Raw genomic sequence first — 115343 nt, forward strand, 5'->3', positions numbered from 1 at the left:
TGGCTGAACAGCGCGCTGTGGAGCAAGAGCAGCTCGGCGAGGCTCGCCTGAGCCTGCAGGAAGCCTTGGACGCCATGGCTCAGGACACCGAGCGTCGCGAAGGCTTGCTCGCCGAGCGCGACGCGCAGCGCGAGCGGCTCGACCGCATCCGCCAGGAAGCGCGTCAGCATAAGGACCAGGCTCATCAGCTGGCGGTTCGTGTCGGCTCGCTCAAGGCGCAACACGAATCTACCCGACAGGCCCTGGAGCGGCTGGACGTACAGTCCGTCCGCCTCGTCGAACGCTGCGAGCAACTCAGCCTCAACCTGGAGGAGGGCGCCGCGCCGCTGGAAGAGCTGCGCATGCGCCTGGAAGAGCTGCTGGAACGGCGCATGGGTGTCGAGGACGAGCTGAAGACCGCGCGCCTCACCCTCGAAGACGCCGACCGACAGCTCCGCGATTCCGAGAAACGCCGCAGCCAGGCCGAGCAGCAGTCGCAATTGCTGCGTGGCCAGTTGGAGCAGCAGCGCATGGAGTGGCAGGCCCTGAACGTGCGGCGCAAGGCGCTGCAGGAACAGCTCGGCGAGGACGGCTACGACCTGCATACGGTGCTCGGCACCTTGCCCCACGACGCCAGTGAGGCAATTTGGGACGCTCGCCTGAACGATATCGGCGGGCGCATCCAGCGCCTGGGTGCGATCAACCTCGCGGCGATCGACGAATACCGTCAGCAATCCGAGCGCAAGCGCTACCTGGACGAGCAGAACGACGACCTGGTCGAGGCCCTGGATACGCTGGAAAACGTCATCCGCAAGATCGACCGCGAGACGCGCAATCGCTTCAAGGAAACCTTCGACCAGATCAATGCTGGCCTTCAGGCACTGTTCCCGAAGGTGTTCGGCGGTGGTCACGCCTATCTGGAACTTACCGGCGAAGATCTACTCGATACAGGGGTGGCGATCATGGCTCGCCCGCCGGGCAAGAAGAACAGCACCATCCACCTGCTGTCCGGCGGCGAGAAGGCGCTCACCGCGCTGGCCCTGGTGTTCGCCATCTTCCAACTCAATCCGGCGCCGTTCTGCATGCTCGACGAAGTCGACGCGCCGCTGGACGACGCGAACGTCGGGCGTTATGCCCGGCTGGTCAAGGAGATGTCGGAGAAAGTGCAGTTCATCTATATCACCCACAACAAGATCGCCATGGAGATGGCCGACCAGTTGATGGGGGTTACCATGCACGAACCGGGTTGTTCGCGCCTGGTGGCGGTGGATGTGGAAGAGGCAGTGGCACTGGCGGAGGCGTGAGTGAAGTGCGCGTTGGACAAATTCCGTACAGTTCATCGCAGGCGTTTCGCAAAAACTTGGGTTATCTCCGTGATTGTTATGTAAGTGGTTGATTCGGCTAGAGGAAGGCCGGGCAGGGAAGGGCGCGGAGTTGCGCGCAAATATCCCGCCGCGAGCGCCACCGAGACGGTGTAAAAGTTGTGTCGGGCATGCTAGCTTAATGCCCACTTTTGTTAAGCGTGGGCATACAACTAAGGCACCACGTTCTCAGGGATAGGACATCCTTTTTTCATCAGACTTTTTATCAGGGGCACTGGGAATAGATGGATATCGGTCTGCGCGAATGGCTGATCGTCATTGGGCTTATCGTCATCGCCGGCATTCTGTTCGACGGCTGGCGACGCATGCGGGGCGGCAAGGGCAAGCTGAAGTTCAAGCTTGATCGCCATTTCGCCAATCAGCTGGATGACGAAGACGACAGCAGTCCCGAGTTGCTCGGGCCTTCGCGCGTAGTCGACCACCAGGAGCCGTCGCTCGACGAGCACGACCTGCCCAAGGTTGCTGCCAAGGAAGGACGCGGCAAGCGCCGCAACGAACCGCGCCAGGGCGACCTGGCCCTCGACGATCCGGCGCCAAACCTGCTCGGCCCGCTGGACGAGGAAGTCCTGGACGATCCCCTGGCCGACGACGTCCCGGTAGCCAAGGAAAAGCCCAAGGCCAAGGATCGCAAGAAAGACAAGGAGAAGGACGCCGAGCGTTCGGCTCCTGCGGCGGATGCCGCGCCTGCTCCGGTCGAGGAAGTGCTGATCATCAACGTGATCTGTCGCGACGAAGGCGGCTTCAAGGGGCCGGCGCTGCTGCAGAACATCCTCGAGAGCGGCCTGCGCTTCGGCGAGATGGACATCTTCCACCGCCACGAGAGCATGGCGGGTAACGGCGAAGTGCTGTTCTCCATGGCCAACGCGGTCAAGCCGGGCACCTTCGATCTCGACAACATCGACCAGTTCAGCACCCGCGCCGTGAGCTTCTTCCTCGGCCTGCCGGGTCCGCGCCATCCGAAGCAAGCCTTCGATGTGATGGTCGCTGCAGCCCGCAAGCTGGCCCAGGAGCTCAATGGCGAGCTGAAGGATGAGCAGCGCAGTGTGATGACCGCGCAGACCATCGAGCACTACCGTCAACGCATCAGCGAGTTCGAGCGCCGCGCGCTGACCCAGAAACGCTGATCCGGCGATAAACGACGAGCCCTGAGCTGCAAGCCCTAGCGCTTGGCTTGGGGCTTTGCTTTTCTTGCCCTGCCGCTTGAAGTTTGCCGCCTGAGGCCTCCCATGACCGACACCCAGACTGCCGCCCAGCGCATCGCCCAGCTTCGCAGTGAACTGGATGCGCACAACCACCGCTACTACGTCCTCGACGAGCCGAGCGTGCCGGACGCCGAGTACGACCGCCTGTTCCGCGAACTCCAGGCCCTGGAGGCCGAGCATCCGGAGCTGGTGAGCATCGACTCGCCGACCCAGCGCGTCGGCGGCGCTGCCGCTTCGGCTTTCGGCGAAGTCCGCCATGAAGTGCCCATGCTCAGCCTGGGCAACGCCTTCCTGGAGCAGGACCTGCTGGACTTCGACCGTCGCGTGCGCGAAGGCCTGGCCGACCTGCTGCCGGCCGGCGACCTGTTCGGTGGCGGCGCCGAGGTCGAGTACAGCTGCGAGCCCAAGCTGGACGGCCTGGCGGTCAGCCTGCTGTACGAGAATGGCCAGTTGGTTCGGGGCGCCACGCGCGGCGACGGCACCACTGGTGAAGACATCAGTGCCAACGTGCGAACCGTGCGCAACATTCCGCTGCGCCTGCAGGGCGAAGGCTGGCCGGCCGTACTGGAAGTGCGCGGTGAAGTGTTCATGTCCAAGGCCGGTTTCGAGGCGCTCAACCAGCGGCAGGCCGAGGCGGGCGCCAAGACCTTCGCCAACCCGCGCAATGCCGCCGCGGGCAGCCTGCGCCAACTCGATCCGAAAATCACCGCAAGCCGCCCGCTCGAGCTGTGCGCCTACGGCTTCGGCCGGGTCGAGGGCGGCAGTCTCCCGGATACCCAGGTCGGCATCCTCGAGGCGTTCAAGTCCTGGGGTGTTCCGGTTAGTCGCGAGCTCAAGCGCGTGCAGGGCGTCGGCGGTTGCCAGGCTTACTACGCGGATATCGGCGCGCGTCGCGACAGTCTCGCTTACGAGATCGATGGCGTGGTCTTCAAGGTCAATCGCATCGACTTCCAGCGCGAGCTGGGCTTCCGTGCCCGCGAGCCGCGCTGGGCGGTGGCTCACAAGTTCCCGGCGCGCGAAGAGCTTACCGAGTTGCTGGACGTGGAGTTCCAGGTCGGTCGTACCGGTGCCGTCACGCCGGTGGCGCGCCTGAAGCCGGTCCAGGTGGCGGGCGTGACCGTGTCCAACGCCACCTTGCACAACATGGACGAAGTTGCGCGCCTGGGCCTGATGATTGGCGATACCGTGATCATCCGCCGCGCTGGTGATGTCATCCCGCAGGTCATGCAGGTGGTCACCGAGCGCCGCCCGGCCGATGCGCGCCCGGTTCATGTGCCCGAGCATTGCCCGGTGTGCGGCTCGCTGGTCGAACGCACCCAGTTGGTCAAGCGCGCCAAGGGGCGCGAGTCGGTCAGCGAGGGCGCCATCTACCGCTGCGTCGGCCGCCTGTTCTGCCAGGCGCAGCTCAAGCAGTCGATCATCCACTTCGTCTCGCGCCGCGCCATGGACATCGACGGCCTCGGCGACAAGATCGTCGAGCAATTGGTCGACAAGGGCCTGGTCAAGTCGCCGGCCGATCTCTACCGCCTGCGCTACGAGCAGGTCATAGAGCTGGAAGGTTTTGCAGAACTGTCCACCCAGAACCTGCTGAATGCCATTGCTGACAGTCGCAAGCCGAGCCTGGCGCGCTTCATCTACGCGCTCGGCATTCCCGATGTGGGCGAGGAGACTGCCAAGCTGCTGGCGCGTGCCCTGGGCTCGCTGCAGCGAATCCAGAAAGCACTGCCGGAAGTGCTCACCTACCTGCCGGATGTCGGTGGCGAAGTGGCTTACGAGATCCACAACTTCTTTGCCGATGAACACAACCGCAAGGTGATTGCCGAGCTCCTCGATGCCGAGCATGGCGTGCATCTGCAGGAGGAGGGCGAGGTCGCTGCGGAGTTCGCTGCATGCGCCACGCTGCCGGGTTTCATCGACAAGCTGAACATTCCCTTCATCGCTGCGACGGGTGCGGAGAAGCTGGCCAGCCGTTTCGGCTCGCTCGAAGGCATCATCCGCGCCGATTGGCTCGATCTGCGCCAGGTCGATCGTCTGCCCGAACGTGCAGCCAAGAGCCTGCGCGAGTTCTTCGATGCCGCCGGCAATGCCGAGCGCGCGCTGGCGATCGAGGCGCAGTTGCGTGAATTCGGCATGCACTGGGCGAGCGAGAAGAAAGTCGCCGAAGGCCTGCCGCTCGCTGGCCAGACCTGGGTGCTTACCGGCACCCTGGAGGCCATGAGCCGCGACGTCGCCAAGGAGCATCTGGAGAGCCTCGGCGCCAAGGTGGCGGGTTCGGTCTCGGCGAAGACCCATTGCGTGGTCGCGGGCCCCGGTGCCGGTTCGAAACTGACCAAGGCGCAGGAACTCAGCGTGCCGGTAATGGACGAAGAAGGGCTGCTCAAGCTGCTTGCCGGATACGGCATCGGCGCCTGAAACGAATCAAAGACTGAAAGACCCTCTGGAGAAAGAACATGGCAATGACCAAGGAACAACTGGTGCGCGATATCGCCGACTCGCTCGACCTGACCCAGGTCTCGGTGCGTGGTGTCTTCGAGCAACTGGCGGGTATCGTCCAGGACGCCCTGGAGAACGACGGCGAGCTGACCCTGCCGGGCATTGGCAAGCTCAAGGTCAGCGAGCGCGCAGCGCGCACCGGGCGCAACCCGCAGACCGGCAAGAGCATCGAGATCGCGGCGAAGAAGGTGGTGCGTTTCGTCCCGGCCAAGGCCCTGGCCGACAGCCTCAACTGATTGGGGGCGGCTATGGACAAGGCAAGGAAGCAGCGGATATCGGGGCTGATCGCCCTGGTCCTGCTGTTCGCCCTGTACGTGGCCTGGACTCAGCGTCCGCAGGTCCTGCTGCACTACGACGCCAATGGCTCCGGGCCGGTGAGCTACAGCTTCAAGGAAAACGGCCAGGAGACCCTGGCTGGCGAGATCCAGCCAGGTGGCGTGCTGAGCTTCCCGCTGCGCCTGTGGCGCAGTGGCGGCTACATGGTGTCCTTCACCTTCCATCGCGGCGAGGAGAAGTACGCCAGCTTCAGCACCCGCCCGGGCTACGAGAAGAGCGACCTGTACCTGGGTCCCGGTCTCGAGGTCTCCACGCAGCCGACTCCCGCCGCAGCTGTCCAGGCGCGCTGAGGAAGTGCGACGCCAGCCGCTGAGAAATCGAGCTAAGTGCTTGAAGTGCTTGTAACTTGCGCTCAAGCCGTTACAATGTCGCGGCCCGCCGACCTGGCGGGCTTCGTTATGGTGGCCCTGTCGGTCCCCCCGCAACGATTACCCGTTAACCTGGTCAGGTCCGGAAGGAAGCAGCCATAGCGGGAACGTCGTGTGCCGGGGTGTGGCTGACAGGGCCGCCTCCATTTCTGCCTCCCGAAAATCTCAATTCCCATCTGCGCGCAAGATCTGGCAGTGCGCGGTGATTTCCTGTGCGTGCTATCTGGCTGGCGATTCGATCGAGTGAGTGCTCGATTGTCTCGTGGGGGTGCGGCTGTGCGTGCGGAATTTGAGGATCGGTGGGGAAGGGCGGTGTCTAGTCCTGAAATAGGTTTACACCTCTCAGGCCATGCTCCAGACCTCAAAACGCCCGATGCACCGCATCGGGCGTTTTGTATTTCAGGGCCAGGTGAGGGCGCTCGCGGTTATAGATGTCGACGGCTTCACGCACCATGCGGCGCGCCTGCGCGAGGTCGGCGGGAGGATGCTCCAGCAACTCGTTCTTCAGGATGCCGTTGACGCGCTCAGCCAGCGCATTCTGGTAACAGTCGTAGCCGTCGGTCATCGAGCAGATTGCTCCGTGCTGCGCGTGCAGGCGTTGGTAAAGCCCCGAGCAGTACTGAATTTCTCGGTCGGAGTGATGCGCCAGGGGTTCCTGCGTCGTGCGGCGCCGCAGCGCCTGGCTGTAGGCATGGGCCACCGACTCGGCGTGCAGGCTGTCGTGGACGTGATGGCCGACGATCTTGCGCGAATAGGCGTCGGTGACCAGGCTCAGGTACAGCGGGCCGCTCTGGCTGGGCAGATAGGTGATGTCGGCAACCCAGACGCGCTCCGGCGCATCGGGCAAGACCTGTTGCGGCCCTGGCTTGAGCAGATTGGGATGGCGATGGAACCGGTGAAAACTGTGGGTGGTCTTGTGGTACGCCCGCTTGGGTCGAACCAGCAGGCGGTGCTCGGCCAGCCCCCGGAACAGGCGATCGCGTCCAACTCGCAACGCGGCTTCCGCTTGCTGCTGCAACAGATAATGCAGCTTGCGTGCTCCCAGGCGCGGCTGACGCATCCGCACCTGCCGCACGAACTGGGCGATCTGTCGATCCTGCTGGCTGCGCTGATCCGCCGCCCGGTTGCGCTGGTAGTACGCCTGGCGGCTGATGCCCATGAACTGGCAAGCCCTGCTAACACTCAGCGCTTGGACTTGCCTTTGCGTGAGGACTTGCCGGGACGCTTTTTTACGATCGAAACGCCGTAGTCATTCTCCAGCACATTCACCACGGCCTCGAAGAACTGCGCCTTCTGGCTCATCACCTCAAGCTGCTGCTCGAGTTCCTTGATGCGTTGTTCCGGGGTCAACGGCAATTTCGGGGTATTCATATCCGGGCTCCGAGCCTTTCGAAGGGAGGCGCCCTGGTTCCAGTCCTGCCGGCCATGCTTGCGTAACCACACCAGCACCGTCGAGCGGCCCTGGATGCCATAGCGGGCCTGAGCCTCCTTGTAGCTCATTTCGCCTTTTTCGACCTGGTCGACCACCGCCAGTTTAAAAGCCAGCGTGTAATCACGCTGGCTGCGACGAACACCTTCTGCCATCGGGGCTCTCCTGAAATAAGGGCGAAGGTGTAAACCTTATTCAGGACGGGACACGGGCAACAAAAAAGGCTGCCGAAGCAACCTTTTTCGTTATCGAGGCGGGGCTTACTTGCGAGCGCCGAGCTCGATGAAGTCGCGCTGCTCGTAGCCGGTGTACAACTGGCGCGGACGGCCAATCTTGTACGGGCCGGAGAGCATCTCCTGCCAGTGCGAGATCCAGCCCACGGTGCGTGCCAGGGCGAAGATCACGGTGAACATGCTGGTCGGGATGCCGATGGCCTTCAGGATGATGCCCGAGTAGAAGTCCACGTTCGGGTACAGGTTGCGTTCCTTGAAGTACGGATCCTGGCGTGCCAGTTCTTCCAGCTTCATGGCCAGTTCCAGCTGCGGGTCGTTGATGCCCAGCTCGCTCAGCACTTCGTCGCAGGTCTGTTTCATGACCTTGGCGCGCGGGTCGAAGTTCTTGTAAACGCGGTGGCCGAAGCCCATCAGTTTGAACGGATCGTTCTTGTCCTTGGCCTTGGCCACGAACTTGTCGATGTTCGAAACGTCACCGATCTCGTCCAGCATGCGCAGTACGGCTTCGTTCGCACCGCCGTGGGCCGGGCCCCAGAGGGCGGCGATGCCGGCGGCGATACAGGCGAACGGGTTGGCGCCCGAGGAGCCTGCCAGGCGTACGGTGGAGGTCGAGGCGTTCTGCTCGTGATCGGCGTGCAGGACGAAGATGCGGTCCATGGCCTTGGCCAGCACGGGGCTGATCGGCTTGGTCTCGCAGGGGGTGTTGAACATCATGTGCAGGAAGTTTTCTGCATAATTCAGGTCATTGCGCGGATACATCATCGGCTGGCCCATGGAGTACTTGTAAACCATGGCGGCGATGGTCGGCATCTTGGCGATCAGGCGCATGGCCGAGATCTCGCGATGACGCGGATTATTGATGTCCAGGGAGTCGTGGTAGAAGGCCGACAGCGCACCGACTACGCCGCACATCACGGCCATCGGGTGGGCGTCGCGGCGGAAGCCGTTGAAGAAGCTCTTCAACTGCTCATGAACCATGGTGTGGTTCTTGATGGTGCTGACGAACTGCTCTTTCTCTGCGGCGGTAGGCAGTTCGCCTTTGAGCAGCAGGAAGCAGGTTTCCAGGTAGTCGGACTTTTCGGCCAGCTGTTCGATGGGGTAGCCGCGGTGCAGCAGGATGCCCTTGTCGCCGTCGATGTAGGTGATCTTCGACTCGCACGAGGCGGTGGACATGAAGCCCGGATCGAAGGTGTAGCTGCCCGTGGAGGTGAGGCCCCGCACGTCGACGACATCTGGGCCCAGCGTGCCGGAGAGGACAGGCAGTTCGACGGGGGCAGCGCCCTCGATGATCAACTGCGCTTTTTTGTCAGCCATTATGGCCTCCTATTAATGCTTGAAATCATCTGTACGACCCCCCACGCAGGGCCCGCACCACTATAGAGAGATAAATTCGAATGTCAATTTGCACAAAAGCGTGCCGAATAGGCTCTCCAACTCCCTGTTTTGACGAAAAAAAACGGCTTGTTTACGCCTTTTTGGGGGGTGCGGCAATTAGTCCTTAGGTGAAGGGGTTTCCGTTGTCATTAGGGGCCTAACTGTCTATACTCGGCGACCAGCCGCCAAAGGCCTCCGGGCCTGCGCTACAGGCGGTTGTCACTCCCGAAGGTGATGGGTACCTGACAAGTGCACCTCCCGACAACTAGCCCTGCTGTTCGAAGGGCTCTCAGTGTGAAAAAAGCCGTGAATAGCCAACGACCTGTAAACCTAGACCTTAGGACCATCAAACTCCCTGTCACCGCTTACACGTCCATTCTCCACCGCATCTCTGGCGTCATCCTTTTCCTGGGCATTGCCGTGCTGCTGTTTGCGCTCGACAAATCCCTGGCATCGGCTGACAGCTTCGAGCAGGTGAAGGCGTGTCTGACCAGTCCGCTGGCCAAGTTCGTGATCTGGGGCCTGCTGTCTGCGCTGCTGTACCACCTGGTAGCCGGTGTACGTCACCTCGTCATGGACGCAGGTATCGGCGAAACACTGGAAGGCGGTAAGCGCGGTTCGAAAATTGTCATCGCTGTCGCAGTGGTGCTGATTGTCCTGGCGGGGGTCTGGGTATGGTAACTAACGTCACTAACTTCTCGCGTTCTGGCCTCTACGACTGGATGGCCCAACGCGTTTCCGCGGTCGTTCTCGCGGCTTACGTGCTCTTCCTGCTGGGTTACCTGGTTACCCACCCGAACATCTCCTACGAGGAGTGGCATGGTCTGTTCTCCCACAGCCTGATGAAGATCTTCAGTCTTCTCACGCTGGTTGCCCTGAGCGTTCACGCCTGGGTCGGCATGTGGACCATCACCACCGACTACCTGACTCCGATGGCCCTCGGCAAAGCCGCGACCGTCGTGCGTTTCCTCGTCCAGGCAGCATGCGGCATGGCCATGTTCGCATTCTTCGTCTGGGGTGTGCAGATTCTCTGGGGTAACTGATCCATGGCAAGCAATCGTACTCTCTCCTTCGACGCCATCATCGTTGGTGGTGGCGGCGCCGGCATGCGCGCTGCGCTGCAACTGGCCCAGGGTGGTCACAAGACTGCCGTGGTAACCAAGGTCTTCCCGACTCGTTCGCACACTGTGTCCGCCCAGGGCGGCATCACCTGTGCCATCGCCTCGGCCGACCCGAACGACGATTGGCGCTGGCACATGTACGACACCGTCAAGGGCTCCGACTACATCGGTGACCAGGACGCCATCGAATACATGTGCTCCGTTGGCCCGGAAGCCGTGTTCGAGCTGGAACACATGGGGCTGCCGTTCTCCCGTACCGAGCAAGGCCGCATCTATCAGCGTCCGTTCGGTGGTCAGTCCAAAGGCCCGGACAATCCGTCCGTTCAGGCTGCTCGTACCTGCGCTGCTGCCGACCGTACCGGTCACGCGCTGCTGCACACCCTGTACCAGGCCAACCTGAAAGCCGGCTCCTCGTTCCTTAATGAGTGGTACGCCGTCGACCTGGTGAAGAACCAGGACGGTCACGTGGTTGGCATCATCGCCATCTGCATCGAGACCGGCGAAACCGTTTACATCCGCTCCAAAGCCGTGGTCCTGGCCACTGGCGGTGCTGGCCGTATCTACGCCTCCACCACCAACGCCCTGATCAACACCGGCGACGGCGTGGGCATGGCTCTGCGCGCTGGTGTGCCGGTGCAGGACATCGAAATGTGGCAGTTCCACCCGACCGGCATCGCCGGCGCTGGTGTACTGGTCACCGAAGGCTGCCGCGGCGAAGGTGGTTACCTGATCAACGCCCACGGCGAGCGCTTCATGGAGCGTTACGCTCCGAACGCAAAAGACCTGGCCGGCCGCGACGTAGTTGCCCGCTCCATGGTCAAGGAAGTCATCGCCGGCAACGGCGTGGGCCCGAACAAGGACCACGTACTGCTGAAGCTCGACCACCTGGGTGAAGAAGTTCTGCACAGCCGCCTGCCTGGCATTTGCGAACTGTCCAAGACCTTCGCTCACGTCGACCCGGTCGTCGCGCCGATCCCGGTTATCCCGACCTGCCACTACATGATGGGCGGCGTTGCCACCAACATTCATGGCCAGGCCCTGACCATGGACGCCAACGGCAACGACCAGATCGTCGAAGGTCTGTTCGCAGTCGGCGAAGTAGCTTGCGTATCGGTACACGGTGCCAACCGTCTGGGCGGCAACTCGCTGCTGGACCTGGTGGTCTTCGGTCGTGCGACTGGTCTGCACCTGGAAAAGGCCCTGAAAGAGGGCATCGAGCACCGTGGCGCTTCCGAGAGCGACCTGGAAGCCTCCTACAAGCGCCTGAACGGCGTGAACGAGCGCACCAGCGGCGAAGAAGTCGCCCCGCTCAAGCGCGAACTGCAGCAGTGCATGCAGAATTACTTCGGTGTATTCCGTACCGGCGAATACATGCAGAAGGGCATCACTCAACTGGCTGATCTGCGCGAGCGCATTGCGAACGTCAAGATCAACGACAAGAGCCAGGCTTTCAACACCGCGCGCATCGAAGCGCTGGAACTGCAGAACCTCCTCGAAGTGGCCGAAGCCACTGCCATTGCGGCCGAAGCCCGCAAAGAGTCCCGCGGCGCGCATGCCCGCGAAGACTTCGAGGAGCGCGACGACGAGAACTGGCTGTGCCACACCCTGTACTTCCCGGGTGAGAAGCGCGTAGCCAAGCGTGCCGTCAACTTCGCGCCGAAGACTGTTCCGGCATTCGAACCCAAGGTTCGTACTTACTAAGGGTGCCCGTCATGTTGAAAGTAAGTGTTTATCGCTACAACCCCGAGAAGGACGCTGCACCTTTCATGCAGGACTTCGAGGTCGATACCCACGGCAAGGACGTGATGGTCCTGGACGTGCTGGCGCTGATCAAGGAACAGGACGAAGGCTTCTCCTATCGTCGCTCCTGCCGTGAAGGCGTGTGCGGTTCCGACGGCATGAACATCAACGGCAAGAACGGCCTGGCCTGCATCACTCCGCTTTCGGCCGCCGGCCTGAAGGGCGGCAAGCTGGTGCTGCGTCCGCTGCCTGGCCTGCCGGTGATCCGTGACCTCGTCGTGGATATGAGCATCTTCTACAAGCAGTACGAGAAGGTGAAACCCTTCCTGCAGAACGACACGCCGGCTCCGGCCATCGAGCGTCTGCAGTCGCCGGAAGAGCGCGAGAAGCTGGACGGTCTGTACGAGTGCATCCTGTGCGCTTGCTGCTCGACTTCCTGCCCGTCGTTCTGGTGGAACCCCGACAAGTTCCTCGGTCCCGCTGCACTGCTGCAGGCCTATCGTTTCCTGGCCGACAGCCGTGACACCAAGACCCAGGAACGTCTGGCCTCGCTGGACGATCCGTTCAGCGTGTTCCGCTGCCGCGGCATCATGAACTGCGTCAACGTATGCCCGAAAGGCCTGAACCCGACCAAGGCCATCGGTCACGTGCGCAACATGCTGCTGCAAAGCGGTACCTGATCCGTTTCAAGCAATACGCTGTAAAGAGCAATACCCGCCCCGCCGGGACATTTCCGGCGGGGCGGTTGCGACGGACCCCAGCTCACAAAGCAGGGGCTCGATTTTGAAATCGTATATATGACCAGCAGGGGCATCCGGGCTGGTACCCGGACTATCTGCGGGAACCTTGGTGGCTACCAGTCGCTACACGGGGCTGGAAATCCGCATGGCTTCCGTCAGGTGGAGTCCCCTTACCGAGGGTGACCAAGCATGCACGAAAGCGTAATGCAGCGGATGTGGAACAGTGCCCATCTATCCGGTGGAAACGCTGCCTACGTCGAAGAGCTCTACGAGCTCTACCTGCACGACCCGAACGCTGTGCCAGAAGAGTGGCGCACGTACTTCCAGAAGCTCCCCGCCGACGGCAATCCCGCTCCCGACGTCTCGCATTCCGCAATCCGCGATCATTTCGTACTCCTGGCCAACAACCAGCGCCGCGCCCAACCGGTGTCCGCTGGCAGCGTGAGCTCCGAGCACGAGAAGAAGCAGGTCGAAGTCCTGCGCCTGATCCTGGCCTACCGGCTGCGTGGACATCAGGCCGCGAAGCTCGATCCGCTGGGTCTCTGGGTGCGTACCGCTCCCGCCGACCTGTCGCTCGACCACTACGGCCTGACTGCCGCCGACCTCGACACCACCTTCCGCACCGGTGAGCTCTACATCGGCAAGGAAGAGGCGACCCTGCGCGAAATCCTCGACGCCCTTAAGCAGACCTACTGCAGCACCATCGGCGCCGAATTCATGCACATCGTCGATTCCGAGCAGCGTCACTGGTTCGCCCAGCGCCTGGAAAGTGTGCGTGGCCGTCCGGCGTACTCCGCCGAGGCTCGTTCGCACCTGCTCGAGCGTCTGACCGCTGCCGAAGGCCTGGAGAAGTACCTGGGCACGAAGTACCCGGGCACCAAGCGTTTCGGTCTGGAAGGCGGCGAGAGCCTGATCCCGATGGTCGACGAGATCATCCAGCGCTCCGGCTCCTACGGCGTCAAGGAAATCGTCATCGGCATGGCCCACCGTGGCCGTCTGAACGTGCTGGTAAACACCCTCGGCAAGAACCCGCGCGACCTGTTCGACGAGTTCGAGGGCAAGAAACTGGTCGAGCTCGGCTCCGGTGACGTCAAGTACCACCAGGGCTTCTCCTCCAACGTCATGACCAGCGGCGGCGAAGTTCACCTGGCTCTGGCGTTCAACCCCTCGCACCTGGAGATCGTCTCCCCGGTGGTCGAGGGTTCGGTACGCGCCCGCCAGGACCGTCGCAAAGACGGCAATGGCGACAAGGTCGTGCCGATCTCCATCCACGGCGATGCCGCTTTCGCGGGGCAGGGCGTGGTCATGGAGACCTTCCAGATGTCCCAGACCCGTGCCTACAAGACCGGCGGCACCATCCACATCGTGATCAACAACCAGGTCGGCTTCACCACCAGCCGCCAGGACGACGCGCGCTCCACCGAGTACGCGACCGACGTTGCCAAGATGATCCAGGCGCCGATCTTCCACGTGAACGGCGACGATCCGGAAGCTGTGCTGTTCGTTACCCAGCTGGCCATCGATTACCGCATGCAGTTCAAGCGTGACGTGGTTATCGACCTGGTCTGCTACCGCCGTCGCGGCCACAACGAGGCCGACGAGCCGAGCGGCACCCAGCCGCTGATGTACCAGCAGATCGCCAAGCAACGCACCACTCGCGACCTGTATGCCGACGCGCTGATTGCCGCCGGCGTACAGACTGCCGAACAGGCCCAGGAAAAGGTCGACGAATACCGCGACGCCCTGGACAACGGCCTGCACGTGGTGAAGAGCCTGGTCAAGGAGCCGAACAAGGAGCTCTTCGTCGATTGGCGTCCGTACGTCGGCCATGCCTGGACCGCGCGTCACGACACCCGCTTCGACCTGAAGACCCTGCAGGAGCTGTCCAATAAGCTGCTGGAGACTCCGGACGGCTTCGTCATGCAGCGTCAGGTGCAGAAGATCTACGAAGACCGCGCCAAGATGTCGGCCGGCGGCATGCCGATCAACTGGGGCTTCGCCGAGAACCTGGCCTACGCCACCCTGCTGTTCGAAGGCCATCCGGTTCGCATGACCGGTCAGGACGTCGGCCGCGGCACCTTCTCGCATCGCCACGCGGCGCTGCACAACCAGAAGGACGACTCGGTCTACATCCCGCTGGCCCACCTGTTCGACAACCAGCCGCGCGTCAGCCTGTACGACTCCTACCTCTCGGAAGAAGCGGTACTGGCCTTCGAATATGGCTACGCCACCACCATGCCGAACGCGCTGGTGATCTGGGAAGCCCAGTTCGGTGACTTCGCCAACGGTGCGCAAGTGGTCATCGACCAGTTCATCACCAGTGGCGAGACCAAGTGGCAGCGTCTTTGCGGCCTGACCATGCTGCTGCCGCACGGTTACGAAGGCCAGGGTCCGGAGCACTCCTCCGCGCGCCTGGAGCGTTACCTGCAACTGTGCGCCGAGCAGAACATCCAGGTCTGCGTGCCGACCACCCCGGCTCAGGTCTACCACATGCTGCGCCGCCAGGTGATCCGTCCGCTGCGCAAGCCGCTGATCGTGATGACTCCGAAATCGCTGTTGCGTCACAAGCTGGCCATCTCGACCCTGGAAGAACTGGCCAATGGCTCCTTCCAGACCGTGATCGGCGAGATCGACAACCTCGATCCGAAGAAAGTCGAGCGCATCGTGCTGTGCAGCGGCAAGGTCTACTACGACCTGCTGGAGAAGCGTCGTGCCGAAGGTCGCGAAGACATCGCGATCGTCCGTATCGAGCAGCTCTATCCGTTCCCGGAAGACGACCTGGCCGAAGTTCTTTCGCAGTACAAGAACCTCAAGCACATCGTCTGGTGTCAGGAAGAGCCGATGAACCAAGGTGCCTGGTACTGCTCGCAGCACCACATGCGCCGTGTCATCGCCGCGCACAAGAAAGGCCTCAACCTGGAATACGCCGGCCGCGAAGGCTCGGCAGCTCCGGCTTGCGGCTACGCTTCGATGCACGCCGAGCAGCAGGAAAAACTGCTGCAAGACGCCTTCACTGTTTAACGCCAACGCGCAGTAGATACCGAATTTAAGGAAACACACAGAATGGCTATCGAAATCAAAGCCCCAACCTTCCCGGAATCGGTTGCCGACGGCACCGTCGCCACCTGGCACAAGAAGGTCGGTGAAGCCGTCAAGCGTGATGAACTGATCGTCGACATCGAGACCGACAAGGTCGTCATCGAGGTTCTCGCCGAAGCCGATGGCGTACTGGCCGAGATCGTCAAGAACGAAGGCGACACCGTTCTCTCCAACGAACTGCTCGGCAAGCTGAGCGAAGGCGGTGCTGCCGCCGCCGCTCCGGCCGCTGCTGCTCCGGCTGCTGCCCCGGCCGCCGCTGCTCCGGCTGCTGCCGCTGCCGACGACAACATCCTGTCGCCGGCCGCTCGCAAGCTCGCCGAAGAAAACGGCATCGACCCGAACAGCATCGCCGGCACCGGCAAGGGCGGTCGTGTAACCAAGGAAGACGTGGTTGCCGCCGTTGAGGCCAAGAAGAACGCCCCGGCTGCCGCTCCGGCCGCCAAGCCTGCTGCTGCTCCGGCTGCCGTTGCTCCGGTGTTCGCCGCTGGCGACCGCGTCGAGAAGCGCGTCCCGATGACCCGTCTGCGCGCCAAGGTCGCCGAGCGCCTGGTCGAAGCCCAGTCCTCCATGGCCATGCTGACCACCTTCAACGAGGTCAACATGAAGCCGGTCATGGACCTGCGCAACAAGTACAAGGACCTGTTCGAGAAGAAGCACAACGGCGTCCGCCTGGGCTTCATGTCCTTCTTCGTCAAGGCCGCCACCGAAGCCCTGAAGCGCTTCCCGGGCGTCAACGCCTCGATCGACGGCAACGACATCGTCTACCACGGCTACCAGGACATCGGTGTTGCCGTCTCCAGCGATCGTGGCCTGGTGGTACCGGTACTGCGTAACGCCGAGTTCATGAGCCTGGCCGAAATCGAAAACGGCATCGCCACCTTCGGCCGCAAGGCGAAGGACGGCAAGCTGTCCATCGAAGACATGACCGGCGGTACTTTCACCATTTCCAACGGCGGCGTATTCGGATCGCTCCTGTCGACCCCGATCGTCAACCCGCCGCAGACCGCCATCCTCGGCATGCACAAGATCCAGGAGCGCCCGATGGCCGTTAACGGCCAGGTCGTGATCCTGCCGATGATGTATCTGGCGCTGTCCTACGACCACCGCATGATCGACGGCAAGGAAGCGGTCAGCTTCCTGGTGACCATGAAGGATCTGCTGGAAGATCCGGCTCGCCTGCTGCTCGACGTCTGATTCGTCCGTTCACACGACGGCCCCGTACTACACGACGGCCCCGCGAGGGGCCGTCCGCTTCACCGGAATAAGGATTGAGACATGAGCCAGAAATTCGACGTGGTTGTGATTGGTGCTGGCCCCGGCGGCTACGTAGCTGCCATCCGTGCCGCACAACTCGGCCTGAAGACCGCTTGCATCGAGAAGTACATCGGCAAGGAGGGCAAGGTCGCCCTCGGCGGTACCTGCCTGAACGTAGGCTGCATTCCGTCCAAGGCGCTGCTGGACAGCTCCTGGAAGTACAAGGAAGCCAAAGAGAGCTTCAACGTCCACGGTATCTCCACTGGCGAAGTGAAGATGGACGTTCCCGCGATGGTTGCCCGCAAGGCCAACATCGTTAAGAACCTGACGGGCGGCATCGCCACCCTGTTCAAGGCCAACGGCGTCACCTCCTTCGAAGGCCACGGCAAGCTGCTGGCCAACAAGCAGGTCGAAGTCACCGGTCTGGACGGCACCGTTCAGGTCCTGGAAGCCGACAACGTGATCATCGCCTCCGGTTCCAAGCCGGTCGAAATCCCGCCGGCCCCGCTGACCGAAGACATCATCGTCGACTCCACCGGCGCCCTGGAATTCCAGGCCGTGCCGAAGAAGCTTGGCGTGATTGGCGCTGGCGTCATCGGCCTGGAGCTGGGCTCGGTCTGGGCCCGCCTGGGTGCCGAAGTCACCGTCCTGGAAGCCCTGGACAAGTTCCTGCCGGCTGCCGACGAGCAGGTCGCCAAGGAAGCGCTGAAGACCCTGAGCAAGCAAGGTCTGAACATCCGCCTGGGCGCTCGCGTCACCGGTTCGGAAGTGAAGAAGAAGCAAGTCACCGTGACCTTCACCGACGCCAACGGCGAGCAGAAGGAAACCTTCGACAAGCTGATCGTTGCGGTCGGCCGTCGTCCGGTTACCACCGACCTGCTGGCTGCCGACAGCGGCGTGACCCTGGACGAGCGTGGCTTCATCTTCGTCGACGACCACTGCAAGACCAGCGTTCCGGGCGTCTTCGCCATCGGTGACGTGGTCCGCGGCGCCATGCTGGCGCACAAGGCCTCGGAAGAGGGCGTGATGGTTGCCGAGCGCATCGCCGGCCACAAGGCCCAGATGAACTACGACCTGATCCCGTCGGTCATCTACACCCACCCGGAAATCGCGTGGGTCGGCAAAACCGAGCAGCAGCTCAAGGGCGAAGGCGTCGAAGTCAACGTCGGCACTTTCCCGTTCGCTGCCAGCGGCCGCGCCATGGCTGCCAACGACACCACCGGCCTGGTCAAGGTCATCGCCGATGCCAAGACCGACCGCGTGCTGGGCGTCCATGTGATCGGCCCGAGCGCCGCCGAGCTGGTTCAGCAAGGCGCGATCGCCATGGAATTCGGCACCAGCGCCGAAGACCTGGGCATGATGGTCTTCTCCCACCCGACTCTGTCCGAAGCGCTGCACGAAGCGGCCCTGGCGGTGAATGGCCACGCCATCCACATCGCCAATCGCAAGAAGCGCTAAGGCGGTAGGACCACGGCGGGGCAGGGCGGCAGTCATTCGCGAGGGACTGCCGTAACCATCCCGCCGGACGTCTTCTCCTCGGAGCGGACGTCACAGGTGGCGCGGTATCACGAGTGCCGCGCCGAATGCGCAATACCCAAGACGAAAAACGGTAGACAAGCATGAATCTCCACGAATATCAGGGTAAGCAGCTGTTCGCTGAGTACGGCCTGCCCGTATCCAAGGGCTTTGCCGTCGACACACCCGAAGAGGCCGCAGAAGCCTGTGAAAAAATCGGTGGTACCGAGTGGGTCGTGAAAGCCCAGGTACACGCCGGTGGCCGCGGTAAAGCGGGCGGTGTGAAGCTGGTCAAGAGCAAAGAGGACGCCAAGGCGTTCGCCGCCAACTGGCTGGGCAAGCGTCTGGTGACCTACCAGACTGACGCCAACGGCCAGCCGGTCAGCAAGATCCTGGTGGAATCCTGCACCGACATCGACAAGGAGCTGTACCTCGGCGCCGTCGTCGACCGTTCCAGCCGTCGCATCGTCTTCATGGCCTCCACCGAAGGTGGCGTGGACATCGAGAAGGTCGCTCACGACACTCCCGAGAAGATTCTGAAAGCCACCATCGACCCGCTGGTCGGCGCTCAGCCGTTCCAGGGCCGCGAGCTGGCCTTCCAACTGGGCCTGAAGGGCGACCAGATCAAGCAGTTCGTGCACATCTTCGTCGGCCTGGCGAAGCTGTTCCAGGACTACGACCTGGCCCTGCTCGAAGTCAACCCGCTGGTGATCAAGAAAGACGGCAACCTGCACTGCCTGGACGCCAAGATCAACATCGACTCCAACGCCATGTACCGTCAGCCCAAGCTGCGCGCCATGCACGACCCGTCCCAGGACGACGCTCGTGAAGCCCATGCGCAGAAGTGGGAACTGAACTACGTCGCGCTGGAAGGCAACATCGGCTGCATGGTCAACGGCGCTGGCCTGGCCATGGGCACCATGGACATCGTCAACCTGCACGGCGGCAAGCCGGCCAACTTCCTGGACGTTGGCGGCGGCGCGACCAAAGAGCGCGTGACCGAAGCGTTCAAGATCATCCTCTCCGACAGCAACGTCGCTGCCGTACTGGTGAACATCTTCGGCGGCATCGTTCGCTGCGACATGATCGCCGAAGGCATCATCGGCGCCGTTAAAGAAGTTGGCGTGAAAGTGCCGGTTGTCGTCCGTCTGGAAGGCAACAACGCCGAACTCGGCGCCAAGGTACTGGCCGAAAGCGGTCTGAACATCATCGCGGCGACCAGCCTGACCGACGCTGCCCAGCAAGTCGTCAAGGCCGCGGAGGGTAAGTAATGAGCATCCTGATCAACAAAGACACCAAGGTAATCTGCCAGGGCTTCACCGGCTCGCAGGGCACCTTCCACTCCGAACAGGCCATCGCCTACGGCACCAAGATGGTCGGCGGCGTGACCCCCGGCAAGGGCGGCACCACCCACCTGGGCCTGCCGGTGTTCGACACCGTCAAGGAAGCCGTAGAAGCCACCGGCGCTGAAGCCTCGGTCATCTACGTTCCGGCTCCGTTCTGCAAAGACTCGATCCTGGAAGCTGCCTTCGGCGGCATCAAGCTGATCGTCTGCATCACCGAAGGTATCCCGACCCTCGACATGCTGGACGCCAAGGTCAAGTGCGACGAGCTGGGCGTACGCCTGATCGGCCCGAACTGCCCGGGCGTGATCACTCCCGGCGAGTGCAAGATCGGCATCATGCCGGGTCACATCCACCTGCCGGGCAAAGTGGGCATCGTGTCGCGTTCCGGCACCCTGACCTACGAAGCCGTGAAGCAGACCACCGACGCCGGCTTCGGCCAGTCCACCTGCGTGGGCATCGGTGGCGACCCGATCCCGGGCTCCAACTTCATCGACATCCTGAAGCTGTTCCAGGAAGACCCGAAAACCGAAGCCATCGTCATGATCGGCGAGATCGGTGGTTCGGCTGAAGAAGAAGCCGCTGCCTACATCAAGGCCAACGTGACCAAGCCGGTGGTGTCCTACATCGCTGGCGTCACCGCACCGCCCGGCAAGCGCATGGGCCACGCCGGCGCCATCATCTCCGGCGGCAAGGGCACTGCGGATGAGAAGTTCGCTGCCCTGCAAGACGCCGGTGTGAAAACCGTGCGTTCGCTGGCTGACATCGGCAAGGCCCTGGCCGAGCTGACCGGCTGGCCGACCAAGTAAGTCTCCCCGACTTACCGCGTGTCGGAAGGAGGCCACCCTCGGGTGGCCTCCTTCATTACGGCACCGTCGCACTACCTGTCGTGCAAGCGACAGCCGCGGACATTCCGCGGACACCCTGACGCATGTCAGTGCCAGCTCGGCGAGAAAATCGTTAGGCTAGCAACTACTTTGGACCGCTCTCCCCAAAAGGGTGATGTCCGCGTGCCGTCGCCCCTATCCGGGTCGGCGTAATTCCAGGCCGTCACGGATGCGGTCGAACAACGATGCACGGAGCAAACCGGCCACGAGCCCGCTAGGAAAACCTCTGCTGTCTGTCATTTGAACAAGAACCCTGCATAGCCCGTGCTGCGTCGCCCGATCGACGTGGAGCGCATCGTCATTGCCATTCGACGCCGCTCCCGATCCCGCCACGTCCACCGCCATGCCGGAGTGTTCAAAGGGCACGTTAACCCGCTCAAGCACTGTGGTATTCCCTTCATGAACGTCTTGAAAGGCCAGGACATCCTGGCACTCGGTTTTATGACCTTCGCCCTGTTCGTCGGAGCAGGCAACATCATCTTCCCGCCCATCGTCGGCCTGCACTCGGGCCCGCACGTGTGGATGGCGGCCCTCGGCTTCCTGATCACCGCGGTCGGCCTGCCGGTCATCACCGTGGTCGCGCTGGCCAAGGTCGGCGGCGCCATGGACACCCTCAGCCACCCGATCGGGCGCGTTGCCGGCGGCCTGCTGGCGGCGGTCTGCTACCTGTCGGTCGGCCCGCTGTTCGCCACCCCGCGTACCGCTACCGTGTCCTTCGAGGTCGGCCTTGCGCCGCTCACCGGCGACGGTCCGCTGCCGCTGTTCATCTACAGCCTGGTGTACTTCTGCGTCGTGCTGGTGATCTCGCTGTACCCCGGCAAGCTGCTCGACACCGTCGGCCGCTTCCTCGCGCCGCTGAAGATCATCGCGCTCGCCGCACTGGGCATCGCCGCCTTCATGCTGCCGGCCGGCACCATCGGCCAGGCCGAGCCGAGCTACGAGCACGCGGCCTTCTCCCAGGGCTTCATCAACGGCTACCTGACCATGGACACCCTGGGCGCGCTGGTCTTCGGCATCGTCATCGTCAACGCCATCCGCTCCCGTGGCGTGCAGTCGCCGCGGCTGATCACCCGCTACGCCATCATCGCCGGGCTGATCGCCGGGGTAGGGCTGGCGCTGGTGTACATCAGCCTGTTCCGCCTGGGCGCGGGCAGCCACGAGATCGCCGCTGGCGCCACCAACGGTGCGGCTGTGCTGCATGCCTACGTGCAGCACACATTCGGTGGGCTGGGCAGCGGCTTCCTCGCCGTGCTCATCGCCCTGGCCTGCCTGGTCACCGCGGTCGGCCTGACCTGCGCCTGCGCCGAGTACTTCTGCCGAATCCTGCCGCTGTCCTACCGGACCCTGGTGGTGCTGCTGGCCGGCTTCTCGCTGCTGGTGTCCAACCTCGGCCTGACCAAGCTGATCCAGTTCTCGGTGCCGGTGCTGACCGCCATCTACCCGCCGTGCATCGTGCTGGTGGCGCTGAGCTTCTGCGCCGGCCTGTGGAAGTCGCAGACCCGCATCGTCGCGCCGGTGATGGCCGTGTCGCTGCTGTTCGGCCTGGTCGACGCGCTCAAGGGCGCAGGCTTCAACCTGCCGGAGTGGATGGCCCACCTGCCGCTCTCGGAGCAGGGCCTGGCCTGGCTGATCCCCTCTGTCGCCACCCTCGCGCTGATGGTCGTCATCGACCGCCTGCTGGGCAAACCCAGCGAAGCCCTCGCCTGAGTCCGTACCCCGGACGACGCAAAAGGCCGCCCTCGGGCGGCCTTTTGCATTTTCGCCCGAGTGGCGTGGACCCGACGCGAGAAAGCGCCAGAAATTCGCCTTCAGTGGTCGTGAGTGCCGCCGATACAGACGAAATGCAGGTTTTCTGACGCGCGGACAGCGCGACGGGCCGGGAACTCGGGCAATGTACGCCGTCGCGAAAAAGCCATCGAAGAGGGGGCAGGGGTGTCGTTGATCAACAAGCTGACGCGGTCGCTCGACCCGCTGCAGGGAGTACCGGACTCCATCCGCCAGGAGTTCGTGCTCTGGTATCGCCAGGCCAAGGCCCCACAGATCCGCTACGTCGCCTTCCTGACGTTGTCGCTGTACTTCGTTTACATCTTCATGGAGTACAACATCGCCACCACGCACCGCGAGCTGCGCCTGCTCGCCCATGGCGTGCTGGTCCCCGCCGCACTGCTTGCCGTCGGCCTGATGAGCAACGAGCCCCGGTACTACCGGCCAATGCGCGCCTTGCTGATGAGCGCGCCGATCGGCGCCGTGGCGGCCAACCTCTACCTCAACCACGACCAGCCGGACTTCGCCGCCTACGCGCCGGAGATGTACCTCAACCTGATGTGGACCTTCTCCGTCTCCGGGTTGACCCTGCGCCAGGCGACATTCACTGCATCCACCTCGGCCGCGCTCATGCTGATCGTCACCCTGGAGAGTTCTCTGCAGCCCGGCGTGCAGTGCCTGAACCTGCTGTGGATCCTCGCTTCCTACTCCTTCGGCATGCTCAGCGCCTTCCTCCTGGAGCGCGCGCACAAGACCATGTTCCTGCACCAGAACCGCCTGGCCCTGAGCGCCAGCGTCGACGGCCTCACCGGGATATGGAACCGCGCGCGCATCGACCAGTTCTTCGCCGACGAAGTCGCCCGCGCCCAGCGCTACGGCACGCCGTTCTCGGTGATCCTGATGGACATCGACCACTTCAAGAGCGTCAACGACACCCACGGCCACACGGTCGGCGACAGCGTGCTCTGCCAGTTCGCCCGGCTGCTGCGCGAGAACGTGCGCAGCACCGACCGGGTAGGGCGCCTGGGCGGCGAGGAGTTCCTGGTCGTGCTGCCAGGCACCGATCACCGTCACGCCCAGGCCGCCGCGCGCGCCCTGCGCCAGCGCATCAACGGCTTCGACTTCCACACCGTGCGGCGCAAGACCGCCAGCTTCGGCGTCACCCAGTACTGCGGCGACGACAGCGCAAGCGCCATGCTCGAGCGTGTCGACCGCGCGCTCTACCGCGCCAAGCAGAACGGCCGCGACCGCATCGAAGTGCTCTGAGGCCGCCCGCCGACCCGCTACCGCCCATCGCGCATCGCCCGGCGCGACTGAACTCCATTCCTAAATGGCAGGTCTGTCTCCGGTCGACCCAGTGGGTGGATCGCCTGGCCGTTCGCCACCCGGAGGACCGGACGCCCGCCATTCGCCCTGACCGCGCTGCCCCAGCAGCCATTCGCCTGGACGACTTCCATCGCGCCCGCCCGCGGGTTTCGTTCATCGCCATGTGAAGATTGCCCATGACCCAATCCCTCCCTCTCACCGCTGCAACCCCACGCCGCCCCCGCGCCCTCGGCGCCTGCCTGCTCGGCGGCCTGTTCGCCATGGCCGCGACGGCCCAGGCCGAGGAGCCCGCCGGCGGCCCGCGCTGGGTCAGCGACAGCCTGACCACCTACGTGCGCAGCGGCCCCACCGATGGCTACCGCATCGTCGGCACCCTGGTCTCGGGGCAGAAGGTCGAGCTGCTACGCACCCAGGGCGACTACAGCCAGGTGCGCAGCGAGAGCGGCAACAGCGTCTGGATCGCCAGCCGCGACCTGCAGGACAAGCCCGGCCAGGCCGAGCGCCTGCCCGACCTGGAAAAACAGGTGGCCGAGCTGACCGCCCAGCTCAACGGCATCAACGACAGCTGGAAGAGCCGCGTGCAGGGCATGCAGGAAACCCTCGACACCCGCAAGAAACTCATCGACGAACTGCAGGCCGCGCGCAGCAGCCTCGACAGCGAACTCAGCCAGGCCCGCTCCGACCTGCGCGCCGCCCAGGCGCAACTGGGCAACGAGAACAAACAGGTGCTGATGCGCTACATGGCCTACGGCGGCGGCATCGCCGGCGCCGGCTTGTTCGTCGGCCTGCTCCTGCCGACCCTGCTGCGGGTCAAGCGCAAGCGCAGCGACGGCTGGGTCTGACCCGCCCGCGCACTGCCACAAGGCCGCCTTCGGGCGGCTTTTTCATGTCCGGGGAAGGATATTTGCGGCGATTAATCCGCCGCGATGTGCGCGGCGGTCGCTCGCAACACGCCCCACGCTGCCGCTGCAGGCCGCGCGCGGCGGCTGATGATCGGCGCTTAGAGCGATCATCAGCAAAAGAAGAGAATTAAGGATTCGCTCCGCCGTTCGCCGGCAGACAGGCTTCGTCGCGGCTGCACCGAGTGCTTCGGTCGCCACTGCCTTCTGCACGACAAACAAAAGGAGAATCCCCAATGAAAGTGAAAGGTTGTGTACGCCGTGGCCTCGCCACGTCCGTATTGCCGCTGGCGGCGCTGTTGTCCGCCACGAGCGCCCATGCCGTCGACGGCACCGTGACCATCACCGGGTCCATTACCGATGCTTCCTGCACCATCGATATCGACGGCGGCACCGGTGGCGACTACACCCTGGCCTTGCCGGTGGTGGGTATCAGTTCCTTCAAGTCGGTGGGCAACTCCGCCGGCGCCACCCAGTTCAACTTCAACCTGAGCGAGTGCACCGGTACCGACACCGCACCGACCAAGGTGCGCGCCCACTTCGAAGCCATCAACGTCGACGTCAGCACCGGCAACCTGCTCAACATGGCCATGATCAACGGCGCCAGTGGCATCGAAGTACAGATCGCCAACGCCGATGGCCAGCCGATCGACCTCCGCGACAACAAGAACAACAACTACGCGGACATCGATGCCGAGAACGGCAGCGCGACCATGTCCTACGTCGCCCAGTACGTCTCCGTCGATCCGGCCGTGACGGCCGGTACCGTCAACGCTCAGCTGATGTATTCGCTGGAATACCTCTGAGTTCCCGGCGGGGAATGCCCGGGCAGCCGTTCGCGCAATCCCCGCGACCCCCTGACGGAGAGTCGGCCGTGCGTGCGGTACCCAAGTTCAGATCCTGCCTGTTACTGGCCCTGCTGTTGATGCAGGCGGCCGCGGCGCAGGCCAATGTCGTCATCGCCGGCACCCGCCAGGTGTTTCCCGGCAGCGAGCGCGAGATCACCGTGCAGCTGAGCAACCGGGGCAGCACGCCCTCGCTGGTGCAGGCCTGGATCGACGACGGCGACGAGAGGGCGACACCGTCCAGCTCGAAGGCGCCTTTCCTGGTGACGCCCGTGATGTCGCGCCTCGACCCGATGAAGGGCCAGGCGTTGCGCGTGCTGCTGACCTCCGGGGGCTTGCCGCAAGACCGCGAATCGCTGTTCTGGCTGAACGTGCTGGATGTGCCTTCGCTGGATCGCAAGCGCGCCGGCGAGAACCACCTGCAGGTCGCCTTCCGCTCGCGCCTCAAGCTGCTCTACCGGCCCCAGGGGCTCGAAGGCAGCGCGGCGGCGGCGGCCGAGGGCCTGCGCTGGAAGCTGGTCGAGCGCGGCGACAAGCCGGTACTGCGGGCGAGCAATGCGAGTGCCTTTTACGTCTCCGTTTCCAGCGTAAGCGTGACGGCCAACGGCAGGAGCTTCACCAGCGACGACTCGGCAACCATCGGGCCGCACGGCGAACTGGAACTCCCGCTGAAACCCACGGCCAGCGTGCCCCCTGGGGTGTCCGGCGTCGACTACGTCTGGGTGTCCGACTACGGCGCGGCGGTCAGGCAGTCCTCTTCCCTCGGCGACTGAACGCCGACTCTCGTTCGAAGCAGCGGAGCGCAAGCAAAATGAAGGGTGATGGAAAATCGCCAGTCAGGTGGATGGCTTTGTCCATCGGGATCGCCGGCGGCTCCTGGGTGGGCTCCAGCGCAGTGGCGGACGGCGACGTGATCTTCGATCGCGGATTCCTCCGCGACGGCGGTCAGGCGCTCGACCTTGCCCGCTTCGAAGCCGCGCCCGTCCTGCCACCGGGCACCCAGCGCCTGGATACCTTCGTCAACCAGCGACCGGTCGGCCGCTTCGACGTGACCATCGAGGCCGAGAGCGAGCACGGCCCTGCACGAACCTGCTTCCGCCGCGACGACTTGCCGGCGCTGGGCCTCGACCTGCGCCGGCTGCCGGAGCAGGAGCGGGTGCAGCACTTGCTCGCCGCGGACTGCGTCGACCTGCGTCAACTCGACCCCAACATCGCGCTGGACGTGGATGTCTCCGCGCTCACGGCCCACCTGGCGATACCCCAGGCGTACATCGGCCGCCTGGTGCGCGGCATGGTCGATCCGCAGGACTGGGACGAAGGCATCACGGCGGGCTTCGTCGGCTACAACGCCAGCGCCTTCCGCAACCAGCTCGACCAGACCGGCGGCCACGACCGCTACTACGCGAGCCTCAACGCCGGCCTCAACGTCGCCGGCTGGCGCTTGCGCCACAACGGCACCTACAGCCGTGCCGAGCAGGGCAGCGAATACCAGGCCGGCAGCACCTACGCCCAGCACGACCTCACCGCGCTGAAGGCGCAAGGCACGCTCGGCGAGTACTTCACCCCCGGCGACCTCTTCGATGCCATGCCCTTCACCGGCGTGGCCCTGGCCAGCGACGAGCGCATGCTGCCCGACTCCCAGCGCGGCTTCGCGCCGACGGTGCGCGGCAGCGCCGACACCAATGCGCAGGTGAGCATCCGCCAGGCCGGCAACCTGGTCTACCAGACCACGGTGGCGCCCGGCCCGTTCGTCATCGACGACCTGTACAACACCGGCTATGCCGGCGACCTCGAGGTGACCATCACCGAGGCCGACGGCCGCGAGAAGACCTTCACCGTGCCCTATGCCTCGGTGAGCCAACTGCTGCGCCCGGGCAACTCGCGCTTCAGCCTGGCCGCCGGCCGCTACCGCGACGACCAGCTCGACGCTCCACCGGCCTTCGTGCAGGGCACCTACCGCTACGGGCTCTCCAATGACCTGACCCTGTACACCGGCAGCACCCTGGCCGAGAACTACCTCGCCGTATTGGGCGGCGCGGCGCTCAATACTCGCTTCGGCGCCCTGGGCGCGGACGTCACCCGCTCCCAGGCCAGCGGGCTGCCGACGCAGGTCCAGGGCATCGAGCCGCGCATGCGTGGTCAGAGCTACCGGCTGACCTACAGCGAGCGCCTGGATGCCACCGGCACCAACCTCGCCATCGCCGCCTACCGCTTTTCCAGCGAGGGCTACCTGAGCATGGCCAACTTCGCGGCGCTCAAGGGCAGCGACTTCCCCACGCTGTACCGCGAACGCAACCGCATCCAGCTCGACCTCGACCAGCCGCTGGGCGACTCGCTGAGCCTCTTCGTCAACGGCATGCGGCAGAACTACTGGGACCGCAGCGGCACCGACACCACCTACCAGGCCGGCATCGGCAAGACCTTCGGCTGGGGCGCGCTCAGCTTCAGCGCCAGCCGCACCCGGCAGGGCGGCGGCAACCGGCGCGACGATGAGCAGACCCAGTACCTGGCGACCCTGAGCGTGCCGCTGAGCTTTGGCGAACGCCTGACCGGCGCCTACCTGCGCACCAGCGCCGCCTACACCGACAGCCGCGACCGCTCGCTGCAGACCAGCCTGAGCGGCAGCGCCGGCGAGACCGGCCAGTTCGGCTACAGCCTCTACCAGAGCAGCAACCGCGACGAAGGGCAGCGCGGTGAAACCCGTGGCGGCAGCCTGCAGTACACCACCTCGCCGGTCGCGCTCGGCTTCAGCGCCAGCAGCGGCGAGGGCTACAGCCAATACACCGCCTCGGCGCGCGGAACCGTCCTGGGCTACGGCGATGGCGTGTTGTTCAGCGCGGGCCAGGGCGAAACCATGGGCGTGATCGAGGCTGCGGGCGGCAAGGGCGCACGGGTGGGCAGCGGGCACAACAGCCATCTCGACGGGCAGGGCAAGGCGCTGGTCACCGGCCTGTCGCCCTATCGCCGCAACGAAGTGCTGATCGACCCCAAGGGCGCCTCCGACGACGTGGAATTCAAGGTCAGCTCCCAGGTGGTCACGCCGCGGCAGGGCGCGGTGGTCAAGCTGGACTACCCGACCACCATCGGCCGCGCGCTGCTCCTGCAGGTCAGCGGCGAAGACGGCGGCAGCCCTCCCTTCGGCGCCGAAGTGCTGAGCGCGGCCGGCGAATCGCTCGGCATGATCGGCCAGGCCGGCCTGGCGTTGCTGCGCATCGGCGACGACCCCGGCCCGCTGCAGGTGCGCTGGGGCGGGGAAGCCGGCCAGTCGTGCCGGCTGGTCATGGGTGAGCCCATCGCCACCGACAGCCCCGGTGACATGCCGCGCCGCTCGGCGCGCTGCCTGGCTGGCGCCTGAGCGCCCTTCATCGGCCGGGCGAGCGGCCCGGCTGCCATTTCCATCAATCGGAGTCTGTACACGTGAAGCGCAACAAGACCCGTCTCGCCTCGCTCGCCCTGCTGGGTGCGGCGAGCCTCCACGCCGAGGGGCTGATCGCCTGCACCAGCAAGGTGACGACGACCGTCAGCTATCCTTCGCCGCTGCTGATATCGGTGGACTTTCCCCTGGGGTCGGTGCTGGGTACCGCGCAATCGGTCACTACCATCGACTGCACGGGCGATACGAAGAACTACGAGCTGCGCCGGTCCAGATCCAACGCTGCCTACGGCATGAGCGATGTCGAGGGCGTCGTCCAGTCCGGCTTCATAGCGGTAGGAGTGCGCTGGACCAACTACAACTCCGCAACGGGTGAAACGACCCTGATGACCCGTACGCCTATGCACGACGGCTCGGGGCCGAAGCTTCAGCTGGCAAAAGGCGTGACCACGCTCACCGACACCTGGGAGCTCATCAAGATCGGTTCCGGCAATCTGCCGGCACCGGGCACCTTCAACATGCGGCCGGTAGCCATGGACAAGGTGAACAAGGGCACTACCACCGTCGTCATGTCCGACCTGCTGACTTACCAATTCGAGTCCGTCGAGTTCGTCGTACCCAGCTGCCAGGCCCCGGGCGACCTTACCGTCGACATGGGCCAGAAGCGCAACACGGACTTCTCCGGCGTCGGCAGCACTACAGCGGCCAAGCCCATCGACATCGCGCTGCAGTGCGAGCAGAACGCGAACGTCTTCATCACGCTCTCCGGCGACATCGACAGTTCGCAACCCGGCACGCTCAAACTGTCCCCAGCCGGGCAGACGGCCTCCGGGGTGGGCGTGCAGATTCTCGACGAATCCGGCGAGCCGGTGGCCTTCAATACCAAGCTGTCCCATGGCCAGACCTCCGAGGCAGGCCCCTACACCCTGAAATACCAGGCGCGCTACATCCAGACCGCGAAGACCATCGTCGCCGGCCAGGCCAACGCCGCGCTCACCTACACCCTCAAGTACAACTGAGCCCGGCGTCGAGCGCCTCAGGCATCGGCAGCGCGGATCAGGCAGACATTGCGCGGGCTCAGTTCCGAACCGCTGGCCAGGGTGCCTGCCGCCAGATCGAAGAGCTTCACGTCGTACTGCGCCCCGGTTTCCAGCGCCGGGTGCACATAGCGCCGGACCAGGTCGTCCGGCGCGTCGTCGGCGAAGGAACGCGAGGCGCTCAGCGTGACGAGCCGGGCCTCGCCGTCGACCACCTCGCTGCGCACTTCCGCCGTGCGGTTCACGTGGTAATGCCTGCCGTCGCCAACGTCGAAGTCCCCCACGAAACGCATCAGCGCCCGGCCTTGCCGCTTCGGGCTGTAGGTCATCGAACCGTGGTAGTGAATGGCTCCGCGCGAGGAGCGCGCAAAGAGCTCGCTTTCCCCACTGCAGATACTCGGCTGTGCGGCGGTCAGCTGGTGCAGAGCCCAGGGCGCGAGCAGCAACAGGCCGGCAGCGGCGACGTAGAGCGTGCGCTTCATGAGTGGGGATCTTGCAGGATGACGTAGGCGCTGCAGTCCGGCGCCTTCGCTTCGAGGCGGTCCTGGCAGAGGAAGAAGCTGAACTCGTCGTCCGAATCGCCCCGATTGACATAGACGAAGGACTTGTCGGCAGCAAGCTGCGGCGGGTGGTCGGCGAACGCCTTCAATGCCTGCTCGATGCGCCTTGAGGAGGGCGCGGCCGCAAGCTGGGCGAAGAAGTGTCGCTCGCCGATATCCGCCAGGTACTCGTAGGCCACGCGATGCGCGGTTTCGGTAGCCAGGGGGCTGGCCCGCGAATGGGCGAACCACAGCACGACCGCCAGGTTGGCCAGCGCCCCGGCAGCCAAGGCCAGTACCCATCCGCGCAGATTGTGGCGCTTGATCGCGGCGATGGGCGCGCGTGCAACAGCGAGCTTATCCAGCACCGGCGGGGCATCGAGCGCGGAGAGGGTCGGCTGCTCCGCCAGTCCGTCGAGGACCCGGGCCTGGATGCGGTAGCCCAGGTTAGGCACGGTGCGAATCACCTTGTGGCCGTCCTCGGCGCCGAAGGCCTGGCGCACGTTGAACACCGCATTGCTCAGGCTGCCGGCGGCAACCGGCCGGCCGTGCCAGGCATGGCTGGTCAGCTCGTCACGGCTGACCGGCGTGCCGGGCGCCATCAGCAGCCGCTGCAGCAAGCGGTACTCGGGCTTGCTCAGGTTGCAGGAAAACGCCGCGCCGTCGCGGCGCGAGCCGCGAAGCAGACGCTCGACCGGGTCCAGCGAGCAGTCCCAGAGGTCGATGGCAACGAAACGGATCATCGGATCACCTCGCGCGTGAAAGTGAGGGCACGCCGCGCCCGGCAGCCGGCAGCGGCTGTCGATTGCCGGCGGCAGCCGGTTCCAGGGCGGAGGGTGTCCCGGGCAGGCGTCGATCCGACGCGGTGCCGGCGAGGCGAGTACGAGGGAAGCGGAGAGCGGAAGGGGAGCAAGGTCATCGGTAGCGGTGCTTATTGTCGTGGGGCAAACCCAGGCGCCCGAACCGGGCCGCCCGGCGGCGCTCTCGCGGCTGTGGCGCGGGAGCGAAAATGCCCTGGGGTTAAAATCAAGTCGTTGATTTTAATGCGTTATTTTTCAGATTTAAGGATGCGCCTTGTAGGCCGATTCCGAACCTGAGGCTTAGTAGTGATACCTCGGACAGCCAGGCCCGGATCGGCGTATCCGTGCCGACTCCCCCACGATCAACTCCGGCTGGCAGCGCTTCGATAAGGCCAGAGCACCCAGCGACAGGCAGAAACGAAAAGCCTGGCGTTATCAGATGGGGTCTAAATATGCGGGAAAAGTCTTACAGCATTCGGAAAAGTTTTCCGTTGTATTCCAGGTATTTAACGCCGGGCGAGTAATGGCGCAGTGCACAGAAGCCGCAGAACTTGCGCTTAGTCAATGAATTATTCGCAGGGTGCTTGTTAGCCTGCTCGCCTTCAAAAATTTAAAGGCTGCCGTTCGGGAGAGCGGCGGCAATTGCCGAGGGTGAATCTATCCAGGCAACTAGCCGATTCTCAGTAAAAATATAGGAATGTTGATGTGAATACTTATAACGCTGTGCTGGCCAGAAATACCGAGAGTGCTCCACGGGGCGTCGGCCCTTATTCGCAAACCGTCGCCTTCTCTCATTACAACAATCTCTCGGCGCAACTACCGATCGATCCCAAAACCGGAAAGTTGGTGGCCGGCGGTGTAAAAGAGCAGGCGCTACAGTGCTTCAAGAACATCAAGGCAGTTGTGGAGAGCATCGATCATGGAATGGAAGATGTTGTCCGGATCAGCCTTTTCGTCAAGAACATCGCCGACCTCGATGCCGTGAACGAAGTTTATAAAACCTTCTTCCCCGGCTATGTCCCCGTCACCACCGCCGTCGCGGTTGCGGCCCTGCCGCTGGATGCACTCGTGCAAGTCGATGCGCTGATCTCCAACGGCGTAGGCACCATTCCCGGCGCGCCGCAGGCCGGGGATTTGGTCAAGGTCGTGCGGAACACCGAGAACGCCCCGATCAGCCCGCTGTCTTCGCAATCCGTTGCCTTCTCGCACTACAACAACCTCTCGGCCCAACTGCCCATCGACCCGAAAACCGGGAAGCTGGTAGCCGGTGGCGTAAAAGAGCAGGCCGCGCAGTGCCTGAAGAACATCAAGGCCATTCTCGAAGCCATCGACGTGCCCTTCGACGACCTGGTGAAGATCACCGTCTTCCTGAAGAACCTCGCGGACGCCGAAGCGGTAAACGCCGTCTACAAAACCTTCTTCCCGGACTCGGCCATCGCCCGCGCCGTAGGCTATGTGCCGGCACGCTCGGTCGTTGAAGTGGCAGGGTTGCCGATGAACGCACTGGTGCAAATCGAAGCCGTGGTATCGCACGGCGACGGCACCCCGCCGCAATTGGTCGAAGACCGGCATGGCATCGTCATCAAGGCGAACAACACCGGTAACGCACCCAAGTGCCCGTTCTCCACGCAAACCGTGGCGTTCTCCCACTACAACCACATCTCGGCGCAACTGCCGCTGGATGCGAAAACCAGCGAAGTCGTAGGCGCAGGCGTCAAAGAGCAAACCGCGCAGTGCCTGAATAACCTCAAGGCGATTGTCGAAAGCATCGACCACTCGCTGGCCGATGTGGTGAAGGTGAATATCTTCCTGAAAAACATCGCCGACATTGCTGCTGTGGACGAGGCCTACACGAAGTTCTTCCCGGACGGCGTACCGGCCCGCAGAACCCTAGGCGTATCCGCATTGCCGAAAGGCGCTTTGATCCAGATCGACGCCGTCGTGGCGAACGTGGAAGGCACGCCGCCCAACGCCTGATGGGCTGAGAAAGGGGGCGGATGGTTTTTTCTGATCGAGTAGGGCGCGAGCGTTTTAGCTCGGCTCGAAAGGGCACCCAGGAAGAACAGGTCTGTCCTCTTTCGCTCAAGGCACGCAAGACACTAGGACGCCCCAGGGCGTCCTTTTCATTTGTGGGTAAGGGCAAACCTCCAGCGCAGCCGCCGCGCCCAGTCCCGCCAATTGAGCAATCGCTCGGAACAGGGATGGCCCATCAAGCGAATGCAGGCCAGTTTGCGCTTGGGGTGGCTCCGAACGGCCCAGCAAAACGCAGGGCGCTCTTTTGTGAAGGAAATTTCTGATTCATCAGCTCGTTCCGAGGCATCGCCCGACGCCAGTGACCTGAGTCAAACCCGCTGAGGGCTCCCACCTCCAGGATGCCCGCGCTCGAACCCAAGTGCTCTGCAAAGGGCATTTCAGGGCATCACCCAAGGCCTCGAACCAACGACGACCCCGTAGTCGCGCCAAGGCATTGCCGGGGCGCGATCACGACCGACAAGGAGCGCACCATGACTCGGAATATCCCGACCTATACCAACGAACTGACGCCCGAAGTACTGGCCGATCAGAACCGCTCTCCGTTCACCCCCGAGCAGTACGCCAGCTTCAGCGAAGAGATGCTGACCATCATCAAGGCACAGGAGGCCCATGACCAACGCCACCCAATCGTCGCCATCTACCGGCTCGCCACCGAGGGCAGCCGAACACACGCTGGCGGCGTGATCCGCGAGGCGACCACCTCGCTGACCATCAAGTTGGAGGATGGCAGCCAGGTTCGCGCGGCTCGTACCGGAGACTACGCCGAGTATCCCGACGGCAGCCGCGCGCGGATCGTCAGCGGTGCCGGCGAACAGAGCCATTGGAGCGGGCACAGCCTGGCCCTCGTCGGCAGCCGCCTGAGCAACGGCGATGAAATCGCCGACACGCCCCAAGCCGCTGTGCTGATCGCCGAGCGCCAGGGCCTGCCGATGGCCGATGACTTCCTGCGCGAACGGGAGTGACCCATGAGCTATCGCGCGAATGTCCACGGCCGTGGCCAAGGCCTGCACGGCGACAAGACCACCACTGGCGCCATCTGCCTCGGCAGCCTGCCCGAAGCCAGGCACGCCGGGCGCGGCATCCTGCGCCAGGGCGACCGCACCACGCCCTGCCCGCAATGCGGCCATCCGGGCGTCATCGTCGAAGGCGAGCCCCAGATGCGATTCGACCAACTGCCGGTGGCGCTGGACGGCATGCTGGTCCGTTGTGGCTGCCCAGCCGGCAGCAACCGCTTGATCGCGCCGCTGCGCGAATGGATAGGGCCGGGCGAACCGCCCTCGGCAAAGGCTGCACAACTGAGCGCCGCTACCGCACCGCAAAAGGCACCCATTTCCCCACTCGCGAACCCAGCCGCCGCATCCTCCGGCAATGCGGCTGCATCCTGCCCAGTGCCTCCCAAACCGCCCGCGCCAGAACCCCTGCGGCTGCCGGCACGCATCTTCCTCAGCCAAGGCAAGATGGACGACTACGCCGCGCCAGATATGAAGCATGGCGACCTAGACGCGAAGGAATTAAAGCGCCGCTACGACTGGGCGCCGAACTACATCTCCGAAATTGCCGAACCGTCCCGGCTGAAGCGTTGGCTCAACAGCTTCAAGGTCGACACGCTCACACGAGAAGAGCAGCGGAAAGCCGATGCGCAAGAACTGTTCGAGGAGTTCCACCGATTTGCCAAGCCGTTCTCCTGGTATGGGCCGTATCGCTCACTGATCGACCGGTTGATCGATCATATGCAGGGCAATACGGGGGCGCCTTTTAGGCATCCGTTGATGGATCAGGCTTTAAAAGAGCATGAGTCTATGGCGCAGTCGCTAAAGAAAATAGAAGATGCATTAAGAGATGGTATTGATTGGAAGCGAGGCTATTACCCCGCAGACATGAAGAAGTTACTTGTCGATGCGGTGTTGGATTCACGACTTCCAAAGTTTGATGGCTGGGTAAATCGAATTGATGGCATGGGCTTGGCTGTGCATGACACCGCCGCCACGGAAATAACTCTAAAGTCGCTAAATGTAGACGGAAACCACTTTCGTGCCGAAGTGAACTATCGAGTCCAGGATCACTTTGGTCTAGACGAGAAAGATATTTCTCACTCGCTGTATGGCAGCCTTCCGTTATTTCAGATCTGGTTTGTTCTGCAGCGTTGGAGTGGATATGACTACAAGCCGTTCATTACGGAGATGCACGTTACGACGATCATAGAGGATGCTAGGTGAATATATGCTGAAGAAAATTTCGCTAACCCTGACGTTCGCCGCCATTTTGCTCTATGGAGGTTGGCGGATTTATCAGCCAGTTGAGATAGATGCAGTGCATAAAGATCGCGGCGTGTCTTATGCATCAGTCCTTGTCAGGCACTTTCCTTGGACAGTTCGGGGGCGAATTGAATGGTGGGAGCAAAACAAAGAAAGGCTTCGCGCGGAGTATGGCATTCCACATCCGGATACAGATGGCACCTTTCAAGTTGTATTTTGGGCGTGGGATGGCATCTACCGGGTGAATCACGGAACCGACGAGGACTCGGATTTTCGTTGTTTTGAAGATATGACTGTCGATGCGCGTTGTATCGAAAAAAGCGAGCAGCCCCTATTGGTTAGAAAGCTAAGGGATGGTCGGGTTGTATTTTATACAGAGCAAAATTCCTATGTCCAAGATGATGAGAGTAAAGAAGTAAGGCTTAGAGAGTAAATCGAGAAATAGGGAGGTCTTATTTTCCTACTCCAAAGCTGGCTTGGGCATAAGAATTTTGGTGATGACGGGGAAAGGGGACAGATTTATTTTTCTACTCTAAAGCTGGCTGGATGGTCGGAATTAGAGTGGTTTAATAAATCTGTCCCCTTTTTTTCGGTCTCGATGATACGGATTTGGCGCATCCTGTTTACGGTAGCCTTCCACTGTTTCAAATCTGGTTCGTATTGCAACGTTGGAGTGGCTATGACTATCAGCCATTCATTACGGAGATGAATGTAACAAGGACAATTAGTGGTGGGTGTTGAATGTATGCAGGGTAAATATAAATTCTGCATTTTGGCGCTTTTCGTCGTAGTGTATTCTGTTTGGAGAATATACCTGCCTGTTCAGATTGATGCCGTGCATCGATCCGGAAGTTTTTCTGATGTTTTAGTCAAAAATTTTCCCTTGACCGATCAAGGGCGAATCTCTTGGTGGAATAAGCATAGAGCGCTCCTCAAGGAGAAATATGACATCCCAAGGCCGGAGGAAGACGGCTCTTTTGATGTGGTCATTTGGGAGTGGGATGGTGTTTATAAGACGGACAAGGGGAATGGAGATGATCTCTGTTTTAATGACATGAAAGAGGAAAGAAACTGCATAGAAAAGAAAAATCGCTCACTCTGGATTACGCGTTTGAAAAACGGTGGTTATCGCTACGAAATAGGAGTTGGTTCTACGGCTTCCTATTATCAAGCGGGCGAAGGAGCAAGAGTAATGCGTAAAGAGTGAGCCAAACGACGGGATTGGGAGGAGGAACGAGAGCTGGCCTGGGCGCAAAACACGGAATTGACCCGGCAAGTAAATAAGTCGAGCCGAACACAGGCGCAATGAACTATCGCGTGATCGCACGCTTGGCCGGCAGGACAATTCGCCGCGCATTGAAATCGCTACCGCGAAGGGCGGAGCGTGGCACGCAAGACACGAAGGTCGCTTACGAGCGGCCTTTTTCTTATGGGGAAGGGCAAACCCTCAGCGCAATCGCCGCGCCCATTCCCGCCAACCGGCACGGCCGGCGTTCGCGGGGTGGTCACCCAGCACGCGCGGCAGCTCGGCGAGGCTGACCCAGAACTGGCCCTGCCAATCCAGCACATGCAACACCTGGCGCTGCCAGCGCAGGTGCTTGTGCCGTGGGCCGAACTCGTAGGCATTGCTGCGCAGCTCCGGCACCACCTCGTTGCTGATCCAGCGGCGCAGGCTGCACAGGTCCGATGCATTGAAAAGAATCAGCGCCGCATAAGCGCCGGATTCGCTCACCAGCACCCGCTCGATCAACTCGCCATCCTCCCGGCGCAACCAGCGCACGCACACCTGGTCCTCGTCCAGCCGGCTGGCCAAACGCTCGGAACAGGGATGGCCCATCAGTCGGCGCAGGTCGTCGAGTACGAACCAGGCCTGGTCGTCGAGCAATACGGCGCGGAGGAGGCGGCGATGGCGGAAGAAGTAGAGCGGGGTGGGGAGGGGGGAATCGTCCATGGGGGAGGTCCTTTCTTTGGTCTGAAAGTCCGCCGCCAGGCCGCTGCTAACCGGAGTTGGAGGCGGAGCCGTACAGGGTTAGCAGAACCGGGACCAAAGGACCGGCAGACCCGAAGGTCTCCCCATACGGCCCGCCATCGAGGCAATTCCCGCGCGAATTTGATCGCGGTAATTCGCCGAGGCGTTTCCGTCCTTTGGTCATTCGGGCTGCTAAACCCGGCCCTGTCGTTTTCACAGGGCGCGTGGAGGGTAGGGGGGGCAGGTGGGAATGGTCAAGTGGGGGCGCGGCGGGCCGATGCCTATTGGAAGCAAACGGCCAGAAGCAGTCACTAACGCCCTAGTTAACCGGCGCCGGAGCGCGAAGTGCGGAGGGTACCGAAGCCGGCCATGAAAATGCCGAAGGCATGGCCAGCTTTGGCGTCCGCGTTGAACGACCAGTTAGGCTGGGGCGCGTAGGCACAGTGTTGCACTTGTACTTTGGAGCTAAGCGGGGTTTGCGCCACGAGCAAGAAATTCCTCGTGTAGGTGCACCAGCAGACCGATGCGCTCGCGTAGATCAGGCATCTCTTCTGCAAGCTTCTTTCCCGACGTACCCATGATGTCCGAGAAGAAGACATGCAAGGTTTCGACGGTTAGAAGCGCCAGGGTTGTGAGAAGTTGTGGGCGAGGGCGATGCCAGCTCAGTTCCGCGCTATAGCCCTCTTCGTCGGAGTCGAGATGGTATTCAAGCAAGTCCTGCCAATTACCATGTACAGAATGTGAAGGTCCCGCAAAAGCGCCAAGATATGCTTCTTCGAGGCCGACATCCTTTGCTTTTTCGAACAAGTTTTTTCCACCCCAGTTGCTTGGAGGGTTGATGGAGTCCAGATCAACACCCGACTGCTTAGCCGAAGACTCGATAGAATGAAGCATTCGTTGCTCGATATGTAAAGTCTCACCTCCTCTTGCTTCAACATTCCTTAGTATTCGATCACGCAGACGTTTTTCATGTCGCATTGAGTACTCGATGTACGACGCAGTGACCTCTGGTTTATCGTTTTTCATTAGGAAAAGCGTATTAACTATGCACTCAAATGCGAGTCGACCGAAGACAAAGGTCGTCTCTCGTCGGTGCTGGCAGGTCTGATCCAGCATCGCCGAGATGAGCTTATAGAGGCGCACCAAGTGCCCGACAACTACCGCTTCATGCCGATTCCACCTATGCGGCGGCGGCGGCAAGATGCTTGCAGCGATACAAACGTAAGAGCCAACTTCGATTAGCAATTCAACGGAAAGACCAGTGAAGTCGTTCTCATTTGAAAACTCTCTAACCCTGTCTGGATAGACTTCAATGCGATTCACGATCGGGGCTTCGGTTATCGGTTTCATTTGGTGGCTCAGGGCCTAACGTTTGGTTAAGGGCCGGCTTTAGCCGGTCCCGAGCGGGTGAGGTGAGTGACTTGAACCAGTTGTTAGTGGGCGAAAATTAAGTGAAAAGGGGGCAGATTTATTTTTCCTCCCTAAAGCTGTCTTGGCGGTCGGGATTAGAGTGGTTTAATAAATCTGTCCCCTTTTTCTTGCGAGGATTGGAGTGGCTTAATAAATTTGTCTCCTTTTGGTCTGTTTTCCGTTTTATTGTCTGAGGGTTATTTGTTTATCTGATATGGTATCTCAAACTTGAAAGTGTTTGTCGCTAGTGGGGTTTCGCCGAATTTTTGGCCTCCAAGTCGTTGGCTGGTTACGTTGATATTAATGTTATGTGCGTCTGCAACAATTTTGGCTAAATACAAACCTACGCCTTCCCCTTTTCTTAAGCTCCTCGACCACTGTCCGCGATATTTCTTTTTGAATATTAAATCGGTTTCTTCTGCTTCTATGGGTGGGCCTTGAGAGACTATGCTGACTTCTGCTCTGTCCTGCATTTCGCGAAGCCTAACTGTAACCTCTCCGGAAAGACAGTATTTTACGGCATTGCTAATTAAAGAGAATGGGATGATTTTGAAGCTTTCCCTTAAGTTGAAGTTTCGATAGCACTCGCCGCGGAAGTTTACCTTTATTCGTGCTCCTTCCTCCCCTGCGTCGAATCCAGATAGAATTGATGTGATTTTTCTTAGGATTCCATGTAGCGATGTTGAAACTGGACGTCCAAATCTAGCAGCTGCAGGATTAAAGTATATAGATACTAGATCGAAGTAGTCATTAAGTAGGCCCGCAGCCTTTACGAGTGACTTCATCTCGGCTGAAGCTTGATCAAGCTGTGCATCTAGCGTTCTAGCAGAGCCAGAGCTTTCAAGGAGACTGATTGATATGGCCTCAAGTTGCCTGGCGAGGCGAATTGGATCATGGAGGGGGTCAAGTAGTTCAGACTGACGCTCTAGGATGTGTTTATCAATAACTGAGTCAAGATGGTTCAGTCTTTGAACCCACTCTTTGAATCTGGCCTCGTCCAGGTTTCTACCTTTTAATTCGTGCTTCAGTTCTTTTGATATTTTACTGCCAACAAGTGAGCCCTTAACTCCGAAGACCACCACGGGCGCAGAGCCGACTGTTGAAGAAAAATATGATAGGCCATATGGGCAAAGTGCCTCACCGTTGGCCTCTGTTACTAGGCATGGTCTTTCAGATTTGCATTTTTTTTCGCAGGTTTTTGAAATTCCAGAGTCGCCTGCTAGTACTGTGCCTTGAATGCAGCAAGACCATGGTACCACTATAACTCCTGTGTCTATTACTTCCTTAAGTAGCATTGCGATACATCCTCACGAAATCTATGGCTGCCTCATGAAGTTTTGGGTGGGCAGATCTGTCAAGGTTTAAAGATGGTCGGGGGTCGTTTTGATTTTTAATAAGCTCATTTATGGATCTTAAAAAAGCTGCTCGCTTGCCTTTATCAAGTCGAGAGAGTTCCGAAGTTATGGATTCCTCGATGTGTTCTAATTTGAATTTCTCCGATAGGAATTGATCGATTTGATCGGAACATTTTTGTGCTGTCATCGGTTTTTTAGCTACGTCGTCCGCCTGTTCGAAAAATCTTGTTGCCAGGACATCGTACTGTTTGTTTGAGACGGCGCATATTTTCTGATTTGGATTTAATTTTCGTAGCGATGATAGAAGTTTAAGGCCGCCTTCTTCGGGGTCGTCTTTCACAACACCTTTAATGTCTAGAAATATTACGTCGTAGGTGGCTAGGTCAGTGACGTCGGCGAGGCTTACTTGCTTGTAGGTGCTGATTTGATAGTTTGCTTTCTTCAGTTCTGTAATTGGGAAGTCCTGAATTTCATCATCGACAAAGGCTATTTTTCCAATTTTCTTGAGATTTATTCTGTTTTGATTGTGTGAAATAATTTCCGATAGCTCGTGGATAGATGGCTCGGATTTCCTTTGTTTTAGGAACTTATTAAGTGCAAATGCCACTCCTGCAATTGGAGTGGTGATTCCAAAAAAATTAGCCAATCCGCTTGCGTTTTGAAACCAGTTTGAAATTGTGCTGATAATTTCGTCCACTTTAATGGTTCTCGTGCGATCATTTAAGATTTAAGTTTTTATCCAGAGGAAATCGGAAAGTCCGGTGGATTACTTACCTGCTTTAATTTTTATCTTCCTGTGTGTTCCTGACGGCTTACTCCCCACCCACCCCATTCCGCTCATGCCGATAAACACTCACCGCCTCATAAACCGCTTTACGCAGCCGGTTGATGCCGCCAATCGGGCGGTGCTCCGGTAGCGCGTGCCAAGGGTTAAACGACAGGTTGTCGCACATCACGTTCTGTTCGCGGCTGTCGAAGTCCTGCGGCGGGGTGCTGACCAGGGCGACAGTCTGGAAGGGGCTGTCTTTTTCGCTCCACTTCACGCTGACGTCTTCGATGGGCATGTATTTGTTGGCGTCTTGTTTTTGCACTTGCAGTTCGAAGCAGGCGGGTACGCGGTCTATCGAGAGCTGCTGATACATCGCCGTGCGCAGGAAGTTGGGCAGCTTTTCGTTGAGTTTCGGCAGCTGGTAGCCGGGGCAGGCTTTGGTGGAGGGGATGACGCGGAACTTGATGTTGTTCTGCTCGCCGAGTTTGTACGGGGCTATGCCGAAGTAGGTGGCTTGCATCGGGCTGTCCGGCGCGGTGGCCAGGGTTTGCATGGCGATCAGCAGGTGGCGCACTTGCCAGGTCATGGGGTTCCAACTGGGGAAGAAGGCCAGTTCCTTGTGGCCGTTGGCCTGGGCGTTGAAGTTCTGGCGGTATTCGGCGACGTCGCTGACGAAGAAATTCGGGTGGTTGAACATCACGAAGTCTTGCTCGGCGTCGTGGCCCTTGCCGGGCATCAGCTTGGTGCCCGGCACGTTGTAGAGCTTGATGGCCATGCCGCGGGCGTCTTTTTCGCTGTCTTGCTGCGGGTAGGCGTTGCCGTTGGAGAAGCGCACCCAGGCGTTCCATTCCTTGCCGGGTTGGGCGAATACGCCTTTCTGCAGGTCGGCGGGGATGTGGCTGTCGACCGTCACTTCCGCCTTCACGCAGCCGTGGGCCTTGGCGTGGGCGTCGCGCAGGACGCGGGTGTTCTCGCGGTGCTGTTCGACCACGCGGATGGCGTCTTCGATGATCGCCTGGGTCTGCTCGGCTTCGCCCGGCGGGATTTCTTCCTGCGCCGACACCGGGCCGCTGAACTTGACCTGGTAGTAGGCCCAGCCCAGGCCGAAGCCGACAGCGAGCAGCAGGGCGAGGCCGCCGACGATGCGCAGCAGCCATTTGCCGATGAAGAGCCAGATCCGGGTGAGCACTGCGCGCATGGGGCGGTTCCTTTGCTTTCTTGGTTTTCTTCTGTGTGGGAGAACCCTCTCCCCGGCCCTCTCCCGCAAGCGGGAGAGGGGGCAGAGCGGGTGCAGGCTTAGCCGGTCAGCCCTGCTGCGTCGTCAGTCGCATTTCGGGCCTGGGGTCCAGGGCTGGGTCTTCTCGTCGGTCAGGCGGCTTTCGTAGTCGGGGTTGCCCAGCACCTTGAGGTATTCCACTAGCGCCCAGCGCTCGTCCGGACTCAGGGCGCGGCCGATCACGCCGTCCTTGCGGCAGCCGTCGCGGAACTCGTGGCCGCGGTTGCTGTTGCCCGACACGCTGGTCTTGTAGAGGAAGCCGCCGGGGAACTTGGCGGTGCTGTAGCCGACGAATTTCGGGTCGAACTCGAAGCTGCCGACGTAGAACTGGGTTTCCCGCTCGGACACCGGCGAGAGCAGCTCGAACAGGTTGGGCACAGAGCCGTTGTGCAGGAAGGGCGGGGTGGCCCAGATGCCGTCCAGCGGGCGCGCCTTGTAGGCGAGCATTTCGCGCACGCCGATGGGCAGGTTCCAGCCGTTCATGCGCTTTTGCTCGTCCGGGCTGATCTGGTCCTTGGCGTAGGTGTTCTGCTCGACGAAGGAGGTGATGTAGGCCAGGCCCTTGGCTGCCGAGAGCTTGGTCAGGTCGAGCGGCTCGCTGGAGTAGGGGTAGAACTTCACGTCCATCTTCTTCAGCTGGTCCAGCTGCCACTTCAGCGAGGTCACGTCGTAGGTGTGGTTGGCGATGTTGCTGGCGGTGTTCGGGTCGGTGCCGATCTCGCCGAGCTCGACCATCTTCATGCGCCATTCCGGTATGCGGCCCAGGGCCACGTAGTCCGGGTCGCCGATCTTCTTCACGTGCGGGCCGTGGCAGTACACGCAGTTGTTCTGGAACAGCGCGCGGCCCTGGGAGGCGCGCTTGAGGTCGATTTCGCCGAGCACCTGGGCGGGCCACGGCGGCGGCTTGAGGTCGTGCAGGTCGGTTTCGATCTTGTCGAGCTCGCGCACCAGCACGCTGGAGTCGTAGCGCTTGGCGCCCATCTGCGGCTGGCCGTCGTCGTCCTTCAGCTTGAGGGTGGCGCCCACGCCGAGGGCTTCGCCGATGTTGCGCGCCATGGGCTGCATGGCCGAGCCGTTCCACTGCACCCAGTCGAATTTCCAGATGTCCCACAGCTGCGGGTAGTTCACCGGGGCGTTGGCGATGCGGTAGTTGTCGGGGCTGATGTGGTCGCCGAACACGCCGTTGGCGATACGGCCGAAGGCGTCGGCGCGGCCGGGGCCTTCCTCGGTGGGGTAGAGGCCGCGCCACCAGTCGCCGCCGGCGGTGCGCAGCATGGTCCAGAGCACTTTCCACATGCCGCGGCGCAGTTCGGAGCGGGCTTCGGGGGTGTTGTTGTCTTGCAGCACGTCCTGGGCGAAGTCGCCGAAGTTCCACGGCAGGAGGGTGCTGCCCATGCTCGCCGCCAGCGCCTGGCCGAAGGCGCCGCCGCGCAGCGTGGGCACGGTGGAGGCGATGGAGTGCATGGCCGCGCCGCCATCGATGCGGATGGCCTGGCCCTTGAAGCGCAGCTCGCCGGTGTGGCAGGCGGCGCAGGTGATGTCGAGGTAGGCTGGGCCGCCGTCGCTGTCGGGGTGGCGGGTGAAGCCGACCGGCAGGTTGCCTGGGTTGTAGCTGGGGCTGTCTTTCAGCGCGCGGCCGATTTGCGCCGGATCGATCAGGAAGCCGAAGCGCGCGAGGTTGGCCGGGGCGGCGAACTTGCCGTCGCTGAAGGGCTGGCGCAGGTGGACGAACCAGTCGTAGCGCAGGCCTTTAACCACGGTGCCTTGCGGCGTGTAGTAGTAGGTCTGGCGTTGCTCGTCGGTCCACTGTGGGAGCGGGTTGAACTGGCTGGGCGGGCTGTATTCGGGGATGTTCGGATGCGCGACGAACCAGAGGGCAATGCCAAGGGCTGCGAGCAGAAGGATGGCGATTGCAAGTAGGATACGTCTGACAATGCGCATCGAAACTTCCTTGTTTTAATTGGGCGAGCCATCGTTATGCCAATACGGCGGGGTGTTGGCAAGGTGATGCCACGCGTATTTCAGGGCTTTGGCCGAATCAGCTGCTGAACGGGCTGAGTTGCGCCGCCGGAGCCGCGAACGAAGGGGCATCGCCCGCCGCGATGCCGAAGGTGTTGCTTGACCGATCAACAGGTTTTCCCCGACGAATCCGCCGCCGGCCGCGTGCTGCGGCACTTCCGCGTGGTGCTCGAGGAGCGCGGCTATCGCGCCGACCCGGCGCAGCAGGCCGGCATCGAGCATCTGGCGCAGTCCCCCGAAGCCCGCCGCCACTGGCTGCGCAAGACGCCGGCGGGTGTCTACCTGCACGGCAGCGTGGGGCGCGGCAAGAGCTTCGTGATGGACTGCTTCTATGCCGCCGCGCCGGTCGAGGCCAAGCGCCGCGTGCATTTCCACTCTTTCCTGCAGGAATTGCAGCGGCGGATGATGGCCTTCGCCGGGCAATCCGACCCGCTGGTGCGCGTGGCCAGGGAGATCGCCACGCAAACCCGCCTGCTGTGCTTCGACGAATTCCACGTGCACGACATCGGCGACGCCATGCTCCTCGGGCGCATGCTCAAGGTGCTGGTGGAGGAGGGCGTGGGCATGGTCTGCACTTCCAACTACCCGCCCGAGGGCCTGTGCCCGAACCCGCTGTACCGCGAGCGCTTCCGCCCGGCCATCGAGCTGCTGGAGAAGCGCTTCGACGTGGTGCCGCTGGACGGCGGCGAGGACTACCGCCTGCGCGCCTCGCCGCTGGAACACTGGGGCAGCTACCTGTGGCCGGCGGAGGCCGACGACCTGGAGCTGATCGGCGGCCGCCTGGGGCTGGACGAGCAGGCGAGCTTCCAGCAGGTGCTGGACGTCAACCACCACCCGCTGCGCGTCCACGCCCTGGAGGAGGGGCGCGCCTGGCTCGACTTCAGCGAACTCTTCGAGCGCCCGCGCTCGGCCTCTGACTACCTGTGGCTGATCGAGAACTTCCCGCGCATGGCAGTCAGCGGCCTCGGCCCGCTGGGCAACTACCCGCCGGACGTGAGCATGCGCTTCCTCAACTTCATCGACATCGCCTACGACCGCCAGCTGCGCCTGCAGCTGTTCGCCAAGGTCTCCCTGGAAAAACTCGCCGAGGGCGGCGCGGCCACGGACTTCGCCCGTACGCTCAGCCGGTTGCGGCAGTTGAAGTTGGAGCCGTTGTAGGCGCGCGACGTCCTTGCACGGCGTAATCCTGTAGGAGCGGGCCATGCCCGCGATTCGCGCGCATGGCGCGCTCCTACACGGGATATCGGAGCGGGGATTTTCACGGACAAGGTCCGCTCCTACGGGGTTTCTGCCTTCGGCACGGTGCCGCGCTCGTACCTGTAGGAGCGGATCTCATCCGCGAAAGGGCTGGCGCCGAGGCTTTCCCTGGCATTTGCGGGCCATGCCCGCGATTCGCGCGCATGGCGCGCTCCTACACGGGATATCGGAGCGGGGATTTTCGCGGACAAGGTCCGCTCCTACGGGGTTTCTGCCTTCGGCACGGTGCCGCGCTCGTACCTGTAGGAGCGGATCTCATCCGCGAAAGGGCTGGCGCCGAGGCTTTCCCTGGCATTTGCGGGCCATGCCCGCGATTCGCGCGCATGGCGCGCTCCTACACGGGATATCGGAGCGGGGATTTTCACGGACAAGGTCCGCTCCTACGGGGTTTCTGCCTTCGGCGCGGTGTTGTGCCTGGACCTGTAGGCGCGGATTTATCCGCGATGGGGCTGGTGCTCGGGCTGTTCGCGAGCAAGCTCGCTCCTACAGGGCCAACCGCTGCCGTCTGCTGCCATGCGGGACCTGTCGTTCGATAATCGGCTATTTGCGTTTGCGATTATCGCCCAACGCTTCGATAATCGGCCGCACCGTCCGCTTGCAGGGTTCCGCCATGACCGATGAACTCCATCACAGCCCGACGCCTTTGGCGCCGCCGATCATTGCATCGCCCGCCAAGCGCATCGAGGCTTTCACCGGCGATCCGAACTTCATGACCTCGCTCGCCCGGGGGCTGGCGGTGATCCATGCGTTCCAGGAGCGCAAGCGCCACCTGACCATCGCGCAGATCAGTCACCGCACCGAGATCCCCCGCGCGGCCGTACGCCGTTGCCTGCACACGCTGATGAAGCTGGGTTACGTGACCACAGACGGGCGCACTTATTCGCTGCTGCCCAAGGTGCTCACGCTCGGCCATGCGTATCTGTCGTCGACGCCGCTGGCGGTCACCGCGCAGCCGATCCTCGACCGCATCAGCGAGCAACTGCGCGAGGCCTGTTCGATGGCCACGCTGGAAGGCGAAGAGATCCTCTACATCGCCCGCTCGGCCACGCCGCAGCGGCTGATTTCGGTGGACCTGAGCGTCGGCAGCCGACTGCCGGCTTACTGCACCTCCATGGGCCGCATCCTGCTCGCCGGGCTGGATGACCAGGCGCTGGAGGATTACCTGGCCCACGCCGACCTGCAGGTGAAGACCAGCCGCACCGTGTGCACGCCCGAGGGGCTGCGCGCGAGCATCGGCGAAATTCGCCGGCAGGGCTGGGTGATCATCGACCAGGAGCTGGAGATGGGCCTGCGTTCGGTGGCGGTGCCGCTGAAGGACTCCGCCGGCCAGGTGCTGGCCGCGCTGAACGTCGGCACCCACGTCGGCCGCGTATCGCGCCAGGAGCTGGAGACGCGCTTCCTGCCGGTGCTGCTGGAGGCCAGCCGCGAGTTGGGCACCCGGCTGTTCCACTGAGCGCTCAACTTTCCACGCTCGTCCGTCTGCAAGTATCCGTCGCGGATACATTTGCTGGCTGTTTGCTATGGTTTTGATACCTCCACCAGCAGGACCCGGAACCGCATGACGCCTGGCCGCAAGAAGCTGCTGATCAAGTCCCTCGATCTCCTGGCAGTCTGCGGTCTCGGTGTATCCCTGGTGCTGATCGTAAATGGATTGCAAACGATTATCTTTGTTACCTCGCACCACTGGAGCGACTGGGCGATGCACCTGCTGGAGTTCGATGGGGGGCTGCTGCACGTCGGCCTGCCGTTCCTGTTCGGCCTGGCCTGCCTGATCGCCCGCGAAGTGGTGGCGCGCACCGGCCCACCGCATGACGACGACCTCGCCTGATCTCAGCGGATGCTCGAGGCGAGTTCGAAGATCGGGATGTACATCAGGATCACGATGACCCCGATGAGGATGCCGATGCCGGTCATCAGCAGCGGCTCGAACAGGCGCATGAACCAGTCCATCCAGCGGCTCAGCTCTTCGTCGTAGAAGTCCGCCGTGCGCTCCATCATCTCGCCCAGGTTCCCCGACTGTTCTCCCGCGCGCAGCAGGCGTAGCGACACCGGCGTGGCCAGGCGATTGACCTCCAGCGCGGACGACAAGGCACGGCCTTCGCGGATCAGCCTGCAGGCCTCGTCCAGGCGCGTGCGCGAGGCGGCGCCGAGCAGGTTGCGGGCCATCTCCATCGCGGTCAGCAGCGGGATGCCGCCCTGCAGCAGGATGCCCAGCGAGCGGTAGAAGCGCGCCAGTTCGTACATCACCAGGCGCCGGTGAATGGCGGGCAGGCGTTCGAGAAGCTCGCCGAGCAGGGCGCGGAAGCGCGGCTGGCGCAGCAGCAGGGTGAAGCCCAGGACCAGCGCCAGCGCCGTGGCCATCAGCGTCTGCTGGTGTTCGTGGAGGAACAGGCCGCTGCTCATCAGCACCCGCGACAGCCAGGGCAGGTTGGTGCCCAGCCCCTCGAACACCAGGCTGAAGCGCGGCACCACGTAGCCCATGAGGAACAGCAGCACGCCGCCGCCGACGATCAGCAGCAGCGCCGGGTAGACCGAGGCGCTGGTGACTTTCTGGCGTACCTCGTCGATGCGTTGCCGGTAGGTCACGTAGCGGCTCAGCGCGGCGCTTACCGCGCCGGTCTTTTCACTGGATTGCACCAGCGCCACGTACAGCGGCGGGAAGACTTCCGGCAGCAGCGTCAGCGCCTGCGACAGCGACTTGCCTTCGTAGAGCAGGCGCACCAGTTCCTCCAGGGTCTTGCGGGCGAGGTTCGCGCCTTCCTTCTCGGCCAGGCTTTCCAGCGCATCGATCAGCGGCAGGCCGGCGTCGAGCAGGGTGGTCAGCTCCTGGCTGAACAGCACCAGCGGGAACTGTTCGCGCCGCTGCAGGCCGCGCAGCGATAAGCTGCCAGAGCCACGCAAGGCGAGCACGCGCAGGCCCTGCTGCTCGGCCTGGCGGCGCGCCTCGGTCGGGCTTGCGGCCTCGATCTGGCAGTGCACGACGGCGGCCTGGGCGTCGAGCGCCTTGATCCGGAAGCGCATGGCCGGTCACTGCCAACTGGTGACTTCGGCGTTCTCGCCGTCGCCGCCGGGTTGGCCGTCCTTGCCCATCGACATCAGGTCGTAGTCGCCGTTCTCGCCGGGCGAGCGGTAGATGTAGTCGCGGCCCCAGGGATCCTGCGGCACGGCTTTCGCCAGGTACGGACCCTTCCAGCGCGCCTCGCCGCTGGGCGCATTCACCAGGGCCTGCAGGCCTTGCTCGGAGGAGGGGTAGTGGCCGGTCTCCAGGCGATACAGGTCCAGGGCCTTGCCCAGGCCCTCGATCTGCGCCCGCGCCACCTTGGCCTCGGAGCGGCCCAGCTGGCTGAAGTATTTCGGCGCCACCAGGCCGGCGAGCAGGCCGAGCACCACCAGTACCACCAGCAGTTCCAGCAGGGTGAAGCCCGCCATGCGTGGGCGGGCGAAAGCGGAGCGAGCGTTCATCGACGATCTCCTTAACGGTCGGGCCGAGCCTTGGTCGAGAGGGGCCATGCAAGCCCTGTGCAATGTTGCCCCGATGCCGCGAAGCCGCATGGCAGCTGGGTTTCGCGGACGGGCACGGGCTTTGCGTGAAGGGGGCAAAGGGCGCCGGGAGTGGGGAATTTCCCCCGTTCAGCACCGGCGCCGGGAGTCGAAGATGGCGCGGGCGATACCCATGGCAGTGGCCTGGCTGGCGGCGCTGCTGGCCGGAGCGGATGGGGCACGGGCGGATATCTACGTGTCCGAGGGCGCCGACGGCAGCCTGGAACTCTCCAACCTGCAGCAGCCGGGCCGGCGCTATACGCAGGTGTACCCGGAGCCGATGCCGGCGCCGGGCCCTGGCAAGCTGGTGCTCGGCGGCTGGAGCGAGGACCTGAAGCAGCGCCCCTACGCCGAACTGATCGAAACCGCCGCCGCGGCCAACGACCTGCCGCCGGCGCTGCTGCACGCACTCATCCAGGTGGAATCGGGCTACGACGCGCGTGCCCGCTCGCACAAAGGCGCCGCGGGATTGATGCAGCTGATGCCCGACACCGCAAGGCAGATGGGCGTGGGCGACGTCTGGGACCCGGCGGCGAACATCCGCGGCGGCGCGCGCTACCTCAAGCAGCTGCTGCAGCGCTTCGACAACGACCTGGCCCTGGCGGTAGCCGCCTACAACGCCGGCCCCGAAGCGGTCAGCAAGGCCGGCAAGGTGCCGCCCTACGCGGAAACCCAGCGCTACGTGCCTAACGTGCTGGAGAGCTACAAGCGCCTGTCGAAAGCCGCCCCCCTCTGAGCCAACCCCGGGAGTGGGGAATTTCCCCGTGGGTGGGGGCAGCCCCGGTTTGCCCCGGAAGCGCGGATTGCATCCGCGAAAATCCCCTCGCCGATTCCAGCGTGTAGGAGCGCGCCATGCGCGCGATCGCGGCCATGGGCCGCTCCTACAGGGGAACACCGTGCCGTGCGGTTCGCGAGCAAGCTCGCTCCTACGAAGAACAGCATCGCTTCGCTCTGGCTCTTAGGTCTTCCAGCGAAACATCCGCACACGCCGAACGCTCCTTTCAGAAGGCCGAGCGAAACCCCCGTAGAGGAGGTCGGGCGACATGGATGTCGCACAAGCCCCGATTTGTACAGGGACGTACTTTCGGGGCGGGCCTCTGGTGCGGGGGAGTTCGCGAGGGTAGCCCGGCTTCATCGGGCCCGTATGACGGGGCAAGCACTTTGGTTACTTTCTTGCGTTTGAGAAAGTGACTCGCCCGAGGGGGCGAAACAAGAAGTGTCCGAACACGCCCAAGCGGCGCGCTACACCCAAACAAGACATTGGATCCCCGCGTTCGCGGGGAAGACGTGAATGGGGGCGCGGTACGTGGGTGTAGGAGCGGACCTTGTCCGCGAAAATCCCCGCGCCGATCCCGTAGGGCGCATAACCGCGTTCGCGGTTATGCGCCGCCGCCCGGCACGAAAATGGCGGATAACCCCCTCGGGGTTATTCGCCCTACAGGTTCGGTGTTCGTGCCGTGAGGTTCGCGAGCAAGCTCGCTCCTACGCCCGCCACAACGCCGGGGGAGCTGTCCCCAACGCCGGGGAATAACCCCCGGCCGCCGTTGGGGTGTATTCACAAGGTATTGATGAATAACGATTAATTTACTGGCACAGGCTTTGCTCGATGCGCTCTGAAGGTCCCAACCAGGGAGCGCATGACCATGACCCGGCCCCAACACCCGTCCGCCTGCCGGCCTTGCCGGCAATCCCGTCCATGGCTTGCCGCCGCGCTGCTGGTGCTGGCCGGCGGCGCCGAGCAGGCCGCCGAGGCCGCCGTTCAGTGCAAGCGCAGCCTGGTGGCCAACGTGGTCGCTTTCGACCAGCCGCTGATGTTCAACCGCCTGGGCGCGCAGAACGTCAACGGCATGATCTTCGCCCTGCGCGAGGACGTGGTGGACGATCAGCTGGTGCCGCTCACCCGGGGTGGCGCCGCTGCGCCGGGCAAGGTCAGCCTGCGCCCGGACAAGCGCCCGCGCCCGCTGGTGCTGCGGGTGGCGGCCGGCGACTGCCTGACGGTCAACCTGCAGAACCTGCTGGCCTACCAGGCCAACCCGCATTCGGCGGATGACCTCGCCGAGGCCCCGGACGGTGCCGAAGGCGCTGACGGTGCGGAGGGCGATGCGACCGGGGGCGGCGGGCATGCCGATGGCCCGTTGGGCCAGGCCGACGACCAGGTCACCGACCGGCACGTTGGCTTCAGTGTCAGCGGCATGCAGGCGGTCAACTCGATCCAGGACATCGCTTCCAACGTCGGCCGCAACGGCAGCTTCCTGGTGCCGCCCGGCGCCAGCCGGTCCTACACCCTGTTCGCCGAGCGCGAGGGCGTCTTCGCCGCTACCAGCCAGGGCGCCACCTTTGGCGGCGAGGGCTCCAGCGGCAACGTCGCCAACGGCCTGTATGCCCAGGTGATCGTGGTGCCGAAGAGCGGTCGCACCTACCGCAGCGTGGTCACCGAGGAGGAGCTGCGCCTGGCCACCACCGGCCGCACGCCGACCGGCCAGCCGGTGATCGACTACGAGGTGCGCTATCCGCAGCGCGAGCCTTGGATCGCCGAAGGCAAGGCCGGGCGCCCGGTACTGGCCATGGTCGATGGCAACGAGATCGTCGCCAGCGATGCCGATGCCATCGTCATGGGCTCCAACCCCGACGGCAGCTTCACTCCCGATACCTATCCGCTGGAGAGCGTCGGCAAGCGCAACCCGGCGCTGCCCAATCGCCTGGAGGCCTTCCGCGATTTCGCCGCGGTATTCAATGACGAGGCGGTCGCCACCCAGGCCTTCCCCGGCTACTGGGACGACCCGGTGTTCGGCCACGTGCTGGAGCCGACCCGCGACGGCTTCATGATCAACTACGGCTCCGGCGGCATCGGCGCCGAGGTGATCGCCAACCGCCTCGGCGTGGGGCCGATGCACGACTGCCTGTCCTGCGCCTACGAGGAGTTCTTCCTCAGCGCGCACACCGTGGGCGACGTGGCGATGCTGGTGGACGTGCCGGCCAACGTCGGCCTGGAGAACATCCGCCCCGGCGAGGTGCCCGATGCGGATGCCACCGGGATCAAGGCGAGCATGGCCCTGTACCCGGCCGAGCCGTCGAACGTCGCGCACAGCTACATCGGCGACTTCGTGAAGTTCCGCAATACGCACAACGGCAAGGAACAGCACATCTTCCACCTGCACGGCCACCAGTGGCTGTACAACCCCAACGACGACAACTCCGACTACATCGACGCCCAGGGCATAGGCCCGGGCTCGGGCTACACCTACGAGATCGCCAACGGCGGTTCGGGCAACCGCAACCGCGTGGCTGGCGACGCCATCTACCACTGCCACTTCTACCCGCACTTCGCCCAGGGCATGTGGGCCATGTGGCGGGTCCACGACGTGTTCGAGGAAGGCACCCGCCTGGAGGTTTCGGGGCAGGGCGCCGATGGCTTCCATACCCAGCCCTTCGCCCTGCGTAGCGGCAAGCCGGCGCAAGGCGCGCGGGCGCTGCCCGACGGCGAGATCGTCGCCGGCACGCCGATCCCGGCCATCGTTCCGCTGCCCGGCAAGGCCATGGCGCCGATGCCCGGCCTGGTCAGCGTGGTGCCCAAGCTCGAGCAACCGCTGGTAGCGCAGAACGAGGAGGAAGAGGAGGAAGACGAGGGCGACGACGATCATCCGAACAACGGTGCGGGCGAGGCCAAAGTGGTCGGCTCGGTCGCGCTGGTCGACCGCAGCGACATCAACCGCAATGCCGATGGCAGCCTGAAGAACCCCGGCTATCCGTTCTGGATCGGCGGCATCGAGAGCACCGTCGGCCAGCGTCCGCCGACCCCGCCGCTGGACATGCTCGACCCGGCCAAGGCCACTGCGCTCAAGGCCACCGGCAAGGCGCTGTGGGCCAACCTCGATGCGAACCAGGTCGCCGGCTGGGACGGCGGCCTGTCGCGCCACACGCTGGACGGCGTAGCCGCCGGCGGCGAGGCCGAGACCACGACCACGCCGCTGGACTTCTCCAAGTCCGTGCACAAGGCCAAGGCGGTGTTCTTCCCGGAGGAGGGCACCGACGTCGAGCAGGCTGCGATGGCCTATCACGCGATGGCCGAGCACCCCAGCTATGCCTTGCTGCCGGGTCGCGCGCCCGAGCCGCGTGCCTTCCGCACCAACGGCGCACCGCCGGTGGGGGGCGCACCCTTCTTCGAGCCCTGCATGGATGACCGTGGCAAGCGCCTGACCCGCGACGCCGGCAGCGGCAGCTTCTTCGGCGGCAACGGCCTGTCCTTCAGCGGCGCCTCGCAGTTCACCGCCGACCGCCCGCGCATCTACAAGGGCGCCAACATCCAGTTCGACGCCGTGTTCAACAAGGTCGGCTACCACTTCCCGCAGGCCCGGATCATCGCCCTGTGGGAGGACGCCTGGCCGGTGATCAACAAGCAGAAGGCGCCGGAACCGCTGGTGATGCGGATGAACACCTTCGACTGCACCATGTACCAGCACACCAACCTGATTCCGTCGTACTACGAGCTGGACGACTACCAGATCCGCACCCCCACCGACGTGATCGGCCAGCACATCCACCTGCCCAAGTGGGACCTGACCGCCGCCGACGGCTCGGCCAACGGCTGGAACTACGAGGACGGCATTCTCTCCCCCGGCGCGGTGGTCGAGCGCATCCACGCCATCCGCGAATTCAACGGCTGTGCCGACAACGACGAGAGCGAGCAGTGTCCGAAAGCCAAGCAGCACCCGTTCTTCGGCCGCTCCGGCCGCGCCGACTGGCTCGGCGCGCGCACGCAGATGCAGCGCTGGTTCGCCGACCCGCTGGTGAACACCCGCAACATCGACCGTGGCCTGGGCAACATCTTCACCCATGACCACCTCGGCCCATCCACCCACCAGCAGCTGGGCCTCTACGCCACCGTGCTGACCGAGCCGGCCGGCTCCACCTGGTACCACGCCGAGAGCGGCGAGCCGCTGTACAACGGTGGCGGTCGCCAGGACGGCGGGCCGACCTCGTGGCAGGCGGTGATCGCCACCGGCGACATGGACGGCGACGGCAACAACGACAGCTTCCGCGAGTTCTTCCTGGAGTACAGCGACTTCCAGCATGCCTACGAGGCGGGCGTCTATGTCGGCGCCGGTCCCGACGGCGTGCCCAACGCCGACGCCTATCCGGCCGGCACCGACAGCTTCCGCTACGCGATCAACCCGCCGGTGCGCGAGGCGGCGTCCAACCCGCTCGACGGCATCGTCGAAGTGCAGGGTGGCGCCGTGCCGGGTTGCCCGAGCCGGCCTTGCCCGCAGGCGATTTCGGTCGATGACCCGGGCATCTTCGTCGTCAACTACCGCCAGGAGCCGGTGGGACTGCGCGTCTACGACCCGACCCGCACCGGGCCCGACGGCCGTCCGGGCATGCAGGCCGACGGCTATGCCGGCGACCTCGCCTATGCCCTGCAGAGCCGCACCGACCGCAAGGTCCCGGCGATGAACCTGGCGCCCAGCGCGATCACCTCGGCGGTCGGCCCGACCGGCGCGGCCACGCTGTTCCCGCCGCACATCAACCGCGGCGACGAACCGGGCGACCCCTTCACGCCGATGCTGCGCACCTACAGCGGCGACAACGTGCGCCTGCGGGTCAACGCCGGCGGCTACGAGGAGGCGCACAACGTCACCCTGCACGGGCTGAAGTGGCTGCAGACCGGCACCGGCTACGGCAACAGCTCCAACTCCGGCTGGCGCGCCTCGCAGATGGCCGGGATCTCCGAGCAGCTGGGCTTCGTCGCGCCGATCAACATGCTCTCCAGTTCGGCCAGCGACACCGCCGACTACCTGTACACCATGGATGCCTCCATCGAAGGCTACTGGAGCGGCATCTGGGGCGTGATGCGCAACTACACGGCGGCGCGCAGCGACCTCTTCCCGCTGCCGAACAACCCCTCGCCGCTGGCCGCGCGCAACACCACGGCCTACGACGGCGCCTGCCCGCGCACCAGCCCTAACCTCAACGGCATCGGTACGCGGCCCACGCCCAAGCGCAGCTACGAAATCGTCGCGGCGCTGGCCAACGACATCCTGAGCAACCCGTTGAACCTGACCATCGGCGACCCGGCCGGTGCCGGCCAGCACGTCGGCGGACCGCTGAATGCGGCCGGTGGCACCCTGGTCTACAACTCGCGGGCGACGAGCATCCCGCAGGCCACCGTGACCGAGGTGGAAAACGGCACCGTCACCACCCTCACCGTTGGCGGGCAGGCCGGGCCGTTGCACGACCCGACCGCGATCCTCTACGTGCGCAAGGCCGACCTCGATGCGCAGACCGGCAAGCTCAAGCCCGGCGTGCCGATCGAGCCGCTGGTGCTGCGCGCCAATGCCGGCGACTGCATCAGCATCACCCTGGAGAACCGCCTGCCGCTGGTGATGCCGGACCTCACCAACTACGCGGTGATGCAGGACACGGTGAAACGCAACCGCTTCGACCAGGACGGCGCCACCGCCTTCAACAACAACCTGATGCGGCCCTCCAGCCACGTCGGCCTGCACGCGCAGCTGCTGTCCTTCGACGTGACCCGTTCCGACGGCTTCAACGTCGGCCGCAACCCGGTGCAGACCGTGGCCCCGCGCGCCGGCAACAGCGGCGCCTGGCCGACCCGGACCTACCAGTACTACGCCGGGCACCTGGAGCGCGAAGGCAAGCCGATCACCCAGCTGGGCCGGCGCGTGGACAACATCAACGCCACGCCCATCGAGTTCGGCGGCCTGAACCTGATCGCCGCGGACGTCATCAAGCAGGGCCAGAAGGGCCTGGGCGGCTCGATGAGCATCCTCCCGGCCGGCGCCAGCTGGACCGAGGATGCCGCCTCGCGCGCCTCGGCCACGGTGCAGCCCAGCAGCGGCGTCGCCTACCGCGACTTCTCGCTGCTCTGGCAGAAAGCCCTGAACCTGCGCTGGGCCAACGGCCGCCCGGTGGAGAACATGGCGTCCGAAGGCTTCGGCGTGCCGGTGGACCCGGAGGACAACTCCGGCATGGCCATCAACTACCGCAGCGAACCGCTCTGGTACCGCTTCGGCATGGCCCCCAACGCGCCCTTCGGCCACGCCGACGGGCACGGCTGGGCTGACCTGGACAACGCGCACATGGCCTACAGCAACGCGCTGGTCGGCGGCGATCCGCAGACCCCGGTGCTCAAGGCGCGTCCGGGGCAGCCGCTGCGCCTGCACGTGCTGATGACTTCCGGCGGCGCGCGCAGCTCGACCTTCCAGCTCGACGGGCACCTGTGGCCGCTGGGCGGCTTCCTGGCGGAGAAATCCGATGCCGGCGGCTACCCCATGGACCAATCGGGAATCGGCTCGGTGCGCTTCGGCCTGAACCCCATGGCGATGTACTCGGGGGCCCAGGAAAGCGTGCTGCCGGCGGCGCACTTCACCTTCGCCATCCCCAGTGCCGGCGGCGCCAACGCGGTGCCGGGGGACTACCTGTTCCGCGACTACGCCGGCTTCGGAAACGCCGGCGGGCTGTGGGGCATCCTGCGGGTCAGCGACGAGCCCTGAGTGGCGAGGAGACGAGCATGAAGGCAAGGATGACGTTGCTGGTACTGGCCGTGCTGCTCGGCGCCGCCGCCCAGGCGGAGGAGGCGCCGGGGACGTCCGGGAGCCTCGAGCGCGACGGCCTGCACATCGAGTTCCAGGCGCGCCCGGTGAGCGGCCAGCGCCTGCAGGAGGGCGGCTTCGCCGACCTGAGCTTCCGCATCCGCGACCTGGCGTCGGGGCAGCCGCTGGGCGCGGCCAACCCCGGCGCCTGGCTCGACCATTCCCTGCAGCACGGCGAGATGAGCTGCAAGGCGCGGGTCGGCATGTACCTCAAGAGCAGCCTGGGCGCGCGCCCGCTGGTGGACCTGAACAGCTACTTCCTGCTGCTGATGAACCGCGACGCCAGCCTCACGGTGATCGACCCCAATGTCTCCCTCGCCGGGGTTACCAGCACGCTCGCGCGCATCGGCCTGAAGCGCCCGCCGATGGACTGGACGGCCTCCGCCGATGGCAAGCGCATCTACGTGTCCATGCCGGAGGCGGGGCAGGTGGCGCTGATCGACGCCGAGCGCTTCCAGGTGCTCGGCAACCTCGACGCCGGCGTCCGGCCGGTGCGCGTGGCGCTGCAGCCCGACGGGCGCTACCTGTGGGTCGGCAACAATGCCGAGAAGGCCGACGAAAGCGGCGTCAGCGTGATCGATACGCAGACCCGGAAGCTCGTCGCGCACCTGCCCAGCGGCCTGGGCCACCATGAGATCGCCTTCGACCGCGCCTCGCGCTTCGCCTTCGTCAGCAACCGCGACAGCGGCACCCTGAGCATCTACGACATCGCCGGGTTGAAGCTGCTCGAAACCCTGAAGACCGGGCCGCAACCGCTGGCAGTGGCCTACTCGGCGTTGTCCGAGGCGGTCTACGTCACCGATGGCGAGACGGGTAACATCAGCGTGATCGACGCGCGCAGCCACACGTTGCGCAGCGTGCTCACCGTCGGCCGCGGCCTGGGGCCGATGCGCTTCAGCGACGACGGGCGCTACGGCATCGCGCTGAACACGCTCGACGACCGCGTGCTGATCGTGGATGCCGGCAGCGACAAGCTGGTCCACGACCTCGCGGTGCCGGGCGAGCCCTTCCAGGTGACCTTCAGCCGCCAATACGCCTATATCCGCGGGCTCTCCACGCCGCGCGTGACCATGCTCAACCTGAGCTCGCTCAGCGCCGGCCGGGTGCCCATCGTGCAGGGCTTCGAAGCCGGGCCCGCCGCGCCGCGCCAGGCCGGCGACCTGCCACTGGCCGAGAGCCTGGGCATCGGCCGCGACTCGCAGTCGGTGTTCGTGGTCAACCCGGTGGACAACAGCACCTACTTCTATGCCGAGGGGATGAACGCGCCCATGTCCGCGTACCCCAACCGGGGCCATGCGGCGCGCGCGGTGCGGGTGATCGACCGCAGCCTGCGCGAGGTCGAGCCGGGCCTGTACAGCGCGCGGGTACGCCTGCCGGCAGCGGGCAAGTTCGACGTCGCCTTCATGCTCAACCAGCCACAGCTGATCCACTGCTTCAGCGCCGAGGTGGCGGTCGATCCGCAATTGGAGGCGCGCTACGGCGGGCCGAAGGTGGAGTTCCTCGTGCAGCGAACCCCGCTGCCGGGAACGGGCGAGGCGAAGGCGCGCTTCCGCATCGTCGACGGCCGCAGCGGGGCGCCGCGCAAGGGCATCGGCGACCTGCGCGTGCGCTACTTCCTGGCGCCGTCCAGCCTGCCGCGCGAAGTATCCGTGCGCGAGGTGGGCGAGGGCGTCTACGAGGCCTGCCTGTACCTCGACCAGCCCGGCGCCTGGTACCTGCACGTGCGCTCGCCATCCCTCGGCCTGGGCGGCAGCGAAGGCTCGGCGAGCCTGCGTGTGCTGCCACCCAGGGCCCTCACTTCCCGCTGAGACTTTCATTTCCCGTTGCGACAAGGAGTACGCCATGAGCCTCAAACCGCTGGTGTTCTGCATGTCCCTGATCCTGGCGACTTCAGCTGCCGCCCACTCCACCGGCGAGCACGCCGGCCACGGCCAGCCGCAAAAGCACAGCGAGACCAGCGAGGTGGCCTTCGTCGACCGCCCGCTGCTCGACCAGGACGGCCGCACGGTCAACCTGCGCAACGACCTGGTGGCCGACCGCATCGTGGTCATGGGCTTCGTCTACACCAGCTGCACCACGGTCTGCCCGCTGGTGTCCTCGATCATGGGCAAGCTGCAGAAGCAGTTGGGCGAGCAGGTCGGCCGCGAGGTCAGCCTGGTGTCGATCAGCGTCGATCCGCAGCGCGACACCCCGCAGCGCCTGCAGGACTACTCCCGGCGCTACCAGGCCGGCCCCGGCTGGCGCTGGCTGACCGGCGAGCCGCTGGCGGTGGACGACACCCTCAAGGCGCTGGGCGCCTGGAGCGCCGACTACGAGAGCCATCCGCCGCTGATCATGGTCGGTGACGGGCGCAGCGACCGCTGGACGCGCTTCTATGGCTTCACCGATCCCAGCGTGCTGCTGGCCAAGGTCGCCGAGTTGCAGGCCGCGCGCGGCGATGCCGGCCACGGCGGGGCGCTGACCGCCGAGGTGCAACCGTGAACGCCTGGCAGCGCTTGGCGCTGCTCTGCACCCTGGGCCTGGCCGGCACCGTGGCGCTCGCCCACGAAGGCGAGCACGGCGGCGCGGCGCCCGCGGCTATGACGCCGCCAGCACCGCCGCCGACCACCGGTACGCACGATGCGCGGACCTACTTCACCGATACCGTCCTGCTCGACCAGGACGGCCGCCGCCTGCGCTTCTACAGCGACGTGCTGAAGGACCAGGTGGTGCTGCTCAACGTGGTCTTCACCCACTGCAACGACGCTTGCCCGCTGATCACCCGCAAGCTGCGCGAGGTGCGCGAGGCGCTGGGGCCGGAGCAGGCCGAGAAGGTGCTGTTCGTGTCCCTGACCAGCGACCCGGTCAACGACACCCCCGAAGTGCTCAAGGCCTTCACCCAGAAGCACGGCGTGGCCGGCCAGCGCTGGCTGTTCCTCACCGGCACGCCCCAGGACATGGCCCTGGTGCTCGGCCGCCTGGGCCATCTGGTGCCAAGCCCCGAGCAGCACTCCACGCAGCTGATCGCCGGTGACGTGGCCAACAAGCGCTGGAGCAAGATCCGCCCGGACGCGCCGGCCAACGCCATCGCCCAGCGCCTGCAACTGCTCGCCATGCCCCTGGCGGGGCGCTGATCGTGCGCCGCCTGTGGTGGGGCGCGGCCGGCTTGGTGCTGTTGGCCTGGTTGGGGCCGGTGGGCGCCGAGCTGATCGCCAACGAGCGGGTCGAGGGCCGGCTGATCTACCGCGAGGGCAAGTCGCCCTCCGGCGCGCAGATCGGCGCGCGGATCGGTGCCGCCGACCTGCTGATGGATGCCCAGTCCATGCCTTGCGCCAACTGCCATGGCCCCGACGGTCGCGGCCGCAGCGAGGGCGGGGTGCGGCCGCCGGACATTACCTGGCAGCGCCTGACCACGGCTTATGGGCAGGACGTAAACGGCCGCCGCTACCCGGCCTACGACGTCCGCAGCCTGGCCCGCGCCGTCCGCGAGGGGCGTGATCCGGCAGGCAATCCGCTGGACCCGGCTATGCCGCGCTTCGCCCTGTCCGAGCGCGACATGGCCAGCCTGGCGAGCTACATCCAGGTGCTCGACCAGGAGCGCGACCCTGGCATCGCGGACGACCGCCTGCTCGTAGGCAGCCTGCTGCCGCTGAGCGGCCCGCTGGCCGACCTCGGCCACACCCTGGCCGGCGTCCTGCAGGGCGCCGTGGCGGCGCTGAACGCCGAGGGCGGCATCCATGGCCGGCAGCTGGATCTGGTGATAATCGATGCCGGCAACGACCGCGACAGCGCTCGCCGCGCCCTGAACGAGCTGCTCGACGAACGTCGCGTATTCAGCCTGCTGACCTCGCTGGCGCCGGCGCTGGACGACGAGCTGGCCGCCGAGCTGCAACGCCGCGGCGTGCCGCTGGTCGGCGCCTTGCCGCTGGGGGCAAGCACCCCCAGCGGGCCGCTGGTGTTCCAGCCGTTGCCGGGCCTGGGCGAACAGATGCTGGCGCTGGCGCGCTACGCCCGCGACGACCTGCGCCTGGGCGCCGAAGAGAGCTGGCTGGTCTACCCGCAGGGCGACGGCGGCCTGGCCCAGCGCCTGGCGCGACGCCTGGGCGACGATGGCTGGAGCCGCCTGAGCCTGCATCCCTTCGCCGGCGACGAGGCCCCGCTGGCCGGCGATCCGCCGCCGCGCAGCGTGTTCTTCCTGGGCAGCGGCGCGCCTTTCACCCGGGTGGTGGAGCAACTGCAGCGGGCCGGCGCCGATCCCTTCCTGTTCGCCATCGCCGGCCAGGTCGCCAGCAGCACCGGCGCCTTGCCGACGAGCTTCGACGGCCAGCTCTACCTGGCGTTCCCCTTCGTCCCCGGGGACTGGACCGCGGCGGGCGTCGCCGGGCTGCAGGCGGCACGCCAGGCCAGCGGCCTCGACGGGCGCCACGCGCTGCTGCAGGTCAGCGCCTATTGCTCGGTGCAGCTGCTGGCCGAAGGGCTCCGCCGCAGCGGCCGCAACCTCAGCCGCGAAGGCCTGGTGCGCGCGCTGGAGGGCATCGACAACCTGCCGACCGGGCTGACCCCGGCGCTGGGCTTCGGCCCCGGCCGGCGCATCGGCGCCAACGGCGCGCACATCGTCCGGGTCGAGCTGCCGAAGCGGAACTTCGTCGGCGTGGGCAACTACGTGCGCCTGGAGTCGGCGCTATGAAACGCCTGTGGCTCGGCCTGCTGGCGCTGCTCGGCGTACTTGCGGCGCAGGCCGACGAACCGCTGGCCGCGCGGGTCAACGGCGTGGGCATCAGCGACTGGCGCCTGCAACGCTATTTCGAGGAATACCTGGCGACCCAGGGCCGCAGCCTCGGCGCGATCCGCAGCCCGACGCTGTACGGCCGCCTGCGCGACGAGGCCCTGGAGCAGCTGATCGACCGCGAGCTGCTGTGGCAGGAGGCCGGGCGGCGCGGCCTGCTGATCGACGAAGCAACCCTGGACGCGGCTGTGGAGGAACGGCGGCTCGGCTTCGGCGGGGCGGAGAATTTTTCCCGGCGCCTGGGCGACGCCGGATTCGACGAGGCGTCCTACCGTGAATACCTGCGCCATGAGCTGGCGGCGCAGCGGATGTACGCCGAGCTCAGCAAGGCCGAGCCGCCCAGCGAGGCGGACGTGCGCAGCTTCTACGCGGCGCGGCGCGAGCAGCTGCGCAGTCCGGAGACGCTGCGCGCACGGCATATCCTGCTGCCGGCCGAAAGTGCGGAAGACGAGCGCCGGGCACGCAACCTGGCCGCGCAACTGCGTGCCGGCGCCGACTTCGCCGCCCTGGCGCGGCAGCGTTCGCGGGACGCCAGTGCTGGCGCGGGTGGCGATCTGGGCTATTTTCCACGTGGAGCGATGGTTCCAGAATTCGAGCTAGTGGCCTTCGCGAGCGCGCCTGGGGAACTCGCAGGTCCCGTGCGCAGTCGCTATGGCTGGCACCTGATCCGCGTCGAGGAGCATCGTGCGGCACGGGAGCCGGACGAAAAGCAGGCCCTGGCGGCGGTGCGAACCTGGCTGGAACGCCAGCGCACAAGGGAGGCCGGGCAGCTCGGATTGCGTCAACTGCGCGAGCAGGCGCACATCGAGCGAGCCGAGCGGGGAGGATTCCCCGCAAGTGGGGAAGCACTGGGGCAAACCTCCGGGGCATCCCCACCGGAGTTGGGGAAAGTCGCCGGCATGACCAAGCCGGCCATGGAAAATCAATGACATAGGAGGTCGTGCAGGGGGAGGCGAGCCTGGCATGATGCGTGCGTTAGCCCAATCGAGGCGCGCTCCAGGCTTTGCTGAAAAGTTGTACGGCTAGCAGGAGTCCACCTTGGCGAACAAAGTATTGGTGGTCGAAGACGAAGTGATCCTTGCGCAGAACCTCGGCAATTTCCTCGAGGCGAAGTGCCTGGAAGTCCACGTCAGCAACGATGGCGCATCCGCGATCGCCGCTGCCGCGAGCTTCCAGCCGGACCTGATCGTGCTCGACTACCGTCTGCCCGACATGGAGGGGTTCGAGGTACTGGAAGCCATCCGCCGCGACAGGAGCTGCCACTGCGTGCTGATCACCGGCCACCCGACCAGTCAGGTCCGGGACCGGGCGGCGCAACTGGGGATCAGCCACATCCTGTTCAAGCCTTTCCCGCTGGCGGAACTGGCCCGTACGGTCCTCGAATTACTCCAGGTTCCCAACCAGGGACGGGTCGATAAGCAGAACGGGTTCGTCGAGCGGCGCCGGGTGAAGGCAGAGTCATTCCCTCTGCGGCTGTACGACGGCAGTTGGGTCCTGGGTGACCGCCGACAGGCGACGTCACCGGAACAGGGCAAGGACGACGATCCGTTGGCCAGTGGAGAGAACACCCGCAAGCCCTGAGGGGCGAACGGATAGCCGGCCGAAGGCCGGGGCTTTGCCGGTGAACGATTGTTCCAGGGACCAGGAGGTCCGCCCATGGACAGTCTCTCGCTGGCGGTCGAGGCGGTGGTCGCGGTGGCTCCTGTGCCGCCGCAGGCATTCGCGGACGAGCTGTTGCATGCCGCCCGGCAACGCGCGGCGAGCCACGACGAATCTTCCCTGGAAGCCCTGCAGGCCCTGGCAGGCCTGCCCGCCGAGGCCTTCCTCGCCAGCCTCGGCGCTACCTTGCATTACCCGGTTCTCGATGGCGCGGCGCTGTTCGCCGCGACCCCGCTGTTCGAGCGCGTGAGCCTCGCCCAGGCGCTCAAGCGCGAGTTCGTCATGCTGCGCCACGGCGAGCGCGACATCGGCGTATTCGCCGACCCCTTCGACGACGCCCGCCTGGCCTGGATCGACGAGTGCCTGCAAGGCGCCCCCCTGTACCTGGTGCTGGCCGACGACCTGCGTGCCTTCCTCGCCAAGCACGAGGAGGGCTTCCACGCCGTTGCCTCCTTGCAGGCCGAAGCCGGTGCCGGCGGTGAGCACGAGAGCCTCGAATCGCTGTCGCTGACCAGCATCGCCGAGGACTCCAGCGTGGTCATCAAGCTGGTCAACTCGACGCTCTACGACGCGCTGAAGATGCACGCCAGCGACATCCACCTGGGCATGACCGGCAGCGGCCTGGCCATCAAGTACCGGGTCGACGGCGTGCTCGCCGCCATCGGCAAGGTGGCCGGCCAGGAGCTCGCCGACCAGGTGCTGTCGCGGGTGAAGGTGATGGCCGAACTGGACATCGGCGAGAAGCGCGTGCCCCAGGACGGCCGCTTCAAGATCGCCATCAACGGCCGGCAGATCGACTTCCGCGTGTCGATCATGCCGAGCATCTTCGGCGAGGACGCGGTGCTGCGCGTGCTCGACAAGCAGGACCTGGCCGACCGCGTGCAGGGCGTGCGCCTGGAGGCCCTGGGCTTCGCCGACGAGACCCTGGTGGCGCTGCGCCGGCTGGCCTGCGAGCCCTACGGCATGGTGCTGGTGACCGGCCCCACCGGCAGCGGCAAGACCACCACGCTGTACGCGATGATCACCGAGATCAACCACGGCGTGGACAAGATCATCACCATCGAGGACCCGGTGGAGTACCAGTTGCCGGGCGTGCTGCAGATCCCGGTGAACGAGAAGAAGGGCCTGACCTTCGCCCGCGGCCTGCGTTCGATCCTGCGCCACGACCCGGACAAGATCATGGTCGGCGAGATCCGCGACCCGGACACCGCGCAGATCGCCGTGCAGTCCGCGCTCACCGGGCACCTGGTGTTCACCACCATCCACGCCAACAACGTCTTCGACGTCATCGGCCGCTTCACGCAGATGGAGGTCGACCCGTACAGCTTCGTTTCCGCGCTCAACGCCGTGCTCGCCCAGCGCCTGGTGCGCCAGGCCTGCCCGGACTGCGCGCAGCCCTACACGCCGACCCTGGCCGAACTGCGCGAAGCCGGCCTCGATGCCCGCGCGCTGCAGGACCACCGCTTCGTCCGCGCCGCCGGCGGCGGCCGCTGCCGGGGCAGCGGCTACCGCGGGCGCACGGCCATCGCCGAGTTGCTGCGCCTGGACGACGACCTGCGGCAGATGATCGTCGAGCGCCAGCCGATCTCGCGCATCCGCGAGCTGGCCTGCAGCCGTGGCCTGCGCCTGCTGCGCGCCTCCGCCCTGGAACTGGTACGCGAAGGGCGCACGACGCTCGAGGAGATCAACCGTGTCACTTTCGTGGCGTGAGCGATACGTGGCCGTGCTCGGCGCTTCCGGCGTCGGCCTGTACCGGCGCGGCAGCCGGGGCCTGGATTGGCTGGGCGACGTCGCCTGCATCGGCGGCTGGAGCTCGGCACTGGACGCCCTGGACGGCCTGCTCGGCGAGCAGCGCCGCGTCCGCGCCGACCTCTGGGTGGTGCTTTCCAGCCAATACTGCCGCTTCTGCCGGGTGCCCTGGTGCGAGGACATCGGCAGCCCGGCCGAGCTGCTGGAATACGCCGGCGCCTGCCTGGAGCGCATCTTCGGCAGCAGCGAAATGGCCTGGCAGCTCAGCGTCAGCGCCGAGCCCCACGGCTTGCCGCGCCTGGCTGCGGCTCTGCCGCAAGCGCTGCTCGAACGCCTGCGCGGGCTGACCGATGCCCATGGCTTGCGGTTGGTCTCGGTACAGCCGTACGTGATGGCCGCCTTCAATCACTACCGTGGGCAGCTGCAGGGCGACGATTTCATCTTCCTGGTCGCCGAGCCCGAGCGCAGCACCGGCCTGGTGGCGCGCGAGGGCCAATGGCTGCGGGTCTTCAGCCAGGGCACTGGCGATGGCGACGAGGAACTCGCGGCACTGCTGCAGCGCCAGCGCCGGCTGATGGAGGAGGGCGCCGACCGCCTGCCGCTGTACCTGCACGCGCCGGGCCGCCGGCAGGTGCCGCAACTGGAGGGGCTGTTCCGCGTGCTCGCCGAAACCGCCCCGGGCGCCGACTGGGACGTGCGCCTGCTGATGGCGCGGACGGTGCACTGAGATGCGCGCCCTGGCCCTGGATTTCCAACCGCGCCGGCCCGCCCTGGCCGCCTGGGCGACCCTGGCGCTGGGCGTGCTCGTGGTGCTCAGCGTGGGCAGCGCCGGCTTCTGGCTGCAGCATCGCTCGCAAGGGCACGAGCAGCGCCTGCAGCACAGCGAGCGGCGGCTCAATGGCGGCGATTCCATGTCCGCGCCGCTGTCCGCCGCCGACAGCCGTGCGCAGCAGGCCGCGCTGGCCGAGATGAAGCGCGTTTCGGCGCAGCTGCGGCGGCCCTGGGAGCAGCTGTTCGGCATGCTCGAGACGCTGCCGCGCGAGGACATCGCCCTGCTGGCCCTGGCCCCGGACGCCCGCAAGGGCCAGGTGCGCATCACCGCCGAGGCGCGCGACCTGGAAGCCATGCTGGCCTTCCACCAGCGCCTGGAAGCCAGCGCCGAGCTGAGCGATGTGTCGCTGCTCAACCACGAGGTCAAGGTCAAGCAGCCCGAGCGGCCGATCCTGTTCAACCTGCTGGCGACCTGGGAGGTGGGCGATGCGCGTCCATAGCCTGCTGCTCCAGGAGCGCCTGCGCGCATTCGGCTGGCCTGCGCTGGCCGGCGCCGGGCTGATCCTCGCCAGCCTGCTCTACGCCCTCGCCGGGTTGTGGCCGGCCTGGCGCACCGACGCGGAACTGGCCGACCGCAGCCAGCAGGCCGAACGCCTGCTGCGCGACGTGGAACGCGGTATCGCCCCGGCGCCGGCCCAGGCGCTGCCCGGACGCCAGCTCGACGACTTCCATCAGCGCCTCCCGGCGCAGCTGCAGGCCACCCAGGCACTGGACCGCATCTACGTCCTCGCCGGGCGTGAGCACATCACCCTGGCGCGCGGCGAGTACGCCCTGGGCATAGACCCGCAAACCCGCCTGGCGCGCTACCAGATCGTCCTGCCGGTCAGCGGCAGCTACGCCCAGCTGCGGCGCTTCCTCCACGCCGTCGGCCGTGAGCTGCCGGCGCTGGTGCTGGAAGACCTCGACCTGCAACGCAAGCGCATCGCCGATGCGCAGCTGAGCGGACGCATCCGTATGACCCTTTACTTGTCGAGGTCGTGATGAACCGGCGCCTGCTGTTCTGGATGCTTTTCCTCGGCGGTGCCGGTGCCCTGGCGCTGGGGCCGGAGTTCTTCGGCGACGCCGAGCCGACGCTGGCGGTGCGCCCCGAGCCCGCGCAACAGGCGACCCCGAAAACCGCGCCGGCCGCTGCCAAGGCGAGCGCTGCTTCCGCCGCGCCCGCTGTCGCCGTGAACTGGCAGCCCGGCCCGGACCTGTTCCCGGTGCAGAGCTGGCGCAAGGCGCCGCCGCCACCCAGCGCCGCAGCCCTGGCCGCCGCTGCAGCTGCGGTCGCGCCCCCACCGCCGAGCGCGCCGGCGCTGCCGTTCCAGTTCCTCGGGCGGATGGACGATGCCCGCGATCGCCAGGTGTTCCTGCGCGAGGGCGAGCGCGTGCTGATCGTCCGCAAGGGCGATGTGATCGATGACACCTACCGGGTCGAGGGCATCGGCGACGACCGCCTGACCCTGGTCTACCTGCCGCTGAAGACGGCGCAGTCGCTGGTCATGGAGGAAACACCATGAGGACTCGTTGGCTGGCCCTGCTGGGCTGTCTGCTGCTGTGTGCCTGCGCCGCCAACCTGGCGCGCGACCAGGGCCTGCTGCTGATCGAGGACGGCAAGTACGAAGCGGGCCTGGCGCGCCTGCAGCAGGCGGTCGAGGACGACCCGCAGGACCCCGAGCGCAAGATCACCCTGAACACCGCCCGTGCGCGCTCGGTGAAGATGCTCCTGGCCCAGGCCGACCTCGACCGCGCCCAGCGCGACTTCACCTCGGCGCACAACGGCTACCAGCGCGCGCTGCGCATCGAACCGACCAACAGCCGCGCCCAGGAAGGGCTGCGCGAGCTGGAGCAGCTGCGCAACATCGGCGCCATGCTGGTCCAGGGCCAGACCGACCTGCGCCGTGGCGACCTGGCCGGCGCCGAGCGCCGGGTGCGGGCGATGCTCGCCCTCGATCCGGGCAACCTCGACGCCGCCGAATTGCAGCGCAACATAGAAGCCATCCGCGGCCGCAACGCCAGCCTCTACCCGCAGCTGCGCTCGCGCCTGGATCGCCCGGTGACCCTGGAGTTCCGCGACGCCAGCCTGAAGATGATCTTCGAGGTGCTGTCGCGCGCGGCGGGGCTGAACTTCATCTTCGACAAGGACGTGCGCCCGGATCTGAAGGCGACCATCTTCGTGCGCCAGGTGCGCGTCGAGGACGCCGTCGGCCTGCTGCTGCAGCAGAACCAGCTGCACCAGAAGATGGTGAACGACAACACCGTGCTCATCTATCCGGACTCGCCGCAGAAGCTGAAGGATTACCAGGACCTGGTGATGCGCACCTTCTACCTGACCAACATCGACGCCAACACCGCGATGAACCTGCTCAAGACCATGCTCAAGACCCGCGATGTGTTCGTCGACGAACGCCTCAACACCCTGAGCATGCGCGACAGCCCCGACGCCATCCGCATGGCCGAGAAGCTGCTGCAGGCGCAGGACCAGTCCAACCCCGAGGTGGTACTGGAGGTGGAGGTGCTGGAAGTGGCCCGCCAGCGCATCCTCGACCTCGGCCTGCAGTGGCCGAACACCTTCGGCGTGGTCAACGACGACGGCAGCGCGGTGACCATCCTCGACCAGCTCAAGGGCATCGACGCCAGCCGCATCACCATCTCGCCGTCGCCGCAGCTGAAGATCAACGCCCAGGACAACGACGTGAACACCCTGGCGAGCCCGGTGATCCGCGTCAGCAACCGCGAGCAGGCGCGCATCCACATCGGCCAGCGGGTGCCGGTGATCAGCGCGACCTCGATGCCCTCGACCCAGGGCCCGGTGATCACCGAGAGCATCACCTACCTGGACGTGGGCCTGAAGCTGGAGGTGACGCCCATCGTCCACCTGAACAACGAAGTGGCGATCAAGATCGCCCTCGAGGTGAGCAACGCCACGTCGCTGCCGCCGACCCAGCAGGGCACCATCCCGGTCCAGGTCGACACCCGCAACGCCATCACCACCCTGCGCCTGCACGACGGCGAGACGCAGATCCTCGCCGGGCTGATGCGCAACGACCACGCGGCCACCGGCAACAAGATCCCGGGCCTGGGCGACCTTCCCGGCGTCGGCCGGCTGTTCGGCAGCAACAAGGACACCTACGGCAAGTCCGAGCTGGTGCTCTCGATCACCCCGCGCATCGTGCGCAACTTGCCGTACCAGAGCCCGGACGACATGGAGTTCTCCACCGGCACCGAGAGCAGCATGCAGATGCGCCCGCTGGACACCCGCGACGATTCGGCCATGGCGCTGCCGGCCGAGCGCCCGCCGCTGGCCGCCGCGCCCGAGGTGCATGTCGAGGTGGGGCGGTGAACGCGCGGCGCGGGCAGGGCTTCACCCTGATCGAGGTGGTCATCACCCTGGCCATCATCGGCCTGCTGGCGAGCATGGCCGCGCCCCTGGGCGAGACCCTGGTGCGCCGCGGCAAGGAGCAGGAGCTGCGCACTGCGCTCTACCAGATCCGCGATGCCATCGACGCCTACAAGCGCGCCGCCGACGCCGGGCGTATCGAGAAATCGGCGACCGCCAGCGGCTATCCGCCGGACCTCAAGGTGCTGGTCGACGGCGTGCGCGACGTGCGCAGCGTGAAGGGCGCCAAGCTGTACTTCCTGCGGCGCATTCCGCTCGACCCGCTGGCCGACCCGCGCCGCGACCCCAGCGAGCAGTGGGGCCTGCGCTCCTACGCCAGCCCCGCGGACGACCCGCGCGAGGGCGAGGACGTCTTCGACGTGTACTCCCTGGCCCGCGGCAAGGGCCTCAACGGCATCGCCTACAAGGAGTGGTGAAGATGACTCGCGCGCGCGGTTTCACCCTCATCGAGCTGCTGGTGGTCATGGCCATCGTCGCCACCCTGATGACCATCGCCGTGCCGCGCTATTTCAACAGCCTGGAGCAGTCGAAGGAGACCACCCTGCGGCAGAGCCTGGCGGTGATGCGCGAGGCGCTGGACCACTTCTACGGCGACACCGGGCACTACCCGGAGAGCCTCGACGAGCTGGTCAGCCAGCGCTACCTGCGCAGCCTGCCGGTGGACCCGATCACCGAGCGCAACGACCTCTGGGTGACCCTGCCGCCGCCGGACGGCGTGGCCGGCAGCGTGGCCGACGTGAAGAGCGGGGCAAGCGGGAGGGCGCGCGATGGCAGCCAGTATGGGCAGTGGTGAGCGCGGCTTCAGCTTCCTCGGCGTGCTCTTCGTGGTCACGCTGATGGGCGCGCTGCTGGCTACCACCGGGCAGCTCTGGGCCACCAGCGGCCAGCGCGAACGCGAGCGCCAGCTGCTCTGGGTCGGTGGCCAGTACGCCCAGGCGCTGCGCGGCTACTACCGCAGCTCGCCGGGCCTGGCGCAGTACCCGGCGCGCCTGGAAGACCTGCTCGAAGACCCGCGCTTCCCGACCCCGCGCCGCTACCTGCGCAGGCTTTACGCCGACCCGCTGACCGGCGGCACCGACTGGGGCCTGGTGCGCACCATCGACGGCCGCATCGCCGGCATCTACAGCCAGGCCGGCGGCCAGCCGCTGCTGCGCGCCAACTTCCCCGAGCAATGGCGCGAGTTCGAGGGCATGGGCAGCTACGCCGACTGGCGCTTCGTCGCCGAGAAAGCCTTCGAGGGCAACGACGCCGGCATCGCCACGGGCAGGGGGGACGAACAATGAGCCGCCTGCTGCTCGCCGTGCTGCTGAGCGTGCTCGCGCTCGGCCAGGCCCATGCCGACGCCGAGGACGAGATGAAGGGCTTCATCGTCGACGAAACCATTTCCCACATCGGCCACGACTTCTATCGCTACTTCAGCGAACGCCTGCGCGACAGCACGCCCCTGGACTTCAACCTGGTGGTGCGCGAACGCCCGTCGGCGCGCTGGGGCAGCCTGGTCTGGGTGGAGAACCAGCAGCGCGTGGTGTACCGCGAGTTCCTGCCGCCGAACACCGCCGAACTCAAGCCCGTTGCCTACGCCGCCGCCAACCAGGTGGCCGAGGCGGTGGTCCGTCAACGCCTGGAAATGTTGCTCCAGGACACCAGTGACATCGAGAGGGACGAACTATGAAGCGCAGCACGCTATCGCTCGCCAGCCTGCTTTTCCTGCTCGGCAGCGCCGAGGCCACGGAACTGGTGTACACGCCGGTGAACCCGTCGTTCGGCGGCAACCCGCTCAACGGCACCTGGCTGCTGAACAACGCCCAGGCGCAGAACGACCATGAGGATCCCGACGCCCGCAGAAGCTCGGCCTTCACCGGCACCACGGCGCTGCAGCGCTTCAGCAGCCAGCTGGAGTCGCGCCTGCTGTCGCAGCTGCTGACCAACATCGAGAACGGCAACACCGGCAGCCTGAGCACCGATTCCTTCCTCATCGACATCATCGACGACTCCGGGGCGCTGAGCATCCAGATCACCGACAAGGTCAGCGGCGAGGTCTCGGAAATCCAGGTCAACGGACTGGGCCCGCAGCAGTAGGGCCATCCAGGCATTCGAGTATTCAGGGAGACGGGCCATGAACGCAGCACTGAAGATAATGATGCTGGCGGTCGCTCTGGCGGGCTGCGGATTGCGCGAGCCCATGCCGGCCACACAGGACGTGGAGACCCCGACGCTGACCCCGCGGGCCTCCACCTACAAGGACCTGCTCGAGCTGCCCCGGCCCAAGGGCCGGCTGGTCGCCGCGGTGTACAACTTCCGCGACCAGACCGGGCAGTACAAGCCGACCCCGGCCAGTTCCTTCTCCACCAGCGTGACCCAGGGCGCGGCGAGCATGCTGATGGACTCGCTGGCAGCCAGCGGCTGGTTCATGGTCCTCGAACGCGAGGGCCTGCAGAACCTGCTGACCGAGCGCAAGATCATCCGCGCCTCGCAGAAGAAACCCAACACGCCGGCGAACATCCAGGCCGAACTGCCGCCGCTGCAGGCGGCCAACGTGATGCTCGAGGGCGGCATCATCGCCTACGACACCAACATCCGCACCGGCGGCGACGGCGCCCGCTACCTGGGCATCGGCACCTCGATCGAGTACCGCATCGACCAGGTCTCGGTGAACCTGCGCGCGGTGGACGTGCGCAGCGGCCAGGTGCTGGCCAACGTGATGACCAGCAAGACCATCTATTCCTTCGCCCAGAGCGCGAGCGTGTTCAAGTTCATCGAGTTCCGCAAACTGCTCGAAGCCGAGGTGGGCTACACCACCAACGAGCCGGCGCAGCTGTGCGTGCTCTCGGCCATCGAGGCGGCGGTGGCGCACCTGGTAGCCCAGGGCATCGAACGCCACCTGTGGCAGGTGGCGGACGAGTCGCAGAAGGACGGCAGCTCGCTGCCGAAGTACGTGGGGCAGTACCAGACGAGCCTGCAAGGGGAGGGGGGGACGCAGTGATTCGCCCTCGCATCCGCGAATTCCCGACACGGTCTCTCCCTGTAGGAACGGATCTCATCCGCGATGTCTCGGCACGGTGCATCCCCGCAGGAGCGGACCTTGTCCGCGATCCTTCGTGGACAAGGTCCGCTCCTACAGCCTTACGCCTCAGACACCGCGCTTCCCTTCCTCGTCTTCCCCGCGAACGCGGGGATCCAGAGACGTCTTGCTTGGTGTGGCGCGCCGCTTCGGCGTGTTCGGATGCATCTTGTTTCGCCTCTCGGCGAGTCCCTTTTGTCAAACGCCATGTACGGACCGGGGACATAGCTGACAGGTGTGCGGGGACATGGTTGACACTTTCCGGCGAGCAGCCTTGTCGGGAATCCACGCCATGCCCTGGAACACGAGAGACACCATGAGCCTGAAAGAGGAATTCATTGCCCTAGCCTTACAGCCCGACAGCAACAAGCGAGAGCTTTGCCGACGTTTCGGAATCAGCCCGCAAACGGCCTACGCGTTCGCGGGGAAGACGAGGATGGTAGGGGTGGCACGGATATGTACGAGCGGATGCACCGTGCAACGCCATTCGCGGATGAGATCCGCTTGTATGGCGTTAGGGTAGGAACCTGTCGGGGTGTGGAGGGACAAGATCCGCTTCTGCAAGCCAGACGGTAGGAGACTTCCCCCACCCACCCGCTCACGACAAGCGCCGATAAGGAATCCATCGGATTGAGTAGCCGCTCAAACCGACAATACCGGCAAGCCTGCGCCAATGTGAGCTCCCGACAGGTTGGACCATCTTCACTGTCGGAGAACCCCATGACAAGCCAAGTTCCGGTTATCGGTATCGATGTCGCCAAGGAGTCGCTGAGCCTCTGCGATACACGCTCGGGCGAGGTATTCGAACTGGCCAATGACGTCCGCACTATCAAGGCCTGGCTGAAAACCCTCCCTCCCTGCTGCGCCATCGCGATCGAAGCGACCAGCACCTATCACATGGATGTTGCGACCCTGGCGCATGCGCGGGGACATCGGATCTACGTCATCAATGGCTTTCGCCTGAGCAACTACCGCAAGGGGATTGGTGGGCGAAACAAGGATGATCGCAGCGATGCCCTGCTGCTGGCCCGTTACCTGACCCACGAACAAGCGCAACTGGAGCCTTGGCAGCCGCCGAGCAAGGCCTACTGCCGCCTGCAGACACTGCTGCATCGGCGTGCTGCACTGGTCCGTAGCGCCATCTCGTTGCGCCAGAGCTTTTCCCAGGATCGCTCCCTGGCCAAGGCGCTAAAGCCTGTTCTCAAGCAAATGGCCACACTGGAGTCACGCCTGGAGAAAGAGATTCAACAGGCGCTGCGAGAGGCTGGCCTAATGGAGCAAAGCAAGCGCTGCCAGGCCATCGAAGGGATCGGACCGCTGACGGCAGCGGCCCTGAACCTGGCATTTCTGCGAGGACGTTTTCGCAATAGCGATGCCTTCATCGCCTTTATCGGATTGGATGTGCGGCTCAAGGAGTCCGGCCGCTATAGCGGCCGTCGAAAGCTGACCAAGCAAGGGGATCCTGAAATCCGTCGGCTGCTCCACAACGCGGCCATGGCGGCAGCGCGCACGCAGCGCTGGCAGGCCCTTTACCAAAGCTACCTGGCGCGCGGCCTGAAGAAGATCGAGGCCCTGACTATCCTCGCCCGCAAATTGGCCCGAATTGCCTTTGCCCTGATGCAATCCCAGACCAGCTACCAGCCTCCAAAGCAGGAGCCGTCATTGACATAGAATCTCCTACAGGGCGAAACACCGTGTGGTGAGTGCGGGCAAAAAAAGACCGCCTGGCCCTGGGGTTGGCGAGGCGGTCAAAGGGCTTCGTTTGTCTATTGCTGGGTAATGGTCGACTGGTTGCCGGTGCCGAACTGCTGCACGTTGGCGTTCATGTTCACGCCAGCCTGGCTGACAGTGGCCTGGTTGGCCGTGCCGCCCTGGGTGATGTAGGCGAGGTTGACGCCGTCGGTCTGGGTCACGCTGGCCAGGTTGTGGTCGCCGTAGAGCTGGTTGACGTAGGCCTGGTTGCCGGCGCCGGACTGGTCGAGTTCGACCTTGTTGAAGTCGCCGTTGCTGGTGCCGGTGGCGTAGTTTCCGGTGCCGCGCTGGTCGGCGACGAGGATGTTGTCGCTGCCGTTCTGCTCGAAGTACAGCTCGTTGTAGCTTTCCGCCTGGCTGACGTTGAGGTCGTTGTTGGTGCCGTTCTGGGTCAGCTGGGTCTTGTTGCCGGTGTCCTGCTGCTTCACCTGGGCCACGTTTCCGCCGCCGTTCTGCGCGATGGCGGCGTTGTTGCCCTGGCCGGACTGGCCGCCACGGCGGGCGCCTTGCCAGTCGCTCATGTAGACCTTGTTGCCGGTGCCGTTGGAGGTGACCACCAGGCTGTGGCCGCTGCCGGTCTGGTAGGTCAGCTGCAGGTTGTCCGTGCCGTTCTGGTACAGCGCGGTGTTGGAGCCCTTGGATTCGTACTGGTCGGCCCAGGCGGCGTTGCGGTCGCCGGACTGGTTGATGCTGGCGACGTTGCCGACGCCGTACGGGTCCATGGCCATGCCGAAGCTCTGGTCGATCACCGCTTCGTTGGTCGAGCCGAACTGGGCGATGCTGGCCTGGCTGCTGTCCTGGCTGTCCTGCCAGACCTCGGCGTAGTTGTTGTCGCCGGCCTGGTTGAACAGCACGGTGCCGCCGAGACCGAGGTTCTGCCAGCCGTTGGCGGTGTTGCTCGAGCCTTGCTGGTACACCTCCTGGTGCCCGCTGATCTGGTCCGACTGCTTGATCGAGCCGCGGTTGGCGTCGCCGCTCTGGATGATCAGGGCGCGGTTGCCTTCGCCGAAGCCGATCTGCTCGATGTTGGCCTCGTGGTTGCCGCCCGATTGCTGGGTGGTGCCCTGGCTGCCGACCTGGCCTTCCTGGTAGACCATCGAGAAGCTGCGGCTGCCGTCCTGGATCTGCAATGCCTGGTTGTCGCTGCCGTAGTACTGGCTGGCGAAGTTGTCGTTCCAGTCGCCGTTGCCCTGCTGGTTGATGCTGCTGTTGATCTCGCCGTAGTTCTGCTCGCCGTAGGCGGCGTTGTGGTCGCCGGACAGGCTCTGCACGATGCTGCCGGTGGACTCCTGCTGTACGGCCATGGCGTCGTTGCCGGTCCCGGTCTGGGTCTGGTTGGCGGTGCTCCAGCTGGCCTGTTTCTGGCTGACGTTGGCGATGTTCTGCTCGCCGTTCTGGACCTGGTTGGCGCTGCTGTCGTCGGCCATCGCCTGGCCCGCGGCGAGCAGCAGCAGGGCTGCGCTGATGGGGGTGAGTCTGAACATGATGATGGCTCCCTTCATTCGAGGTTCTTGTGTGCTAGTGGAACTGCCGGACCGTTACGCTCTGGCCGTTTCCGGCCTGGGCGATGCTGCTGTCCAGGCCGCTTCCGGTCTGTTCGATCAGCGCGCTGTTGGCATTGCCGTACTGGCTGATCTGCGCCCGGTTGTCGCTGCCGCGCTGGACGATGCCGGCGCTGTTGCCATATCCCTGCTGGTCTATGGAGGCCATCAGGTTGTTGCCTTGCTGGAGAATCCAGGCTTCCTGCGCGCTGCCGGCCTGGACGATGCGCCCGAGCAACGACTGGCCGTCCTGCTGCACGCGCGCCGCGTTGGCGGTGCCGTTCTGGCTGGTCGCCGCCAGTTGCCCGGGCGGTGCCACCAGCGGCAGCGGGTCGCCCAGGTCGCCGGTGCTGGCCAGGTCGGCGTTGTCCTGCAGGTCGTCGGCCATGGCCGCGCCGGCGAGCAGCGCGGTGGCCAGGACCAGGAAGCCGAACGGATGCATGGCGTTCTCCTGTCGGGAAGGTCCCGCCCCGAGGGGACGGGACCTCGCTTTCACTGCACGGTGACCGTTGCGGTGCGCACGTTGCCTAGCACCGAGCGGACTTCCACGCTTGGGCTGGCGCCAATGGTGACCGTGGTGGTCGTCAGGTTGAGCCGCCAGCGCCCGGTGATCGGCACCGTGGCGGTGCCCAGCAGTACCGGTCCGGTCGGCGTGGTCACGGTCACCCGCATGCTGTTGCCGACGACCGCCGAGGTGGTGCCGCTGATGTCCCAGGTGAGGCGGTTGCCGGCGCGCACGGTGACGGTGGCGGCGCTGATCACCAGGTTTTCCGGCAGCGTCAGCGGGGTCACCTGGATGCTCACCGTGGCCGGTGCGGACAGCGCGCCGAAGGCGTCGCGGGCCTGGTAGGTGAAGCTGACGTTGAGCGGCGTGAGCAGGTTGAGCGGCGGCGTGTAGGTGATGCTGGTGCCGTTGGTGGTCACGCTGCCCTGGCCGGTCGCCGGTTGCGTCAGGTTGGCGACGCTCAGCGGGTTGTGGCCGTCCGGATCGCTGTCGTTGGCCAGCACGTTGAGGGTCAGGGTCTGCCCGACGTTGACCGTGCCGCTGTCGTTGCCGGCGAGCGGCACCTGGTCGGCGGCGACGCTGACGGTCACCGTGGCCGGCTCCGAACGCATGCCGAGGGCATCCTGGGCGCGATAGCTGAACACCGAAGTGAGCGCGGTGATGACGCCCGTCGGCGGCGTGAAGGTAGCCACGCCGTTGGCGCCGAGGGTGACGGTGCCGGTACCGGCGGCCGGTTGCACCAGGTCGACGACGGTCAACGGGGTGTTGTTGTCCGGATCGCTGTCGTTGCCCAGCAGGTTGATCTGCACCGGGGTGTTGAAGGCGGTGCTGGCGCTGTCGGCGACGGCGCGCGGCGGCAGGTTGTCCGGCTGGCCGGGACCATGGCCGACGACGCTGACCGGTTCGTGGTCGCTGCCGCCTGCGGACGACTTGACGGTGACGCTCGCCGGCGGCTGCGTCAGGTCGCTGACCGTCAGGGTCTGCTGGGTGCCGCTCTTCGACAGCCGGCCGAAGCCTTCGGCGACCAGGTCGGGAATCGCCACCTGGTCACTGGAACTGGCGGTCACGGTGAGCTTGTGGGTGTCCCAGGAGTAGGTCGCATTGCTGATCTTCACCAGGTCGACGAGCTTGCGCGAAATCGACGTCGGCTTGGTCGTCCCGCTCGGGTCGCTGGCGGTGACCACCAGGAACGGCGGCAGCGCGCCGGTGCTGTCGTGCTTGGCGAAGAAACGGCCGTTGTTGTCGCTGATCAGGCTCACCTGGCAAGGCGAGGGCGGTGTGCCGGGGACCAGGGCGAGGGTATCGCGCATGCACAGGGCAGCGGTGTTAGGCGCACTGGCGAAGAGCTCGTAGCGGATGCCTGCCGAGGTGCGGGCATAGCTGCTGCGCTGGATCTCCACGGCAGTCTGCTGGCGCTCGTCGTAGAGCTTGCCGGAGAGGGTGAACAGGTTGGTCTGGATGGTCCCGGCCGGGCCGTCGATGCGCACGAAGTTGGTCTGGTTCGGGCTGCCGATTACCGGCTCGGTGAGGTTCGGGTCGCCGACGAAGGTTTCGCTGGCGCCGGTGTCCGGGTTGATCTCCACGTACGGGCCGTTGGCGCTTTGCAGCCAGGGGCCGACCTGGCCGGCGAGGGCGCCGGAGAAGTTGCCCGGTGCGCCTATGCCGATGTCGCGGGTGATATTGATGGCGCGCCGTCCGGGCGTGGTGACGTCGACTGTCTCGACCCCATACGGGTGGGTGATGGTGTAGGTGCCGGCCTGCGGTACCGAGACGCGGATGCGGATGCGCGCGAAGCTCTGCTGGTCGCCGTCCACCGGGTTCTCGTTGGCGAAGGCGGCCTCGATGCCGGCAACGTAGGCATCCAGTTCATAACCGCTGTTGCCCACTGCCGGAATGGTCGCCTCGGCGAGGAACCAGAACATCTCCGGCGGCCAGTTGTCGGGGAACACCATCGGCTGGGTATCGTCGAAGACACCCGGCTCCGGCAGCAGCGTGCACATGTAGGAAGGGGCACCGGGGGCGGAGGCGACCCGCGAGCTGAGTGCGCGCGACTGGCACAGCTCGAGCTTGCGGTCGTTGGCGTCCTGGTACCACATGGGGAAGCGCCCGGTCGCGAGGGTGTAAGGCCCCGGGTCGACTGCCGTGAGGGCGGCGTCGGCGGCGCTGGCTAGGCCCAGGGTCAGACCCAGGGCGCTGAGAATGCGTGGCCACTTGTTCATGTTGCCTCCTGGCTGAGGTCGGTAGGGGCGGTCAGGGGACCAGTTCCACTTCTTCGCTATCGCTGCCGCCATTGGCGGAGATCACCCGCACGGTCGCCGGCGGGATCGGCGAGATGCCGGTGCTCAGGCTCTTCGCCGGGCCGTCGCCGGTCAGGCTGCCGATGCTGGCGCCGCTTTCCCCGGCCACCGCGGTCAATGCCGGCGGCGAGATCTTGTCGCTGGTGCTGGCTTCGATGGTCAGTTGGCCGGAGGCGATGCTGTACGTGGCCCGCTGGATGCTGACCAGGTCCACCAGCGGCTGGGCGTGGGTGGTCGGGGTGCTTGCCGGGATGGCCACGCTGTTGTTGGCCGTGATCTGCACCTGCGCCGGCAGGATCGGGTTGCCGCCGGACTGGCCGTACCAGTTGCCGGTGCCGTTGGCCTCGGTCATGGCGACGCTCGCCCCGGCACTGTCGAGGAAGCTGGCGGTCCCGGGCGGCGGCGGGGCGAGGGTGAAGACGTCCTGCTGGGCCTTGGGCAGGCCGTTGACGTTCTCCCGCGAGTAGGTGGCGCGCTGGACGATCTGCGGGGCCGGCCGGACGGTCGCCGAGAGCTTGCCGGACACGGCGAACACATCGGTGCGCAGGTCCAGGCCGTTGGGGCCCTCGATGCGGATGTAGTTGGTGTTGAACGGGCTGCCGGTGACCGCTTCGGTGAGGTTGGGGTCGCCGATGAAGGTTTCCTGGGCGCCGGTATCGGGGTTGGTTTCCACGTAGGGGCCGTTGCGGCTGCGCAGGAATGGCCCGATGTCGCCTTTCAGCGCGCCGGTGTAGGTCATGGGCGCGCCTATGCCGATGTCGCGGGTCATGTTGATCGCCCGGCGCCCACCGGCGGGGACGTTGAAGACATCCACGCCGTAGGGGTGGGTGATGGTGTAGATCCCGGCCGTGGGCACGTCGACGCGAATGCGGATGCGCGCGAAGCTCAGTTGGTCGCCTTCCGCCGGCAACCCGGAGCCGAAGGCGGCCTCGACGGCGGACACGTAGGTCAGGTCGATGCCGCGGGTGGCGTCCACCAGGGTGGCGTCGGCGCTGAACCAGAAGGCCTCGTCGGGGAAGTTGGTGGGGAAGTTCAGCGGCTGGGTGTCGTCGTACACCCCGGGGTTGGGCAGCAGCACGCACATGTACGAGGGAGTGCCGGGCGCACCGGGCACGCGGGAGCTGACCGCCCGTGACAGGCAGAGGTCGAGCGTGCGGCCGTGGGTGTCCTGGTACCAGGCGGCGAATTTTCCGTTCGGTGCGAGGTAGGGGCCGGGGTCGACGTCGAACAGCGCGGCCTGCGTGCCTCCCGTGGTCATGGCGAAAAGCAGCAGTGCGGACGGTATGCGATGCATGTGAATTCCCTCCAGCAGTGGACCAAGCTCAGCGCCGGCCCCAGCAACGGATCGGCTCATGAGGCCCTCGGCAACTTCCGTACCAGGCTTTTGCGGACGGGCTGAGCGCCTAGTGCCACAGGCGTTGCCAGGGAACCGGGGCGGTTCGGGGAAGAGGGTGGGGAGGCTGGGGCTTCGTCCCCGAAGTTGGGTGAAACCCCCAGGGGTGGGACGGGGAAAAGGGAGCAAAACGGGGAATCGAGGAGGCGCGTGGGCTGCCGTTCGTCGGCAGCCGCGCTCGCCTGTCGAGGCAAGCCCGAACGCTTGCGCCCGCGTGCCTGCGAGGGGGCCCTTGGCAGCCCGTCGAGGAAACGGGGAGTTGGGCACGGTTAATGCGTTTTAGTGATTTAGGCGGCGCTGTCGGGCTGCGCTATAACCTTTTCAAAAAAAGGAAGTAATCCGATGTTCAAGGGCGTGCCGTTCAAAGGGCTCCTGCTGTCGGGGCAGGAGAATGGGGGCCGGAAAGGGCGCAGGCGCTTCAATCTGCAGCGCTGGTTCTCGCTGGTCAGTTTGCTGGTCATTTCGCTGGTGGCGCTGGGCTTGGGGACCATCTCCACGCGCTACGTGGTCAACGAGAGCATCACCCGCGACGCCTTGCTCACCGCGCAGTTCGTCACCGCCATCGGTACTGCCGAGCTGCGCCACGTGGAAATTCCGGCGGTGCACACCATGGGTGACCTGCTGGACATCCGCAAACCGCTCAGCGGCATGCCCCAGGTCACCGAGTACCAGCGCGAACGTGCCCGCGGTGAATTCCTCGATCACATCGCGCACTTGCCCGATGCCCTGCTGATCAACGTCTATGGCGAGGACCGCCGGGTGATCTGGTCGACCAACGCCGACCTGATCGGCAAGGTGATGAAGAACAACGACGAGCTGGAGGAAGCCTTCAGCAGCCGCGAGCTGGTCGCCTCCAGCTACCACAAGGTCAAGCCCGGCAAGGTCGAGCAACGCTTCAATCACCCGCCGGAGTACCTGTTCATCGAGAACTACATCCCGCTGTTCGACGCCGACCGCGACGACGTGCTGGCGGTGGTGGAGGTCTACAAGGAACCCAAGGACCTGATCGCCCGCATCGAGCGTGGCTACCAGCTGATCTGGCTGGCCACGGCGCTGGGCGGCGGGCTGATCTACCTGGGCCTGTACTGGATCATCCGCCGCGCCTCGGCACTGCTCGCCGAGCAGCAGCGCCAACTGGTCACCAACGAGACCTTCGTGCTCCTCGGCGAGATGTCCTCGGCCATCGCCCACAGCCTGCGCAACCCGCTGGCGACCATCCGTTCGAGCGCCGAGCTGGCCGAGGAAGTGGCGGGGGAGCCGGCCCGCAAGAACCTGCGCGACATCATCGGCCAGGTCGACCGCATGTCGAAGTGGGTACGCGAGTTGCTTGTCTCTTCCCGACCCTTGAGCGGCGATGCCGAAGCGGTGGACCTGCTGGCGGCCTTGCAAGAAGCCGTGGCCGGTTACGAACAGCAGATGCGCGCCAACAACGTCAGCCTGGAGTTCGACCCGGTCAGCGCGCCGAACGTGGTGTGCCAGCCGGTGCTGCTGTCGCAGGTGCTCAACAGCCTGCTGGCCAACGCGGTGGAGGCCATGCCCGGCGGCGGACGCCTGGCGCTGGCGGTGCAACCCGACGAGAAAGCTGCGCGGGTGCGCCTGACCATCACCGACAGCGGCCGGGGCATGAGCCCGCAGCAGGAGGCGAACGCGTTCAAGCCGTTCTTCACCACCAAGCAGGGCGGCCTGGGCGTGGGGCTGGTGATGGTCAAGCGGATCATGGAGCGCTTCGGCGGCGAGGTCGGTCTCAGCAGCCGGGAGCAGGAAGGCACCAGCGTGAACCTGGTGTTCAAAGTGGCGAGCGTCGCGGAGGGCGGCAGCTATGGAGCATAGTGTTCTGCTGGTTGAGGACGACGAGCTGCTGGCCAGCAATATCCAGACGTACCTGGAGCGCAAGGATTTCGAGGTGCAGGTCTGCCACTCGGCCGAAGAGGCCCTGCAAACCCTGCGCAGCTACCAGCCCGACGTGCTGCTGACAGACAACTCGCTGCCGGGCATGAGCGGCCATGAGCTGCTCAAGCGCCTGAGCGTGGAGACCCCGGACATCAAGCTGATCATGATGACCGGCTACGGCAACGTCGAAGACGCGGTTACCGCGATGAAGGAGGGCGCCTTCCACTACCTGACCAAGCCGGTGGCGTTGCCCGAACTCAAGTTGCTGCTGGACAAGGCCCTGGACGCCGAGCGCCTGGAACGCAAGCTGTCGTTCTTCCAGGAGCGCGCCGCGCATGACGCCGGCCTGCAGAACCTGATCGGCGAATCGCCGGCGATGCAGGCGGTGAAAGGCGTGATCCGGCAGATTCTCGACGCCGAGCGGCGCATGACCAGCAGCGACCTGCCGCCGGTGCTGATCGAAGGCGAGACCGGCACCGGCAAGGAACTGGTCGCCCGCGCCCTGCATTTCGACGGTCCGCGCGCCAAGGGGCCCTTCGTCGAATTCAACTGCGCCTCGATTCCCGCGCACCTGCTGGAGGCCGAGCTGTTCGGTCACGAGAAGGGCGCCTTCACCGATGCCAAGGAGCGTCGGGTCGGCCTGGTCGAGGCGGCCGATGGCGGCACCCTGTTCCTCGACGAGGTCGGCGAGATGGACCTGGTGCTGCAGGCCAAGCTGCTCAAGCTGCTGGAGGACCGCAGCATTCGCCGCGTGGGTTCGGTGAAGGAGCGCAAGGTCGACCTGCGCATCATCAGCGCGACCAACTGCAACCTCGAACAGATGGTCCAGCAGGGCAAGTTCCGCCGCGACCTGTTCTTCCGCCTGCGCATCATCGCCATCCAGATGCCGCGCCTGTACCAGCGTGGCGACGACGTGCTGCTGCTGGCGCGGCATTTCCTCGCGCAGCATGGCAAGCGCTATGGCAAACCGGACCTGCGCTTCAACGTCGATGCCGAGGCGCTGCTGAAAAGCTACAGCTGGCCGGGCAACGTCCGCGAACTGCGCAACATGCTCGAACAGACCGTGCTGCTCGCGCAGCAGCCGCTGATCGCGCCGCACCAGCTGAACATCTGCATGGGGCTGGGCGAGCCGGGCTTGCACGCCGGCTCTCCGGCACCAGCCGCCACGTCCATGCTGGGCGACGCGCACAGCATGAGCCTGCCGGAGATCGAGCGCGAGGCGGTGGTGAAGATGCTCGACCGCACCGACTGGAACGTCACCAAGTCCGCGCGCCTGCTCGGCCTGACCCGCGACATGCTGCGCTACAAGATCGAGAAGCTCGGCCTGGTGCGCCCGGAGCGTTGAGCCGTGTGGCGGTTTTGGTTCGGTAATCGCCCGCATAGTCGATTATCGAATTGAAGCCCTGTAGGACAATTCGTACTGTGGGCCGGCCGCCCTAACCAGGTGGTCCATAACAACAATGAGTGACAACGCCCGGCCCAAGCGCCGGTTCGTGCCTCATTCCTGTCCGCCTACAGGAATTGCCCATGACCAGCTCTACCCCCCTGCCGTCCACCGGCACCCTGGACGTCCAGTCCTTCATCAATGCCCAGCCGCTGTCGCGCTACCAGTTGCGCATCGTCCTGCTGTGCTTCCTCATCGTTTTCCTCGACGGCCTGGATACCGCGGCCATGGGCTTCATTGCCCCGGCGCTGACCCAGGACTGGGGCATCGACCGCGCCAGCCTCGGCCCGGTGATGAGCGCCGCGCTGATCGGCATGGTCTTCGGCGCGCTCGGTTCCGGGCCGCTGGCCGACCGCCACGGGCGCAAGCGCGTGCTGGTTGGCGCGGTCACCTTGTTCGGCGTGTTCAGCGTGCTTTCGGCCTTCAGCCAGAACCTCGACCAACTCATGGCCCTGCGCCTGCTCACCGGCATCGGCCTGGGCGCGGCCATGCCCAACGCCACCACGCTGCTCGCCGAGTACACCCCCGAACGCCTCAAGTCGCTGCTGGTGACCAGCATGTTCTGCGGCTTCAACCTGGGCATGGCTGGCGGCGGCTTCATCTCCGCCAAGCTGATCCCGGCGTTCGGTTGGCACAGCCTGTTGCTTCTGGGCGGCGTGCTGCCGCTGGTGCTGGCGCTGGTGCTGCTGGTCTGGCTGCCGGAGTCGGCGCGCTTCCTCGTCGTGCGCAATCGCGGTGACGAAAGCGTGCGCAAGTCGCTGGCGCCCATCGCCCCGGCGGAAGTCGCGCTGGCCGGCGGTTTCAGCGTGCCGGAGCAGAAGACGGTGCAGTCCGGCAACGTCCTGCGCGTGGTGTTCTCGGTCAACTACAGCGCCGGCACCGTGCTGCTCTGGCTGACCTATTTCATGGGCCTGGTGATCGTCTACCTGCTGACCAGCTGGCTGCCGACGCTGATGCGTGAAGGCGGCGCGAGCCTCGAGCAAGCTGCCTTCATCGGCGCGCTCTTCCAACTCGGCGGGGTGCTCAGCTCGGTGGCCGTCGGCTGGGCCATGGACCGCTTCAACCCGCACAAGGTGATCGGCATCTTCTACGCCCTGGCAGGCGTCTTCGCCTATTGCGTGGGCCAGAGCCTGGGCACCCTCGGCCTGCTGGCAACGCTGGTGCTGGCAGCCGGCATGTGCGTGAACGGCGCGCAGTCGGCGATGCCTTCGCTGGCGGCGCGCTTCTATCCGACCCAGGGCCGCGCGACCGGGGTGTCCTGGATGCTCGGCATCGGCCGCTTCGGCGCCATCCTCGGCGCCTGGATCGGTGCGACCCTGCTGGGCCTGGGCTGGAGCTTCGAGCAGGTGCTCACCGCGCTGGTGCTGCCGGCGGCCATCGCCAGCACGGCGGTGGTGATCAAGGGCCTGGTCAGCCACGCCGACGCCACCTGACGCGCCGGTATGGAAAGCGTGCGATAGGCGCACACTCCGCCACAGGTCGAATTGCGCTGCCGGCCAGCCGCCCCTAGGGTTGGCCCAACGGTACGCGGGTCTGCAGTCCCTCCACATAGGGAGGCCCGCGCGACCGTCTGTCCTTGCCGGGCCCTGCCTGAAACGCCACGGCATAGACTGCACGCATGAGCCACGCCGCAGAGCGTGGCCGACAACTACAAGAGTGAATGCCTGTATGCAGATCCTGCTGAGCGAGCGCAGCCGCGTTTTCGAGCGCGCCGATCCCCATGCGGTATCCGGCTACGTGAACCAGCACGTCGGCAACCACTGCCTGCGCATGCCCAGCCACGGCCACCCCGAGGCCAGCCTCAACCACCGCAAATTCGCCAGCCTAGACCTCTGTCGCATCAGCTACGGCGGCGCCGTGCGCGTCACCTCGCCGGCGCTGGAAAGCATCTTCCACCTGCAGGTGCTGCTCAACGGCCACTGCCTGTGGCGCGGGGCAGGGCAGGAGCACTACCTGGAGCCGGGCGAGCTGCTGCTGATCAACCCGGACGACGAGGTCGACCTGACCTACTCGGCCGACTGCGAGAAGTTCATCCTCAAGATTCCCACCGCGGTGCTCGAAGGCATCTGCGCCGAGCAGCGCTGGCTGCACCCGCGCCAGGGCGTGCGCTTCACCGAAAATCGCTACCGCCTGGGCGAGCTGGAAGGCTTCGTCAACCTGCTGGGCATGGTCTGCATGGAGGCCGAAGCCAGCGAGCGCCTGCCGCGCGTCGAGGAGCACTACCAGCAGATAGTCGCGAGCAAGCTGCTGACCCTGCTCAGCACCAACGTCAGCCGCGAATGCCTGGCCTCGCCGCTGGCCGCCTTCGAGCGCATCGACGACTACATCGAGCGCAACCTCAAGCTGGACATCGACATCGAGGAACTGGCCCGGCAATCGAAGATGAGCCTGCGCTCGCTCTACGCGCTGTTCGAGCGCCACGCACAGAGCACGCCGCGCCAGTACATCCGCCAACGCAAGCTGGAGCGCATCCGCGCCAGCCTCGCCGACCCCACCTGCAACGTCCGCAACGTCACCGAGCTGGCGCTGGACTACGGCTTCCTGCACCTGGGGCGGTTCTCCGAGAGCTACCGCCAGCAGTTCGGCGAGCTGCCGTCGGAGACCTTCAAGCGGAGGGGGTAGGATCAAATTCCGTGCACGGTCTGTCCTTGTAGGAGCGGGCCACGCCCGCGAAATCGCGGACAAGGTCCGCTCCTACGGAAAACCTACCTGCATCACGCGAAGGCGCCTCTGCCGTTCTTCGGATTCCCCGCCGTGCGTACCCGCTTGGGCTCTACTTGTGGGAAAGCCGCACCGCGGGAGGCCACGCCCATGAGCTCCACCTCGTTCGTCCTCAAGCCCAACGACCGCAGTCCGCCGCTGAATGTCGTCGGCATCCGCATCAACGTGCTCGTCTCCGACACCGATTCCCAATCCCAGCGCATCACCTTGCAGACGGGCGAAGAGGGCGTCGGTCCGCCGCCGCATTGCCATGACTGGGACGAGTCCTTCTACGTCATCCGCGGCCAGCTCGTGTTCACCTGTGCCGGGCAGACCTCGGTGTGTGAGGCGGGCACCCTGGTGCACGTTCCCGCCGGCACCGTGCACGCCTTCAGCTTTGGGCCTGGCGGCGGTGAGATGCTCGAAGTGACGGGCGCCGGAAGCCGCGCCATCGAGATGTTCCGCGCGCTCGACCGGGAGATCCCGCCCGGCCCCGTGGATGTCGAGAAAACCATCCAGGTCGCCAACGGATACGGCCTGATCTCCCGCCGCTGATCCCTGCCGACGGCCCGCCAGCCGGGCCGTCCAGCCTTCGATTCGCACTTCTGCAAAAAGCGGATAGCGCTCTGCACAAAGCGGATATTGCGCCCGCGCACCCAGCCATAACCTGAGCCTGCCTGAACAAAAACAACGGAGGCCCCGGCCATGACCCTGGGTATCGACTACCTGCATTCGCTGCTTGAAGAAGACCCCGCCAAGGGCGTCTACCGCTGCAAGCGGGAAATGTTCACCGACCCGCGCCTGTTCGAACTGGAGATGAAGCACATCTTCGAAGGCAACTGGGTCTACCTCGCCCACGAAAGCCAGATTCCCGAGAAGAACGACTTCCTGACGACCATGATCGGCCGCCAGTCGATCTTCATCGCGCGCAACAAGGACGGCGTGCTCAATGCCTTCCTCAACGCCTGCAGCCACAAGGGTGCCATGCTCTGCCGGCACAAGTCGGGCAACCGCTCCAGCTACACCTGCCCGTTCCACGGCTGGACCTTCAACAACTCCGGCAAGCTGCTCAAGGTCAAGGACCCGGCCGAGGCCGGCTACCCCGAAGGCTTCAACTGCGACGGCTCCCACGACCTGACCAAGGTCGCGCGCTTCGAGTCCTACCGCGGCTTCCTCTTCGGCAGCCTGAACGCAGACGTCAAGCCGCTGGTCGAGCACCTGGGCGAGTCGGCGAAGATCATCGACATGATCGTTGACCAGTCCCCCGAGGGCCTGGAAGTGCTGCGCGGCTCCTCCACCTACATCTACGAGGGCAACTGGAAGCTGACCGCCGAGAACGGCGCCGACGGCTACCACGTCAGCTCCGTGCACTGGAACTACGCCGCCACCCAGAACCAGCGCAAGCAGCGCGAGGCCGGCGAGGAAGTGAAGACCATGAGCGCCGGCGGCTGGGCCAAGCATGGCGGCGGTTTCTACTCCTTCGAGCACGGCCACATGCTGCTCTGGACCCGCTGGGCCAACCCCGAGGACCGCCCGGCCTTCGAGCGTCGCGAGCAGCTCGCCGCCGACTTCGGCCAGGCCCGCGCCGACTGGATGATCCAGAACTCGCGCAACCTCTGCCTGTACCCGAACGTGTACCTGATGGACCAGTTCAGCTCGCAGATCCGCATCGCCCGGCCGATCGACGTCAACCGCACCGAGATCACCATCTACTGCATCGCGCCCAAGGGCGAGAGCGCCGAGGCCCGCGCCCAGCGCATCCGCCAGTACGAGGACTTCTTCAACGTCAGCGGCATGGCCACCCCGGACGACCTGGAGGAGTTCCGCTCCTGCCAGCAGGCTTACCAGGGCAGCGCCGGGGCGTGGAACGACATGTCGCGCGGGGCCGCGCACTGGATCCAGGGCGCCGACGAAGCCGCGCAGGAGATCGATCTCAAACCGGCTCTTTCCGGTGTGCGCACCGAGGATGAAGGCCTCTTCGTCCTGCAGCACAAGTACTGGCAGGACGCGATGATCGCCGCCCTGCGCGCCGAGCAAGCCAAGCGCATTCCGCTGCAAGAGGAGACCGTGTGATGAGCCGCTACGAAACCGTGCGCGACTTCCTCTACCGCGAAGCGCGCTACCTCGACGACAAGGACTGGGACTCCTGGCTGGAGCTGTACGCCCACGACGCCACCTTCTGGATGCCGGCCTGGGACGACCGCGACGAGCTGACCGAAGACCCGCAGCGGGAAATCTCGCTGATCTGGTACGGCAGCCGTGGCGGCCTGGAAGACCGCGTGTTCCGCATCAAGACCGAGCGCTCCAGCGCGACCATGCCGGACACCCGCACCTCGCACAACATCAGCAACATCGAGCTGCTGGGCGAGGAAGACGGCCTGCTCCGCGTGCGCTTCAACTGGCACACCCTGAGCTTCCGCTACAAGACCACCGACAGTTACTTCGGCACCAGCTTCTACACCCTGGACCTGCGCGGCGAGAACCCGCTGATCCTGGCGAAGAAGGTGGTTCTGAAGAACGACTACGTCCGCCAGGTCATCGACGTCTATCACATCTGAGGTGGCAGCCATGAGCTATTCGATCGCACTGAACTTCGAAGACGGCGTCACCCGTTTCATCGACGCCAACGCCGGCGAAACCGTGGCCGACGCGGCCTACCGCCAGGGCGTGAACATCCCGCTGGACTGCCGCGACGGCGCCTGCGGCACTTGCAAGTGCTTTGCCGAGGCCGGCCGCTATGACCTCGGCCAGGAGTACATCGAAGACGCACTGACCGAGGAAGAAGCCGAACAGGGCTATGTGCTGACCTGCCAGATGCGCGCCCAGAGCGATTGCGTGGTGCGCGTGCCGGCTTCGTCCGATGTCTGCAAGACCCAGCAGGCCAGCTACCAGGCGGCCATCAGCTCGGTCCGCCAGCTCTCCGAAAGCACCATCGCGCTGTCGATCAAGGGCGAGTCGCTGAGCAAGCTGGCGTTCCTTCCGGGGCAGTACGTCAACCTGCAGGTGCCGGGCAGCGACCAGACTCGCGCCTATTCCTTCAGCTCGCTGCAGAAGGACGGCGAGGTCAGCTTCCTGATCCGCAACGTGCCGGGCGGGCTGATGAGCAGCTTCCTCACGGGCCTGGCAAAAGCCGGTGACAGCCTGAACCTGACCGGCCCGCTGGGCAGCTTCTACCTCCGTGAGATCAAGCGGCCGCTGTTGCTGCTCGCCGGCGGAACCGGCCTGGCGCCTTTCACCGCGATGCTCGAGAAGATCGCCGCGCAGGGCAGCGAGCACCCGCTGCACCTGATCTACGGGGTGACCAACGACTTCGACCTGGTGGAGATGGACAAGCTCGCCGACCTGGCCGCGCGCATCCCAAACCTCACCTACAGCGCCTGCGTGGCCAACCCGGACAGCAGCTACCCGCAGAAGGGCTACGTCACCCAGCACATCGAGCCCAAGCACCTCAACGAAGGCGAGGTGGACATCTACCTGTGCGGCCCGCCGCCGATGGTCGAGGCGGTGAGCGCCTATATCCGCGAGCAGGGCATCACGCCGGCGAACTTCTACTACGAGAAATTCGCGGCCAGCGCGGCCTGATCGTCGTTGTCGTGGCCTTCGTAGGATGGGTTGAGCGAAGCGAAACCCATGCTGCATGAGCCCTGCGCGGAAGCTGGCTCCGACCGCATGGGTTTCGCAGGCTCAACCCATCCTACGGGCAGGTCCTGTTACGTGGGGCGAATAACCGGAACGGTTATCCCCGGCTGATCGAAGCCCCCTGTAGGAGCGGGCCATGCCCGCGATCGCGCGCATGGCGCGCTCCTACAAAAGCTCCCCCGATTCTGCGAGGTAGTCATGAACAGATTCACCCACAAGGTCGCCATAGTCACCGGCGCCGCCCAGGGCATCGGCCGCCGCGTCGCCGAACGCCTGGTCGAAGAGGGCGCTCGCCTGGTCGCCGTCGACCGCTCCGATCTGGTCCACGAACTGCAGGACGAACTGGGCCGGCGCGGCGAGGTGCTGACCCTGACCGCCGACCTGGAACGCTTCGCCGAGTGCGAGCGCGTGGTCGCCGAGGCCGTGAACCGCTTCGGCCGCCTGGACATCCTGATCAACAACGTTGGCGGCACCATCTGGGCCAAGCCGTTCGAGCACTACGCCGAGCACGAGATCGAGGCCGAAGTGCGCCGCTCGCTGTTCCCCACGCTGTGGTGCTGCCGCGCCGCGCTGGTGCCGATGCTGGAGCAGGGCAGTGGCGCCATCGTCAACGTCTCTTCCGTAGCCACTCGCGGGGTCAATCGCGTGCCCTACGGCGCAGCCAAGGGCGGTGTGAATGCACTCACCGCGTGCCTGGCCTTCGAGACCGCCGAGCGCGGCATCCGCGTCAACGCCACCGCACCCGGCGGCACCGAGGCGCCGCCCCGGCGCATCCCGCGCAATGCCGCCGAGCAGAGCGCCGAGGAAAAGGTCTGGTACCAGCAGATCGTCGACCAGACCGTGCAGAGCAGCCTGATGAAGCGCTACGGGACCATCGACGAACAGGCCGGGGCGATCCTCTTCCTGGCTTCCGACGACGCCAGCTACATCACCGGCGTGACGCTGCCGGTGGGTGGCGGCGACCTGGGCTGAGGAACGCGACCGTGTCAGCGGTTTACCTGGTCGATCAGCGCCAGGCAGCGCTGGACCATGGCGCTGACGTCGCCGGCGCGGCGGCTGAGCACGATGGGCGATACCGCCTCGGGCTCCAGCACGCTGGCGTAGCCGATGTCCGGGCGGTGCTGCTGTTGCACCGAGGCCGGCACCAGCGCCACGCCCAGGCCGGCGGCGACCAGGCCGATGGCGGTCTGCAGCTCGTTGCTCCACTGCGCCACGCGGATGCTCAAGCCGTGGTTGGCGAACAGCGCCAGCACGTGGTCGGCATAGCTCGGCCGCGGATTGGCCGGGTACAGAATGAAGGGCTCGCGGGACAGTTGCTCAAGGCTGACCGGCGCGCCCAGCAAAGGGTGCCCGGTGGGCAGCACGGCCACCAGTGGGTCCTCGCGCAGGACTTGCTGGTGGATCGCCGGGTCGTCGAAGCGGATGCGGCCGAAGCCGATGTCGATGCGCCCGGCCTTCAGCGCCTCGACCTGTTGCAGGGTGGTCATTTCCTGCAGGCCCAGCTCCAGCTCGCTGTCGGCGCGCAGTTCGCGGATCAGTTCGGGCAACACCGCATAGAGGGTGGAAGGCGCGAAACCAATGCCCAGCCACTGGCGCTGGCCGAGGCCGATGCGCCGGGTGTTGTCGCAGATGTTCTCCAGCTGTTTGAGCAGGGTGCCGCTCTGCTCGTAGAAGAAGCGCCCGGCCTCGGTCAGGCGCAGCGGCCGGCCGCGCTCCAGCAGCTCGACGCCGAGCAGCTCTTCCAACTGCTGGATCTGCCGGCTCAGCGGCGGCTGGGCGATGTGCAGGCGCTCGGCGGCGCGGGTGAAGTTGAGGGTTTCCGCGACCGCCTGGAAGTACCGCAGATGTCGAAGCTCCATGATACCTCCAGGGTATGGAATGAGAGGGCAATGATATTGGACTCAACACATACGCTGGCGCAATCCTTCGTTAGACAAGAACAGACCCGGAAGGTATCGGCCGCAGGCGGCGGAAGGTCCTTCGGAACAAGCCCCGCGTGAATGGAACCTGACATGACCCAAGTCCTGATCGAAAGCCTCGAGGCGATCATCGTCGACCTGCCGACCATCCGTCCGCACAAGCTGGCGATGCACACCATGCAGAAGCAGACCCTGGTGATCCTGCGCCTGCGCTGCAGCGACGGCATCGAGGGCCTCGGCGAGGCCACCACCATTGGCGGCCTGGCCTACGGCAACGAGAGTCCCGAAAGCATCAAGGCCAACCTGGACGCGCACTTCGCGCCGCTGCTGATCGGCCAGGACGCCAGCAACATCAACGCCGCCATGCAGCGCCTGGACAAGGCCATCAAGGGCAACACCTTCGCCCGCTCGGCGGTGGAAACCGCGCTGCTCGACGCCCAGGGCAAGCGCCTGGGCCTGGCGGTCAGCGAGTTGCTCGGCGGCCGCGTGCGCGACAGCCTGGAAGTGGCCTGGACCCTGGCCAGCGGCGACACCGCCCGCGACATCGAAGAGGCCGAGCGCATGCTCGACCTGCGCCGCCACCGCATCTTCAAGCTGAAGATCGGCGCCAACCCGCTGGAGCAGGACCTCAAGCACGTGGTGGCGATCAAGAAGGCCCTGGGCGAGCGCGCCAGCGTGCGCGTCGACGTCAACCAGTACTGGGACGAATCCCAGGCCATCCGTGGTTGCCAGGTGCTCGGCGAGAACGGCATCGACCTGATCGAACAGCCCATCTCGCGGATCAACCGCTCCGGCCAGGTACGCCTGAACCAGCGCAGCCCGGCGCCGATCATGGCCGACGAGTCCATCGAGAGCGTCGAGGACGCCTTCAGCCTGGCCGCCGACGGCGCCCGCCAGCATCTTCGCCCTGAAGATCGCCAAGAACGGCGGCCCGCGCGCCGTGCTGCGCACCGCGCAGATCGCCGAAGCTGCCGGCATCGCCCTGTACGGCGGGACCATGCTCGAAGGCGCCGTCGGCACCCTGGCCTCGGCCCATGCCTTCGTCACCCTGAAGCAACTGACCTGGCACACCGAGCTGTTCGGACCGCTGCTGCTGACCGAGGAGATCGTCACCGAGGCGCCGGTCTACCGCGACTTCCAACTGATGGTGCCGAACGCCCCGGGCCTCGGCCTGAGCCTGGACGAGGAGCGCGTCAAGCGCTTCCGCCGCCCCTGATCCCTGCGTCAAGAGGAGATATCCGATGCTGTTCCACGTGAAGATGACGGTGAAACTGCCCGTCGACATGGACCCGGCCAAGGCCGCGCAACTCAAGGCCGACGAGAAGGAACTGGCCCAGCGCCTGCAGCGCGAGGGTAAGTGGCGACACCTATGGCGCATCGCCGGCCATTACGCCAATTTCAGCGTGTTCGACCTCGCCAGCGTCGAGGAACTGCACGACACCCTGATGCAGCTGCCGCTGTTCCCCTACATGGACATCGAGATCGACGGGCTCTGCCGCCATCCCTCGTCGATCCATGCCGATGATCGCTGAACCTGACCCTGACCACGAATCCCTTGTACAAGAACAAAACGAGGTGAAAACCATGACCGTGAAAATTTCCCAGACTGCCGAGATCCAGAAGTTCTTCCAGGAAGCCGCCGGCTTCGGCAACGACAACGGCAGCCCGCGCATGAAGCAGATCGTGCTGCGCGTGCTGCAGGACACCGCAAAGCTGATCGAGGACCTGGAAGTCACCGACGACGAGTTCTGGACCGCCGTCGACTACCTGAACCGCCTGGGCGGTCGCGGCGAAGCCGGCCTGCTGGTGGCGGGCCTGGGCCTGGAGCACTTCCTCGACCTGCTCAACGACGCGAAGGACGCGCAGATCGGCAAGACCGGCGGCACCCCGCGCACCATCGAAGGCCCGCTGTACGTGGCCGGCGCGCCCATCGCCCAGGGCGAAGTGCGCATGGACGATGGCAGCGAAGACGGCGTCGCCACTCCGATGTTCCTCGAAGGCCAGGTGCTGGACCTGGACGGCAAGCCGATCGCTGGCGCCACCGTCGACCTCTGGCACGCCAACACCAAGGGCAACTACTCCTACTTCGACCAGAGCCAGTCGGAGTACAACCTGCGCCGCCGCATCGTCACCGATTCCGACGGCCGCTACCGCGCCCGCAGCATCGTGCCGTCCGGCTACGGTTGCGACCCGCAGGGCCCGACCCAGGAATGCCTGAACGAGCTCGGCCGCCACGGCCAGCGTCCGGCGCACATCCACTTCTTCATCTCCGCGCCGGGCTACCGCCACCTGACCACCCAGATCAACCTGTCGGGCGACCAGTACCTGTGGGACGACTTCGCCTACGCCACCCGCGACGGCCTGGTCGGTGAGATCAACTTCGTCGATGACGCCAACGGCCGTCGCGCCGAGCTGGAGTTCAGCTTCCAGCTGCAGAAGGCCGCCAGCGCCGACGACGAGCAGCGCAGCCACCGCCCGCGCGCGCTGCAGGTGCAAGGCGCCTGATCCATTGCCGCGGTGCAAGCGCGCCGCGGCACTTCTTTCGTAGGAGCGGATCTCATCCGCGAATCGCGCCGGAACCCCCGGCTATCGCGGACAAGGTCCGCTCCTACCGCGTGTCTCCCCTGAGCCTCGTTCCTGGCCGATCCCCGGCAGGGCGAAGCCATGCCCTCACATCCGTTCCGACGTCGCGCGCCTGAACGAGGCGGCGCCAAGAGCAAGTGCAAGCGAGCACCGGGCCGAGGTGCCTCGCCCAAGGCAACACGGCGACGGAAGCCGGACCGCCCTGGTGCGTTGAAGCGGAAGCGCCAGAAGTCCCCGCCGCCCCAATCGACTATCCCCGCACAGCGCTAGGCCGCGGCCCTCCGGTCGTCTGGCAGGGGATCGCTTATCCAATAAGAACAAGAGAAACCATATGAGCAATCGTGGATGCGTGACCGCCGTCGCGCTGGGCATCGGCGTGGCCGTTACCCAGCCGGCGTGCGCCGGTGAAGGTCTGATCGAGGGTTCCAGCGCCACCCTGCAGGCGCGCAACTATTACTTCAGCCGCGACTTCTCCGACATCGTCGGGCCGAACAAGCAGTCGAAGGCGGAGGAGTGGGCCCAGGGCTTCATCCTCAACTTCGCCTCGGGCTACACGCCGGGGCCGGTGGGCTTCGGCGTCGATGCCATCGGCGTGCTGGGACTGAAGCTCGACAGCAGCCCCGACCGCACAAACACCGGACTGCTGCCGGTGGGCGGCGACGGCAGGGCCGCCGACGACTATGGGCGCCTCGGCCTGGCCGGCAAGATGAAATTCTCGAAGACCGAGCTGAAGCTCGGCGAGCTGCAACCCAACCTGCCCGTACTGGCCTTCAGCGACATCCGCCTGCTGCCGCCGAGCTACCAGGGCACGGCGCTGAGCTCCAGCGAAATCCCCGGGCTGACCCTGCAGGCCGGTCACCTGACCTCGACGCACCTGCGCAACGAAGGCGGCGACGAGAAGATGATCGCCATGCTCAGCTACCAGCCGCAGCGCCAGGCGCAGAGCGACGCCTTCAACTACGCCGGCGGCGACTACGACTTCAACGCCAAACGCACCCGCGTCAGCGCGTGGTATGGCCAGTTGGAGGACATCTACCAGCAGCGCTTCCTCGGCCTGAAGCACAGCCAGCCCATCGGCGGCGACTGGGTGCTGGGCGCCAACCTCGGCTACTTCGACGCCAACGAAGACGGCAAGAAGCTGCTGGGCAAGATCGACAACCGCGCGTTCTTCTCGCTGCTCTCGGCCAAGCATGGCGGGCACACGGTCTACGTCGGCTACCAGGGCATGTACGGCGACAGCGCCTTCCCGCGCGTATTCGCCAACATCTCGCCATTGGGCAACGAGGTGCCGACCTACGAGTTCGCTTCCACCGATGAGCGCTCCTGGCAACTGCGCTACGACTACGACTTCGTCGCCCTCGGCGTGCCGGGGCTGGTCAGCACAGTGCGCTACATCGACGGCGACAACGTGACCACCGGCCAGGGGGGCGAAGGCAAGGACCGCGAGCGTGACATTGACCTTGGCTACACGGTGCAGAGCGGCCCGCTGGCGGGGTTGAACGTGCGTGTGCGCAACGTGATGGCGCGCTCGAACTACCGCAGCGACATCGACGAGAACCGCCTGGTGTTCAACTACACCTGGAAGCTGTTCTGAGGTTGGATTGGCACTTCGTATTCGTCCTGGGCATGGGCGATGGCGGTCGGCGTGGCGGCGTACAACCGCGAACGGTTGTACGCCCTACCGCGGGGCTTGCGTAGGGCGCATGACCGCGAGGCGGTCATGCGCCGCGGCGGCCTCAGGCATTGCTCTGGGTGAACTTCTCCAGGTACAGCCGGCCATGCTCCAGGCCCTGCTGCTGCAGCCAGTCCTTCACCGACTCGACCATCGGCGGCGGACCGCAGAGGTACATGTCGAAGGGGGCTTCGCGCAGTTCGCTGGCCTCGAAGTGCTCGGTGACATAGCCGCGCTTGCCGTCCCACTGGCCGTCGTCGTCGCTGATCACCGGGGTGAAACGGAATCCCGGGATACGCTCGGCGTAGGCGGCGATACGTTCCATCTCGCAGAGGTCGGCCGCCTGGCGCACGCCGTAGTAGAGGTGTACCGGATGGCCGCAGCCGCCGGCGTCGGCCAGCTCGTCGAGCATGCCGAGGAAGGCCGACAGCCCGGTGCCGCCGGCCACCAGGAGCAGCGGGCGGTCGACGTGGCGCAGGTAGAAGGTGCCCAGCGGCGCCTCGAAGCGGATCTCGTCACCGACCTTGCAGCGCTCGCGGATGTAGTTGCTCATGGCGCCGTCGGGCAGCAGGCGGATGAGGAACTGCAGCTGGTTGCGCGCGTTCGGTCGGTTGGCGAAGGAGTAAGAGCGCACCGCGTCCGTGCCGGGCACGTGCAGGCGTGCGTACTGGCCGGGCAGGTAGTCGAGCGGGCCGGCTTCGCCGCCCGCGTCCAGGTGCAGGATGGCGGTGCTCGCCGAGACCTGCTCGACGGCCGTCACCACGCCATGGCGGGTGCTCGGTCCGGCGGCGCTGCACAGGCTGGAGTCGTAGTCGAAGTAGAAGGAGGCGTCGGACTGCACGCGGGTCTGACAGGCGAGGACCTTGCGCTGCGCCAGGTCCTCCGGCGACAGGGTTTCCTCGTCGGCGTAGTCCATCTGGTAGCTGCCCGACTCGCAGCGGCCCATGCAAGTGCCGCAGACGCCTTCGCGGCAGTCCAGGGGAATCTTGATGCCGTTGCGCAGGGCGGCGTCGAGCAGCAGCTCGTTGGCCTGCACCGGGATGAACAGCGTCTTGCCGTCGGCGAAGCTGAAAGCGACCTTGTGGTTCATGGCGGGCCTCCGGCTCACAGGTGGTAGAAGTCGAGCACCGAGTCGATGCAGTCGTTGAGCAGCAGCACGTGCTTGCGCGCGATCTTCCAGCTGTCGCCGTGCGGGCGCAGGCGGTAGGTGACATGGCCGAAGAACTGCCCGGCGCTGTTCAGGCGGTAGAACAGCGTGTGCCAGTTGGCGCGGACTTCCAGGTCGCCACCCTCCAGCTCGCGGATGCGCACGTTGGCGATGTTGTGCTGGGTGCGCGGCATCGGGATGGTCGAGGCGGCCTTGCCGGTGCGGATACGGAACACGCGATCTTCCAGGCCGGTGCGGTTGCTGTAGTAGATCAGCGACATGCCGCGCTTCGGGTCGGTGGTGTAGATGTGCTCGGACTCCCACTGCGGGACGTGGTACTCGCTGTCCTCGCTGAACATGTCGAGGTAGGCGTCCCAGTCCTGGGCGTCGCAGAGTTCGGCGTTGCGGTAGAGGAACTGTTCGATGCGCTGTTGCAGTGGCGTGCTCATGCCTGCACCTCCTTCAGTTGCAGTGCCTTGCGCTCCAGGCCGTCGAGGAGGAAGCGCTGCCAGTGGGCGTGCTGGTTGACGTAGAGGCCTTCGTGGGTGATCTCGGTGCCGGTGAGCAGCGGGGCGATGCCCAGGGTTTCGCTGTTCGGCGTCGCACCCTCGACCCACTTGCCGTGGCCGCGGGAAATGTCGCTCCAGCGCTCCAGGCGACCCTGGAAACCACGTTGTTGCTCACGGAACTCGACCAGGTCGTCCGGCGTGCCCATGCCCGAGACGTTGAAGAAGTCTTCGAACTGGCGGATGCGGTTCTCGCGGTCCTGGTCCGACTCGCCCTTCACGCCGATGCACTGGCTGATGATCTCGGTCTTGTTCCAGGCCACCGGGCGGACGATGCGCAGCTGCGAGCTGATCTGGTCCATGAAGAACAGGCTGGGGTAGATGTTCAGGTTGCGCAGGCGGTGCATCATCCACTCGGCCTTGGCCTGGCCGTGCTCCTCGACCAGGCGCGGCATCACGCTGGTGTAGCCGGGGCGCACGCTCGGGTTGGGCATGTCGCTGAACAGCACGCTGTGGCCGTTGGCGAAGGAGAACCAGCCGTCGTCGGTCTGCGCGTCGCCGGCGCCGAGCTTGCTGTAGTCGAGGGTGCTGCTGGCGGTGCCGTTGTCGACGTTGACCTGCTGGCGGTGCTGCACGGTGGCCACGTAGTTGTAGTGCACGGTGCTGACGTGATAGCCGTCCAGGCCGTTCTCGTTCTGCAGCTTCCAGTTGCCCTCGAAGGTGTAGCTGGAACGGCCCGGCAGCACTTCCAGCTCACCGGTCGGCGACTGGGCGACCATCATGTCGAAGAACACCCTGGCGTCGCCGAGGAAGTCTTCCAGCGAGTCGGTGGCGGTAGGGTCCAGGCTGATGAACACGAAGCCCTTGTAGCTGGCGATGCGCGCCTTGCGCAGGCCGCGCGCGGACTTGTCGAAGTCGGCCGGGTACTCGCCCGGCGCCTTGACCTTCACCAGGCGCCCGTCGCTCTTGTAGCACCAGGCGTGGAACGGGCAGGTGAAGGTGGACTGGTTGCCCTTGCACACGCGGGTGAGGGTGGCGCCGCGGTGCTGGCAGGCGTTGACCAGCGCGTGCAGCTCGCCGCTGCCGTCGCGGCTGATGATCATCGGCTGGCGCCCGGCGCGCATCGTGATGAAGTCGTTGGGGTTGGCGATCTCGCTTTCGTGGCAGGCGTAGATCCACTGCTTCTCGAAGATCAGCTCCATCTCCAGGTCGAACAGTTCCGGCTCGGTGAACATGTCGCGGGCGATGCGGTAGACGCCCTCGACCGGGCGGAAGTCGAGGCAGCTACGGATGTAGTCCTGCCATTGCACGAGGCTCTTGCTTGGAAGGTTCATTGTTGTTGTCCCATGGGGGCGGATCGGTGGCTCCATTTCAGGCCGAGGCGGGCCGCCGGGCTATCCGCTTAGTGGGCGAAGACGATCCGCAAAATCGACCGGCCGGTAACAGCCAAGGGGCGCGCTGGGTAGAAGCTGCCCAGCCACGGGGCGCGTGGCGTTCGCGGAGGGCGCCGGGCAGGGCAGGAAGGCGCGGCGTGGAGGTGTCGCCTGTCCGGAAAGTTGTCCATCGCTATCCGAAAAATGCGGATATCGGGGCATCATCGGCATTGGGGTACGGGACTTGCTGCATGAAGCCGCAAGCGCCGACAGAGCGCCGACCAACAGCCGTGAGTGCCGAGCGATGAACCCGAAGAACCGCGGACATTTCCGCGACATCCATGCCGACCACCTGGACCTCGCCGCCGCGCGCTCGTGGATGTCGAACATCTGCGGGCCGCACCGGCTTGATGCCGGGCATCCGGGCAGCGTGAACTTCCAACACAGCGGCAGCGTGCTCAAGGGCATGTCCACCACCGTCGGCTGCATCGAGTACGGCACCGACGTGACCATCGGCATCGTCGACGCCGAGCACTTCAACAGCTACAGCCTGAGCCTGCCACTGAGCGGCGAGCAGGAGCTGACCATCGCCGGCCGGCAGCTGCATTCGGACAGCGGCAAGGGCGTGATCGTCTCGCCGAACCAGAGCCAGGAACTGTGCATCACCGGCGACTGCCGCAAGCTGCAGGTGGTGATCTCGCGCCTGGCCATGCGCAAGACCCTGGAGGAAATGCTCCAGCGCCCGGCGGAACGCCCGCTGGAGTTCGAGCAAGAGATGGACGCGCTGCAGGGCGCCTCGGCGTCCTGGTGGCGGATGGTCCGCCACTGCAACGAGGAACTGGAGAACAGCGAATTGTTCGGCCAGGTGTTCTTCAGTCGCGACCTCGAAAGAGCGCTGATCAAGGGCCTGATCCTCGCCCAGCCGAACAACTACAGCGAGGAACTGCGCCGCTGCCTGGCCGAGCGATTGCCACACTACCTGCTGCGCGCCCGCGACTTCCTCCACGCCCACGCCCGCGAGGAGCTGAGCCTGGAAGACCTGGAGACCGCCGCCGGGGTATCGCGCTTCAAGCTGTTCGACGGCTTTCGCAAGCACTTCGGCAGCTCGCCCATGGCCTACCTCAAGGCCCACCGCCTGCAGGGCGTACGCGAGGAAATCCTCGCCACCAATGGCCGCCGCAGCATCTCCGAAATCGCCCTGGGCTGGGGCTTCACCCACTTGAGCCGCTTCGCCGGCGACTACCGCAAGCAGTTCGACGAGACGCCGAGCGCGACCCAGCAGCGGTTGCAGAAACTGGGCGGCGTATAACCGCGAACGCTGCTTCGCCCAAAATCGCCTACCGGGATGCACCTACCAGAAGCAGCGCCGCCCACGCTCTTGGACTTCCAGAGAAATATCCGCACGCACCGAACGCCCCTTCAGGAGGCCGAGCGAAACCCGCGTTGAGGAGGTTGAGCGACATGGATGTCGCGAGAGCCCCGCGGGCTACAGGGACGTACCTTCGGGGCGGGCCCCGATGCGGGGGGATTCGTGAGGGAAGTCCGGCTCCGCCGGACCCGTATGGCGGGGCAAAGACCTTTGCCTACTTTGTGTCGTTTGACAAAGTAGGTCGCCCGAGGGGGCGAAACAAGAAGTCCCAACGCACGCTGAAGCGGCGCGCTACACCGAGCAGGACGTCTCTGGATCCCCGCGTTCGCGGGGAAGACGGACCTGATAGTTCAGTGTCAGAACCACGGAGAGCGGAACCCGCGCGGCCCTTTATACAGGCAACAAAAAAACGGGCACACTCGGGCCGGTTTTTTCATTTCGCCATCCGAACTCAGCGGTATTCGCAGAGGTAGGCGGTGTCCTGGGCGACCTTCAGCTGGAACTTGCTGTTGGCCGGCACGGTGAACTGGCTGCCCGAGGCGAAGGTTTCCCACTCGTCGCTGCCCGGCAGCTTGACGGTCAGGGCGCCGGCGATCACGTGCATGATTTCCAGCTGGCTGGTGCCGAACTCGTATTCGCCGGCGGCCATGACGCCGATGGTGGCCGGGCCTGCGGTCATGTCGAAGGCGATGGATTTGACGGTGCCGTCGAAGTACTCGTTGACCTTGAACATGGGCTTCTCCTGCAAGGGGGATGGGGAAGGGGCAAAAAAGGGACGCCAGTATGCCCAAGCCCGGGGGCAGCGTCACTAGAGGCGGATCAGAGCGCCAGCGGCAGCAGGCGGGCGGTGTTGCGGGCGTCTTCCAGGGCGCGATGCTGCTGGCCCTGGAAGTGCAGGCCGGCCAGTTGCAGTGCGGTGTTCAGGCCGACCTGGCGCTTGAGCTGACGGGCCTCGGCGAAGCGCTGCTTGAGGTTCACGTGCGGCACGCGGGCGAGCAGGCTGTCCAGGCGGTGCTGGCGCCATTCCAGTTCGAGCTGGCGGCGGTCGTAGTCGCCCCAGCTGGCCCAGCCGGCCAGGCGTGGGTGGTGCTGGGTCAGCCAGCGCTCGAACTGCGGCCAGACTTCGCACAGGGGGGCGGCGGCATCGACGCTGGCCTGGCTGATGTGGGTCAGTTCGCGGCAGAAATTGGTGAGCAGCGGGCGCCGTTGCGGCCGCACGAAACGCTGGAAATGATCCAGTTCGCGGCCGTCGGTTTCGGCGACCAGGGTGGCGCCGATCTCGATGATTTCCATTTCCTCGACCGGCCAGCCGCCTTCCTCGGTGGTGGCTTCCAGGTCGATGACCAGCCAGTGGGGCATAGGCTCTGCTCATCCGTACCAGGGGGCGGCCAGGGCCGCGTGGCGTGGGCCTCGCCGGCCCTGGCGATGAGTATGGAAGCGCTTCCGGGGCTCGGCAAACCGCTGCTAGGCTTGGCCGATCGACAGCAGTGGAGCACTGAACAATGGCCAAGGTCGCATTCATCGGTCTGGGCGTCATGGGCTATCCCATGGCCGGGCATCTGCAGGCCAAGGGGCACGACGTCTGCGTTTACAACCGCACCCCAGCCCGCGCGCAGCGCTGGGTTGCCGAGCACGGCGGCAGCTCGGCGCCGACCCCGCGCGAAGCGGCGGCGGGCGCGGAGTTCGTGATGTGCTGCGTGGGCAACGACGACGACCTGCGCAGCGTCACCCTGGGCGTCGACGGCGCCTTCGCCGGGATGAATCCCGGCAGCGTGTTCGTCGATCACACCACCGCTTCGGCACAGGTTGCCCGCGAGCTGGCGGTGCAGGCCGCCGAGCGCGAGCTGGGTTTCCTCGATGCGCCGGTGTCCGGCGGCCAGGCGGGCGCCGAGAACGGCGTACTGACGGTGATGGTTGGTGGCGAGCAGGCTTTCTACGGCCGCGCCGAGCCAGTGATTGCCGCTTATGCGCGGATGGTTCGCCTGATGGGCCATAGCGGCGCCGGGCAGTTGACCAAGATGGTCAACCAGATCTGCATCGGTGGCCTGCTGCAAGGGTTGTCCGAGGCGCTGCATTTCGCCCAGTGCGCCGGGCTCGACGGGCACGCCGCCATCGACGTCATCAGCAAGGGCGCGGCGCAGTCCTGGCAGATGGAGAACCGCCACCAGAGCATGCTGGAAGGGCGCTTCGACTTCGGCTTCGCAGTGGACTGGATGCGCAAGGACTTCGGCATCGTCCTCGACGAGGCGCGGCACAACGGAGCGCAATTGCCGGTGACGGCGCTGGTCGACCAGTTCTATGCCGAGGTGCAAGCCGCTGGCGGCGGACGCTGGGACACTTCCAGCCTGATCACCCGGCTCAAGCCGGCCAAGGGCTGAGTCAGGCGCGGAAGATGAAGTAGACCGCGCCCAGCATGCACAGGCCGGCCCACAGGTAGTCGAGCTTCAGCGGCTGCTGCAGGAAGTAGACGCTGAAGGGCACGAAGACCGCGAGGGTGATGACCTCCTGCATGATTTTCAGCTGGCCGACCGACAGCGCGGTGAAACCGATGCGGTTGGCCGGCACCTGCAGCAGGTACTCGAACAGGGCGATGCCCCAGCTGACCAGCGCGGCGATGATCCACGGCTTGGTGTTCAGGGTCTTAAGGTGGCCGTACCAGGCGAAGGTCATGAACAGGTTGGAGAACACCAGGAGGGTGGCGGTTTGGATCCAGACCGGCATGGCGCGCGTCTCGTCGCAGGGAAAGGGCGCCAGCCTATAGCGCGGCATCCGCGTCGCCAAGACCAGGCGACCGGCAGACCTTGGCGTCGGCCGGCGCCGGGATTATCCTCCGCGCCGCGCGCTGCCCCCGGCGGCGACGCGTCCTTTCCTCTCCGGTCCCGCGAGGCCAGTGCAATGCAATGTCGAGCCGGTTGTGGCGCCTGCTGCGTGGCGCCGTCGATCTCCACGCCCATCCCCGGCATGCCCGATGGCAAGCCGGCCGGCGTGCGCTGCGTGCAGCTCGACGAACGCAACTTCTGCCGGATCTTCGGCCAGCTGGAGCGCCCGGCCGTGTGCTCGGCCTTTGGCGCCGATCCCGAAGTCTGTGGCGACAGCGCCGAGGCGGCCGTGCGCATCCTCACCGAGTGGGAGCGCATCACCGCGGCGTGACTTGGAAGTCACGTTTGCTCGGTCCATACTGGCGCCCGTCCTGACTGCCGAACCGCTCAGGACCGCGGATTTGCGAAGGGTGCCGCCGCTGAGCGAGCCCCGGAAGACCAACAATAACCAGAGGAACAAAGACGATGCGTGGCATCCTCCGTACGACCCTGTTGAGCGCCGCCGTGATGAGCATCTGCGGCACCGCCCTGGCCGAGGACTGGCAGCTGGCCAAGGACGAGGACGGCGTCAAGGTCTACCTGAGCGCCGTTCCGGGCTCCAAGTACAAGGCCTACCGCGGCGTGGTGGACATCAAGGCCGACGTCGCCACCATCAACGCCCTGCAGGAAGACGTGAAGGGCTCCTGCAAGTGGATCCACGCCTGCGCCGACATGCGTCTGCTGAAGACCGAAGGCGGCGACACCTGGACCTACTCGAAGATCAGCATGCCGTGGCCGGTGACCGGTCGTGACGTGGTCATCCACGTGACCACCGAGAAGACCCCGGACGGCGGCATGATCCGCCACCTGAACGGCGAGCCGACCTTCACCCCGGAAGTCAGCGGCGAGATTCGCGTACCCAAGCTGGTCGGCGAGTGGAAGCTGGTGCCCAAGGGAGCGGGCGTGACCGAAGTGACCTACCAGGTGCAGACCGAGCCGGGCGGCAGCATCCCGTCCTGGCTGGCCAACAGCTTCGTGGTCGATGCCCCGATGAATACCCTGAAGGGCCTGCGCAGCGCCGCCGAAAAGCGCTGATCGCACAGCCTGGATGCTAGAAGGCCGCCCTCGGGCGGCCTTTTTCGTGGCGTTCAGCGGTAGTGCGCGAGGATGCGCTCGATGTCGCCCGACTGCTTCAGCGCCGCCAGGGCGTCGAGCAGGGCACGGGTCGGCACCTGCGGATCGTCGAGCACCATGCAGCTCAGGTCCGTCTGGTCGAGTTGCGCCACCGGATGCAGCTGCTGCTTCTCGGGCAATGCCCGATTGAACCAATGCAGGGCCAGCTCGCTGCTCACGGCGTACCGATAGCGTCCGATCTCCAGTTTCTTCAGCACCAGCTCCTGGGTGCGTGCGTCGTCGCGGCGGATCTGGCCGCTGTCGAGCAGTGGCTGCAAGGGCGGATAGCGATAGCCGAGCACGGTGCCTATGGTCTGCCGTGACAATCCACCCAGGTCGGTCGCCTGGTCGTCGCGGGAGACCAGCAGGTCGCGCTGGGTCAGCAGCGGCACGCTCCAGCGGTAATCGGGGAAGGGCTGTTCGAGCCAGGTCGGGCTGATGTAGCAGCGCACGTCGATGTCGTGGCTTTCCAGCGCCTGGGCGACGCGGGCGCGGGGCAGGAGGCGATAGTCGGCCTGGATGCCGGCTTTCTTCGTCAAGGCGTCGAACAGGTCGAAGAGAATACCGCCGGTCAGCCGTCCTTCGTCTATCTGCGCCAGCGGCATCGCCCAGCCTTCGATCACCGAGAAGCGCACGGGGCGGTCTCCGGCGAATGCCAGCGGGACGAATAGCAGAAGGAGAACGGCCAGCGTGCGCATTCGAACTCCGGGGACGACGGAAGGCGACACAATGCCTGCTTGGCATGGCCCTTGCCAAGCTTTGAACCGGGGATGCGGACGACTCCGTCCGCTGCCAGTGCACTTTGCCCTCCTATTCGGCTAGCATTAGCCCACTTCCGCCTACCAGCCGCGATGGATTTCAATGAGTTATCAGGTTCTTGCCCGTAAATGGCGTCCGCGTTCGTTCCGCGAAATGGTCGGCCAGACCCACGTCCTCAAGGCCCTGATCAACGCGCTGGACAACCAGCGCCTGCACCACGCCTACCTGTTCACCGGGACCCGCGGCGTGGGCAAGACCACCATCGCACGGATCCTCGCCAAGTGCCTGAACTGCGAGACCGGCATCAGCTCCACCCCCTGCGGCCAGTGTTCGGTGTGCCGGGAGATCGACGAGGGCCGCTTCGTCGACCTCATCGAAGTGGATGCCGCCAGCCGCACCAAGGTCGAGGACACCCGCGAACTGCTGGACAACGTGCAGTACGCACCGACCCGCGGTCGCTACAAGGTCTACCTGATCGACGAAGTGCACATGCTCTCCACGCACTCGTTCAACGCGCTGCTCAAGACCCTTGAGGAGCCGCCGCCGCACGTGAAGTTCCTGCTGGCGACCACCGACCCGCAGAAGCTGCCGGTGACCATCCTCTCGCGCTGCCTGCAGTTCAGCCTGAAGAACATGCCGCCGGAGCGCGTGGTCGAGCACCTGACCCACGTGCTCGGCGCCGAGAACGTGCCTTTCGAGGAAGACGCCCTGTGGCTGCTCGGCCGCGCTGCCGATGGCTCCATGCGCGACGCCATGAGCCTGACCGACCAGGCCATCGCCTTCGGTGAGGGCAAGGTGCTGGCGGCCGATGTGCGCGCCATGCTCGGTACCCTCGACCATGGCCAGGTCTACGGCGTGCTCCACGCGCTGCTCGAAGGCGATGCCCGTGCGCTGCTGGATGCCGTGCGCCACCTCGCCGAACAGGGCCCGGACTGGACTGGCGTGCTCGCCGAGATCCTCAACGTGCTGCACCGCGTGGCCATCGCCCAGGTGCTGCCGGACGCCGTCGACAACGGCCAGGGCGACCGCGACAAGGTACTGGCCCTGGCGCAGGCGCTGCCCGGCGAAGACGTGCAGTTCTACTACCAGATGGGCCTGATCGGCCGCCGCGACCTGCCCCTGGCGCCGGACCCGCGCAGCGGCTTCGAGATGGTGCTGCTGCGCATGCTGGCGTTCCGCCCTGCAGACAGCAGCGGAGCGGCGCCGAGATCGCCGCTAAAGGACCTGGGGATCAGCAAGGCCACGGCTGATTCCTCCCAAAACCCAGTGGCCGGCGCCGCCGTTGCGGCGCCGGTAACCATTCCCGCGGTCAGCGTGCCGGTGATCTCCACCGTGCCAGCCGCCGCGGTTGCGCCTGCAGCGGCGCCCGCGCCTCCGGCTCCGGCTCCGGCTCCGGCTCCGGCTCCGGCTCCGGTCGTGGAGGCCGCGCCCGTTGTGGCTCCGGCCCAACCCGAGCCCATTGCCGCGCCCGCAGTCATGGCCGAGGTTGCCCCGCAGCCGGCGCCGCAGACTGAGCCTGAGGCGCCAGCCAAGCCCGTCGAGGAAGCCGTCGACCTGCCGTGGGACGAGCCTGCCGCGCCGGTCGCTGTCGATGCTCCGACTCCGCCGACTCCGCCGACTCCGCCGACTCCGCCGACTCCGCCGACTCCGCCCGTGGCCGCCGTCGAGGCGCCTGCCGCGCCCTTGGCCGATGCCGAGGACGACGACCGCGACGAAGAGCCGCCGCCGGCCGAGGACTACTATGAAGTCGACATGGACTCGTTCAGCTACCTGGATGGCGAAGCCGCAGCGCCGGCCCAGGCCGAGCCCGAGCCGGAACCGGCCGCGCTGCCGGCTACCGGCCTCGCTGCCGAGTGGCTCGACCTGTTCCCGCGCCTGGGCATGGCCGGCCTGACCGCCAGCATCGGCGCCAATTGCACCCTGGTGTCGGTGCAGGACGACGTCTGGCACCTGCACCTGGACCCGGGGCAGAGCGCGCTGTACAACGCCACCCAGCAGCGCCGTATGAACGACGCGCTGAACCAGTACCACGGCCGCACGTTGCGCCTGGAAGTGACTATCCAGAAGCCCGAGCAGGAAACCCCCGCCCAGGCTGCCGCCCGTCGCCGCGCCGAACGCCAGCGCGCGGCCGAGGCGTCGATCGTCGCCGACCCCTACGTGCAGCAGATGCAGCAGAAATTCGGTGCGGTGATCCGCGCCGGTTCCATCGAACCCCTGGAGGCGAAGGCCTGAGGCCGCGCCCAACCCTGAACGATCGAGGTGAGCAAAATGATGAAAGGTGGCATGGCCGGCCTGATGAAGCAGGCGCAGCAGATGCAGGAAAAGATGCAGAAGATGCAGGAAGAGCTGGCCAACGCGGAAGTCACCGGCCAGTCCGGCGCCGGCCTGGTCAGCGTGGTCATGACCGGTCGCCATGACGTCAAGCGCGTCAGCCTGGACGACAGCCTGATGCAGGAAGACAAGGAAATCCTCGAAGACCTGATCGCCGCCGCAGTGAACGATGCCGTGCGCAAGATCGAGCAGAACAGCCAGGAAAAAATGTCCGGCATGACCGCCGGCATGCAACTCCCGCCCGGCTTCAAGATGCCCTTCTAAGGTGAAGGTGCCGCCCAGCCGGCACCCATGACTGCGTTGCGAGCGATGCCGGACATGCTCATTTACTGAAGTAAACTCCGCTGTCCGCCACCGCTCGCGCCTTGTCCTGCGTACCCTCTGGTCGCCCCAGAACTCCTCCCGTATTTCTTCCCGGTAGACCCCATGAGCTTCAGCCCGCTGATCCGCCAACTGATCGACGCCCTGCGCATCCTGCCCGGAGTGGGACAGAAGAGCGCCCAGCGCATGGCGCTGCAGCTGCTCGAGCGCGATCGCAGCGGCGGGTTGCGCCTGGCCCAGGCGCTGACCCAGGCGATGGAAGGGGTAGGGCACTGCAAGCAGTGCCGCACGCTGTCCGAGGATGATCTTTGCCCGCAGTGCGCCGACCCGCGCCGCGACGATTCGCTGCTGTGCGTCGTCGAGGGCCCGCTGGATGTGTTCGCCGTCGAGCAGACCGGCTATCGCGGCCGCTTCTTCGTGCTCAAGGGGCACCTGTCGCCGCTGGACGGGCTGGGCCCGGAAGCCATTGGCATTCCGGAGCTGGAAGCGCGGATCAAGGCCGGCAGTTTCAGCGAGATCATCCTGGCGACCAACCCCACGGTAGAGGGCGAGGCCACCGCGCACTACATCGCCCAATTGATGGCGGGCAGCGGCCTGGTACTCAGCCGCATCGCCCATGGCGTCCCGCTGGGCGGCGAATTGGAACTGGTCGACGGCGGCACCCTGGCCCACGCCCTGGCTGGCCGTCGGCCAATCGGCAGCTAATCCCCCGCCAGGCGTTGCAGCGCCTGCGCGCCCATTTCGTAGGCCACCCATTTCACTTCGCGCCGGCCGCCCAGGCGGGCATAGAAGCGCTCGGCCGCGTCATTGCCGGCCAGCACGTCCCACAGCAGTCGCCCGGCGTTCTGCGCTTGCGCCCACTGCGCCACGCGTTGCATCAGCCGCTTGCCGACGCCGCTGCCGCGTTGCGCCTCGACCACGTAGAGCTCCTTCAGCCGTACGCTGGGGCGCAAGTCGTAGGTGAACGCAATGCTTTGTGCGACGGCGTAGCCGCAGAGCGAGCCTGACTCGGCGACGAAGACCTGGCATTGCGCCGACGGCCCGAACGCGCGGTCGAGCAGGGCCTGGGCGTCAACCGCGAAGTCGTCGAGATAGCCTTCGAACGCCGCCAGCGCGCGCATCAGTTCGAGCACGGCGGGAACGTCCTCCGGCTGCGCCGGGCGTACCGTCAGCATGCGCAGGAGATCCCTTCGCCAGCACCGCGCGACAGTTGTGCATCACCGCTCACCAAGGCCAGGCCTTCGTCCAGCCAGCCGGTCACGCCACCGATCATCTCCTTCACCGGCAGGCCCAGCGCAGCGATCTTCGCGGCGGCGCGGTGCACGCCATTGCAGTGCGGCCCTGCGCAGTAGACGACGAACAGCGTACCCGGCGGAAACTGAGCCATGTGCCGAGCGTCGATTTCCCGGGTTGGCAGGTTCAGCGCGCCGGGTACATGCCCGTGGGCGAAGGCTGCAGGGCTGCGCACATCGAGCAGGACGAAGTCCTGTTCGCCGTTCTGCTGCGCGTTGTTCACGTCCGAGCAATCGGTCTCGAAGGCCAGGCGACGGCTGAAATGGGCGAGGGCGTCGGCGGGATGGGCGGCGGGGAACTGGCTGACGAGGCTGGGCATGGCAAGGCTCCTGTTGAAGATGACGCCACTGTATTCGGCCGCCGAAGCCGGCTACAGTGGCGCTCAAGACAGTGATCGGAAGTTTTCCGCCAAATGCAGCGTGATCCCCTGGATGTAGCCGTCCTGGCCTACGACGGCCTGTGCACCTTCGAATTCGGTATCGCCGTGGAGATATTCGGTCTGCCGCGCCCGGAGTTCGAGTTTCCCTGGTATCGCCAGCGCATCGTCGCCGTGGACCAGGGGCCGATGCGCGCCCTGGGCGGCATCCAGGTGCTTGCCGACGGCGGGCTCGATTCGCTGGAAAGTGCCGGCACCGTTATCGTGCCGGGCTGGCGGGATCGCGCCGAGCCGCCGCCTCCCGCGCTGGTCGCTGCGTTGCAGCGTGCCCATGCGCAGGGCGCGCGGCTGCTTTCGATCTGCTCGGGGGTGTTCGTGCTGGCGGCGACCGGCCTGCTCGACGGGCGTCGGGCGACGACCCACTGGCGCTATGCCGAAGAGCTCGGGCGGCGTTTTCCCGCGATCGAGGTGGATGCGCAGGTGCTGTATGTCGATGCAGGGCAGGTCATCACCTCCGCCGGCAGCGCAGCCGGAATCGACGCCTGCCTGCATCTGGTCGCGCGGGACTTCGGTGCGCAGATCGCCAACACCGTGGCGCGGCGGCTGGTGATGTCGCCGCAACGTGGCGGCGGGCAGGCGCAATTCATTCCCGCGCCGGTAGCCAGCGCGCCGCGCCATGACCTCTCGGGCTTGCTCGACTGGACCCGCCAGCGCCTCGACCAACCGCTCACCGTCGCGCAGATGGCGGAACGCGTGGCGATGAGCGAGCGCACCTTCCTGCGCCGTTTCAGCGATGCCACCGGCATGACGCCCAAGGCCTGGCTGCAGCACGAGCGCATGGCTCGGGCCCGCGAGCTGCTGGAGGGCACTGCCGAGAGTATCGAGCGGATTGCCGAGCGCTGTGGCTTCGGCACCGTGGAGAGCTTTCGCAATGCCTTTCGCGCAAGTGCGGGGCTTGCGCCTTCGCTGTACCGGGAGCGTTTCGGGGCGGCGCATCTGTCCTAGCCGATGGCGGGTGCCTCGCCTTGCAAACCAAGCAAGCGCTAGGTAAGTTCAGGCAATCCGCCTGGAGGTCTGCCATGTCCGCATTCACCGAATACTTCGACGACAGCCACCGCCTGGTCCGCGACACGGTGCGGCGCTTCGTCGAGCGCGAGATCCTGCCGCACATCGCCGACTGGGAAGAAGCCGAGGAATTCCCCCGCGAGCTGTACCGCAAGGCCGGTGAGGCCGGCATCCTCGGCATCGGTTACCCGGAAGCCCTGGGCGGCAGCCACGAAGGCGACCTGTTCGCCAAGCTCGCTGCCAGCGAGGAGCTGATGCGCAGCGGCTCCGGCGGCCTGGTGGCGGGCCTCGGCTCCCTGGATATCGGCCTGCCGCCGCTGCTCAAGTGGGGCCGCGCCGAGCTGCGCGAGCGCATCGTCCCGCAGGTGCTGGCTGGCGAGAAGATCATTGCCCTCGCCGTAACCGAGCCTTCCGGCGGTTCCGATGTGGCCAACCTGAAGACCCGTGCCGTGCGCGACGGCGACTTCTACCGCGTGACCGGCAGCAAGACCTTCATCACCAGCGGCGAGCGTGCCGACTACTACACGGTGGCGGTGCGCACCGGCGGCGAGGGTTACGGTGGCGTCAGCCTGTTGCTGGTGGAGAAGGGGACGCCCGGTTTCAGCGTCGGCCGCAAGCTGAAGAAGATGGGCTGGTGGGCCTCGGACACCGCCGAGCTGTTCTTCGACGACTGCAAGGTGCCGGCGGAAAACCTGATCGGCATGGAGAACATTGGCTTCGCCTGCATCATGGCGAACTTCCAGAGCGAGCGTCTGGCGCTGGCCACCATGGCCAACATGACCGCGCAGATGGCGCTGGAAGAAGCGCTGAAATGGAGCGCCGAGCGGGAGGCCTTCGGCAAGCCGATCGGCAAGTTCCAGGTGCTCAAGCACCGCCTGGCGGAGATGGCGACCCAGGTCGAGGTATCGCGCGAGTTCACCTATCGCCAGGCCGCGAAGATGGCGGTCGGCAAGAGCGTGATCAAGGAAATCTCGATGGCCAAGAACTTCGCCACCGACGTTGCCGACCGCGTGGTCTACGACGCCGTGCAGCTGCTCGGCGGCATGGGCTACATGCGCGAGAGCCTGGTCGAGCGGCTGTATCGCGACAATCGCATCCTCTCCATTGGCGGCGGCACCCGCGAGATCATGAACGAGATCATCGCCAAGCAGATGGGGCTGTAGTTCGACAACGCTTGCGCGTTGCCTGGGTGCGTAGGATCGGATTTATCCGGGAACCGCACGGCACGAATGCCGACCTTGTAGGGCGAATAACCCCGAAGGGGTTATCCGCCGTTTTCGTGCCTGGCTGCGGCGCATAACCGCGAACGCGGTTATGCGCCCTACGGATCGATCGGCGCGGGGATTTTCGCGGATGAATCCGCGCCTACAGGTGTGCGTGGCCCGCCTGGTTGCGTCGCCAGGCGGCCGGCGGGCAGCCGTATTCGCGGCGGAAGGCGCGGCTGAAGGCCGTGTCGGTCTGGTAGCCGACGTCTTCCGCTATCCGTGCCAGCGGGGCGTTGCTGCCGCGTAGCAGGTTGGCGGCGAGGAGCATTCGCCACTGCGTCAGGTACTGCATCGGTGAGTTGCCGACCAATTGCTGGAAACGTTCGGCCAGCACCGAGCGCGAGGTGCCGGCGCAGCGCGCCAGTTCTTCCAGCGTCCAGCAGCGCGCCGGTTCCTTGTGCAGTGCGCCGAGGGCGGCGCCGACGATGCGGTCGTGCAGGCCGGCGAGCCAGCCGCTGCGGCCTTCGCCTTGTTCCTCCATATAGAGGCGCAACACTTCGATGAACAGCACTTCGGCCAGCTTGGCCAGGACGCCGGCGCCGCCCGGGCGCGGCGAGCGAGCCTCGGCCAGGGCGTAGCGCACCGAGCTTTCCAGCCAGGCGCCGGCGGCGGAGCCACGCACGTTCACTTTTACCAGTGGCGGCAATCCCGCCAGCAGCAGGCGTGCGAGGCGCGTGTCGCAGGCCAGGTAGCCGCAGACCAGCTTGGTGCTGGCGCCTCCGCCGCCATAGGCCAGTTGCCGTGGGCGGCGCGACAGCACGGTGTGCAGCGGTGCGCCGCTGGCCGGCGGCAGGCCCGGTTGCGAGGTCATGCGGTGGGCGTCGCCCTGGGGGAAGAGCACGGCATCGCCGGCGACCAGGTGCGTTGGCGGCCCCTGGCCCATTTCGACGAAGCATTCGCCTTCGGTGATCAGGTGGAAAATCACCACTTGCTCGGCACCTGGCTCCAGTAGCTGCACCACCGAGTCGGCGCGCGGCGACTGGTAGCACCAGGGCGCGGTGAAGCGTGCATTGATGAAGATGGCGCCGACCAGGCGCACCACCCGCAGGGTTTCCGAGAGCGCGTCCATCAGCTGTCGGCGACCTGGATGTCCAGGCTCAGCGGCACGTGGTGGGCGAGGGCGCCGGATACCGGTGACAACGCCTGCCCTTGCTCGACCAACTGCCGCAGGCGTTCGCTGGATACGCCTGGTGCCGCGATGCGCACCTGCAGCCTGGCCGCCAGCGGTCCGGCGCTGGGTGGTTGGCCGCTGTCGCCGGCGAGGCCCAGCAGGCCATTGAGGTCGGACTGGCTGTGCGCCTCGACTTCCAGGCGATCCAGTTCGATGCCCGCGCTGGCGGCGAGCATGGCGATGCGCGTGGTGACGCAGCCGGCGAGGGCGGCGCGCAGCAGCCAGCCGGGGCTGACCTGGGTGCCGGAGCCACCCAGCTCGGCGGGCAGGTCGGTATGCAGTTCGGTGCCGTTGGCGTGCCGCGTGCTGACCCGGCCCGCGCCTTGCCAGCGGGCCATCGCCGGTTCGTCATGCACCCGGCCATAGGCGGGGCGCCTTTCCAGGACCGTCTGCAAGCGCTGCAGGGCTGTCGCGAGCTGTTCCGATTCCATGCTGCACCTCCCGTGCGGCGGGCGTTGCGTCGATTCTGAGCGCCTTTTCCCGGGACCGGGCGAGCGCCGGACGATCGGATAGGCAAGGCCGACGCTGGAGCAGGACGCCTTCGGAGGAAGCGGCGCAGCATCGATCCTGGCGAAGGTGCAGTGCGGCCTTCGCCGTTCCCACTCCCATGGAGGTTGTCATGCCGAAGTTTGTTATCGAGCGCGAGATTCCCGGCGCCGGAGCCCTTTCCGAGCGTGATCTCAAGGCCATCGCGCAAAAATCCTGCCGTGTGTTGAACCAGCTGGGTCCCCAGGTGCAGTGGCTGCACAGCCACGTCACCGGTGATCGCATCTACTGCCTGTACATAGCTCCCGACGAGGCTGCGGTGCTGGAGCACGCCCGCCAGGGCGGCTTCCCGGCCAACCGGGTGTCGCAGGTGCTATCGACCATAGATCCGACCACCGCCGAATGAACGGCAGGCGCGCTCCGCCGCCGGCGGGGCGTGTCCTTCACCCTGGAGGAATCAACGGATGAACTCAGTTGTGGATTTCAACGCGCTCAAGCAGCGCCAGATGAATGCCTGGGCCAGCGGCGACTACGCCGTGATCGGCACGACTTTGCAGATTGTCGGCGAGCAGTTGGCCGAAGCCTGCGACCTGCGCTGCGACGAGCGTGTGCTCGATGTCGCCGCCGGCAACGGCAACGCCACACTGGCGGCCGCTCGACGCGGGTGCCAGGTGGTTTCTAGCGACTACGTGCCGGCCTTGCTCGAGCGCGGGGCCGAGCGGGCACAGGCAGAACGCCTGGCGGTGGAGTTCCGCCCCGCCGATGCCGAAGCCTTGCCCTTCGACACCGCGAGCTTCGACGCAGTGCTCTCGACCTTCGGCGTGATGTTCACCCCCGACCAGCCGCGCGCCGCCGCCGAACTGGCGCGCGTTTGCCGGCCCGGCGGGCGCATCGGTATGGCCAACTGGACGCCGCAGGGCTTCATCGGCCAGCTGTTCCGCCTGCTCGGCCAGTACCTGCCGCCTGCGCCGGGCGTGCAGCCGCCGTCGGCCTGGGGCGTGGAGGGGCACCTGCACGAGCTGTTCGGTTCGGCGCTGGGCGACCTGCGTGCCACGCGGCGCTACTTCAACTTCCGCTACCGCTCGCCGGCGCACTTCATCGAGGTCTTCCGCACCTGGTACGGGCCGTTGCACAAGGCCTTCGCCAACCTGCCGGAAGAGGAGGGCGCGCGCCTGGAAGCCGACCTCACGCGGCTGCTGGAGAGCAGCAATCGCGCAGGTCCAACGTCGCTGGTGGTGCCCAGCGAGTACCTGGAGGTGGTGATTACCCGCAGCTAGCCGGGACATGCGCAATGACAAAGCCCGCTCCTTGGAGCGGGCTTTTTCGTCAGGGCGCTGGTGTTACTTGGCTTCGTAGCCTTCGGTGCGCACCTTGGGCTTGGGCGCGAAGCGCGCGGCCAGGCGCATGCTGGTGGTGACCACTTTCTGGTACCACACCGGCAGCAGGCGCAGCATCAGGTCGATGGCGTGGGCGTCGGGGCCGATGAGGATGCGCCGGGCGTCGCGCTCAACGCCGCGGATGATCACCTGCGCGGCCTTGTCCGGGGTGGTGCGCAGCAACTGGTCGTTGAACTGCTGGCGCGCGGCGTTGGCGTTCTGCCCGGTGACCTTGGCGAGGCTGTCGTTCATCCGCGCGGTCTTGGCGATGTTGGTCTTGATCCCGCCCGGGTGCACGCAGCTGGCCGAGACCCGTCCGCCGTCCATGTCCAGCTCCTGGCGCAGCGACTCGGTGAAGCCGCGCACGGCGAACTTGGTGGCGTTGTAGGCGCTCATGCCCGGCTGCGAGAACAGCCCGAACACACTGGAGACGTTGACGATGTGCCCCTCGCCGGACGCCTTGATGTGCGGCAGGAAGGCCTTGGTGCCATACACCACGCCCCAGAAGTTGATGTTGGTGATCCACTCGTACTCTTCATAGTCGCTGCCTTCCACGGTGCCGGCGTGGGCGACGCCGGCGTTGTTGAAGATCAGGTTGACCTTGCCGTGCTCGGCGGCGGTCTTGTCGGCCCAGGCGTGCACCTGCTCGCGGTCGGCGACGTTGACCACGTCAGTGGAGATGCGCACGCCGTAGGAGGTCAGCGCCTGCCGCGTTTCTTCAAGGCCGGCGGCGTTGACGTCGGCAAGCGCGAGGTGGCAACCGCGGGACGCCAGTTCGCGGGCCAGGGCGCGGCCGATGCCGGAACCGGCACCGGTGATGGCGGCGACTTTGTTCTCGAAGGACTTCATGCCGGAACCTCCTCGGCGCGGGGTTGCTGAGCAACGGACGCCGGGAAGGGCCGTGCGTTCAGGTGATAGGCAGCCGGATCGAAGTGCCGGGTGAGCAGGCGGAAGCGCCAGGTGAAGCCCGGCCACAGGGTGCAGTTGCGCCCGCTCACCGGGTGCAGGTACCAGCTCTTGCAGCCGCCGGTGTTCCACACGGTGTTGCTGAGGTTGCCCTGCACCTTGGCGTTCCAACGCTCCTGCACCTCGTCCTTGACCTCCAGGCTGAGCAGGTCGCGGCGCTGCATGAGCTTGAGCGCGCCGAGCACGTAGGCGATCTGCGACTCGATCATGTAGA

General features: G+C 65.4%; 104 protein-coding genes, 1 other RNA gene and 2 pseudogenes (2 of these 107 running past the window's edge). 77 read left to right on the forward strand and 30 right to left on the reverse strand.

Annotation, left to right across the window (positions count from 1 at the left end; all coding sequences use genetic code 11):
- The 6 genes from smc to ffs all read left to right on the forward strand — a co-directional run.
- Positions 1-1283, forward strand: the final stretch of a protein-coding gene (gene smc / locus PKB_RS09995) for a chromosome segregation protein SMC (protein ID WP_043251319.1). 2206 nt of this gene lie to the left of the window's left edge; the window shows 1283 of its 3489 coding nt (coding positions 2207-3489); its start codon lies beyond the left edge, outside the window; its stop codon occupies positions 1281-1283.
- A gap of 302 nt (positions 1284-1585) precedes the next feature.
- Positions 1586-2485, forward strand: coding sequence for a cell division protein ZipA (zipA, locus tag PKB_RS10000; protein WP_043251321.1), 900 nt, complete (start codon positions 1586-1588; stop codon positions 2483-2485).
- A 102-nt stretch (positions 2486-2587) separates the two neighbouring features.
- On the forward strand, positions 2588-4975 hold the full coding sequence (gene ligA, locus PKB_RS10005) for an NAD-dependent DNA ligase LigA (protein WP_043251323.1): 2388 nt from the start codon (positions 2588-2590) through the stop codon (positions 4973-4975).
- A 38-nt stretch (positions 4976-5013) separates the two neighbouring features.
- Positions 5014-5292 carry an HU family DNA-binding protein gene (locus PKB_RS10010; protein ID WP_043251325.1) on the forward strand — a complete coding sequence of 93 codons (279 nt, stop codon included), beginning with the start codon at positions 5014-5016 and terminating at the stop codon, positions 5290-5292.
- Positions 5293-5304: 12 nt separating this feature from the next.
- Positions 5305-5682, forward strand: a complete 378-nt coding sequence (locus PKB_RS10015) for a hypothetical protein (RefSeq protein WP_043251327.1) — start codon at positions 5305-5307, stop codon at positions 5680-5682.
- Positions 5683-5800: 118 nt separating this feature from the next.
- Positions 5801-5897, forward strand: an RNA gene (gene ffs / locus PKB_RS29020) — signal recognition particle sRNA small type.
- Between the two features lie 224 nt (positions 5898-6121).
- Here the strand turns inward: ffs and PKB_RS29025 are convergent.
- Both PKB_RS29025 and gltA read right to left on the reverse strand, forming a co-directional pair.
- Positions 6122-7344, reverse strand: a protein-coding gene (locus PKB_RS29025; RefSeq protein ID WP_156958012.1) for an IS3 family transposase whose coding sequence is annotated in 2 segments (ribosomal slippage) — positions 6122-6993 and positions 6993-7344 — 1224 coding nt in all. Because the reading frame shifts where the segments join, the coding sequence is not laid out codon by codon here.
- Positions 7345-7449: 105 nt separating this feature from the next.
- Positions 7450-8736 carry a citrate synthase gene (gene gltA, locus PKB_RS10030; protein WP_043251331.1) on the reverse strand — a complete coding sequence of 429 codons (1287 nt, stop codon included), beginning with the start codon at positions 8734-8736 and terminating at the stop codon, positions 7450-7452.
- A gap of 354 nt (positions 8737-9090) precedes the next feature.
- Between gltA and sdhC the strand changes: the two genes are divergently transcribed.
- The 16 genes from sdhC (at position 9091) to PKB_RS10110 (ending at position 29721) form a co-directional block, all read left to right on the forward strand.
- Entirely contained in the window at positions 9091-9477 is a 387-nt protein-coding gene (gene sdhC / locus PKB_RS10035; RefSeq protein WP_197539248.1) for a succinate dehydrogenase, cytochrome b556 subunit, read from the forward strand.
- A complete protein-coding gene (sdhD, locus tag PKB_RS10040; protein WP_043251334.1) occupies positions 9471-9839 on the forward strand; it encodes a succinate dehydrogenase, hydrophobic membrane anchor protein in 369 nt (122 codons plus the stop codon). The genes sdhC and sdhD overlap by 7 nt, the downstream gene beginning before the upstream one ends.
- A gap of 3 nt (positions 9840-9842) precedes the next feature.
- Positions 9843-11618, forward strand: a complete 1776-nt coding sequence (sdhA, locus tag PKB_RS10045; protein ID WP_043251335.1) for a succinate dehydrogenase flavoprotein subunit — start codon at positions 9843-9845, stop codon at positions 11616-11618.
- An 11-nt stretch (positions 11619-11629) separates the two neighbouring features.
- Positions 11630-12337: a succinate dehydrogenase iron-sulfur subunit gene (locus PKB_RS10050; protein ID WP_043251336.1), complete on the forward strand. Its 708-nt coding sequence runs from the start codon at positions 11630-11632 to the stop codon at positions 12335-12337.
- A gap of 249 nt (positions 12338-12586) precedes the next feature.
- Complete coding sequence (locus PKB_RS10055; RefSeq protein ID WP_043251337.1) at positions 12587-15418, forward strand: 2-oxoglutarate dehydrogenase E1 component; 2832 nt, start codon at positions 12587-12589, stop codon at positions 15416-15418.
- 42 nt (positions 15419-15460) lie between these two features.
- Positions 15461-16690 (forward strand): 2-oxoglutarate dehydrogenase complex dihydrolipoyllysine-residue succinyltransferase, encoded by a 1230-nt coding sequence (odhB, locus tag PKB_RS10060; protein ID WP_043251338.1) that lies wholly within the window; start codon positions 15461-15463, stop codon positions 16688-16690.
- An 81-nt stretch (positions 16691-16771) separates the two neighbouring features.
- Positions 16772-18208: a dihydrolipoyl dehydrogenase gene (lpdA, locus tag PKB_RS10065; RefSeq protein WP_043251339.1), complete on the forward strand. Its 1437-nt coding sequence runs from the start codon at positions 16772-16774 to the stop codon at positions 18206-18208.
- A 161-nt stretch (positions 18209-18369) separates the two neighbouring features.
- On the forward strand, positions 18370-19536 hold the full coding sequence (gene sucC, locus PKB_RS10070; RefSeq protein ID WP_043251340.1) for an ADP-forming succinate--CoA ligase subunit beta: 1167 nt from the start codon (positions 18370-18372) through the stop codon (positions 19534-19536).
- Positions 19536-20417, forward strand: coding sequence for a succinate--CoA ligase subunit alpha (sucD, locus tag PKB_RS10075; RefSeq protein ID WP_043251341.1), 882 nt, complete (start codon positions 19536-19538; stop codon positions 20415-20417). Before sucC ends, sucD begins: the two co-directional genes overlap by 1 nt.
- Before the next feature lie 477 nt (positions 20418-20894).
- The gene (brnQ, locus tag PKB_RS10080; protein WP_043251342.1) at positions 20895-22202 is read left to right on the forward strand and encodes a branched-chain amino acid transport system II carrier protein; all 1308 of its coding nucleotides are present in this window, start codon (positions 20895-20897) and stop codon (positions 22200-22202) included.
- 225 nt (positions 22203-22427) lie between these two features.
- The gene (locus PKB_RS10085) at positions 22428-23525 is read left to right on the forward strand and encodes a GGDEF domain-containing protein (protein ID WP_052355227.1); all 1098 of its coding nucleotides are present in this window, start codon (positions 22428-22430) and stop codon (positions 23523-23525) included.
- A 236-nt stretch (positions 23526-23761) separates the two neighbouring features.
- Positions 23762-24427, forward strand: a complete 666-nt coding sequence (locus PKB_RS10090) for a TIGR04211 family SH3 domain-containing protein (RefSeq protein ID WP_043251343.1) — start codon at positions 23762-23764, stop codon at positions 24425-24427.
- Positions 24428-24720: 293 nt separating this feature from the next.
- Positions 24721-25290, forward strand: coding sequence for a fimbrial protein (locus PKB_RS10095; protein WP_043251346.1), 570 nt, complete (start codon positions 24721-24723; stop codon positions 25288-25290).
- A gap of 68 nt (positions 25291-25358) precedes the next feature.
- A complete protein-coding gene (locus PKB_RS10100) occupies positions 25359-26102 on the forward strand; it encodes a fimbrial biogenesis chaperone (protein ID WP_043251347.1) in 744 nt (247 codons plus the stop codon).
- Positions 26103-26179: 77 nt separating this feature from the next.
- Positions 26180-28684 carry a fimbria/pilus outer membrane usher protein gene (locus PKB_RS10105; RefSeq protein WP_167333361.1) on the forward strand — a complete coding sequence of 835 codons (2505 nt, stop codon included), beginning with the start codon at positions 26180-26182 and terminating at the stop codon, positions 28682-28684.
- Between the two features lie 62 nt (positions 28685-28746).
- Entirely contained in the window at positions 28747-29721 is a 975-nt protein-coding gene (locus PKB_RS10110) for a fimbrial protein (protein WP_043251352.1), read from the forward strand.
- A 17-nt stretch (positions 29722-29738) separates the two neighbouring features.
- On the opposite strand, the gene PKB_RS10115 is transcribed toward PKB_RS10110, so the two are convergent.
- Together PKB_RS10115 and PKB_RS28735 are read right to left on the reverse strand one after the other, a co-directional pair.
- A complete protein-coding gene (locus tag PKB_RS10115; RefSeq protein WP_043251354.1) occupies positions 29739-30221 on the reverse strand; it encodes a hypothetical protein in 483 nt (160 codons plus the stop codon).
- Positions 30218-31021: a winged helix-turn-helix domain-containing protein gene (locus PKB_RS28735; RefSeq protein WP_052355228.1), complete on the reverse strand. Its 804-nt coding sequence runs from the start codon at positions 31019-31021 to the stop codon at positions 30218-30220. Before PKB_RS28735 ends, PKB_RS10115 begins: the two co-directional genes overlap by 4 nt.
- Before the next feature lie 762 nt (positions 31022-31783).
- Here PKB_RS28735 and PKB_RS10125 point away from each other — a divergent pair.
- The 6 genes from PKB_RS10125 (at position 31784) to PKB_RS29040 (ending at position 36574) form a co-directional block, all read left to right on the forward strand.
- Positions 31784-33055: a Rid family detoxifying hydrolase gene (locus PKB_RS10125; protein ID WP_043251356.1), complete on the forward strand. Its 1272-nt coding sequence runs from the start codon at positions 31784-31786 to the stop codon at positions 33053-33055.
- 527 nt (positions 33056-33582) lie between these two features.
- Positions 33583-34074: a PAAR domain-containing protein gene (locus tag PKB_RS10130; protein WP_043251358.1), complete on the forward strand. Its 492-nt coding sequence runs from the start codon at positions 33583-33585 to the stop codon at positions 34072-34074.
- Positions 34075-34077: 3 nt separating this feature from the next.
- The gene (locus PKB_RS28740; RefSeq protein WP_052355229.1) at positions 34078-35328 is read left to right on the forward strand and encodes a PAAR domain-containing protein; all 1251 of its coding nucleotides are present in this window, start codon (positions 34078-34080) and stop codon (positions 35326-35328) included.
- 4 nt (positions 35329-35332) lie between these two features.
- The gene (locus PKB_RS29030) at positions 35333-35800 is read left to right on the forward strand and encodes a DUF943 family protein (RefSeq protein WP_167333362.1); all 468 of its coding nucleotides are present in this window, start codon (positions 35333-35335) and stop codon (positions 35798-35800) included.
- A 176-nt stretch (positions 35801-35976) separates the two neighbouring features.
- Entirely contained in the window at positions 35977-36108 is a 132-nt protein-coding gene (locus PKB_RS30545; RefSeq protein ID WP_167333363.1) for a DUF3289 family protein, read from the forward strand.
- The gene (locus PKB_RS29040; RefSeq protein WP_156958014.1) at positions 36098-36574 is read left to right on the forward strand and encodes a DUF943 family protein; all 477 of its coding nucleotides are present in this window, start codon (positions 36098-36100) and stop codon (positions 36572-36574) included. The genes PKB_RS30545 and PKB_RS29040 overlap by 11 nt, the downstream gene beginning before the upstream one ends.
- 240 nt (positions 36575-36814) lie before the next feature.
- Here the strand turns inward: PKB_RS29040 and PKB_RS10145 are convergent, their stop codons facing one another.
- The 6 genes from PKB_RS10145 to PKB_RS10155 all read right to left on the reverse strand — a co-directional run bounded on the left by PKB_RS10145 (position 36815) and on the right by PKB_RS10155 (position 44087).
- Positions 36815-37318, reverse strand: coding sequence for a BRO-N domain-containing protein (locus tag PKB_RS10145; protein ID WP_043251362.1), 504 nt, complete (start codon positions 37316-37318; stop codon positions 36815-36817).
- Between the two features lie 483 nt (positions 37319-37801).
- A complete protein-coding gene (locus PKB_RS29555) occupies positions 37802-38686 on the reverse strand; it encodes a DUF5677 domain-containing protein (protein ID WP_156958015.1) in 885 nt (294 codons plus the stop codon).
- Between the two features lie 257 nt (positions 38687-38943).
- Positions 38944-40041, reverse strand: a complete 1098-nt coding sequence (locus PKB_RS29045; protein ID WP_084166602.1) for a sensor histidine kinase — start codon at positions 40039-40041, stop codon at positions 38944-38946.
- On the reverse strand, positions 40031-40798 hold the full coding sequence (locus PKB_RS29560; RefSeq protein ID WP_156958016.1) for a hypothetical protein: 768 nt from the start codon (positions 40796-40798) through the stop codon (positions 40031-40033). The genes PKB_RS29045 and PKB_RS29560 overlap by 11 nt, the downstream gene beginning before the upstream one ends.
- A 115-nt stretch (positions 40799-40913) precedes the next feature.
- Positions 40914-42068, reverse strand: coding sequence for a catalase family protein (locus PKB_RS10150; protein ID WP_043251364.1), 1155 nt, complete (start codon positions 42066-42068; stop codon positions 40914-40916).
- Between the two features lie 123 nt (positions 42069-42191).
- Positions 42192-44087 (reverse strand): di-heme-cytochrome C peroxidase, encoded by a 1896-nt coding sequence (locus PKB_RS10155; RefSeq protein WP_043251366.1) that lies wholly within the window; start codon positions 44085-44087, stop codon positions 42192-42194.
- 177 nt (positions 44088-44264) lie between these two features.
- On the opposite strand from PKB_RS10155, the gene zapE reads away from it, so the two are divergent.
- From zapE to PKB_RS10170, 3 genes are all read left to right on the forward strand, one after another.
- Entirely contained in the window at positions 44265-45323 is a 1059-nt protein-coding gene (gene zapE / locus PKB_RS10160) for a cell division protein ZapE (protein WP_084166603.1), read from the forward strand.
- Between the two features lie 709 nt (positions 45324-46032).
- Positions 46033-46875, forward strand: coding sequence for an IclR family transcriptional regulator domain-containing protein (locus tag PKB_RS10165; protein WP_043251368.1), 843 nt, complete (start codon positions 46033-46035; stop codon positions 46873-46875).
- A 105-nt stretch (positions 46876-46980) separates the two neighbouring features.
- Positions 46981-47250: a hypothetical protein gene (locus PKB_RS10170; protein ID WP_043251369.1), complete on the forward strand. Its 270-nt coding sequence runs from the start codon at positions 46981-46983 to the stop codon at positions 47248-47250.
- 2 nt (positions 47251-47252) lie between these two features.
- On the opposite strand, the gene PKB_RS10175 is transcribed toward PKB_RS10170, so the two are convergent.
- Both PKB_RS10175 and gspG read right to left on the reverse strand, forming a co-directional pair.
- Complete coding sequence (locus PKB_RS10175; protein WP_043251371.1) at positions 47253-48443, reverse strand: type II secretion system F family protein; 1191 nt, start codon at positions 48441-48443, stop codon at positions 47253-47255.
- A gap of 6 nt (positions 48444-48449) precedes the next feature.
- Positions 48450-48884, reverse strand: a complete 435-nt coding sequence (gene gspG, locus PKB_RS10180) for a type II secretion system major pseudopilin GspG (protein ID WP_043251374.1) — start codon at positions 48882-48884, stop codon at positions 48450-48452.
- Positions 48885-49095: 211 nt separating this feature from the next.
- Between gspG and PKB_RS10185 the strand changes: the two genes are divergently transcribed.
- The 22 genes and pseudogenes from PKB_RS10185 (at position 49096) to PKB_RS10285 (ending at position 73690) form a co-directional block, all read left to right on the forward strand.
- Positions 49096-49698 carry a lytic transglycosylase domain-containing protein gene (locus tag PKB_RS10185; RefSeq protein ID WP_052355230.1) on the forward strand — a complete coding sequence of 201 codons (603 nt, stop codon included), beginning with the start codon at positions 49096-49098 and terminating at the stop codon, positions 49696-49698.
- A gap of 907 nt (positions 49699-50605) precedes the next feature.
- The gene (mnxG, locus tag PKB_RS10190; RefSeq protein WP_156958017.1) at positions 50606-56473 is read left to right on the forward strand and encodes a manganese-oxidizing multicopper oxidase MnxG; all 5868 of its coding nucleotides are present in this window, start codon (positions 50606-50608) and stop codon (positions 56471-56473) included.
- 17 nt (positions 56474-56490) lie between these two features.
- Entirely contained in the window at positions 56491-58380 is a 1890-nt protein-coding gene (locus PKB_RS10195; protein WP_043251379.1) for a cytochrome D1 domain-containing protein, read from the forward strand.
- 34 nt (positions 58381-58414) lie between these two features.
- Complete coding sequence (locus PKB_RS10200) at positions 58415-59053, forward strand: SCO family protein (RefSeq protein WP_043251382.1); 639 nt, start codon at positions 58415-58417, stop codon at positions 59051-59053.
- Positions 59050-59685, forward strand: a complete 636-nt coding sequence (locus tag PKB_RS10205; RefSeq protein WP_043251384.1) for an SCO family protein — start codon at positions 59050-59052, stop codon at positions 59683-59685. The genes PKB_RS10200 and PKB_RS10205 overlap by 4 nt, the downstream gene beginning before the upstream one ends.
- A 2-nt stretch (positions 59686-59687) precedes the next feature.
- Positions 59688-61238 (forward strand): cytochrome c/ABC transporter substrate-binding protein, encoded by a 1551-nt coding sequence (locus PKB_RS10210; RefSeq protein ID WP_242411216.1) that lies wholly within the window; start codon positions 59688-59690, stop codon positions 61236-61238.
- Positions 61235-62266, forward strand: a complete 1032-nt coding sequence (locus tag PKB_RS10215; RefSeq protein ID WP_084166604.1) for a peptidylprolyl isomerase — start codon at positions 61235-61237, stop codon at positions 62264-62266. Before PKB_RS10210 ends, PKB_RS10215 begins: the two co-directional genes overlap by 4 nt.
- 109 nt (positions 62267-62375) lie before the next feature.
- On the forward strand, positions 62376-62918 hold the full coding sequence (locus PKB_RS10220) for a response regulator (RefSeq protein ID WP_043251386.1): 543 nt from the start codon (positions 62376-62378) through the stop codon (positions 62916-62918).
- A 75-nt stretch (positions 62919-62993) separates the two neighbouring features.
- Positions 62994-64706, forward strand: coding sequence for a GspE/PulE family protein (locus tag PKB_RS10225; RefSeq protein ID WP_043251389.1), 1713 nt, complete (start codon positions 62994-62996; stop codon positions 64704-64706).
- Positions 64687-65472 (forward strand): hypothetical protein, encoded by a 786-nt coding sequence (locus tag PKB_RS10230; RefSeq protein ID WP_156958018.1) that lies wholly within the window; start codon positions 64687-64689, stop codon positions 65470-65472. Before PKB_RS10225 ends, PKB_RS10230 begins: the two co-directional genes overlap by 20 nt.
- A gap of 1 nt (position 65473) precedes the next feature.
- Positions 65474-66016, forward strand: a complete 543-nt coding sequence (locus PKB_RS10235) for a pilus assembly protein (RefSeq protein ID WP_043251392.1) — start codon at positions 65474-65476, stop codon at positions 66014-66016.
- On the forward strand, positions 66003-66557 hold the full coding sequence (locus PKB_RS10240) for a GspMb/PilO family protein (RefSeq protein WP_043251395.1): 555 nt from the start codon (positions 66003-66005) through the stop codon (positions 66555-66557). Before PKB_RS10235 ends, PKB_RS10240 begins: the two co-directional genes overlap by 14 nt.
- Complete coding sequence (locus PKB_RS10245; RefSeq protein WP_043251397.1) at positions 66557-67078, forward strand: hypothetical protein; 522 nt, start codon at positions 66557-66559, stop codon at positions 67076-67078. The genes PKB_RS10240 and PKB_RS10245 overlap by 1 nt, the downstream gene beginning before the upstream one ends.
- Complete coding sequence (locus PKB_RS10250; RefSeq protein ID WP_043251398.1) at positions 67075-68901, forward strand: type II secretion system protein GspD; 1827 nt, start codon at positions 67075-67077, stop codon at positions 68899-68901. The genes PKB_RS10245 and PKB_RS10250 overlap by 4 nt, the downstream gene beginning before the upstream one ends.
- Positions 68898-69374: a type II secretion system protein gene (locus PKB_RS10255; RefSeq protein WP_043251400.1), complete on the forward strand. Its 477-nt coding sequence runs from the start codon at positions 68898-68900 to the stop codon at positions 69372-69374. The genes PKB_RS10250 and PKB_RS10255 overlap by 4 nt, the downstream gene beginning before the upstream one ends.
- Before the next feature lie 2 nt (positions 69375-69376).
- Positions 69377-69751 (forward strand): type II secretion system protein, encoded by a 375-nt coding sequence (locus PKB_RS10260; RefSeq protein WP_043251402.1) that lies wholly within the window; start codon positions 69377-69379, stop codon positions 69749-69751.
- The gene (locus PKB_RS10265) at positions 69726-70241 is read left to right on the forward strand and encodes a type II secretion system protein (protein ID WP_043251404.1); all 516 of its coding nucleotides are present in this window, start codon (positions 69726-69728) and stop codon (positions 70239-70241) included. The genes PKB_RS10260 and PKB_RS10265 overlap by 26 nt, the downstream gene beginning before the upstream one ends.
- Positions 70238-70630: a curli production assembly/transport protein CsgE gene (gene csgE / locus PKB_RS10270; protein WP_052355232.1), complete on the forward strand. Its 393-nt coding sequence runs from the start codon at positions 70238-70240 to the stop codon at positions 70628-70630. Before PKB_RS10265 ends, csgE begins: the two co-directional genes overlap by 4 nt.
- Positions 70627-71037 (forward strand): curli assembly protein CsgF, encoded by a 411-nt coding sequence (locus tag PKB_RS10275; RefSeq protein WP_043251406.1) that lies wholly within the window; start codon positions 70627-70629, stop codon positions 71035-71037. Before csgE ends, PKB_RS10275 begins: the two co-directional genes overlap by 4 nt.
- Positions 71038-71074: 37 nt before the next feature.
- Entirely contained in the window at positions 71075-71941 is an 867-nt protein-coding gene (locus PKB_RS10280; RefSeq protein ID WP_043251408.1) for a CsgG/HfaB family protein, read from the forward strand.
- Between the two features lie 370 nt (positions 71942-72311).
- A pseudogene (locus PKB_RS29970) lies at positions 72312-72434 on the forward strand (IS481 family transposase); the annotation flags it as partial.
- A gap of 305 nt (positions 72435-72739) precedes the next feature.
- Positions 72740-73690, forward strand: a complete 951-nt coding sequence (locus PKB_RS10285) for an IS110 family transposase (RefSeq protein ID WP_043248478.1) — start codon at positions 72740-72742, stop codon at positions 73688-73690.
- A 95-nt stretch (positions 73691-73785) separates the two neighbouring features.
- Here PKB_RS10285 and PKB_RS10290 read toward each other — a convergent pair whose 3' ends face one another.
- Genes PKB_RS10290 through PKB_RS10305 form a run of 4 tightly spaced genes read right to left on the reverse strand, consistent with a single transcriptional unit; the run spans position 73786 to position 79408 of the window.
- Entirely contained in the window at positions 73786-75255 is a 1470-nt protein-coding gene (locus PKB_RS10290; RefSeq protein WP_043257142.1) for a hypothetical protein, read from the reverse strand.
- A gap of 34 nt (positions 75256-75289) precedes the next feature.
- Positions 75290-75754, reverse strand: a complete 465-nt coding sequence (locus PKB_RS10295) for a curlin (RefSeq protein ID WP_043251411.1) — start codon at positions 75752-75754, stop codon at positions 75290-75292.
- Positions 75755-75804: 50 nt separating this feature from the next.
- On the reverse strand, positions 75805-78036 hold the full coding sequence (locus PKB_RS10300; protein WP_043251413.1) for an Ig-like domain-containing protein: 2232 nt from the start codon (positions 78034-78036) through the stop codon (positions 75805-75807).
- 31 nt (positions 78037-78067) lie between these two features.
- Entirely contained in the window at positions 78068-79408 is a 1341-nt protein-coding gene (locus PKB_RS10305; RefSeq protein WP_043251415.1) for a hypothetical protein, read from the reverse strand.
- Between the two features lie 441 nt (positions 79409-79849).
- Between PKB_RS10305 and PKB_RS10310 the strand changes: the two genes are divergently transcribed.
- The 9 genes from PKB_RS10310 (at position 79850) to PKB_RS10350 (ending at position 90152) form a co-directional block, all read left to right on the forward strand.
- Entirely contained in the window at positions 79850-81337 is a 1488-nt protein-coding gene (locus PKB_RS10310) for a sensor histidine kinase (protein ID WP_084166605.1), read from the forward strand.
- Positions 81327-82742 (forward strand): sigma-54-dependent transcriptional regulator, encoded by a 1416-nt coding sequence (locus PKB_RS10315; protein ID WP_043251417.1) that lies wholly within the window; start codon positions 81327-81329, stop codon positions 82740-82742. The genes PKB_RS10310 and PKB_RS10315 overlap by 11 nt, the downstream gene beginning before the upstream one ends.
- Before the next feature lie 182 nt (positions 82743-82924).
- Positions 82925-84274 (forward strand): 4-hydroxybenzoate transporter PcaK, encoded by a 1350-nt coding sequence (pcaK, locus tag PKB_RS10320; protein WP_043251420.1) that lies wholly within the window; start codon positions 82925-82927, stop codon positions 84272-84274.
- Between the two features lie 235 nt (positions 84275-84509).
- Entirely contained in the window at positions 84510-85463 is a 954-nt protein-coding gene (locus PKB_RS10325; protein WP_043251423.1) for an AraC family transcriptional regulator, read from the forward strand.
- Between the two features lie 189 nt (positions 85464-85652).
- Positions 85653-86096: a cupin domain-containing protein gene (locus tag PKB_RS10330; RefSeq protein ID WP_043251425.1), complete on the forward strand. Its 444-nt coding sequence runs from the start codon at positions 85653-85655 to the stop codon at positions 86094-86096.
- A gap of 150 nt (positions 86097-86246) precedes the next feature.
- Positions 86247-87614 (forward strand): benzoate 1,2-dioxygenase large subunit, encoded by a 1368-nt coding sequence (benA, locus tag PKB_RS10335; RefSeq protein WP_043251427.1) that lies wholly within the window; start codon positions 86247-86249, stop codon positions 87612-87614.
- Positions 87614-88099 carry a benzoate 1,2-dioxygenase small subunit gene (benB, locus tag PKB_RS10340; RefSeq protein WP_043251430.1) on the forward strand — a complete coding sequence of 162 codons (486 nt, stop codon included), beginning with the start codon at positions 87614-87616 and terminating at the stop codon, positions 88097-88099. Before benA ends, benB begins: the two co-directional genes overlap by 1 nt.
- 10 nt (positions 88100-88109) lie before the next feature.
- Complete coding sequence (gene benC / locus PKB_RS10345; RefSeq protein WP_043251431.1) at positions 88110-89123, forward strand: benzoate 1,2-dioxygenase electron transfer component BenC; 1014 nt, start codon at positions 88110-88112, stop codon at positions 89121-89123.
- A gap of 255 nt (positions 89124-89378) precedes the next feature.
- A complete protein-coding gene (locus PKB_RS10350; protein WP_043251434.1) occupies positions 89379-90152 on the forward strand; it encodes a 1,6-dihydroxycyclohexa-2,4-diene-1-carboxylate dehydrogenase in 774 nt (257 codons plus the stop codon).
- 14 nt (positions 90153-90166) lie between these two features.
- On the opposite strand, the gene PKB_RS10355 is transcribed toward PKB_RS10350, so the two are convergent.
- Positions 90167-91039 (reverse strand): LysR family transcriptional regulator, encoded by an 873-nt coding sequence (locus PKB_RS10355; RefSeq protein ID WP_043251435.1) that lies wholly within the window; start codon positions 91037-91039, stop codon positions 90167-90169.
- Positions 91040-91192: 153 nt separating this feature from the next.
- Here PKB_RS10355 and PKB_RS10360 point away from each other — a divergent pair.
- From PKB_RS10360 to PKB_RS10375, 4 genes and pseudogenes are all read left to right on the forward strand, one after another.
- Positions 91193-92315, forward strand: a pseudogene (locus PKB_RS10360) (muconate cycloisomerase family protein).
- Between the two features lie 25 nt (positions 92316-92340).
- The gene (gene catC / locus PKB_RS10365) at positions 92341-92631 is read left to right on the forward strand and encodes a muconolactone Delta-isomerase (RefSeq protein ID WP_043251437.1); all 291 of its coding nucleotides are present in this window, start codon (positions 92341-92343) and stop codon (positions 92629-92631) included.
- A 52-nt stretch (positions 92632-92683) separates the two neighbouring features.
- Positions 92684-93604 (forward strand): catechol 1,2-dioxygenase, encoded by a 921-nt coding sequence (gene catA / locus PKB_RS10370; protein ID WP_043251440.1) that lies wholly within the window; start codon positions 92684-92686, stop codon positions 93602-93604.
- Positions 93605-94013: 409 nt separating this feature from the next.
- Entirely contained in the window at positions 94014-95276 is a 1263-nt protein-coding gene (locus PKB_RS10375; protein WP_043251443.1) for an OprD family porin, read from the forward strand.
- A gap of 142 nt (positions 95277-95418) precedes the next feature.
- Here PKB_RS10375 and antC read toward each other — a convergent pair whose 3' ends face one another.
- From antC to antA, 3 genes are read right to left on the reverse strand one after another with little or no spacing between them, the layout of a single operon-like run.
- Positions 95419-96444: an anthranilate 1,2-dioxygenase electron transfer component AntC gene (gene antC, locus PKB_RS10380; RefSeq protein ID WP_043251446.1), complete on the reverse strand. Its 1026-nt coding sequence runs from the start codon at positions 96442-96444 to the stop codon at positions 95419-95421.
- Between the two features lie 14 nt (positions 96445-96458).
- Positions 96459-96950, reverse strand: coding sequence for an anthranilate 1,2-dioxygenase small subunit (antB, locus tag PKB_RS10385; RefSeq protein WP_043251450.1), 492 nt, complete (start codon positions 96948-96950; stop codon positions 96459-96461).
- Complete coding sequence (antA, locus tag PKB_RS10390; protein ID WP_043251451.1) at positions 96947-98341, reverse strand: anthranilate 1,2-dioxygenase large subunit; 1395 nt, start codon at positions 98339-98341, stop codon at positions 96947-96949. The genes antB and antA overlap by 4 nt, the downstream gene beginning before the upstream one ends.
- Before the next feature lie 343 nt (positions 98342-98684).
- On the opposite strand from antA, the gene PKB_RS10395 reads away from it, so the two are divergent.
- Entirely contained in the window at positions 98685-99689 is a 1005-nt protein-coding gene (locus tag PKB_RS10395; RefSeq protein WP_043251452.1) for an AraC family transcriptional regulator, read from the forward strand.
- A 511-nt stretch (positions 99690-100200) separates the two neighbouring features.
- Here the strand turns inward: PKB_RS10395 and ppnP are convergent.
- On the reverse strand, positions 100201-100482 hold the full coding sequence (gene ppnP, locus PKB_RS10400; RefSeq protein ID WP_043251453.1) for a pyrimidine/purine nucleoside phosphorylase: 282 nt from the start codon (positions 100480-100482) through the stop codon (positions 100201-100203).
- A gap of 86 nt (positions 100483-100568) precedes the next feature.
- On the reverse strand, positions 100569-101108 hold the full coding sequence (locus PKB_RS10405) for a 3'-5' exonuclease (protein ID WP_043251454.1): 540 nt from the start codon (positions 101106-101108) through the stop codon (positions 100569-100571).
- Between the two features lie 143 nt (positions 101109-101251).
- Here PKB_RS10405 and PKB_RS10410 point away from each other — a divergent pair, with 143 nt between their 5' ends.
- Positions 101252-102127, forward strand: a complete 876-nt coding sequence (locus tag PKB_RS10410; protein WP_043251455.1) for an NAD(P)-dependent oxidoreductase — start codon at positions 101252-101254, stop codon at positions 102125-102127.
- 1 nt (position 102128) lies between these two features.
- Here PKB_RS10410 and PKB_RS10415 read toward each other — a convergent pair whose 3' ends face one another.
- A complete protein-coding gene (locus PKB_RS10415) occupies positions 102129-102470 on the reverse strand; it encodes a DMT family protein (RefSeq protein ID WP_043251456.1) in 342 nt (113 codons plus the stop codon).
- Positions 102471-102644: 174 nt separating this feature from the next.
- Between PKB_RS10415 and PKB_RS10420 the strand changes: the two genes are divergently transcribed.
- Positions 102645-102899, forward strand: coding sequence for a YkgJ family cysteine cluster protein (locus PKB_RS10420; RefSeq protein ID WP_043251457.1), 255 nt, complete (start codon positions 102645-102647; stop codon positions 102897-102899).
- Positions 102900-103033: 134 nt separating this feature from the next.
- A complete protein-coding gene (locus tag PKB_RS10425) occupies positions 103034-103642 on the forward strand; it encodes an START domain-containing protein (protein ID WP_043251458.1) in 609 nt (202 codons plus the stop codon).
- A 53-nt stretch (positions 103643-103695) separates the two neighbouring features.
- Here PKB_RS10425 and PKB_RS10430 read toward each other — a convergent pair whose 3' ends face one another.
- Positions 103696-104418, reverse strand: coding sequence for a substrate-binding periplasmic protein (locus PKB_RS10430; RefSeq protein ID WP_043251460.1), 723 nt, complete (start codon positions 104416-104418; stop codon positions 103696-103698).
- 163 nt (positions 104419-104581) lie between these two features.
- Here PKB_RS10430 and dnaX point away from each other — a divergent pair, with 163 nt between their 5' ends.
- From dnaX to recR, 3 genes are all read left to right on the forward strand, one after another.
- Positions 104582-106711, forward strand: a complete 2130-nt coding sequence (dnaX, locus tag PKB_RS10435) for a DNA polymerase III subunit gamma/tau (RefSeq protein ID WP_043251463.1) — start codon at positions 104582-104584, stop codon at positions 106709-106711.
- 36 nt (positions 106712-106747) lie between these two features.
- Complete coding sequence (locus PKB_RS10440; RefSeq protein ID WP_016491885.1) at positions 106748-107074, forward strand: YbaB/EbfC family nucleoid-associated protein; 327 nt, start codon at positions 106748-106750, stop codon at positions 107072-107074.
- Between the two features lie 162 nt (positions 107075-107236).
- Positions 107237-107836: a recombination mediator RecR gene (gene recR / locus PKB_RS10445; RefSeq protein ID WP_043251468.1), complete on the forward strand. Its 600-nt coding sequence runs from the start codon at positions 107237-107239 to the stop codon at positions 107834-107836.
- On the opposite strand, the gene PKB_RS10450 is transcribed toward recR, so the two are convergent.
- Both PKB_RS10450 and PKB_RS10455 read right to left on the reverse strand, forming a co-directional pair.
- Entirely contained in the window at positions 107833-108306 is a 474-nt protein-coding gene (locus PKB_RS10450; RefSeq protein ID WP_043251471.1) for a GNAT family N-acetyltransferase, read from the reverse strand. The genes recR and PKB_RS10450 overlap by 4 nt on opposite strands.
- Positions 108300-108743: a rhodanese-like domain-containing protein gene (locus PKB_RS10455; RefSeq protein ID WP_043251473.1), complete on the reverse strand. Its 444-nt coding sequence runs from the start codon at positions 108741-108743 to the stop codon at positions 108300-108302. Before PKB_RS10455 ends, PKB_RS10450 begins: the two co-directional genes overlap by 7 nt.
- A gap of 93 nt (positions 108744-108836) precedes the next feature.
- Between PKB_RS10455 and ftrA the strand changes: the two genes are divergently transcribed.
- Positions 108837-109805, forward strand: a complete 969-nt coding sequence (gene ftrA / locus PKB_RS10460; RefSeq protein WP_043251476.1) for a transcriptional regulator FtrA — start codon at positions 108837-108839, stop codon at positions 109803-109805.
- Positions 109806-109879: 74 nt separating this feature from the next.
- Positions 109880-111028: an acyl-CoA dehydrogenase family protein gene (locus tag PKB_RS10465; RefSeq protein WP_043251478.1), complete on the forward strand. Its 1149-nt coding sequence runs from the start codon at positions 109880-109882 to the stop codon at positions 111026-111028.
- A gap of 202 nt (positions 111029-111230) precedes the next feature.
- On the opposite strand, the gene PKB_RS10470 is transcribed toward PKB_RS10465, so the two are convergent.
- Both PKB_RS10470 and PKB_RS10475 read right to left on the reverse strand, forming a co-directional pair.
- On the reverse strand, positions 111231-112199 hold the full coding sequence (locus PKB_RS10470) for an AraC family transcriptional regulator (protein WP_043251480.1): 969 nt from the start codon (positions 112197-112199) through the stop codon (positions 111231-111233).
- Entirely contained in the window at positions 112199-112732 is a 534-nt protein-coding gene (locus PKB_RS10475) for an OsmC family protein (RefSeq protein WP_043251482.1), read from the reverse strand. The genes PKB_RS10470 and PKB_RS10475 overlap by 1 nt, the downstream gene beginning before the upstream one ends.
- Before the next feature lie 188 nt (positions 112733-112920).
- Between PKB_RS10475 and PKB_RS10480 the strand changes: the two genes are divergently transcribed.
- Together PKB_RS10480 and PKB_RS10485 are read left to right on the forward strand one after the other, a co-directional pair.
- Entirely contained in the window at positions 112921-113193 is a 273-nt protein-coding gene (locus tag PKB_RS10480; RefSeq protein WP_043251483.1) for a DUF4242 domain-containing protein, read from the forward strand.
- A gap of 58 nt (positions 113194-113251) precedes the next feature.
- Positions 113252-114064: a class I SAM-dependent methyltransferase gene (locus PKB_RS10485; protein ID WP_043251486.1), complete on the forward strand. Its 813-nt coding sequence runs from the start codon at positions 113252-113254 to the stop codon at positions 114062-114064.
- A 63-nt stretch (positions 114065-114127) separates the two neighbouring features.
- Here PKB_RS10485 and PKB_RS10490 read toward each other — a convergent pair whose 3' ends face one another.
- Positions 114128-115012 (reverse strand): SDR family NAD(P)-dependent oxidoreductase, encoded by an 885-nt coding sequence (locus PKB_RS10490; RefSeq protein ID WP_043251488.1) that lies wholly within the window; start codon positions 115010-115012, stop codon positions 114128-114130.
- A protein-coding gene (locus tag PKB_RS10495) for a flavin-containing monooxygenase (protein WP_043251491.1) crosses the window boundary here: on the reverse strand, positions 115009-115343 show its final stretch. 1207 nt of this gene lie beyond the right edge of the window; the window shows 335 of its 1542 coding nt (coding positions 1208-1542); its start codon lies beyond the right edge, outside the window; it ends in the stop codon at positions 115009-115011. Before PKB_RS10495 ends, PKB_RS10490 begins: the two co-directional genes overlap by 4 nt.

Source organism: Pseudomonas knackmussii B13, from assembly GCF_000689415.1.
GTDB lineage: Bacteria > Pseudomonadota > Gammaproteobacteria > Pseudomonadales > Pseudomonadaceae > Pseudomonas > Pseudomonas knackmussii.

Bases quoted from the DNA above. Each gene is read 5' to 3' on its own strand.
- PKB_RS10275 (WP_043251406.1), top strand. From the start codon at position 70,627: ATGAAGCGCAGCACGCTATCGCTCGCCAGCCTGCTTTTCCTGCTCGGC.
- ppnP (WP_043251453.1), bottom strand. From the start codon at position 100,482: ATGTTCAAGGTCAACGAGTACTTCGACGGCACCGTCAAATCCATCGCC.
- PKB_RS10155 (WP_043251366.1), bottom strand. From the start codon at position 44,087: ATGCGCATTGTCAGACGTATCCTACTTGCAATCGCCATCCTTCTGCTC.
- PKB_RS10095 (WP_043251346.1), top strand. From the start codon at position 24,721: ATGAAAGTGAAAGGTTGTGTACGCCGTGGCCTCGCCACGTCCGTATTG.
- PKB_RS10015 (WP_043251327.1), top strand. From the start codon at position 5,305: ATGGACAAGGCAAGGAAGCAGCGGATATCGGGGCTGATCGCCCTGGTC.
- PKB_RS10470 (WP_043251480.1), bottom strand. From the start codon at position 112,199: ATGGACGCGCTCTCGGAAACCCTGCGGGTGGTGCGCCTGGTCGGCGCC.
- recR (WP_043251468.1), top strand. From the start codon at position 107,237: ATGAGCTTCAGCCCGCTGATCCGCCAACTGATCGACGCCCTGCGCATC.
- PKB_RS10325 (WP_043251423.1), top strand. From the start codon at position 84,510: ATGCAGATCCTGCTGAGCGAGCGCAGCCGCGTTTTCGAGCGCGCCGAT.
- PKB_RS10250 (WP_043251398.1), top strand. From the start codon at position 67,075: ATGAGGACTCGTTGGCTGGCCCTGCTGGGCTGTCTGCTGCTGTGTGCC.
- PKB_RS10240 (WP_043251395.1), top strand. From the start codon at position 66,003: ATGCGCGTCCATAGCCTGCTGCTCCAGGAGCGCCTGCGCGCATTCGGC.
- PKB_RS10055 (WP_043251337.1), top strand. From the start codon at position 12,587: ATGCACGAAAGCGTAATGCAGCGGATGTGGAACAGTGCCCATCTATCC.
- PKB_RS10310 (WP_084166605.1), top strand. From the start codon at position 79,850: ATGTTCAAGGGCGTGCCGTTCAAAGGGCTCCTGCTGTCGGGGCAGGAG.
- PKB_RS10265 (WP_043251404.1), top strand. From the start codon at position 69,726: ATGGCAGCCAGTATGGGCAGTGGTGAGCGCGGCTTCAGCTTCCTCGGC.
- dnaX (WP_043251463.1), top strand. From the start codon at position 104,582: ATGAGTTATCAGGTTCTTGCCCGTAAATGGCGTCCGCGTTCGTTCCGC.
- PKB_RS10465 (WP_043251478.1), top strand. From the start codon at position 109,880: ATGTCCGCATTCACCGAATACTTCGACGACAGCCACCGCCTGGTCCGC.
- PKB_RS29555 (WP_156958015.1), bottom strand. From the start codon at position 38,686: ATGAAACCGATAACCGAAGCCCCGATCGTGAATCGCATTGAAGTCTAT.
- PKB_RS28735 (WP_052355228.1), bottom strand. From the start codon at position 31,021: ATGATCCGTTTCGTTGCCATCGACCTCTGGGACTGCTCGCTGGACCCG.
- csgE (WP_052355232.1), top strand. From the start codon at position 70,238: ATGAGCCGCCTGCTGCTCGCCGTGCTGCTGAGCGTGCTCGCGCTCGGC.
- PKB_RS10290 (WP_043257142.1), bottom strand. From the start codon at position 75,255: ATGTTCAGACTCACCCCCATCAGCGCAGCCCTGCTGCTGCTCGCCGCG.
- gspG (WP_043251374.1), bottom strand. From the start codon at position 48,884: ATGAACGCTCGCTCCGCTTTCGCCCGCCCACGCATGGCGGGCTTCACC.
- PKB_RS10235 (WP_043251392.1), top strand. From the start codon at position 65,474: ATGCGCGCCCTGGCCCTGGATTTCCAACCGCGCCGGCCCGCCCTGGCC.
- PKB_RS10375 (WP_043251443.1), top strand. From the start codon at position 94,014: ATGAGCAATCGTGGATGCGTGACCGCCGTCGCGCTGGGCATCGGCGTG.
- pcaK (WP_043251420.1), top strand. From the start codon at position 82,925: ATGACCAGCTCTACCCCCCTGCCGTCCACCGGCACCCTGGACGTCCAG.
- PKB_RS10355 (WP_043251435.1), bottom strand. From the start codon at position 91,039: ATGGAGCTTCGACATCTGCGGTACTTCCAGGCGGTCGCGGAAACCCTC.
- PKB_RS10455 (WP_043251473.1), bottom strand. From the start codon at position 108,743: ATGCCCAGCCTCGTCAGCCAGTTCCCCGCCGCCCATCCCGCCGACGCC.
- ligA (WP_043251323.1), top strand. From the start codon at position 2,588: ATGACCGACACCCAGACTGCCGCCCAGCGCATCGCCCAGCTTCGCAGT.
- PKB_RS10425 (WP_043251458.1), top strand. From the start codon at position 103,034: ATGCGTGGCATCCTCCGTACGACCCTGTTGAGCGCCGCCGTGATGAGC.
- PKB_RS10285 (WP_043248478.1), top strand. From the start codon at position 72,740: ATGACAAGCCAAGTTCCGGTTATCGGTATCGATGTCGCCAAGGAGTCG.
- PKB_RS10405 (WP_043251454.1), bottom strand. From the start codon at position 101,108: ATGCCCCACTGGCTGGTCATCGACCTGGAAGCCACCACCGAGGAAGGC.
- PKB_RS10280 (WP_043251408.1), top strand. From the start codon at position 71,075: ATGAACGCAGCACTGAAGATAATGATGCTGGCGGTCGCTCTGGCGGGC.
- PKB_RS10315 (WP_043251417.1), top strand. From the start codon at position 81,327: ATGGAGCATAGTGTTCTGCTGGTTGAGGACGACGAGCTGCTGGCCAGC.
- PKB_RS10305 (WP_043251415.1), bottom strand. From the start codon at position 79,408: ATGCATCGCATACCGTCCGCACTGCTGCTTTTCGCCATGACCACGGGA.
- PKB_RS10010 (WP_043251325.1), top strand. From the start codon at position 5,014: ATGGCAATGACCAAGGAACAACTGGTGCGCGATATCGCCGACTCGCTC.
- PKB_RS10195 (WP_043251379.1), top strand. From the start codon at position 56,491: ATGAAGGCAAGGATGACGTTGCTGGTACTGGCCGTGCTGCTCGGCGCC.
- PKB_RS10215 (WP_084166604.1), top strand. From the start codon at position 61,235: ATGAAACGCCTGTGGCTCGGCCTGCTGGCGCTGCTCGGCGTACTTGCG.
- PKB_RS10185 (WP_052355230.1), top strand. From the start codon at position 49,096: ATGGCAGTGGCCTGGCTGGCGGCGCTGCTGGCCGGAGCGGATGGGGCA.
- PKB_RS10490 (WP_043251488.1), bottom strand. From the start codon at position 115,012: ATGAAGTCCTTCGAGAACAAAGTCGCCGCCATCACCGGTGCCGGTTCC.
- PKB_RS10350 (WP_043251434.1), top strand. From the start codon at position 89,379: ATGAACAGATTCACCCACAAGGTCGCCATAGTCACCGGCGCCGCCCAG.
- PKB_RS10200 (WP_043251382.1), top strand. From the start codon at position 58,415: ATGAGCCTCAAACCGCTGGTGTTCTGCATGTCCCTGATCCTGGCGACT.
- PKB_RS10480 (WP_043251483.1), top strand. From the start codon at position 112,921: ATGCCGAAGTTTGTTATCGAGCGCGAGATTCCCGGCGCCGGAGCCCTT.
- PKB_RS10175 (WP_043251371.1), bottom strand. From the start codon at position 48,443: ATGCGCTTCCGGATCAAGGCGCTCGACGCCCAGGCCGCCGTCGTGCAC.
- PKB_RS10225 (WP_043251389.1), top strand. From the start codon at position 62,994: ATGGACAGTCTCTCGCTGGCGGTCGAGGCGGTGGTCGCGGTGGCTCCT.
- PKB_RS10395 (WP_043251452.1), top strand. From the start codon at position 98,685: ATGAACCCGAAGAACCGCGGACATTTCCGCGACATCCATGCCGACCAC.
- PKB_RS10475 (WP_043251482.1), bottom strand. From the start codon at position 112,732: ATGGAATCGGAACAGCTCGCGACAGCCCTGCAGCGCTTGCAGACGGTC.
- PKB_RS10090 (WP_043251343.1), top strand. From the start codon at position 23,762: ATGACCCAATCCCTCCCTCTCACCGCTGCAACCCCACGCCGCCCCCGC.
- ftrA (WP_043251476.1), top strand. From the start codon at position 108,837: ATGCAGCGTGATCCCCTGGATGTAGCCGTCCTGGCCTACGACGGCCTG.
- lpdA (WP_043251339.1), top strand. From the start codon at position 16,772: ATGAGCCAGAAATTCGACGTGGTTGTGATTGGTGCTGGCCCCGGCGGC.
- PKB_RS10330 (WP_043251425.1), top strand. From the start codon at position 85,653: ATGAGCTCCACCTCGTTCGTCCTCAAGCCCAACGACCGCAGTCCGCCG.
- PKB_RS29030 (WP_167333362.1), top strand. From the start codon at position 35,333: ATGCTGAAGAAAATTTCGCTAACCCTGACGTTCGCCGCCATTTTGCTC.
- PKB_RS10410 (WP_043251455.1), top strand. From the start codon at position 101,252: ATGGCCAAGGTCGCATTCATCGGTCTGGGCGTCATGGGCTATCCCATG.
- PKB_RS10450 (WP_043251471.1), bottom strand. From the start codon at position 108,306: ATGCTGACGGTACGCCCGGCGCAGCCGGAGGACGTTCCCGCCGTGCTC.
- PKB_RS10170 (WP_043251369.1), top strand. From the start codon at position 46,981: ATGACGCCTGGCCGCAAGAAGCTGCTGATCAAGTCCCTCGATCTCCTG.
- benC (WP_043251431.1), top strand. From the start codon at position 88,110: ATGAGCTATTCGATCGCACTGAACTTCGAAGACGGCGTCACCCGTTTC.
- PKB_RS10300 (WP_043251413.1), bottom strand. From the start codon at position 78,036: ATGAACAAGTGGCCACGCATTCTCAGCGCCCTGGGTCTGACCCTGGGC.
- PKB_RS10115 (WP_043251354.1), bottom strand. From the start codon at position 30,221: ATGAAGCGCACGCTCTACGTCGCCGCTGCCGGCCTGTTGCTGCTCGCG.
- PKB_RS28740 (WP_052355229.1), top strand. From the start codon at position 34,078: ATGAGCTATCGCGCGAATGTCCACGGCCGTGGCCAAGGCCTGCACGGC.
- PKB_RS10150 (WP_043251364.1), bottom strand. From the start codon at position 42,068: ATGCGCGCAGTGCTCACCCGGATCTGGCTCTTCATCGGCAAATGGCTG.
- sdhA (WP_043251335.1), top strand. From the start codon at position 9,843: ATGGCAAGCAATCGTACTCTCTCCTTCGACGCCATCATCGTTGGTGGT.
- benB (WP_043251430.1), top strand. From the start codon at position 87,614: ATGAGCCGCTACGAAACCGTGCGCGACTTCCTCTACCGCGAAGCGCGC.
- antC (WP_043251446.1), bottom strand. From the start codon at position 96,444: ATGAACCACAAGGTCGCTTTCAGCTTCGCCGACGGCAAGACGCTGTTC.
- PKB_RS29045 (WP_084166602.1), bottom strand. From the start codon at position 40,041: ATGCTACTTAAGGAAGTAATAGACACAGGAGTTATAGTGGTACCATGG.
- PKB_RS10165 (WP_043251368.1), top strand. From the start codon at position 46,033: ATGACCGATGAACTCCATCACAGCCCGACGCCTTTGGCGCCGCCGATC.
- sucC (WP_043251340.1), top strand. From the start codon at position 18,370: ATGAATCTCCACGAATATCAGGGTAAGCAGCTGTTCGCTGAGTACGGC.
- PKB_RS10145 (WP_043251362.1), bottom strand. From the start codon at position 37,318: ATGGACGATTCCCCCCTCCCCACCCCGCTCTACTTCTTCCGCCATCGC.
- mnxG (WP_156958017.1), top strand. From the start codon at position 50,606: ATGACCCGGCCCCAACACCCGTCCGCCTGCCGGCCTTGCCGGCAATCC.
- PKB_RS10130 (WP_043251358.1), top strand. From the start codon at position 33,583: ATGACTCGGAATATCCCGACCTATACCAACGAACTGACGCCCGAAGTA.
- odhB (WP_043251338.1), top strand. From the start codon at position 15,461: ATGGCTATCGAAATCAAAGCCCCAACCTTCCCGGAATCGGTTGCCGAC.
- catC (WP_043251437.1), top strand. From the start codon at position 92,341: ATGCTGTTCCACGTGAAGATGACGGTGAAACTGCCCGTCGACATGGAC.
- sucD (WP_043251341.1), top strand. From the start codon at position 19,536: ATGAGCATCCTGATCAACAAAGACACCAAGGTAATCTGCCAGGGCTTC.
- PKB_RS10420 (WP_043251457.1), top strand. From the start codon at position 102,645: ATGCAATGTCGAGCCGGTTGTGGCGCCTGCTGCGTGGCGCCGTCGATC.
- brnQ (WP_043251342.1), top strand. From the start codon at position 20,895: ATGAACGTCTTGAAAGGCCAGGACATCCTGGCACTCGGTTTTATGACC.
- sdhD (WP_043251334.1), top strand. From the start codon at position 9,471: ATGGTAACTAACGTCACTAACTTCTCGCGTTCTGGCCTCTACGACTGG.
- benA (WP_043251427.1), top strand. From the start codon at position 86,247: ATGACCCTGGGTATCGACTACCTGCATTCGCTGCTTGAAGAAGACCCC.
- PKB_RS10485 (WP_043251486.1), top strand. From the start codon at position 113,252: ATGAACTCAGTTGTGGATTTCAACGCGCTCAAGCAGCGCCAGATGAAT.
- antB (WP_043251450.1), bottom strand. From the start codon at position 96,950: ATGAGCACGCCACTGCAACAGCGCATCGAACAGTTCCTCTACCGCAAC.
- catA (WP_043251440.1), top strand. From the start codon at position 92,684: ATGACCGTGAAAATTTCCCAGACTGCCGAGATCCAGAAGTTCTTCCAG.
- PKB_RS10430 (WP_043251460.1), bottom strand. From the start codon at position 104,418: ATGCGCACGCTGGCCGTTCTCCTTCTGCTATTCGTCCCGCTGGCATTC.
- antA (WP_043251451.1), bottom strand. From the start codon at position 98,341: ATGAACCTTCCAAGCAAGAGCCTCGTGCAATGGCAGGACTACATCCGT.
- PKB_RS10295 (WP_043251411.1), bottom strand. From the start codon at position 75,754: ATGCATCCGTTCGGCTTCCTGGTCCTGGCCACCGCGCTGCTCGCCGGC.
- PKB_RS10050 (WP_043251336.1), top strand. From the start codon at position 11,630: ATGTTGAAAGTAAGTGTTTATCGCTACAACCCCGAGAAGGACGCTGCA.
- PKB_RS10440 (WP_016491885.1), top strand. From the start codon at position 106,748: ATGATGAAAGGTGGCATGGCCGGCCTGATGAAGCAGGCGCAGCAGATG.
- PKB_RS10260 (WP_043251402.1), top strand. From the start codon at position 69,377: ATGACTCGCGCGCGCGGTTTCACCCTCATCGAGCTGCTGGTGGTCATG.
- zipA (WP_043251321.1), top strand. From the start codon at position 1,586: ATGGATATCGGTCTGCGCGAATGGCTGATCGTCATTGGGCTTATCGTC.
- PKB_RS10415 (WP_043251456.1), bottom strand. From the start codon at position 102,470: ATGCCGGTCTGGATCCAAACCGCCACCCTCCTGGTGTTCTCCAACCTG.
- PKB_RS10245 (WP_043251397.1), top strand. From the start codon at position 66,557: ATGAACCGGCGCCTGCTGTTCTGGATGCTTTTCCTCGGCGGTGCCGGT.
- gltA (WP_043251331.1), bottom strand. From the start codon at position 8,736: ATGGCTGACAAAAAAGCGCAGTTGATCATCGAGGGCGCTGCCCCCGTC.